We start from the raw sequence: 94452 nt of genomic DNA, 5'->3' as shown, positions 1-94452 counted from the left end.
GGGGGGGGGCGGGGGGCCCCCACCCCCCCCCCCTGCGCGGGCCCGGGCCGCGCGCTATGCAGCCTTGCCCGCGTGCTGGGCCTGGATCAGTTCCATGACATTCAAGGTCAGGCGGGTCGTATGGCTGCGCATGGCCAGGTAGGCCTGCTCCGGCTGACCCGCGAGCACGGCTTCGACGATTTTCTGGTGCTCGCGATGCGACACCTCGAAACGGCGCTCGACCCCCGATTGCGCCGCCCGGAACGGCGCAAGCCGCTCGCGCAGGCTTTCCACGGCGGCCACCAGGGTGGCGTTCTGGGTGCCCTGGCAGATCAGCTGGTGAAAGCGGGAGTTCAGCGCCAGGTAGGCATCGGCATCGCGCTTGTCCGCCGCCGCCTCGGCTTCTTCATGCAGCAGCTCGAGCTGGCGGCGCTGCATCGCGCTCATGCGCTGCGTCGCGATGCGGCAACACAGGGATTCCAGCTCGCACAGGGCTTCCAGCATGTCGGCCAGTTGCTCGGGGCTGGTATTGACGACGACTCCCCCGCGCCGAGGCGCAAGTTCGATCAGGCCGCGCGCGTCCAGCAGGCGCAGCGCCTCGCGCACGGGCGTGCGTGACACCTGGAACCGTTGCGCCAGGGCGGGCTCTTCGAGCTTCTCGCCCGGAGACAGAACACCGGAGATGATGTCTTCGGCGAGCTGTTGGCTAATTTGAGCGGCGATAGTGGGCACCACGGTCCTTTGCAGTCAGTGTCGGGTGGAAAAAAAATTATACACATGACAAGCTCTTGATCGCATTACAGAACATAAGAAGCCCGTTTTGCCTGAGAAAAGTACAGGATTTTCTATCTGTACACAGAACATTTCCCCGACCAGCACCCAGCCCTGGTCCGCCTTTTTCTCCCATCGCGGTCATTTCCTCCAGGAAATATCCGAGCCCCTTGCCACTTTCATTGCCGCGTAACTCCCCAATGAAGAATTCTTAAAGCTTGTGGTGTATACATTTATGAATTAATGTACATCCATAGAGCTTCAGATCCTGTATAGGCAAGCGGAGACCAGCGCCATGACACCGATTTCAGTCTTTTCCGTGGTCGGAGAACGACTCCGCCAGGGCATCGCGCGGCGACGCGGCCGAGGACGAATGGCTGCCGCGGCGGCGCTCGCGGCCAGCACCGCCGGGCCAGCGCTGGCCCAATCTGGCGACAGCGTGCAGATCTATGGATTCATCAAGGAAGACGTGGAAACGATCAGGCTATCGGGCAATGGCCGAACCGAATCGCTGACCCGACTGGCGAACGACCTGTCGGTGCTGGGCTTGCGCGGCCAGGAACGCATCAGCGCCGATCTGGAGGCGTTCTTCCAGATCGAGACCAATCTGCGCATGACCGGCGCCGGCCCGGCGGAGATTTCCGACCGTAATTCCGGCTTGGGGCTGCGCGGCCCCTACGGCGAGTTCCTGATGGGGCAATGGGAAACGCCGCTGCGGTACGCCTCGGTCTATACGGTGGACCCGTTCACGGCGGGCGTGTTCGCGTCGAACTCCATCATGGGCAATGGCTTCACAACGGCCGACGATGGCGTGGCGCCGCACTCGTTCGATCGGCGCCAGAAGAACCTTTTTCAATACACCACCCCAAACTGGCGCGGCTTCAGTCTGAAGGCGGGGGTAACGCTGCCCAGCCGCATGCCCACCGGCAATCCCATGATGGCGTCCGGACTGGCCAGCTACGCCAGCGGCGACTGGTTCGTCGCCTGGGGGCACGAGTACCACCGCGACTACTTCTACGACGGCTCCGCGGACCACGCCGACCGCCTGGCGGCGACCTACACCTTTGGCGGCACCAAACTACGCGGCGCCTACGAGCGCTTGCGCTATCAGCCCGCGCCGGGACGGTCGGTGTATCGCGACGCCTGGCAGGTGGCCGTCACCCATGGCTTTGGTCCGCATCAACTGCGCGCGTCGTATACCCGCGGCGGCGATGCGCGCGGGAACGCGATCAAGCCAGTGGGCGGCATCGGCCTGCCCGGCCCCGGCTCCAGCGCCTGGCAACTCTCGCTGGGCTACGGCTACACGCTGTCCAAGCGCACCGAGCTCTGGACCTCGTTCACGCGACTCGCGAATGGCGCGGCCGCCCGCTACAACCTGGCCGGCAACCCCCTGCCGCAGCTCAGGGCGGGCGACACCGCGACCGCTTTCGGGGCGGGCATCACGCATAGGTTCTGATGCCGCCCAACGCCTGTTTCACCCAACTGGATCCAACAAGGAGCCTCTTCATGAGCAACAAACTGCGTCACATCGCCCTGTCCGTGCCCGACCCGTGGGCCGCCGCCCAGTTCTACCAGGACGCATTCGGCTTCCGCAAGGTCGGCGAAACGGATTCGTCACTCGCGCGCGGCGTCTACCTGACGGACGGCACCATCAGCATCGCGCTGCTCAATTACAAGAGCGATCACGCGGCGGGCGAAGACCGCGGCAAGGACTTCGTGGGCCTGCATCACATCGGCGTCTGGGTCGAGGACATCGTCGAGGCCCGCAAAACGGTCGAGGCCGCGGGCGGCAACTATTACATGGGAGAGGTGCCTGTGAAAGGCAACATCTTCTATGAAGTGAAATACCGCGATCCAAACGGGATCATCATCGACCTGACCGATCATGGCTGGGGCGGCGCGTCCCGCGCCGGTGGCGACGGCGAGGCGGGCCCTGCCCTGCGCAACCCCGATCTGAAGGCCGATCGCGGCGGCCTTTGAAGTTCGCAACGCGCGGCGATGCCCCGGTCGGGGCATTGCCTGGCGCGCACTACCCGGTTTCAAGCGGGCGGACGGACACGATGCGCCGGCTCGCCCCGCTCGAACCATCCATTCAGGTTGTTGGCCAGCGCCTCGTGCTGCGCGATACGCGTCTGGGGCGAGCGTCCGGCCAGATGTGGCGTCAGGATGACCTGCTCCATCGCGCGCAACCGGTCTGGCACGACGGGCTCCGTTTCCAGCACATCCAAGGCGGCGCCGGCGATGACGCCCCGCGCCAAGGCGTCGATCAGCGCGTCGGTATCCACGACCGTGCCGCGCGACACATTGACAAGAAAGCCCGCCGGGCCCAGCGCCCGCAGCACGGGCGCATTCACCAAATGATGCGTCTGCGGTCCGCCCGGGCATGTCAAGGCGAGCACGTCGGATGCCGCCGCCAGCGACACCGCGTCGTCGTGCGGCGCGTAACCGTCACCCCGCGTGCCCTCGTGCCACAGATAGGCCACCTCCATGCCCACCGCCTCGCCCAACTTGGCGAGCCGGTGGCCAATGTTGCCCAGCCCGATGATGCCCAGCGTCTTGCCGCGCAGGCTCGGCCGCGCTGCGCGCAGGGCTTCCCATCCGCCCGCTTTCACGCCGCGATCCAACGCCGGGATGCCGCGCGCCAACGCAAGCATGAGCGCCAGCGCATGGTCGGCCACCACCTGGCTGCTGGCGTCGGGCGCATGGCAGACACGCACCTGGCGCGCATGCGCGGCGCTCAGGTCGATTTTTTCAAAACCCACGCCAAAGCTCGCGATCAATTCCAGGGCGGGCAACGTCGCCAATTCATCAACGCTCAAGCCCGTCGAGCCGTTCGTCACCACGGCGCGCGCGCGAACACGGGCGGCGGCGTCTGCCTGCGCCCAAGGGATCACGTGATAGTGCGCGGCCATGGCGGCCAACCAGTCCGCGTCCAGCGGCACCCTGGTCAACACCCATGGCGGACTCGCCTGGCCGGCCTTGTCTTCTGTGGTTGCGTTCATGACGGCGCTCTGCCTTCTCAAGAGTTGTGACGATGGGCACAAAAATTATCACAAACCATTTGACTTGTATACATTGGCGGTTCAAAGTATCCATATTGGAATTATCAAACACACTTGATCTCATCCATTCCATCATCCTCACGACACAAGGAGTCCCCGTGATCTGGCACGGCCTAGCAACCTATGACCTCAACGGCGTCGAGCGACCCGGCCTGGTGGTCGACAACAAGCTCTATGACCTGGCGCAGCTCGCCCTTGCCGGCCAGCCGGAACAGACGATCGGGATGCCCGACGTGGACAGACTGCTGGACGCCTGGGATGCCTGGGTTCCCCGTTTGTCCTCCCTGGCCGAGCAGGCGCCGGGCCTGGCCGCGCAAGGCCGCCTGACCGCCATCGAGGGCGCCGCCTACGCGCTGCCCTATCGGCCACGGCGCATCTTCGGCGTGGCATCGAACTTCTACGAGCACGCCGACGAGATGGGCACGCAACTCGCGCCACGCGCCGAGAGCCAGCCCTACGTGTTCATGAAGGCGCAGAGCAGCGTCATTGCCACCAAGGCAACGGTGCTCATGCCCGCGGAAACCGAGAAACTGGACTGGGAAGTGGAATTGGGCGTGGTCATCGGTCAGACCTGCCGCCACGTGTCGGTCGAAGACGCGCTTTCCGTCATCGCCGGCTACACCGTCTTCAACGACATCAGCGCCCGCGATCTCAACCGCCGCACCGACTATCCCTTCAAGCACGACTGGTTCCGAGGCAAGAGCTTCGACACATTCGGGCCGCTGGGGCCATGGCTGGTGCCGGCGGGCTGCATCGCCGATCCGCAGAATCTGCGCATGACGCTGAGCGTCAACGGCGAACCGATGCAGGATGGCAACACCTCGCAAATGATTTTCTCGATCGCGGAACAAATCGCCTACCTGTCCCGCATCCTGACGCTGCAACCCGGTGATCTGATCGCCACGGGCACGCCCGATGGCGTGGGCATGGGCCGTGGCGTGTATCTCAAGCCTGGCGATACGATGACGGCGTGGGTGGAAGGCATCGGCGTCATCGAGAACCCGGTCGCCTTGGAAAGCCCATAGCCGCTACCGCCTCGCAACCCTGACAACGACGGGGCCGGCAGCCGGCCCGCGAGGAGACAATATGAATACCTCAGCAGACGAGAACCGCGCCCCCATCCGGACCCGCAAGCTCGGGCACTTGGTCCTGATGGTCCGCGACCTGGAAATCTCGACGCGCTTCTATACCGAGGTCATGGGCCTGAAAGTGTCGGACCGCATCGCCGACCAGATGGTCTTCCTGCGCGCGGGCGAAGACCATCACGATCTCGCCCTGTCGCGCCTGCCAGCCGACGCGCCCGACCGCGACGACCTGCCCCGCCATACCCGGCCCGGGCTGGAGCACTTCTCGTACTACGTGGAGTCGCTGGACGAGATGAAGCGCGCGGTGAACGTAGCGCGCGCGCAGGGCGTGGAGATCGAACGCGGTATCGGCCAGCATGGCCCGGGCGGCAACTGGTTCCTGGTATTCAAGGATCCGGACGGCAACAACGTCGAGATCTACACCCACATGGAACAGATCCCCGCCGACGCCGACCACCAGCCGCAGACCTGGCCGCGCGAACTCGAATCGTTCGACCGGCACCGCCTGGCGCATTTCGTGGTGCAGCCGTCCGCCGCGATACTGGCGGCCAAGGAAGGCAGGCCCGCGCCCGGCAAGAAGAACACGCCCGAATAGACGGGAGCGCGCGATGACATTCCCCTTCCCGCCAGCGCCGTTTCCCGGACTGGACGACGCGCAACGCGCCGCCATGCTGGCCCTGGGCCCGACCTGGGCCCAGGATATCCAGGAAAACCGGCGCCGGGTCTGCGACATCTACGACGCCATCCACGGCGCCCTTCCCGCCGACGATCTGCGCGTCGCGCCCGCGCAGGCATACGGCGACGATCCGCGCCAACAGCTCGACCTTTACCTGCCCATCGCGCACGACCAGACAGCGCGGCCCATCGTGGCCTTCGTCCACGGCGGCGCCTTCCTGCGCGGAAACAAGGACGCCACGCCACACATCTACGCCAACGTGCCCAGGCTGTTCGCGCGCGCCGGCTGCATCGGCGTAAACATCGAATACCGGCTGGCGCCACGGGCGCCGTATCCCGCCGGAGCCGACGACGTGGCGGCGGCGGTGGGCTGGCTACGCGAGCACGCGGCCGCCTGGGGCGGGGACCCGGAACGCATCGTGCTGCTCGGCCATTCGGCCGGTGGCAGCCATGTCGCCACCTTCCTGACGGATCCCCGCTACAAGGGCCAGGCGCAAGGCGTGACGGCCGCTGCCCTGATCAGTGCCCGCCTGGATGCCGATACCCTGCCCGGCAACCCGAACGCTGCCGGCGTGGTGGCCTACTACGGCGCGGACCCGGCGCAGCAACGACGCCACGCGCCCATGGCGCACGCCGAGGCCATGACCGTGCCCCTCATGGTCGCCGTGGCGGAATACGAAAATCCCTACCTGGATCTCTACGCGCTGCAATACGCGGCGCGCGTGGCCGCCGCCGGGCGGATGCCGCGCATCGTCCAGGTGGCGCGACACAATCACACCTCCATCGTGGCGCACCTGGGCAGCGCCGATCGCGAATTCGCCACGGCCTTGCTGGATTTCGTCCAGGCCCACGCCGCCCCCCTGCCCGTCCTTCCGTCCGGCGCAGCCGCGCCCGGCCGATCATCCTAAGGAACCCTACATGTCACATCCTGCCTTGCACGGCGTGTTCGCCCCCGTGGTCAGTCCCTTCCGCGCGGACGCCTCCCTCAACGTGCCCGCCTTTGTCGCTCACTGCAAACAGCTCGTCGCGGACGGCGCCGGCCTGGCGATCTCCGGCACAAATAGCGAGGCCTGCTCGGAAACCTTGAGCGAACGCATGGCGTTGGTCGACGCCGTGATCGACGCGGGGATCGCGCCCGAACGCATCCTGGTGGGTACGGGATGCTGCGCCATCGACGACGCAGTCACGCTGACCCGCCACGCGCTGGAGCTGGGTTGCGCCGGCGCGCTGGTGCTGCCGCCCTTCTTCTTCAAGAACGTTCCCGAAGCCGGGGTATTCGCCTACTACCGCCAACTGATCGAGCGGGTGAACAACCCCGCCTTGCGCATCGTGCTGTATCACATCCCAGCGGTGTCCGGCGTACCCCTCACCCTGTCACTGATCGAACGGCTGGTCACCGCGTTTCCCCAGCACATCGTCGGCGTCAAGGACAGCTCGGGGGATTGGGACAACCTGACCGCAATGCTGACGCGGTTCCCGCAGTTGTCGATTTTTCCGGCGTCCGAAGTGCTGATGCTGCGCAGTCTGGAGCTTGGGGCGGCGGGCTGCATTTCAGCCACGAACAATATCAATGCGCGCGACATCGCGCTGGCGCACGCCTCGCCGGCCCACGCGGCGCGCCTGAGCAGCGGCATCGAAGCGGTGCGCAAGACCGCCGAACAGTTCCCGATGGTGGCCGCCGTCAAGCACACCCTGTCCCTGTTGACGGGCGACGACGATTGGCGCCACCTGCGTCCGCCGCTGGTGCCCCTGGATGCCGACACGGCGGCGAAGGTCGAGGCCCGCATGCGCGCCGCGCTGCCGGCGCTGTCGGCGGCGCGCGCATGACGGCCCGCCTGGGAGACGATGAATGAACCAATCGTGCACACTGGATCAATTGTTCCTGCAGGCCCGCAGTCACAATGGCTGGCTGCCTGGCGATATCGCCGACGCCAAGCTGAGGACGCTCTACGAGCTGACCTGCCACGGGCCCACCAGCGCCAATACCAGCCCCATGCGACTGGTGTTCGTCAAGACCGCGCAGGCCAAGGCCAGGCTCGTGCCCGCGCTGGCGCCCGCCAACGTGGCCAAGGTGCTGGGCGCGCCGGTGACGGCGATCGTCGCCTACGACAGCGCCTTTCACCGCCTGGGCGAAACGCTGTTCCCGCATCGGCCGGCCCAATATGACGCCTACGCGGCCGACGCCGCGCTGGCGCAGGAAACCGCGATGCGCAACAGTTCGCTGCAGGGTGGCTACCTGATCCTGGCCGCGCGCGCCTTGGGCCTGGACTGCGGCCCGCTATCCGGCTTCGACGCCGACGCGGTGAACCGGGAATTTTTCGCCGACAGCACGTGGCGCGTGAATTTCCTGTGCAACCTGGGCAAGGGCGATCCCGACAAACTCTACGCGCGCCTGCCGCGCCTGGACTTCGCGCAAGCCTGCCGGATCGCATGACCCGACCCGGCGGTCATGCCGGGCGGACAACCAAAACAATCAGAGAGGCGACAACATGACTCCCCCCTTCAATCCTGTCAGGCGGCGCTTGGGACTGGGCGCGATCGGCTTGCTCGCCAGCGCCCCGTTCGCCGCGCGGGCCGAGGGAAATTGGCCGAACCGACCTGTCACGATCGTCGTGCCGTTCTCGCCTGGCGGCAACACCGACCTGATCGCGCGCCTCATGGCCGAAAAGCTGAGCCAACGCATCGGCAAGCCGTTCATCGTGGAAAACCGCAGCGGCGCCGGCGGCCTGATCGCGGCGGAATACGTCGCGCGCGCCAAACCGGACGGGCAGACCCTGTTCATGTCGACCATGACGCAGATCGTGACGGCGCCCATGACCAATAGAATCCGCTACGACCCGATCCGCGATTTCGCGCCCATCATCAATGTGGGCGGCAATCCCTTCATCCTGGCGGCGAGCGCCCGCCATGGCTTCAAGACGCTGGCCGACCTGGTGGACTACGGCCGGGCCAATCCCGGCGCGCTGAACGTGGGCCACGCCGGCACGGGCGGACTGACCCACCTGTCGGCGCTGCTGTTCCTGACCCGCGCCAACGTGCAGGCGACGATGGTGCCGTACCGCGGCGGCGCGCAAGCGCTGTCGGACGTGCTGGCCGGGCAGATCGACCTGTACAGCGCCAGCGTCTCCGAGGTGATCCCCTACACGACCACCGGCAAGTTATCGCTGCTGGCGGTGTCCAACGCCACACGGCTGGCCCAGCTGCCGGCCCTGCCGACCATCGCCGAAACCTATCCGGGGTATGCCGTAGAAACCTGGAATGGCCTGGTCGGCCCCGCCGGCATGCCCGAGGCTGTCCTGGCCCGACTGGCCGACGAAGGCCGCGACATCGTCGCGGATCCGGCGTTCCGGGCGCGGCTGGAAGAACTCGGCATCACGCCCTATGGCGAACCGCCCAGCGCCTTCGGCGCGCGCATCAAGGCTGAGCGGAACCTGTGGCAACCGCTGCTTGCGGCGGCGGGCATAGAGCCTCAATAGCGCGCTCGATCGCCGCGTCGCTCCCATGCGGCGCGGCATCGCGCAGGCAGGCGATGAAAGTCCGGCACGCGGCGCTGGGCTCGCGATGCAGGCGCAGCGTATAGCCAACCGTGCCGAACGCGCCCATTTCGGGCAGGTCCAGGATGCGAAGCAGGCCCGCGTCCGAGAACTGCCGGGCGGCCGTGCGAGGCATCAGCGCCACATACGGGGCGCGCAGCAACAGACCAATGTTGGTCAGGATCGACAGCGATTCGACGATGTCCGTGGGCAACGGCAGGCCGGCCGCGCGAAACAGGTGCTCGGCCGCCAAGCGCGCCGGCGAGTCCGGCGTGGGCAGGATCCACGACGCGCCGGTCAGTTGGGCCAGGTGGGTGACGCGGTCCGCCCCCATTCGGTAGCCCTTGCCGACGACCACGCACAGCGCTTCGTCAAAGAGCGCATGGTGGCTCAGCGCATGCATGTTGGCCAGGGGTAGCTCGGGCTCGGGCAGGCGTCCGACAACGATATCCAGTTCGCCCGCGGCCAGCGCCGCGAACAGATGCGTGGTGGCGCCTTCGCGCACGCTGACCAACACCCCCGGCAGGCGCGCCTTCAGCAGGGTGATCGCATTGGGCAACAGGCGGGTCGAAGCGGAAATCAAGGTGCCGACCGTCACACGGCCTGCTGCCCCCAGGCGGAGCTCATTCAGCTCATCGGTCATGCCGCGTAGTTCCGCCATCAGCAGTTTGACGCGACGGCCCAGCAACACCCCCAATTCGGTCGGCGCCACGCCGCGGTTGGAGCGCTCGAACAGCTTGCCGTCGACACAGGCCTCGAGTTCCTGGATGACCTTGGTCACCGCCGGTTGCGACAAGCGCAACTCATGCGCCGCGCCGATCACGGAACCGGTCTCGAGCACCCGCCCGAAGATCATCAGTTGATTCAGCTTCAGGCGGCGGATCAACGACACACCACTCAAGGGAAGCGCTTGCGCCTTGTTCATGTCTGGCTCCGATTGCGCCGGTTCCCGGGGACGGCGTCCGGGCCGCACGCGGCGGCATCCATACGCTTGTCCATATCCATTTGGCCAAGATTGCGTACACCCGCTACCGCTTTCGCTATAACAAAATCATCTTCAGCTATAAGCAGAGAGAAATATAAACCCGGACGGCCAATACGTATACTTTTAACAAATAAAGTACACAAACAATTGACTTGTACCGAAAACCAGACCCGCCCCGCGGGCGGGAGCGGTCGTCATGGAGGGGAGGCCAAATGGAAAAACTATCGGCGCTGGCGGCCGTCGCTGCCCTATGCGTGTGTTCCCCGGCTCAAGCCCAGACACGCGTCTGGCTGTCCGGTTATGTCGACATGAGCATCAAGCACCTGCGGTCGTCGGGTCCAGGCTCGACCACGCGCATGTCCAGCGGCGGTCTGAACAATTCGCGCTTCAATCTCAGCGGCGTCGAAGAGCTGGGCGACGGCAACAAAGCCATTTTCACGATCGAACCCACGTTCTCGGCCAACAACGGCCAGCAGGCCGCGCAATTCCGTCAATCGTTCGTGGGGCTCAAGGGCGCCTGGGGCGAGTTGACGCTGGGCCGGCAGTTCACGCCCTCATACTGGATCGCCGGCTATGCCGACCCGACCTGGGCCGCCGAATTCAGCATGGTCAACAACATGCAATTCTTCTATGCGCCCTATCGGACGGACGGCGCGGTGCAATATAAGACGCCCGCGTTCCACGGCCTCTCGGGCCGCTTCATGATGAGCAACGGCGAAGGCGACAGCTCGAAGGCGGGACGTTTCATCAGCACCGCGCTGGAGTACCGCGAAGGCCCGTTGTTCCTGGGCCTGGCCAGCGAGCAACAACACACGAAGGACATTTTCGGCCCAACCCGGGTGCACTCCTCCCGAGACAATTACCTGTCCGCGGTCTATCGCATCGGCGCCGTGGAACCCACGTTCATCTTCCATTCCTATAACGGTTACTACGCATATCCGCCCTATATCGCGTTCAACGCCCGGGGTTGGGACGTACAGCTCGGCGCGCGTTGGAAAATCGATGGCCGCAACCGCCTCTACGCCAGCGTGGTCCGCCGTCACGACGACGAAAACAAGCGCCTGTCCAGCGCCACCGGCTTCGTCGTGGGCTTCATCCACGGCTTGTCCAAGCGTACCGACCTGTACGCCAGCGTCGCCCGTGTACAGCACGACCGCGCCGCGCCCGTGCCGTATCCCGTGACATTCCAGAACTATCCGAACGCTGGCCAGAACCCGACCGGCTACCAGATCGGCATCCGCCACGCCTTCTGAATAGCCGCCATTGGCGAATCCGGCACACGCCCCCACTGCCCCCACAAGGAGACGACATGTCCACCCATCGATCCCTCGGGTCCGCGAGTCTCGCGGGTCCGGCCCTCGCTTGCCTGCTGCTCGCCAACGCCACGCCGCCGGCATCCGCGCAGCCCGCGCCCCAAAAGCAGGTCGCGCCCGCCGCCAGCTCCAGCGCCACCCCGGGCACCCCCAACGTGCAGGATCCCTACCTGGCGCAGTGGCTACGCTTGACGCCTGACCGCCGGCCCGCGCCGCTCCAGCCCGGCGTGGATTACGGCATGGACCCGGCGACCGGCCAGTTCATCTGGCCCAAGGCCACGCCAGAAGTCCATAAGGGCCAGAAATTCCCCGGTGAAATGACGACCTGGGACAAGCAGAGCTACGCCAAGAACGTCAAGGTGCTGGCCTTCTATCCCGGCGTGGGCTCGCCCTTCCACGCCTGGAACAATATTGCCGACTTCGAGGGCCGCCGCTACCTGTACGTGCATGATCGCGACTATCTGCGCATCCTGGACGTGACCGACCCCGTCAAGGGCAAGATCGTGTATTCGAAGGGCGGCGTCTGGGGGCCGAAGGGTTCGAGCGAAAAGTACGATCCGGCCAACGCGCAGGACTATCTGGGCGGCGCCACCATCGCCTGGAGCAAAAAGCTGGGCAAGCCCGTGCTGGTTGCGTCATTCGAGATCGGCCGCTACGGCTTGCTGAACGAAAAGCTGGAGCAGCCCGACAAGGTCGCCGCGCAACGCAAGTACAACTCGCTCAAGGGATTCAAGGTCTTTGCCATGGACGGCCCCCTGCCCAGCCAATGGCGCCTGCTCGCGACCCGCACGACGGACTACCAACACCCGGACGCCCCCATCGGCCAGCAGCGCGGATCCGGCTCACTGGATTCGCCCGAGTATTACGGCGGCAAATACATGATCCTGTCCGCCGCGCCGGACGACAGCTATGGCCTGACCGAATACCCGAACTACCTGTATTCCCCGGGCTACCAGGTCTGGGACATGACCGACCCCGCGGACCCCAAGTTCGTCTCGCAGATCGCCGTGCCGGGTCAGATCCTGGGCGACAAGGAACACGAAGAGACCTATCTGATGAATCCTCGGGCCGGTAATCGCACGTCCTGGATGGGCGCTCGCAATCCCATCTTCCTGCCGCAATCCCTGGAAAGCGGCGGCAAGCTCGGCTTTGGCGCGATGGGCGGGCTGGGCGTGTACGCATTCGACCTGTCCGACCCGGCCAAGCCAAAGATGCTGAGCGGCGTGAACACGCCACCCAGTTTCGCCGGCACCGAGTTCGACAACGCCGATGTCAGCCAATACGCGCGCACCGGCTATGTGTTCGCCAACGGCTATCCGATGAACCGTGATTGCTATGAACCCTACAAGGACATTTTCGTCATTGATGCCCGCGACCCCTCGCACCTGAAGGTCGCCGCCAAGATGCCGCAACCGGAAGTGCCGCCGGGCGCGCCATTCACCAGCTTCTGCCAGCGAGGCGGCAACTTCGGCCCGAAGCGCGCCAACGCCATCGGCCAGCCGGGCCAATGGCGCCAGGGAATCGTGCCCTATTCGTTCTACAACGCGGGCGTGCAGATATTCAATGTGGCAGATCCCGCCAAGCCCACCATCGCCGGCTACTTCGTGCCCGCGCTGGCCGACGAATCCGAGCTGCCCGTCTATACCCTGGGCAAGGGCGTGTTCTCGATCTACACCGAGTATGACCGCAACATCATCTGGGCCTTCACCGAAAACGGCGCTTACGCCTTGTCCACGCCCCTGCTGGGCGAGCCCAGGCTGGGGATGGCGGAACAGCCCTGGCCGGCGCGCTGAGGGGCGTCATGGCCGGTGGCATCCACGGGCCGTGACGCCTCGCGCGGCATTGCCGGGGTCGCCACTTGCGCTATAGAATGAGGATTATTCTCATTTTCAGCGCAAGGCCCTCGGCGCCGCCGCGCCGGAGGCCTCCCCCATGTCGGTCCAAGAATCCGCCCTGCCGCGCCAGGGCATCGAAGGCCTGTATGCCGAACATCACGGCTGGCTGCGCGGCTGGTTGCGCGGCCGGCTGGGCAATGCCTTCGACGCCGCCGACCTGGCGCACGACACCTACCTTCGCATCCTGAGCAGCGGCCGCATGCCCGAGCCGCAGCAATCGCGCCAGCACCTGGCGCAGATCGCCAAGGGACTGGTGATCGACCTGTACCGCCGCCGCCAGATCGAGGCCGCCTACCTGGACGCGCTGGCCCGGCTGCCGCAGCCGCTGGCGCCGTCCGCCGAGGACTGCGCGGCGGCGGTGCAGGCCCTGGTCGATATCGACGCAGTGCTGAACGGCCTGCCGCCCAAGGCGCGCGAAGCCCTGTTGCTGCGCAAGCTGGACGGCATGAGCTACCGCGACATCGCCACGCGCCTGCGCGTCTCGGTCTCGTCGGTGGAAAAGTACGTGGCGACCGCCCTGCTGGCCTGCTGCCAGGCCCGGCTGGCGCTGCCCCGCGACTAGCCCGCCATGCCATCCTCCCCCGCCGATCCCGCCATCGCCCGGCGCGCCGCCGAATGGATGGCCCGCCTGTGGTCGGACGACGCCAGCGAGCAGGACCGCGCCGACTGCGCGCGCTGGCGGGCGCAGCATCCCGATCACGAACGGGCCTGGCAGACCCTGTTGGCGTTCGAGGACAAGCTGGCGGGCGTGCAGCCGCAGGCGGGCGGTCATGCCTTGCGCCGCGCCGTATCCGGTACGGGACGGCGCCGCGCCATGCGCCTGCTGGGGCTGGGCGCGCTGCTGGCGGGCTCCGGCTACGCCCTGCGTGGCACCGACGCCTGGCGTGGCGTCACCGCCGACTACCACAGCGGCACCGGGGAAATCCGCGCGCTGACGCTACCCGACGGGACCCGCCTCACGCTGTCCACCGGCACGGCGATCGACCTGCGCTTTGACGCGAACGCGCGTCTGGTGGTGCTGCTGGCCGGTGAAATCCTGGTCGCCACCGCGCCCGATCCCGCCGCCACGCCGAGACCGTTCCGGGTGCGCGGCCGGCACGGCACCGTGCAGGCGCTGGGCACGCGCTTCACGGTCCGCGAAGACGACGAGGATGCGCGCGTGGCGGTGTTCGAGGGCGCGGTTGAAATCCGCCCCGCCGGCGCGCCCGACGCCGCCATCCGCCTGGATGCGGGCCAGGGCTCGCGTTTTTCCCGCTACCGGGCCGACCCGCCCACCCCGGTCAGCGAGGACGCGGCATCCTGGAGCCGAGGCGTGCTGGTGGCCGACGCCTGGCGGCTGGACGACTTCCTGGCCGAGCTGGGCCGCTACCGGCCCGGCCTGCTGCGCTGCGACCCCGCCGTCGCGGACCTGCGCGTGAGCGGCGTGTTTCCGCTGCACGACACCGACCGGGCGCTGCACAACCTGGAACGCGGCCTGCCGGTGGCCGTGGTGTATCGGACGCGCTACTGGGTGACGGTGCGGGCGGCGGACTGAACGCGGCGGTTACAAAATTTCCGGCGACCCGATTGAGGATTCGGACATCTCGTCCGGGATACAGGGACTTCCCTCCACTTCCCGCACGCAAGCAAGGCACGGAACCATGTCCCCGCTATCTCCTCCCGCCCTTTCCCCCCAGGCCGCCCGGATGCGCCGCAAGGCGCCGCTCTCCCAGGAGCTGGCGCGGGCCGCCGCCAGCCTGGCGCTGATCGCCGGCGCCGCGCTCGCCGCCGCGCCCACGGCGGTCCTCGCCCAGGCCACGGAAAGCCGGCGCGGCGTCGTGATCGCCGCCGGCCCGCTGAGCCAGGCGCTGAACGCATACGCCAGCGCGGCCGGCGTCGAGCTGACCATGGACGCCAGCCTGCTGCAGGGCAAGCGCAGCGCCGGGCTATCCGGCAGCTACACCGTGGAGGAAGGCTTCGCCGAACTGCTGCGCGGCCAGGGACTGCGCGCCGCGCGCGAAGCGAACGGCAGCTACACGCTCAAGCCCGCGCCGCCACAGGACGCCGCCTTGCTGGAGCCCGTGACCGTCACCGGCGCCCAGGCGGAAACCGCCGCCGGCCCGTTCCCCGGCTATGCGGCACGCCTTAGCGCCACCGGCACCAAGACCGACACCCCCCTCATCGAAACGCCGCAATCGATCACCGTGATCGGCGCGCAGGAAATCGAAACGCTGAAGTCCCAAAGCATGCAGGACGCGCTGGGCTATGTGGCCGGCGTGAGTCGCGCCGAGGGCATCGACCGGACGACGGACAGCCTGTTCCTGCGGGGGTTTCGCTCGAACCAGGGCAGCTACTACCGCGACGGCTCGCTTTACACCGTGAACATCTATAACGGCAGGCAGGAACCCTACGGCCTGGAACGGATCGAGTTCCTGAAGGGCGCCTCGTCCGTGCTGTATGGCGCGATGCCGCCGGGCGGTGTCATCAACACGGTCAGCAAGCGTCCGACCGTCGAGCCGCTGCGCGAACTCAATGTGGAAGCGGGCAGCTTCCGTCGCCGGCAGGTGTCCGCCGACTTCGGCGGCGCGCTGGACCAGGATGGCACCTGGTCCTATCGCCTGACCGCGCTCAGGCGCGACAGCGATACCTTCGTCGACCATGTGCCCGACGACCGGACCTACGTCGCGCCGGCCATCAAGTGGCAGCCGAACGAGGCGACCTCGCTGACATTGCTGGCCGAATACCAGCAAGACCGGACGGTCTACGTCTATGGCCTGCCGGCGCAGGGCACGGTGCTGCCGAACCCCAACGGCCGCATCCCGCGCAACCGGTTCACCGGCGAACCCGGACTGGACGAGTTCAAGATGAAGCGCTATTCGGTCGGCTACCTGTTCGAACATGCGTTCACCAGCCAGTTGAAGCTGCGGCACAACCTGCGCTACATCAACGCGAAGAGCGACTATGGATCCACCGATCTCTGGCAACTGATGCCGGACGGGCGGCGCACCGCGGACCGCGGTTTCTCCCCGCGCGTGGATCGCTCATCGGCCGTGTCCACCGACACGTCGCTGCAATACCAGACACGCACCGGCATCGTCGAACACACGCTGCTGGCCGGGCTGGACTATTCGACGCCCAAGCACGAAACCCGGCGCTATTTCCAGACGCTGGACAACCTGGATCTCTATGACCCGGTCTATGGCAGCCCGCTGGGACCGGTCACGCCCAACCTCAACTCGTCGACAAAATCCGATACGAAGCGCCTGGGCATCTATCTCCAGGACCAGATGAAGATCGCCGACAAATGGGTCGTGCTGCTGGGCGGCCGCCAGGATTGGGTGCGCGCCGACGAGCACAACCTGTTCACTGGCGAGCAATACGCGCAAGACGAGAAGACCAAGGCCTTCACCGGCCGCGCCGGCCTGGTCTACCTGGCCGACAACGGCCTGGCGCCGTTCCTCAGCTACAGCCAGTCCTTCGAGCCGACCACCGGCCAGGACCGCCAGGGCAGCCGCTTCAAGCCCACCGAAGGCGAGCAATACGAAGCCGGCCTGCGCTACCAGCCGGCGGGCTCCGACACCATGCTGTCGGCCGCCGTGTACCAGCTGACGCGCAAGAACCTCACCGTGCCGGACCCCATGGACACGTCGTACCAGATCCAGGCAGGCAAGGCCCGTTCACGCGGGTTGGAGCTGGAAGCGCGCACCCGCGTCGGCCGCAACGCCAACCTGATCGCCGCCTACGCCTACACCGACGCGCGCACGCTCAAGGCCAGCCCCTTGCAGCCCGACGCCGAAGGCCGGCGCCTGGATTCGGTGCCTTTCAATCAGTTCTCGATCTGGGGGGATTACGGGTTCGGCGATTTCGGCCTGCCGGGCCTGCGCGTCGGCGCCGGCCTGCGCTATGTGGGCAGCACACGCGGCATGGCGCATGGCACGGCGGTCGAGGTGCCGTCCTTCACGCTGCTCGACGCCATGGTCAGCTACACCACGGGACCGTGGCGCTTCGCGCTGAACGCCACCAACCTGGCCGACAAGACCTACATCGGCAGCTGCACCTACGGCTGCTTCTACGGCGAACCCCGCCGCATCATCGGCACCGCCACCTATCGCTGGTAGCGCACACGGCGGCCCCGCAACGCCGGGGCCGCGTCAGGACGCCGGGCCGCGCGATTCCATCGCGGCCCGCCACAAGCCATTGACCAGGCGCGCGCGGTACACATTGCCCTGCGCGCTCAGGTTGCCTTCGTAATAGCTGCCCCGGAAGCGGCAGTCGGATTCCGAGACGCAATCAATCAGGTCCAGGCCGAACAGCAACGCCGGCTTGCCGCTGGCGCGGTCCACCACCCGTTCGCCATTCTTGCCGGCGTCGCAGGCCGAGGCGGGCTTGACCCGCGCGTCATCGCGCAGCGCCTCCAGCACGGACTTGGCCGGATCGCGCAGGTTCCAGCCTGCGCCGATGCCGATGCAGAAGGCGGCGGCTCCGCCCTGGATCGCCGAGCCGTTGTCCGCGAACATGGCCTGATAGACCGCCGCGCGGGCGCCGGCGGGGGCCGGGGCCGTCGGCGGCTTTTTCGCCATGGAGCTGGAGCAGCCGGCGAAGGCCAGCGCGGCCGCCAGGATGGCGCAGCGCCACGGCATGGAACGGTGTTGGAAACGCATAGATCTCTCCTTGTAGGGTCCGGGCCTGGCCATGGACCACGGCCAGGCGGGCTTGCATGGACGCCGCACGCGGCGGCGCGATCCACAGACGGCTGAGCTTACACAGTCGTTCGCCGGGCTCCAAGAATATTGACCCGCTTCGGCGCGGGCCTGCCGGGACGGCGCGCACCGCTCCTGTCCTCCGACAAATCGTCCATGCAATGAACGCTTGAAAAAGCTGATTTGTCCACCTGCCGCCACTTTTAGTACTATCTTCGGCAGAAATTCTATATACGCACAAATGTTCGTATATAGAACAAAAGATTTTTCTGGCCGCGCGCACAGGAAGACGCCACGGAAGAGACAGTCCCAGGTTCCGCGCGCGTCCGCCTCGCCGCCGGTCGCCAGCAAGGCAGCGAACCATCATGAATACTCCCCTCAAGCATCTGGCCGTGGTCGGCGCGGGCGGCATGGGCAGCGGCATCGCCGCGCTGTTCGCCGCGCGCGGCGCGCCTGTCGTGCTGATCGACCCGGTGGACGGGGCGCTGGACCGGGCCCGCGCCAGCATCGCGCGCCAGCTCGGCGTGTACGCCGCCGGCGGCGAGGCCGAGGCGATGGCGCGCATCCGCATGTCGCCCGACCTGGAAGCGGCCGCCGATTGCGATCTGGTGATCGAGGCGGTGCCGGAAAACCTGGAACTCAAGCGCGGCATTTTCACGAAACTGGACGCCATCTGCGCGCCCGGCGCGATCTTCGCCACCAATACCTCGGGCCTGTCGATCAACGCCCTGGCCAGCGCCGTGACGCGCCGCGAACGCTTCGTCGGCACGCACTTCTTCACGCCCGCCGACGTGATCCCGCTGGTGGAAGTGGTGCGCAACGACGACACCTCGGAAGCCACCGTCGCCGTCGTGATGGACGCGCTGCGCGCCGTCGGCAAGCGGCCCGTGCTGGTGCGCCGCGACATCCCCGGCTTCATCGCCAACCGCATCCAGCACGCGCTGGCGCGCGAAGCGATCTCGCTGCTGGAAAAGGGCGTGGCCAGCGCCGAGGACATCGACGAGGTGGTCAAGTGGAGCCTGGGCATCCGCCTGGCGCTGTCGGGTCCGCTGGAACAGCGCGATATGAACGGCATCGACGTGCACCACGCGATCGCCAGCTATCTGTACCAGGACCTGGAAAACCGCCAGGAGCCGTCCGAGCTGCTGCGCGGCAAGGTCGAGCGCGGCGAGCTGGGCGCCAAGAGCGGCCAGGGCTTCTATGCCTGGAGCCCCGAACGCCGCGAACGCGTGCTGCGCGAGAAGAGCGAGGCGCTGGCCGAACTGGCCGCCTGGCTGGAGCGCAAGGCTGGCGGCGGCTGACGGCCGCCGCGCGACACCGAATACCCAAACATAAGGCGCAGGGCACCGACCACTGCCGCCACCGGGCCACGAGCCCGACCACACAAAGAAGACCGCTGTTCCGTCGCCAGGCGCGTGCGCCCGGCGATGGCAACGGCACAGAACCACGCCCTACCCGGAGTTTGCTGGAGGCAACATGAATAAATTGGCGTCCTTTTTCACGGAGCTGATGCGCAAGTATCTGCCCGACCCCTTCGTCTTCGCGATCGCGCTGACGCTGCTCACCGTGCTGCTGGCCATCGGCGTCGAAGGCAAGAGCCTGACGGCCATGACCACGGCCTGGGGCAAGGGCTTCTGGAGCCTGCTGGCCTTCACCACGCAGATGGCCGTGATCCTGGCGATGGGCTATGTGCTGGCCACCGCGCCGCTGACCGACCGCCTGCTGGACCGCATCGTCAGCCACGTGCACCAGCCGCGCACCGCCATCATCGTCGCCACGCTGGTCGGCGGCATCGGCAGCTACCTGAACTGGGGCTTCGGCCTGGTGATCGGCGGCGTGGTCGCCAAGAAGCTGGCGCTGAAGGTCAAGGGCGTGCACTACCCGCTGATCATCGCGGCGGCCTATAGCGGCTTCACCATGTACGGCCTGGGCCTGTCGGCCAGCATCCCCGTGCTGGTCGCCACGCCGGGCCATCCGACGGCCGGCCAGATGGGCGTGATCCCGCTGACCGAGACCATCTTCTCGGTGCCCATGCTGATCACCAGCCTGGTCATCATCGTGACGCTGCCGCTGCTGAACGCCTGGCTGCATCCCAAGCTGGGCGACAAGGTCGTGGAAGTGGACCCCGCCATCGACCGCGACGCGACGCAGGCCGGCGGCGCCGACGACATGCTGGAAAAGAACACCATCGCCACTCGCCTGAACAACAGCCGCATCCTGAGCCTGCTGATCGGCCTCATGGGCGTGGGCTACGTGGTGCTGCACTTCACGGGCGGCGGTTCGCTGGACCTGAACCTGATCAACTTCATCATCCTGTTCCTGGGCATCATCCTGCTGGGCACGCCGGCCGCCTACGTGGCCAAGCTGACCGAAGGCATCAAGACCATTTCCGGGATCATCCTGCAGTACCCGTTCTACGCCGGCATCATGGCCATCATGGCGGCCTCGGGCCTGGTGACCACAATTTCGAAGATCTTCGTCGACGTGGCCACGCCCGAGACGCTGCCCTTCTGGGGCCTGATCAGCTCCTTCGTCATCAACTTCTTCGCGCCGTCCGCCGGCGGCCACTGGGTGATCCAGGGTCCGTTCATGATCGACGCCGCCAAGGAAATCGGCAGCGCGCTGAACCAGACCACCATGGCCGTGATGCTGGGCAACGCCTGGAACGACCTGGTGCAGCCCTTCTGGATCCTGCCGGCGCTGGCGCTGTCCAAGCTCAAGCTGCGCGACGTGATGGGCTACACGGTGATCATGATGCTGTGGGTGGGCGTGATTCACATCGCCGCCGTCCTCCTTTGGGGCTACGCCACGCATTAGGCCCCCCCGTACGCGCTACGCGCGCCCCCCAGGGGGCGTCACCTACAGACCGGCGGAGCCGGATCTGGTGGTGACCCCGCTTGGGGAGGGTGGCTCAGATTGGAAGGGCTGGTTCTTGCGAAGTACCAAACGGCCCGAGCGGATTGGCGTGATGCGTTTGCGGGATTTTTGAATTGAAGATATGGGAGCGGATATGAGCAAACCACGGGCTTACCTTGTCACCGGCGGCAGCGCCGGGATCGGGGCGGCGATTGTCCGCATGTTGCTGGATGCGGGCCACGCGGTGGTGAACATCGACTACCGGCTGCCGGACGCGCCGCCGGCGGGGCTGGTGTCTTACCAGGCCGACCTGACCGACGAGGCGCGCACGAAGGAAGTGGCGCGCGAGGTGACGGCGGCGTATGACATCGTGGGGCTGGTGAACAACGCGGGCGCGACGCGGCCGGGCACGGCCGACACGGCGACGCTGGAAGACCTGGACTATGTGGTCAACCTGCATCTGCGCACCGCGCTGATCCTGGTGCAGGCGGCGTTGCCGGCCATGCGCGCGGCGGGCTTCGGCCGCATCGTCAACATGTCGTCGCGCGCGGCGCTGGGCAAGCCCGACCGCGTGGTCTATTCGGCCACCAAGGCCGGGCTGGTGGGCCTGACGCGCACGCTGGCCATGGAACTGGGCGGCGACGGCATCACGGTCAACGCCATCGGCCCCGGCCCCATCGCCACGGATCTGTTCACGAAGAGCAATCCGGCGGGCGCGCCGCAGACCGAGCGCATCATCAACAGCATCGTGGTCAAGCGCCTGGGCACGCCCGAGGACGTGGCGCGCGCGGCGATGTTCTTCCTGTCGCCCGACAACGGCTTCGTCACCGGACAGATGCTGTACGTGTGCGGCGGCACCACGCTGGGCATTGCGCCGATCTGAATCCCGTCATGATGCCCGCCGCCTTCCGCTCCCCGTCCCGCCCGCGCCGCCTAGCGGCGCAGCAGCGCGTGGTTGATCTGGTCAGCGGCGCGGCGCAGCGGCGGCAGGAAGGCTTCCAGCATCGCTTCGCGCGTGTAGCGGTTGGCGTGGCCGCTGACGTTCATCGCCGCGATCACGCGGCCGCTGCGGTCGACGATGGGCACGGCCACCGATTGCAGCCCCGGCTCCAGCTCCTGCGCCACGCAGGCGTAGCCGTCGGCGCGCACCCCGTCCAGCAGGCGCCTGAGTTCCGCCACGTCGGTGACGGTGTGCGGCGTGTAGGCCTGGATCTGGCTCATGGCCAGCACGCGGTCGCGCTCGGCCGGGGGCAGGCCGGCCAGCAGCACGCGGCCCATGGACGTGACCCAGGCCGGCAGGCGGCTGCCCACGGCCAGGTTGATGGTCATGACCTTGTGCGTGGACAGGCGCAGGATGTAGACCACGTCGGCGCCTTCCAGCACCGACACGGAACAGGACTCGCGCGTCTGCTCGGCCACTTCCTCCATGTACGGCAGCGCCAGGTTCCACAGCGGCGTGGCGGACAGGTAGGCGTAGCCCAGCTCCAGGATGCGCGGCGTGAGCGCGAACCTGCGGTCCTCGACGGTGACGTAGCCCAGGTGCTCCAGCGTCAGCAGGATGCGGCGCGCGCCGGCGCGCGTCAGGCCGGTCACGGCCGCGACTTCGGACAGCGTCATCTGCGCGCGGTCGGGGCCGAACGCCCGGATCACGGACAGGCCACGCGCGAAGGATTGCACGTAGCTGTCGCTGGGTTGCTGGGCGTCCTGCTCGGCCATCGGTCTGCTGCCACCTATGAAAATCCTGGGGACGACGCCGTGCCGGCTCGCCTTGACGCTCGCGTCGGCCCCATGAAACGATGTTCTTCAGAAGAACGAATGTTCTATAGAAGAACAAATTATGACATGCCACCTATGAGCGAACACCATGATCTCTAAGCTTGTTGCCAACGCGGCGGCCGCCCTGGCGGACGTACCCGACGGCGCGACCGTCATGATCGGCGGCTTCGGCACGGCCGGCCAGCCGATGGAGCTGATCGACGCGCTGCTCGAACAGGGCGCCAAGGACCTCGTCATCATCAACAACAACGCCGGCAACGGCACCGCCGGCCTGGCCGCGCTGCTGGGCGCGAACCGCGTGCGCAAGATCATCTGCTCGTTCCCGAGGCAGGTGGACTCGCAGATCTTCGACGGCCTGTACCGCAGCGGCAAGATCGAGCTGGAGCTGGTGCCGCAGGGCAACCTGGCCGAGCGCATCCGCGCCGCCGGCGCCGGCATCGGCGCCTTCTTCACGCCCACGGGCTACGGCACGCCGCTGGCCGAGGGCAAGGAAACCCGCGAAATCAACGGCCGCCAGTACGTGCTGGAATACCCGCTGCACGCCGACTACGCGCTGATCAAGGCCGAGCGCGGCGACCGCTGGGGCAACCTGGTGTACCGCAAGACCGCGCGCAATTTCGGTCCCATCATGGCCAGCGCGGCGCGCGTCGCCGTGGCGCAGGTGCGCGAGATCGTCGAACTGGGCGAACTCGATCCCGAGAGCGTGGTCACCCCCGGTATCTTCGTGCAACGCGTGGTGCGGATCGACGCCGCCCCGGCCGCCAAGGAACAGCAATGAGCCAGAACAAACTGAGCCGCGACGAGATCGCCGCGCGCGTCGCCCGCGACATTCCCGAAGGCGCCTACGTGAACCTGGGCATCGGCCTGCCGACCCTGGTCGCCAACCACCTGCCGGCCGACCGCGAAGTCATCCTGCACACCGAGAACGGCATGCTGGGCATGGGTCCGGCGCCGGCCAAGGGCGAAGAGGACTACGACCTGATCAACGCCGGCAAGCAGCCCGTGACCGAGCTGCCCGGCTGCGCCTTCTTCCACCATGCCGATTCCTTCGCCATGATGCGCGGCGGCCATCTGGACATCTGCGTGCTGGGCGCCTTCCAGGTGTCGCAGCACGGCGACCTGGCCAATTGGCACACCGGCGCCCCCGACGCGATTCCCGCGGTGGGCGGCGCGATGGACCTGGCCATCGGCGCCAAGGACGTGTTCGTCATGATGGAACTGCAGACCCGCGAAGGCCAGAGCAAGCTGGTGCAGGCCTGCACCTACCCGCTGACCGGCGTGCGCTGCGTGTCGCGCGTGTACACCGACGTGGCGGTGTTCGACATCCGCGCCGACGGCGTCACCGTGACCGACCTGTTCGGCGGCGTCACGCCCGACGAGCTGCTGCGCCTGACCGGCCTGCCGCTGAAGTTCGCGAACTGAACCCGGGCCGGGCCGACGCGCCCGTCCCGCCTCTTATCGACCCCCCGGGCCGCGCCGCGCGGCCCCACCAGGCTCCGCGATGCCGGGGCCGCAACCCGGAGAATCCATCATGTTGTTCATGGTTCAAATGCAAGTCAATCTGCCCGTCGACATGCCGGCCGAGCGCGCCGACAAGCTCAAGGCCGACGAAAAGGCCCTGGCGCAACAGCTGCAGCGCGACGGCAAGTGGAAGAGCCTGTGGCGCGTGGTCGGCCGCTATGCCAACGTCAGCATCTTCGACGTGGAAAGCAACGACGAGCTGCACACCCTGCTGGCCTCGCTGCCGCTGTTCCCGTACATGGACATCCAGGTGACGGCGCTGGCGCGCCATCCCTCGGCCATCTGAGGCGAAGCCGCCATGCCCTACATCATCGAGACCTTCGACAAGCCCGGCCACCAGGCCGTGCGCCAGCAGCAGCGCGCCGCGCACCTGGAATACCTGGACGCCAACAAGGGCCTGCTGCTGGCCTGCGGCGCCAAGCTGCAGGACGACGGCGCCGATGCCGGCGGCGGCCTGTACCTGGTCGACCTGGACACGCGCGAAGCCGCGCAGCAGTTCATCGACGCCGATCCCTTCGCCCAGGCCGGCCTGTTCGAGCGCGTGGCCATCACGCGCTGGCGCAAGGCCTACGTCGACGGCGTCTGCCACCTGTAAGCCCGCCGCCCGCCCGCGCGGCGCGGCCAGCCCATGCGCCGGACGGCATCGCCGCCATCCGGCTTCACCCTCGAGGAACATCCATGTCTTATGCCGATCTCAGCCAGGCCCGGCTGTACTACGTCATCGACGGCCCCGCCGACGCGCCCGTGCTGGTGCTGTCCAATTCGCTGGGCACCTGCGCCGACATGTGGGCGCGCCAGGTGCCTGAGCTGAGCAAGCATTTCCGCGTGCTGCGCTACGACACGCGCGGACACGGCAAGTCCTCGATCCCCGACGGCGAATACCGCTTCGAACAGCTGGCCGGCGACATCGCCGAGCTGCTGGACAGCCTGGGCATCGCGCGCGCCCACTTCTGCGGCCTGTCCATGGGCGGCCCCACCGGCATCGCGCTGGCGCTGGCCCACCCGGAACGGGTCGACAGCCTGATCCTGTGCAACACGGCCGCCCGCATCGGCTCGGCCGAAGGCTGGACCACGCGCATCAACGCCGTGGCCGAACAGACGCTGGAAAAAATGGCGCCGGCCCTGGTCGAGCGCTGGCTGACCGACGGCTACCGCGCCGCCGAGCCGGGCCTGTCGCAGGTGCTGGTGGACATGCTGCGCCGCACGCCGGACGCCGGCTACTCGCGCAACTGCGCCGCGCTGCGCGACGCCGACTACCGCGACCGCGTCGCCGCCATCCGCGCGCGCACGCTGGTCATCTCCAGCACCCACGACCTGGCCGCCACGCCGGCCCAGGGCCGCGAGCTGGCCGCCGCCATCCCCGGCGCGCGCTACGTCGAGCTGGACACGTCACACATCTCCAACTGGGAACGGCCCGAGGAATTCAACCGCGCCGTGCTCGGCTTCCTGCTGGCCCAGTGAATCCCGGAGGACACCGCATGCAACGCTGGAAACACCGGCCCGAGGGCTCGAACTGGGGCGACTTCGGCCCCGACGACCAACTCGGCCGCCTCAACCTCATCACCGAAGAACAGGTGCTCAAGGGCGCCCGCGAGATCCGCGCCGGCAAGACCTTCTGCCTGTCGCTGCCGCTGGACCTGCCCGGCGGCAACGTGCTCAACCCGCGCCGCCATCCGCCGCAGCTGAGCCCGACGCGGCTGCGCGACACGCCCTACCTGAACTTCCCGCTGCGCAACGTCAATCCCGACGCGCTGGACGTGCTGAGCGACGACCAGGTGCTGCTGTCCATGCAGTACTCGACGCAATGGGACGCGCTGGCCCACGTCGGCGCGCTGTTCGACGCCGACGGCGACGGCCGGCCCGAGCTGCGCTACTACAACGGCTATGCCGCCGGCGTGGACGTGATCGGCCCGGCCGACGGCAGCCACGCGGGCTGCGGCTGCGACAGCGGCGGTCCGTCGGCGGCGCTGAAGCTGGGCATCGAGCACCTGGCGCAGAAAGGCATGCAGGGACGCGGCGTGCTGGTCGACCTGGAACGCCACTACGGCGCCGGCCGCACGCTGATCGGCCACGCCGAGCTGATGCGCGTGATCGAGGCCGACGGCATCGAGATCGAGCCGGGCGACATGCTGGTGCTGCGCACCGGCTACGCCGAGGCCGTGGTCGCCATGAACGGCCAGCCCGACGCCGACACGCTGCACAGCTACGGCGCCGCGCTGGACGGCACCGACGAGGCGCTGCTGCAGTGGATCACCGACAGCGGCATCGCCGCCATCTGCGCCGACAACTACGCGGTGGAAGCCTATCCCGCGCGCGAACGCAGCGGCCCACGGCCCATGCTGCCCTTGCACCACCACTGCCTGTTCAAGCTGGGCCTGCCGCTGGCCGAGCTGTGGTACCTGAAGGACCTGGCCGACTGGCTGCGCGCCAACGGCCGCCACCGCTTCATGCTGACCGCGCCGCCGCTGCGCCTGCCGCACGCCATCGGCTCGCCGGTGACGCCGATCGCCACGGTCTGAGGCGGCGCGTCCTTCCGGCTCGGACACCCGCGCGGCTGCGCGCCGGATCGGAATGGACCGCCACAAACACGCCGGGCCGCTTGCGCGGCCCGGTTGCGTTTGAAGCGCAGGCGCTCAGCCCTTCAGGCAGGTGCTCATGAAGGTCTTGCGCTTGTCGCCGGTGAGCTTCTGCTCGCCGGCCTTGGCGTTGCAGTCCTTCATCTTCTGCTGCTGTGGCGTGAGCTGCTTGGCCGGCGCCGGCTGCTCGCCCTTCAGACAGGCGCTCATGTAGGTCTTGCGATCGTCGCCCTTCTTGCCCTCGGCCGACTTGTTGCAGTCGGCCATGCGCTGCTGCTGCGGCGTGGGGGTCTTGGCGGGCTGGGCGGCGGCGGGCGCGGCGGTCTGCGCGAACGCGGCCCCGGCGAAGCAAGCGGAAAGGACTAAGGCCGAAGCCAGCTGGCTGGTGCGGGAAAACATGGATTCCTCTCTTTGAGCGCCCGGGGCGCCCGAGGGGCGCGGGATCGGGCCGCACGGTCCGCCGGACAAGGCGCCGGCGTGCTCATCATCGGGCAAACACCAGGGCTTCGCAAGAGCGTAAAAAGTTAAAAAACGCTAAGGCGCCAGGGGCGCCCGCCAGCTGTCTGGCAGCTGAAAAACGACCGCCTCGCGTCCGGCTGATCATAGACAAACGCGGCGGGCGCGCACCCTCGCCGCGACACGCCGGCGACGCTAGAATGCCCGCAAGCCGGAGACATTCGGATGCAGCCGCGCCATCCCCTGTCGAATCTGGGTGCAACCCTCGCAACCTGTTACCCATTGCCCCTCGCCACCCGTTGTGCGCCGGGGCGTAAAGGTGTGAGATAGAAACGCCGCGACACAGCGCGCCTTGCCCGCCGCGGCGAGCCCCGAAAGGAGACGACCATGAAAACCGCCCTAGCCTTCCTTGCCGCGCTGGCCTGCCTGGCCGGCGGCGGCGCGTCGGCGCAAAGCCTGGCCTACGGCGTCACGCTGGGCAATATCCAGACCGTGCGCGACGCCCAGAACGGCTCCACCATCACCGGCTCGCTCGCCAATCAATCCGCCCGCCCCATCAACAGCGTCATGCTGACCTTCGTGCTGTACGACGAACAGGGCCGCGAGATCGGCCGGGTGCAGGACGGCGTGACGGGACCGCTGGCGCCGGGACAGATCCGGCTGGTGCGGGCAGTCACGCCGCTGCCGGCGGCGCGGGTGACGGCGCTGGACGTGCAGGCCTGGTAGCCCATGCGTCAATGCGACCCTTTTATCTTGCAGGCATCTGCAACCGCGCCCGCCACGTAGCGCGCCCCCCCAAGCCAGGCCGCGCGGATCCGGCTCCGCCGGTCCGCAGCGGCGCCCCCTGGGGGGGAGCGCCAAAGGCGCTTCGGGGGGGACCCAACTTATGGGAAAATTGGCATTGCCGACTCGATGACAGGGGCTTCCGCGCGAAGCCCCTTCTTGCGTCTGTCGGCTCGCCAGTCTCCCTGGCCCAGTTATTAGGATGTGAAAACCATGTTCCCCAAAAGACTCGCTGACGGCTATCAATCCTTCCTCGACGGCCGCTTCCCCGCCGAGCGTTCGCGCTACCAGAAGCTGGCGGAAACCGGACAAAACCCGGAAATCCTGATCATCGGCTGCTGCGACTCCCGCGTCGCCCCGGAACTGATTTTCGACGCCGGACCGGGCGAGATGTTCGTGGTGCGCAACGTGGCCAACCTGGTGCCGCCCTGTGACCCGGACACCGAATCGTCCTACCACGGCACCAGCGCCGCCATCGAATTCGCGGTCAACGGCCTGAACGTCAAGCACATCGTGGTGCTGGGCCACGCGTCCTGCGGCGGCGTGCGCGCGTTCTACGACGACGCCAAGCCGCTGAGCCGCGGCGACTTCATCCGCAAGTGGATGACCCAGATCGAGCCCGTGGCCGAAGGCCTGGGCGAATCCACCGGCGACCGCAACGCCGACCTCAAGCGCCTGGAACTGGCCGTGATCAAGCAGAGCCTGAACAATCTGCTGACCTTCCCCTTCATCCGCCGCCGCGTCGAAAGCGGCGAGCTGGAACTGCACGGCACCTACTTCGGCGTCGCCACCGGCGTGCTGTTCCTGCTGGACAAGGACAGCGGCGAATTCCACCCCTGCGTGGAAAACGGCGTCACGAAGTAAGCCTGCGTGGTCGCGGGCGTCGGAGCCGGACCGGCCCCGACGCGCCGTGAGGCAAGCCGCCGCGCTCGCGGCGATCGGACGCCTTGCGGCGCGCCTGCCGGGCCCGCCAGTGTTCCCTGTCGATCAGCCCAGGCGCGCCAGTTCGGCGCGCGCCTGCGCCGCCATGTGGCAATCGTTGATGCGCTCGGTCAGCTGCGCCACGCTCATGCCCTTGGGGCCGGTGTACAGCGTCAGGTCGGTCACGTACTCGCCCGTCTTGCGATTGTGGCGCGTCACGCCGACCGAGAACGGACGCTTGAGCGGCGGCGGCGTGAAACCCGCCGCGTAGTTCAGCACCAAGGCAACGGAAATGGGCAGGAAGGAGTAGCGGGTCTCATTGACGCGCCAGTCCGAAATGCTGTCCCAGGGCGTCAGGTCGCCGCCGCGCACCCGTATGCCTTCCTCGCACAGGGTGTAGCAAGGCTTGCGCGGGCCGAACATCATCCACAGGCTGGACAGCAGCGCCAGGCCCAGCAACGAGAACAGCAGGACTTCCATCGTCGTCAGATGACGGGAAGACAGCGCGCCATACAGCACCGCGGCGCCCGCGCCGCCGAACAGCACCGGCAGTCCGACCGAATGCGGCGTGATCTCCACGCTGCCGCGCCCGGCCGCCTCCAGCCGCTTCAGCTCTGCGATATACGCGTCGCGGTCCGCTTGCGCATGCATGGTGAATTCTTGTTCCAGCGAGGATGCGATGTCATTCATGACGTCTCCGGATGGGATCAGCGAAACCTGCGCGGCGCGGTTGCCGGCGCTCAAGCGGACACGGCCGATTCCAGCCCCAGCTCGACCAGCAGCGCGGCGTCGCGCGGATCGCGCGCGCGGGCCAGCAGCTCGGGCGTGATGGCCACGCCCAGCGCGTCCAGGCGCTGCTTGAGCGACGGGTGGCTGTCCAGCGGATGCGCCTGCTGGTCCTGCAGGCGCTCTTGCGGGTCGTCCAGCCCGTGCTCGGCGACCAGCCGGCGCACCATCTTCAGCACGCCGCCGCGCTCCTCTGCCGGCGCCTGCTGGTTGTGCGCCAGCGCCGCGTCCACGATCCGGTGCAGCCCGGAAATGCGCAGAAGCGCCAGCGCGGACGATTCCGTGCCGGCGATGCGGCTGCCGAAAGCGTCGGCCGCCAGCTCGCGCTCGCGGCTCCAGTGATGCATGGCTTCCTCGAAACTCGCGAGGAACCATTTTCCATACAGCGTGATCGGCGCGGCGACCCAGGCGCGCGAGCCGTCGTCCTTCTCGTCGTGCTCGTTGGCGATGGCGAAGATGCTGTCCAGGAAACTGCGGTAAATGGGCGCGAAGCGCAGGCTGTAGCCCGTATCCTCGCCGGTGAAATGGCCAAGCTCGTGCGCGATCACGGCGGACACCTGGGCGCGATCCAGGAAAGCCATATAGGGCAAGGGCAGGTACAGCACGCGCCCCTCGGGCACCGGCTGGCCGCTGACCAGCGCCACCGGATGCTCGGTGACGAAGAAGCCTTCGTTCAGGCCGACGACGACCGCGTCGGGCGCGCGCGCGTCTGTCCGCTTGGCGATCTCGCGCACGAACTCCCACAGGCGCGGCGCCTGATGCGGCGCCAGCGACTGGCCCATGAGCAGAATGGGCTCGGGCGCGCCCTGGCGACCGGACCGGCGCAGCGCGCCATACAGCATCTTGAAGCCGTACCAGGCCAGCGCCAGCGCGACCATGGCGAGGAACACGCCCAGCTTGACGCCGCCGTCCGCCACGCCCGGCCGGCTCAGGATGATGATGGCTTCGAAACTCAGCAGGGTGATCAGCCCGCCGAACACCAGCACGGTCTGCGACAGCATGAACTTCGGCAGCCAGCGGCGGCCGTTCTCGAAGGCCTGCATCAGTGCGTCGCGCGACTGCATGGCCCGCGCCGTGGCGCGGCGGATCGCCACCAGCGCCGCACAGAAGGACGCGGTCGCCAGGACGCCCAGCAACAGCGTCAAGGGCGCCAGCAGCGCCAGCGCGTCATGCACCCACGGGCTGCGCTGCCCGTAATAACGCAAGGATGTCACCGGCACCGTCGGCAAGGCGCCAACGCGCTGCCATTGCCATAGCGCGATGATCGTCATAGCCACCGGCACGCCAAGGCCCAGGACAAAAACCATGCGGCGTATGCGAGCGGAATACGGCGCTACGTCGTTCACGATTCTTATTCATTTTCGTGGAGGTGGCCGAGTATATAGCCCGAACGACGGTGACAAGCAACGCTGCTGTCGGGGAAGTATCTCAATATCCCGTTAATGCATCACTCTCACGGTCGCGGCGCCCGGAACGGATTCGTTATCGTCAGCCCATCCTCGAGGATCTGCCCGTGGCTCATGTCTTCACTGTAAAGCGTACGACAACCTGCTCCGATCGCCGCCGCAGCGATGCTGGCATCGTAGAAGGACAGCCGGTATCTCTCGGCGAAATGCCTTGCCCGATCGTGAACATCCTCGGTCAAGGGCACGATCTTGCAAAGTCGACGCACCAGGTCCAGGAACTGGCCGATGTCCGCCCAGCTCATCGCCAGTTTGCGGCTGCACACGTGCGCAACTTCGTTCAACACCTGCACACTGACGACCGGCCCGTCCCGTAGCAACTGTTCAGCTCGATCAGCTTTGGCCTCGTCCGAGGAAAGCAGGTACAGGACGACATTGCTGTCGAGAAAGCCCCGCGCCTTATTTTGCGCGGGCATTGGCATCATCCCGGTCGAAATGGAAATCATCAGGCAGCCTGCCCCGGAACGCGCGCAGGCGCCGCAGCAGCGCTTCAGCACCGGGCTTCTTGCGCACGGCGAACGTGCGCGGCGCATCGACGACGATCTCGATGTCATCGCCCTCGCGCAATTGCAGCGCGTCCACGACGGCGGCCGGCAAGCGCACGGCCAAGCTATTTCCCCATTTGGCGACTTGCATATGCGAACTCCCGCTAGATATACAAGAAAATTGTATATCCATGCAGTTCCGATTGCCACCATCGCCTCGCAAAGGATCAGGACAGCCAATCCGTCGCGGAATCAAGCTCCGTGCGCCGCCGACCTGGCCCACAGATCGTCAGGCCGGAACCGCCTAGAGCGACCGACGCCTGCATGCCCGCCGCCACGCCAGCAGCAGAAGCAGCAGCACCACCAGGACGGCGACGCCGCCCGGCACCAGATAAGGCTGGGCCTTCGCCAGCAGCGGCACGGGGCCGCCATCGCGGGACTGCTGCACGTCCGCGGGCGTGACCCGCAGATCCGGATTGCCGTAGCTCGCCAGCACGTAATTGGAAATGTCCGCCACCTGCTGGTTGGTCAGCGGATTGACGTAGGACTTCTGATCGAAGCGCGGCATCAGCACGTGCTGATCGCCGACATTGCGGTCGATGCCGTACAGGATGGTCGCGACCAGATTGGCCGCCGTGCCCGCGCCGGTGGCCGTGTTGTGGAACAGCGAGGGATAGGCCTGGTTGGCGCTGCCCGCGCCGCTGGACTGGTGACAGCTGGCGCAATAGCCGCTGAACAGCGCGGCGCCGGACTTCAGGCTGGCGGTGGCGGTCTGGCTGTCCAGGCCGCGCCGCCGCGCCTCGTCGCTGGCCGCGCGGCCCTGGCCATAGGCGGTCCCGGCCGGGCGCTTGCTGTCCGCCGCGGACTCGGGGCCGACCGGCGCGGTGCTCTTCAGGTAGGCCGCGATCGCCCGAAGATCCGTCTCGGGCATGTGCTGGAAACTGTTCTCGACCGCCTCGGCCATCATGCCGCCGGCCTGGGCCTTGCCGGCGACGCGGCCGGTGCGCAGGTACTGCACCAGTTCGTCCTCCGACCAGCCGCCGATGCCAGCGACGGGATCCGAGCTGATGTTCGGCGCGTACCACGGCCCGACGGGGCCACCGCCCAGCGCGCGGCCGGCGTCCTCGGCCATGAGCGCGTTGCGCGGCGTATGGCAGCTGCCGCAATGCGCCAGCGCATTGGCCAGATAGGCGCCACGGTTGATCTGCTCGCTCTTGGACGGATCCGGGGTGTAGCGCCGGTTGTCCAGGAACAACAGGTTCCATCCCAGCATCGAGGCCCGCACGCTGAACGGGAACGGCAGCCGCGTGACGGGAGCGGGTTCATCCACCGGGGCCACGCCCTTCATGAAATAGGCGTACAGCGCCTTCATGTCCTCGTCGGTGATCAAGGTGTAGGACGTGTAGGGCATGGCCGGATACAGCCGCGCGCCATCCTTGCGCACGCCCTCGCGCAGCGCGCGGGCAAAATCCGCCTCGCTGTAGTCGCCGATGCCCGCCGTCCTGGACGGCGTGATGTTACTGGCGTAGATGACGCCCAGCGGACTGTTGATGGGATAGCCGCCGGCATATGGCTTGCCGCCGCCGGCCTGCGTGTGACAGGCCAGACAGTCGGCGGCGATGGCCAGCGAGCGGCCGCGCTCGAGCAGGCGCGCGTCGGCCTCGGCCGGCGCCTGCGCCTGCGCGGCGGCGCCGGCGGCCAGCCCCAGCCACAGCGCCGCGCCCAGGCCCAGGCGCAGCCAGGCGCGCGGGCGCGGGGAACCCGGATCGGAAACGACATGCGCGGAGCGGGCGGCGGGCATCATGCGGCGGCATCCATCTGCTTGGCGATGGCCGCCGCGGCCTTCAGGCCCAGGGCGGCCATGCTCAAGGTGCTGTTCACCACGCTGGCCGAGGGCATCGCGCCGCCGCCCGGCAGCCAGAGATTGTCGTGGTCGTGCGCGCGGCAGTCGCCATTCACCACCGAGTCCTTGGGATTGGCGCCCATGATGACGCTGCCCATCATGTGGTTGTTGGCGTTGAGCTGTGTCGTGATGCGGAATTCGGTGGCCTGGAACAGCGTGCCGATATGCCGCAGCTGCGCATGGGCGGCCTCGGCGCCCTTGCGCACGTAGTCGCCCACGTCGTAGTTGACGTCCGGACAGGGCAGCCCCAGCGGATCCATCCGCGTCTTGCTCAGGGTCAGGCGGTTGTTGGGGTCCGGCAGCGGCTCCAGGCTGATCGACAGGTCCACGCCATGCGCGGCGCGGCGGCGGATCTCGGCGTCCAGCGCCTTGCCAGCCAGGCCCATGTCCATGGCGGCCTGCGTGGCCGACGCGACCTGGGTGATGTTGTTCAGGATCATCTTGTTGGCCGAATAGGCCGAACGGAAGGCGCCGTCGCGCGGCCCCACCAGGCAGCTGCTCTGCGCCGGGCCGCGTCCCGGCCAGAGCGGTTCGCTGGCCAGGAAGAAGCAATGGAAGCCCGAGTGGTCCATGATGTTGCGGCCCACCTGGTCAGACGAATTGGCGATGCCGGCGGGGTTGCGTTCATTGGCGGCCATGAGCAGCAGGCGCGGGGTTTCCAGCGCGTTGCAGGCCAGCACGAAATGCCGGCCGGTGGCCTTGTGCGACTTGCGCGCCTGGTCGTACCAGTGCACGGCGGTGACGCGATTGTTCTCGTCCGTGTCGATCTTGTAGACCACGGCCTGCGGCAGCACGATGGCGCCCTTCTCCTCGGCCGCCTGGACATGATGGATGCCGTTGTACATGGCGCCGACCGGACAGATAGGCTGACAATTGTTGTTGCCGCAACAGGTGGGACGGCCGCGCCAGGGCCGCGTGCTGCGGCCCTGCGGAATGGGCACCGAGCGGTAGCCATGCGGGTTCACCACGTCGGCGAAACGCTGGTCGCCATAGGCCCACGGCACCATGTCCATCGGATAGGGACCGCTGCGCTCGACCGGCGATTGCTGCGCGGGATCGTTGGGACCGGCCACGCCCATCTCGTTCTCGGCCTGCAGGTAGTAAGGCTCCAGCTCCTCGTATGAGATCGGCCAGTCGCGGCCCACGCCGTAGGCCGATTGCATGCGCAGGTCCACCGGCAGGTGGCGCCAACAGGACGCCGCCCAATGCCAGGTGGTGCCGCCCACGGTGCGCAGATAGCCCTGCTTGAAGCCGCTGCCGCTGGGACCGGTCAGGTGAACGTAGTTGTTTTCCGGGAAATACAGCGGCGCCGGCGCCAGCGGAGACTGTGGATACAGGCCCTGGAAATCGGATCCCAGGCGATTGGCGAAGGGCATGTTGCGCCAGTTTTCCACGGCCTGGGCGCGCTCGATGCGCAGGCCGGCCTCCAGGATCAGCACGGAGTGGCCGCGGGCGCTCAGCTGGTCCGCGATCATCGCGCCCACGACGCCCGAGCCGACGACGACGATGTCCGCGCGCGCGTCGCCGTCGGCGGAGAATTCTACTTGTCTCATAGGGTTGCGCTAGGTGAAGCGATCAGGGGAGGCTCGGGCGGCATGGCCGCCGGATCCGGCGGCGCCGCCGTCCACCAGAGCGGGCCATAGCTGCAATAGGTGGGCACGGTGAGCGCGTCGCGCACGGGCTGGTACATCAGCGCCTCTTCATAGGCGACGACGACGGCGGTCGGCCCGCGTCCCACGGTGCCCGTGTACCAGGCGGCGACGATGTCGCTGGCCAGGTCCTGCAGCCCGGCCTGCCTGGCCGCGGCCATCAGCGCGTCGGCGGTGGGATGGCTGGCGGCCAGCGCGGCCAGCCTGGGCCAGTCGCCGGCCTGACGCACGCCGGAACGCTCCAGCGCGTCGCGCATGCGGCGCGCGGTGACGGGGTTCAGGTGGGCGTGGTCGGTCAGCGCGCGCGACAGCGCGAGAAAACCATCGTCGGCCACGGGCGCGGCAGACGGTTGCGCGGCGGGTTGAGCACAGAGCAGGGAGGGATAGGCCAGCAGTCCGGCTTCAAGCGCGACACCGGCCAGGCCCAGCATGAGCGCGCGGCGGCGCGGCAGCGCGACCTGCGCGTCGGTCTCGGAAGGATCCGGGGCCGGGGTGCCTGAGGAGGGCGATTCCACGGTGATCTGTCCTTTCCAGTAAAACACTGCGGTTTACTTTATCGGATGCACCTGACAGGAAGGTGTACTGTACTCCTCTGCCCCATGGGCAACAATTTTCCATTTTCCGCATTGCCGCGCGGCGGTTTTCATGCCCGGCCGCGCCCAGCCCACATTCTCCGGAGCGTTCCATGGCAAAGATAAGCATCGATTTCGTCTCGGACGTGGCCTGCCCGTGGTGCGCGGTGGGCCTGGGCGGCCTGCTGGCCGCGATCGAGCGGCTGCGCGGCGAGGCCGAGGTCGAACTGCATTTCCGGCCCTTCGAACTGAACCCCGACATGCCCAAGGGCGGACAGAACACCATCGAGCGCCTGATGGCCAAGTACGGCTACGACCGCGAGCGCATCCAGGCCAACCGCAAGGTGATCAGCGAGCGCGCGGCCGCCGTCGGCATGCCGATGCGCATGGCCGACGACAACCGCTCCTACAACACCTTCGACGCGCATCGGCTGCTGCATTGGGCCGGGCTGCAGGATCCCGCCCTGCAGGTCGCGCTTAAGAAGCGCCTGCTGGCGGCCTATCACGACGACAACCTGGACACGAGCGACGCCGAGGTGCTGGCGCGCGCGGCGGCCGACGCCGGCCTGGACGAGGCGCAGGCGCGCGAGGTGCTGGCGTCCGGCCGCTATGCCGATGCGGTCAGGACCGAGGAAGCGCAATGGCGCGATCGCGGCATCACGTCGGTGCCGTCGGTGATCCTCAACGGCAAGTACCTGGTGTCCGGCGGCCAGCCGACGGACGTGTTCGAACAGGCGCTGCGCCAGGTGGCGCAGGAAGGCTAGATCCCCGACCCGGGGCTTGCCGTCACGGGGCGTGACGTATCGGGATGCGGCGTAGCGGGACGCTGCGCATCAGCCCCGGCGCTCAGACCCGTCCGCCCAGCTGCGCCATGCCCGGCTTGGCTCCGGCCGGCCCCAGCTTCTCGTAGTTGTTCTTCAGGATGATGCCGGCGTAGTAGACATGCTCGCGCATCAGATCCTCGGCGCGCGCGCCGTCGCGCCCGATGATGGCGTTGACGATGCGGTGGTGGTCATCGTGCGAGCGCAGGATGATGCCGTGGTCTTCCCACAGGACGATGCGGTCCGACGCGTAGGGAATGGCCTGGGCCTGCGTGGCGAAGCGCCTGACCCAGGGATTGCCGGCGGCTTCCAGGATGCTGTTGTGCAGCGTGATGTTCACCTGCTGGTACGGCATGTGGTCGTCGGGCAGCAGCACGCCCTTGCCCAGGATGCGGTCGCCTTCGTCCAGGCAATTGCGCAGGGTCGCGACCGCGTCGTTCGACAGGCCGCGCATGGCCGCCTAGCGACAGGCCAGCCCTTCCAGCGCGGCCCGCACCTCGTAGGCCGCCACGATCTCGCCGATGTCATAGGCCCGCACCGTGTAGCCGCGCTTGGGCAGGTGTTCGAGCAGGCCCTCGTTGCCCAGCGTCGCCAGGGCGGCGCGCACCGGCGTGCGCGACACGCCCAGCTTCTCGGCCAGCGGGATTTCCTCCAGGCGCGCGCCCGGGCTGAACTTGCCGTGCAGCACCCAGTCCCGCAGCGTGTCGGTCACGTGTTGAGATAGCGTATCCATGCCGCATTGTATACATGAAGAATACATACGTTCCCGCCACCGGGTTCGCATCAGGGCTTTCCCCAGCAAATTCCCCAATGAAGACTGATTTCCATCAAAGCAAGATCAGGGAAAGCCCTTATATATGCGCGACCAGCATGTATACATAATCGCAAAAAATTTAAAGCCGCCGTCGCCGTTTCCCAGGCGGACGGCACGATCGCCAGGAGACAGCATGTCCAATGTATCCACGCCCGCCGCGGGCGCCGCTTCCCGTCTTGCCCTGGTCACGGGCGGCGGCGGCGGCATCGGCGCCACCATCTGCCAGGAGCTGGCGCAGGCCGGCTACCGGGTCGTGGTGTCGGACGTGGATGCCGGCCGCGCGCGCCGCGTGGCCGACGAACTGGGCGCGCCGCATGACGCGCGCGCCTTCGACGTCAGCGACGAAGCCTCGGTCATGGCGGCCTTCGACGACATCGAGACGCGCCACGGCCCGATCTCGGTGCTGGTCAGCGCCGCCGGCCTGCTGCTGTTCCAGGACAACGGCGAACGCCCGCTGATCAAGGACACCACGCTGGATATCTGGGAACGCAGCTTCGCCGTGAACGCGCGCGGCGTGTTCCTGTGCGGACGCGAATTCCTGCGCCGCCGCGAAGCCGCGCCGGTGCCGCACGGCCGCGTCGTCACCTTCAGCTCGGTGGCCGCGCAGCTGGGCGGCTACCGCTCCAGCGCTTCGTACATCGCCGCCAAGTCCGCCGTGCTGGGCCTGACCAAGGCCATGGCGCGCGAATCCGCGCACCTGGGCATCACCGTCAACGGCATCGCCCCGGGCCTGATCGACACCGACATGCTGCGCAGCACCGTCACCAGCAGCGGCGCGCTCGCCGCCGCCGCGCAGGCCATCCCGCTGGGCCGCATCGGCACCGTGCAGGACGTGGCCGCCGCCGTCCGCTTCCTGGCCTCGGAAGACGCCGCCTACATCACGGGCAGCATCATCGATGTCAACGGCGGCTACCGCATGCAGTAGCAACACCCGGCCGTTCCACGCAGTCGTTCGAATTTGGCGGCATGTCCTGAACAGAACCACCATATTCCCTAGAGAGAAGAGACGATAAGTCCGGGAAGAGCTGGGAAGAGGCCGTAAGTAACGGGATGGCTTTTGAAAACGTCTTGCAAGTGTTGAAAACCGGGTCGCGGCGCTCGCCGGGCCATCAAATACCGGCTTCCACGAAGTCGGTCATCATCTCCAGCAGCACCGACCGCGCCGTAGGCGTCAACTCCAGGTCGCTGCCTTCTTTCCTAACCGGCATGTACCCACGGGCTGGAATATTAACCTTCTGGCCGCGCCCGGCCTTGCCGCCGAGCTGCTGGATGGCCGCGTAGGGCTTCGAGACGGACAAACCGGCCCGGTTGGCATCGTGGAAGGGCTGGACGCTCGGGGCCAGGCCGCCCGGAGAGCGTTGCAGCTTCTTGCCAGGCCAGTGGCCAGCCTTCTCGCGTTGCCTGATGGTCGAGAGTGCCAGCGGCTTCCACTTGTCGCCGCCCACCTCGCCCTCGCGCTCGAATGCTTCCTCGGTCAATGACAGAACTTCAGCCGCAATGCCAGCCATCAGCGGCTCGGGATTCTGGAGGCGTGCCCTGATTTCTGCCAGTTTGGCACTTGCCTGGTCGTTGATCTCGACGTTCATGTCGGTCATGGCTGACCTCCGTGGTAGTCGGCGGCCGGGTTGTAGTCCCAGCCCGCGTCGGGCTGGAACGGCCTCTCCATGCCCGGCAGCGTCAGGCGCTTGACCTTGATCGTGGAGCCGTCGCGCTGCGGCACGTCCACCTCCTGGATGTGACCTTCGGCGGACTCGACCTCGTAGCCGTTGCGCCGGACGGCTGAGGCGGTCAATGGCTGCGCGCGGCACCGGCACTTCCAGCCGTTCGGCGGATAGGCGACCGACCAGCCTGCATCATCGTGGCGGAACACTCGCCCGTGCATAGCGCGGTGGCTGGGCCGTGTGCGGTTGTCCAGCACGGCCACGTAGCGCCAAAAGGGATGCGTGGCCATGGCCGCCTTCATGCCGCGCCAGCGCCCGGCCTGGAAGGCGGTCTGCATGTTCTGCTCGTAGATCAGCTTCAGGCGGCGCGGACTGCCCAGCTCCACCGGGCGGCTGGTTCCAGGGTACACGGTGATCTCGCCGGTCTCGTAGTCGATCTCCTTGCCCCACCAGCCCTTGGCCTGCAGGGTCGGCGTGAGTTTGTCGATGAACTGCTGGTAGCTCTCGCCCTTGCTCATGGACTCCACCAGCGCAGAGCGGATGTCCTCCAGCACGTCATAGCCCGCCGAGCGCGCCACGGTGAAGGCGCGCCGGTGCGCTGTCTGCCAGAGGTCGCGCCAGGACTCGCTGACCTGCAAGCCCTTGGAGCGCAAGAACTCGACCGCCTGCTCGGGCGGCATGTTGAAGGCGGCCAGGAGGGTGGACTTGTCGATGGTCATTCAGTCAGCTCCTGCCGCACAGCATCCGCGCCGAACAGCTCGGACACGAACAGGGCGCGGGCTATGGCTTCGACCAGCAGCGCATCATCGGTCAACGGGTTTTCGCTGGCCAGCAGCGCCAGTGCTTCCTCCGGGCTGGCGGCACTGCCCAAGGCGTCCAGCGCAGGCTTCAGCCAAGCCACCGCCTGCGGTTGCAGCACGGTGGACAGCTCCTCCAGCGCGCCGTCGAGCACGGCCTGGTCGGCGAAGGTGGAACCGGCCGCCGCTTCCTCGCGCAGCGCGGTCAGCAGCGCGGCCTTGGCGTCAGCCTTTTTAGTCTTGGGGGTGGCCGGTTCCTCCTCGGCCGGAGCGGCGGCGCGGGTGGCCAGGATGGCTTCCTGCTCCGAGGTCGGCTGGGGAATACGCAGCCGCTCGTGCGCCCATTGCGTCGGGATTTGCATACCGATGGCCACCAGCTTCGGCAGCGCGTCGGCGTAGACCTTGATGTCCTCGCCTTCGGTCGTGTCGAACACCAGGCGCGGGCAGCGCCGGAAGTCGGCCCAGCCCTTGTTGATGGCCAGAAGCGGGTAGATCAGATCGCGGGTAAGCGTGCCCGCGAGCTGCTTGCAGTCGCTATCGCGGATATCCAGGCGCACTTCGTTGTGGATTTCGGCCACGCCGGAGCCGAGGCCGGTGGCTTCGGTGGTGCTGGTCAGCGTGCTGCCCAAGATGGCCTTCGATTGCGTCTGCTCGCACCACTTAATCATCACCTCGAACGGCTTTTCCGAACCTTTCGCGGCCTCTTCGAACTCGATGGCCATTGCCGAGGGGATGACACCTGCCGCGTTGTGGCCAATGCCCGCGACAGCGCGCCAGAGCGTTGCCTTTTCCTCGGGGCTGGCGTTGCTCGGATACTTTCCGATGCGCAGCGGCAGGCCGTAAATGTCGAGGAACTCGGCCAGGTCGCCAACCGAGAAGTGCTTGAACAAGTAGGGCCAAACCAGCACGCGGCCCAGGCCGGAGCGCACGGTGTAGCCGGACATGGCCTTGTGGACGTGCATCATCCATCCGAACGGGCGCAGTGGTGCGCCGTCCAGAGAGCTGTCGCGCAGGCGCAGCTCGGTGCGAGTGTCGCGGTCGAAGCGGAACCACGTCTGCGGGCGGTGGTTGAATCGCACCACCGTCCAGTCGCCACCAACCCTGTCCCAGTCGTACTCGATAGGCGCAAAACCGTGCCCGATGGCGTCCAGCGCATCGAACATGAGGTCTTCCAGGTCGGTCATGTCTAGCAGCAGCTCCTTGGCGTAGGCGCTGGCTTCTTCCTCCTCCTTGCTCGGGTTGCGTGGCGGCACGATGTCCCAGGGCAGCTTGATGACGGCGCGCTTGCGCTTGGACAGCTCCGAGAAAACGTGGCCGTCGCGTTCCTCCATGTCACGGAAAAGCTCATGCTGGGCGATCAGGTCGCCGTTTTCCGCGCGCTCCAGGATGGAGTTCAGGCGTGCGGGCGTCAGGCCGCGCGAGGGATGTTGCGCGACCTCCCGGTGCAGGTTGATTAGTTGCGAGGTCTGCGCCTCATCCAGCGACGCCATGTTGATGGGGTTGCCGTATTGGTCGAGAAGTTTTGCCATTCAGTGCTCCTACCAGCCAGCCATGCGGCCGCCGTATTCAAGATCGGTGTCGGTGTCCATCTCATCGACCTGCGCATCGCGCCGTGGCACTTCCATGTACTCGGCCAGCCATTCATTCACCGGGTTGAGCGCGGCGAAATTCATCAGCGCGCCCGCCACCGCGCCGTCGCCGTGGCGCACCAGGTCGGCGTCCTTCAGGTCTTTGCGCTCCAGCTTGGGCACCATCGGGATACCGTCGATGAACTCGACGGCGCGGTGGTCATCCTCCAGCGATGCGTCGCGCGGCATGGCGATGAAGCCGTCCTCGAACAGCGAGATGTACTTGCCCATCCATTCGCCGTACCAGGCGCGAGAGAGCGTGACTTCGTGGACAGGGCCGCCGATGTAGTTGCCCGTTTTTTCGTCGAACACCGCGCGTCCGAACTTGTCGCCGGTGTATTCCATGAGCGTTTGACCAGGCCCGGTCGCATCGCCAGCGAAAGTCCACCGCTTCAGCTCGCCCAGCAGCGCCCAGAGAATCTGCTCCTGCTGGCGAGTCGGGGCATTGGCCAGTTCGAGGATGAAGGGCACGTCGCGGCGAAGGTCGGCCGTGATGCGGGCGGGCTTGATGACAGAGAAGTGGCGGTGGCGCGCGAAGTCCATGCCAATTGCCCAACGCCCGGTAAAGCCGCGCTGCGCTTCGTTGAGGACGGGCATGAGCGTGGTGGCAATCCACGACGCGCACCAGATTTCGCGCTCTTTTTCCGAACGCTTCGGGAAGTCGTCGCTGAAAGCGATACGGAGCACGGGGCGCACTTCCGGCATCGCCCGCTCAATCCAGACCGATGGAATTGCCGAGCCATCGCCGTCGCGTGGAATCACGTCGAGTTCCTCGCGCATGGCTGCTTTTCGCGGGCCGTAGGCGGCCCGGATGGCGGTGTACCACTCCCGCTTGCCTTCTTCGGTCGCTGGGATGCCTTTCATGGCGCAAACGCGCTCATAGAGGCCATTCGCCACGGCGTCATCGAACGTGATGCGGATGCACCTGGCACGTTTCCCATAGCGCCCGGCACGGACATCATTCACCAACTGGTGGAAGGCATTTTTCTTGCCGCGATGCGATGACCAGACGCGAATGCGGCCACCCCAAATGAGCAGGGCCGTCGCTGATTCGAGCACCTTGGAAACGTCCTTGTGCAAGGCTGCTTCGTCAAGGTCAACCAGCCCTTGCAGGCCGTGGATGTTTTCCGGCCGAGAAGAAAGTGCAGTGACACGGAACCCGCTGGCGAAGCGGACGCGGAACGCCTGAATCTCGCGGCTGGTGCCATCGGCCCGCTGGTCAAGGAAGATGTGCTGCTCAATGCGCGTTGCCTGGCCGCGCGCCACGATCTGCGAGAACTTGCCGACATAGCCGATGTATTCCAGACCCTTTTCACGCGTGTCGGCCATGTACCACACGTTGCTGCCGCCCGCTTCCTTGGCGGTAGCGGCGGTGATCGTGTCGGTCAGTGCTTGCGCGAACGTGATACCCGTGCGGCGGCCTTTCTCGCACACCGAGATGTCCAAGTCCTGCTGCATCTGAATCCAGTCCGACTGGTGCTTCATCAGCACGCCTTCGGCAAATGGGTCGAAGTCAGGAGGTATTTGGCGGACGTTCTCCGGCAGCTCGTCCCACTCGACGATGCGCTCGGTATCGGGGAGAGAGGCAGGAATACCCATCACATGCCCATCAGGACTTGTTCGCGCCAGAAGCGGGCTTCGTCGGCATTGAGGCCGCGCGCCTGGGCGGCGGTGTCAACGCGCGCGGCAGCTTCTTCCAGCGCCTGCTTGCGGGCCTCGGCCTGCCAGCGTTTCTGCGCGACCGAAGCCTTGCCCAACTCGGCCACGGCGCGGGCCAGCTTCGGCAGATCGACAGCGTCGGGGTCTACCTCCATCTCCATCAGGATGGAGAACATTTTTTCTTGCGTGAGCCGCACCAGGGCGTCATTGACAGCGCCATCGTCATCGGGAGCGGCCTGTACCACGGCGCGTGCCTGTTCAGTGACCACGCGCAGGGTTTTCAGGCGCTCCTCGAACGCCTGGCCGTAGCGGTGCAAGCCGGACTTGCCAATCTCGAAGCCGCGCTTGGCCAGCTCGGCGGACAGTAGCTCGTACTGGCTGAAGTTGTTCTCCACCAGCGCTTGGTCGAGCCAGGCTTTAACGTGCGCGGGAAGCGCCTCCACCTTGGAACGTCGAGGCATGGCGGCTCACCAGTATTTGGCCGGGCGCGCGATGCCCGGCTCACATGCGACCGCGTACTCGACCACGTCGATGCCATAGCGGTCGAGCTTGCAGAACCACTGCGGCTGCGAGTCGCGGCCAGTGATCGTGATGAGTTCGCGCGCGGCCAGGTAGTCGAGGTTGCGGCGCAGCTCCAGTGTGGTCAGGTCGGGCAGCATCGGCGTGATCGCCGACAGCACCACTTGTTCGCTGGTACCCACCGGCTGTGCGGAGTTCAGTGCCAACAAGATGAGCCAGCGCAGGTTTTCGCGCCGGGCTTTTTCCAGGTCAGGGGTCATACAGACTTCTCCATCAGACGTTCAATTCGTGCTCCTATGGCATCCAGCTTTGCGTTGAGCACGGTCTCGAAGCGGATGGCATCCTCACGTCGCTGGTACTCCAGCGGCAGCTTGGTCAGGGTTTCGTTGAGCTGGTTTTCCAGCTTGCTCACGCGGTCGTTTTGCTGGTCGATGCGGGCGTCGAGCTGTCGCAGCAGAATCTTCCCGAACGAAGCCAGGGTGCCGATGAAGCCCAGCAGCAGACCGACCAGGTGCCAAAAATCAACTTGAATGGTCATTGCGCTTGCTCCTGCTGGTTGACCCACGATTGCAGCGCCTTCAACTGTTCGGCGACTTCGTGATAGGTGGCGTAGTTTTCGACGACGGTGGCGGCAGCGGTTTCAACGCTGGCGGCGGGCGCATCAGCAACTCCGGCGGGGTCGGGAAGTTCGCCTTGGGCGGCGGCATCGTGGAGCACGCGGAAACCGCCAGGCAGATCGCAAGTAACAGCAGACGAAACATAGACGGGAACCTCCTTGATGATTTCCTTGCCGCGCTCCTTTACCACCTGGACGCGGTCAACGTATTGCGTCACCACCTTGGTCGTGACCTCGGCCTGGGTGGTAGCGGTTTGCGCGGCGGTCAGCTTTGCCGCAGCACGTTCGGCATCCCATGCGGCATTGACGGTGGATTCGCCGTAGTGGCAACCACCGATGACGGAGGTGGTGACGATGGCAATGAAGCCCAGCAGCTTCCAGGGCAGCTCACGGAAGAACTGGATGACGGCCGCGCTCACGATTTCTCCTCCGCATTGGCGGCGCGGGCAGCGGAGCCGCTGTATTTGAGCGAGAGGAACTTCGAGGCCGTGACGGCACCAGCAACGCAGGATAGGTAGGCCCACCAGACTTCCGTCTCGGCCTGGCCCACCCAGTTCAGGCGCACAAACGAAACGGTGGCGGCGGCGTAGCCGATGTTGGCCCAAATCTTCGTGTGTGAGAGGCGGCCGTCGCGGGAGACCAGGTCTATGAGATTCATGCCGAGGCGACCTCCTGCGGAACCTTGCCAGCGGCGAGCTGCGCCAGCGACAGGCCGCCTGTGTACTGGAAATGAGCGTATTCGCGGAATGTCTTCCAACGCCCCGCCCATTCCAGACCAGCCGCCTCGCCGAGTTGGCCGATGCGTTCCCACAATTTGCCGTCAGCGCCGGTGGTGTTCCACACGGCTTTGCCGTCGCGTAGAGGCACCACGTCGAAGGCGACGCGCCAGTTGTGATAGCTCTGGCCCGGCTTGGCATTGGTTACACGCTTGCCGGGGGCGGTTCGGCCCTGGGCGTAGAGCGCAGCTTGGCTCTCCAGGTCGCGGTAGGTGGAGGTAACGAGGATGTCGATGCCCTCCTGCTTGCACGCGGCTAGGAAGGCTTGCGCCCGTGAGCGCACGGGCGGCAAAAGATCGTCTAGGGAGCGAGAATTTTTCATGCCGTCATGATGGCGGCGGCTCCCCGGTGATGCGATTAAAGTGCTTTAGTTTCCGTCCGGCAGCAGTGGCATCTGCCGGGTGCTTAGGTCGCGCTGCCGCGCCCGCTTCACGATGTTCCTCACCTGCATTTCCGTGAGGTTGTACTTGTGCGCGAGCATCTTGTAGTTGTCCCCGTTGAACTCCGACCAGATTTGCTCATCGCGTTGTGACAGCTCATAGGACAAGCCGCGCGGGATGTACTGTTGAACGCCTCCGATCTCCGTGCGGATGGCTTCGGTGATGGTGAACGCAAGCGACGTAGCTTGCGCAATTTCGTGTGTGACCAGCCGGTTGTAGATCACCTGGCCGATCTGTTCGAGCAGTTCCGGGTATCCATCCGGGAAGTGCATCATCGTGCTCTCTGGCTTCATGGTTTCTCCCTCTTATCGAGTGCTGTTTTCAGTGCATCCCAAGCAGTTTGCATGGGGTCAAAGGTCTGCCGGGTTTGCGCCAGGCCGACCGTGGAGCGCAGCCCGGTCAGTTCCTCGTCGCTCAATGTGACGCTGCCGGTCTTGATCGCTTCCGATAAGGTTTGAGCCATTTCCCTCACCTGGCCAGGCAGGTAGCGCATGGCCCACTTCTTCAAAGTCTCGATGAGGGCTTCCGTCTGGTTGCCGTTCGTCCATTGCAGTGCGTCCACCTTGGCGATGCGCTTCACATAAGCCGCCAGGGCTTCCTCGGATGGGTTCTTCACCGCGCCCAACTGGTGCAGGAACAACCAGAGGGCGCGTACCTTCCGCGCCTCCGGGTATTGCGCCAGGGGACGGCCCGGCCTGCTTTGAGCAGGAGGCCGGGCCGACTTGACCCGCACCTTGAAACCGCTGCGCTTCATGCGCTCCAGGACGCGCTCCAGCTCCGGCACGCTCATGGCCGAGGTGGAATCCTTCTGCACACTGCCCATGAGCAGCGCGCGGTAGATCTCATCGTCCAGGCCCAGCTCGCGCTTGCCCACATGAATGAGACGTATGAGGCGCTGGCGAGCATCCTGATTAGCGGCGGTGCGGGCGGCGGATTTCATAGGGCCGCTCCCAGCGATGAGGGCGCTTCAATCCAGACGATGCCGTCGCGCTTCCCACGCCTGCATTTGCGGTTCCAATCCAGCCATTGATCCAGCGCCCTGATCGCGGCTTTCTGGTTCTCTGCCTCTGGAATCCCCGGCACCAACAATTTGCCCTCACTGGCACCCTTACCGTGTCGGGCGGCGACATCAATGGCACCCTTCAGCGCGTACCGTGGCCCTTCGGCGATCAAGATCGCTCCACTACCATCCAAGCTACTGGCGGGCAGATGGTTTCCGATCTCGATCAAGCCGGAAGCCCAGCACCAGGCAACCTGTGGAGTCATGTCGTAGTAGCTTTTGCAGCCACAACGAGGGCATGTCTTTTCCGTGCAACCACCGTATTTCTTGGAGGGGACATCGAGCCACGCCGATTCCATGCAGGCATGACGGCAGCGCGTGCATTTGATGAGGTTGTCGTGATTCATGCTTGTTCTCCCTTCGTTGCCCACAACCCATAGGTGTTGCGGCCCATAAGGGCCAGCACGCGGGGCGAGCGTCCCTCGCCCGTTGTGATGCGCCAATAGGTGGTCGGTGAAGCTTCATAGAGCGCCTGTGCAGCGTGCTTTACGCGCTCCATTGTTTGTTCACCGAGGCCGAAGGAAACGACGGTTTTCCATGAACCGTTGCTGTTGACTTGGAGTTGCAGGGGGCTGCTCATCACACGTCCTCCACTTTTTTGACGACAATGGGGTTGCCATATTTGTCGAAAAGCCCCGCCCTGCGCGGTGCGGCGATGAAGGTTTCGTAGGCATCCGTGCCGAACACGATCAGCGGGAACAGAAACCAGATAAAGGCCACCACGTTGCGCTGGTAGATGGCTATCGCGATGAAGCCCAGGACGGCGGTGAGCAGCAGCACCAATGCAGCCTTGTGTGCGATCTTCATCACGCGACCTCGACTTCAAACGGCTCGATGACGAAGTCCTCGACGCCGGTCACGATGGAGATACCCGCGATGCCGGATACAGCCGTGGGGTCGGCGAGCATGGCTTCCTTGTTCGGTTCATCCTTGCTACGGATGAATCGGCCCAGGCCCAGCGAGCGCAGTGTCTCCAGCACTTTATCGACACTGCGGATGCTGACGCTGGGCGGTCGCTGCCGCCACTTGACCAGGCCGGTGATAAGGTTGGCTTCCTTGCCGCCGCCCGCGAGCAACTCGGCGCGGTGCGCTTCGCACCAGGTCTGGATGCCACCGGCCAGCGTGTCGATGCGCGTCTTGAGCGCCTCGATCTCGTCCTTGCGCCCGGCGGTGATAGCCGCGATCTGGTCGTTGATCTCGGTCTCCACCCGCGTCAGCTCGCGCTGCGCATCGCCAAGGGCGCGGATGGCTTCAATCGTCAGTTCCTTGCTCTGGCACACCCACTGTGCCGCTTTTGCCTTTTTTCTGGTTGCCATGATGTGGCTCCTTCATTGATAGCGTTTTCTTGAGGTCTTTCATTAACTCGCGGATGCGTGCCAGGTTCTGTTCACGCACTTCCGGCGAGACCGGGGGCGGCGGTAGCTGGCGCGGTGGTGCGCGAGCGCCGATGTTGTCGAGGTAGAGCTTCGGCGGCGGCCAGCGATCGCAGACGCGGAACAGCACCAAGAAGGCGCGCTCCAGGCGCTCTCGGTCGAGCTGTTCATCCCACCGGCAGCCGTTGTTCCAGATCGCCTCCAGCCACACCTCGGCGGTGCCGACGATGGCGTCTTCTGGCGGAGTGCCCGCCAGGCGCAGGGCCAGTAGCTTCTGCAAGCCGGTGGCAATGACGATGCGGAACCAGTCAGGCACCATGCTTGAAACTCTCCAGCGCCGCGATGCCCGACAGGGTCTTGGACGTGGTCTTGCCGGTGGTCAGGCGCGGCGCACCATCGACCACCAGGTTGTTTACGGCGGGCCGATAGCCGCTGATTACTTCGTAGAGCCAGCCGTGGCCCTTGAGGGGCGTCTTGAGCCGTCCCGCATCGCGCGCGGCCAGCCCTTGTTCAATGGCCCACACCCAGGCTTCCTGTGGCGCTTCAAACACCTGGCCGTTGCGCGTGATGCGCCCTGCCTGGATGTCCGGCAACACCTCGTTGAGCAGCTTGCCCACGCGCTCCATCGTCAGTTCGCGGGAGTCAGGCCGATGCAGCGCGACATAGCGCACCAGGGCTGCGCCGAGCGTGCCGGAGAGCTTGAAGGCGGCGGCGAGGGCTTCACGCGCGCCTTCGTGGGCGACCAGGGCGTCGAGCGATAGGGTCGCGCCGCAGGACGGGCAGCGTGTTCTCATTGCATCAGTTCCTTCGCCCGTAGCACTTCTTTCCAGGCCACGCGAATGCCCTGGTAGTGGATGGAGCAGAGGCGGCTGCCATCTGCCTGGGTTTCGATGGTGCGGCCGTGGCCCAGCTCCAGCAGCGGCTTGAGCTGCTTGGTGCTTCCCGGCGTCACGGTGATGGTTGGCCGGTCGGTTTGGCCGGGGTACAGCGACTCCTGCACCACGCGGTAGCCCATTGCGCGCAACTCGCGGGCGACGCGGTTGACCAGCTCCAGGCGGGAAACGAACTCCTCGGTGAACACTCTGCTCATGACATGCTCCGTATGGGCGATGGGGCGGACGAGATGCAGGACGGCGGCCATGTCACGCCTCCTTGACGATGTCGGCGTCCACCACCGGAGCGCCGAGGTTGGCGGCCACGTTCATGGCGGCGGTGAGCGCGTTGGCGACGGCCAGCGGGTATGCCAGGCTCACGTAGGTGGTGGTCAACTGCGCCGACTTGGCGTTGCCGGTGCGGCGAGCGAAGGTCAGGCGTTCGCGCAGCGCGGCGATGCCTTCGGGCGTGATGACCTGGGCCACATCAACGCCGATGCGTGCCAGCTTGAACTTGAGGTATTCGGCCAGGTAGCCGTCCAGCGGCGGCAGCTCGACGATGTCGCACCGCTGGGCGACCTCGCGCACATCGGGGTCGCTCACCGACAGGCGGGCGCGCAGCTCCGGCTGTGCGATCAGCACCACGGACAGCATGGGCGAGAGACCGTCCTTGATCTCGGAAAACCGCTTGAGGTGCTTCAGGGTCGCCTTGGGCAAGCAGTGCGCTTCTTCGATCAACAGCAGATGGCGCTGGCCCGCGCGGTGTCCGGCGGTGAGCAGCTTCTTCACCTGGCGGGCGCGGGCTTCCAAGTCACGCGCAGGAGCAACGCCAGGTGCGACGGTGTCGATGATGGCCTGCACGATGGCCGCGCTCTTGAGCGTCTTGCCCTTGGCGTCGTTCTCCTCCATGTAGAGCACGGAGGGTTCGATCACGACCAGGTCGCGGCCTTCGCGCACCAGGCGGTCTTTGAAGTCATCGACCAGCGTGGACTTGCCGCTGCCGCTTTCGCCGACGATGCCGAGCATCCCGCCATGTTTGGCGGTTTGCCAGAGCGTTTCGCGCACGAAGCGGATGTCCTGGCTGATGAAGACGTCGCTGGCCTGCGTGACGTCGTTCTTGAACGGATCGGCGGCCAGGTTGAAGTGCTTGCGGGTGGCCGGGGTCAGAGTTTGTTTTTGCAGCAGCATGTCGGTTTCCTTCTTGGCAGTTGATGAGGAGGCCGCGTCGGACGTGGGCGCGGTGGTGGAACGCTCTGCGGCGTCTCGGTTTTTCGGGGTGCCCGCGCGGTGCTCGAACGCGGTGGCGATGGCTTTCTCGGACGCGCCCAGCCGGGCCAGTTCGATGCGGATGGCTTGGCGCAGAGCGGGCCAGCCCTTGGCAGGCTGGAAGCCCCAATTGAGGATGTCGGCCAAGGTTCCTGCGCTGATGCCCAGCGTGCGGGCGAACTGCGCCTGCGCCACGTTCATGCGCTTGAGCAGAGCCTTGAGCTTGAGGGGCGTGGGTTTGCTGTCGGGGTATCTCATCGGAACCTCCTCAGCTCAATCACGCTGCTGCCATGAGTGCCCGTTGCCGCCGGTGCGATGGCCCACTGATCAGCCCACGATTGCGGCACGTTGCCGTCCGGGAAGGCGGCTTTGACCTGGCTGTAGAGGTCGGCAGGGGCGGCATCGCCCAGGCGCTCCTTGATGGCGCGAACGGCCTCCGGCACGGTGAGCATCATCTGCACCGATGCGGCCTTGCTCTGGAGCTGTTGCACCTGGGGCGTTTGAACTTCCCCGGCGTTGGGTACCAGACGGCGCGGCAGGTCGGCCTGGCCCAGGTGGCTGTGCGCCACCAAGCCCTTGCCATCGTTGAGGTGGCCGAAGGGGCGGGCCTGCTCGGCGCGCTTCTTCTCGGCCTCATCCACTGTGGTGCCATCGCCCCAGGCAGCAGCGGCCAGCGTGTTCGCGGCACGCTCGCTGGCGGTCTGCGGCGCGCGGGCGTACTCCTCGCCCGCTACCGGCGCGGACAGGGGCCGCCCGTATTCGTCGAACTCGCGCTCCGGCTCCACTTGCACCAGCAGGGGTTCCGCGCCCAGGCGGTCGATCTCGATGCGCAGCGCGCCCTGCTGCATGAGCAGCGGTGTGACGCGCACCTTCTGGCCATTGCCCAGGAACTCGGCCCAGGGGTTCAGGTCGTAGCTGGCGCGCCGCCCCAGCTCGGGGTGAGCGAAGGTGATTTTCAGGTTGCGTACCTGGCGGGTCAGTTCCTGGCCCGCCATGAACCACTGGCACACCTCGCGCGGCGGCATCTGCACCAGTGCGCCGGGGTGGCGCATGATGAGCTGCCAGAGGTCGTCGCGCACCATCGGCTGGCCGCTGGCGCGCACCAGGCGGCAATCGACCTTCTCGATGGCGTTGGCGTTGAAGTCGCGTACCCAGCGGGCCGCCGAAGCATTGAGCTGCTCGACGCTCTCCACTGGCTCGAAGCGCAGACGGGACTCGAAGTGGGTTTCCACCAGGTTGTTGCCCTGCTCGACGCCGCCCTTGCCCCAGGAGTGGCCGGTGGCGTGTGTCTCGTGGTCAACGCCCAGGGCGTCGAGCAGGTTCTTGATGGCGAAGCTGGTGTTGGCGCTGCCCTTGTCCCACAAGAGCATCTTGGGTACGCCGTGCGACATGCGGTCGGACTGCTGGCCCCAGGTGTAGAGCAGGAACTCGAACAGGCTGTGCTGATTCTCGCCAGCGGCCTCGAAGTAGCGCACGTCGATGGTGCCGCTGGCGTGGTCGTAGCGGACGTAACGCCAGACCTTGAGCCGCACCTTGTCCATGCTGGCGGGCTTGTTCTTGTAGAACTCCTCGTCGCGCATGATCGCCTGACCCTTTGGCGTGTAGTAGATGAGGCAGAGCGAGGGGTCGATCTGGTGCAGGTGGTTGGGATGCAGGCTGCGCAGCGTGATGTGGTTGCGGGCGGCGGCCTGCGCCTTGGCGTCCATGCGAGCGGCGCGCAGCAGCGCGTTGACGCGGCCCTCGGAGACGGTTACGTCGATGCCGTTGGTGTGCGCGATGTTCATGGCCACCGCCGTGGGCAGCGTGGCCTTGCCGTTGCCACGGATGCCTTCGCGCTTGGCCGCTGCGATGAAGTGCAGCGTTTCCTTCGGCAGCGCAGTGGTGCCCGCGTCGGCGCGCTTCTTGCGGCCGGTGCGATAGCCTGCATGGGTGCGCAGCCAGGTGTAGACCGTCGAGGGGTTCCGGCCGATGAGGCTGGCAAAGTTATGCACCAGCTCGGTCGCGCAACCGTGCGGGGCCGCAGCGATGCGGTCGCGCAAGGCGAATAGCTCTTGCAGCAGGTCTGGAGCGAGTTGATGGGCCATATCGAGTTCCTGCGCTTCAGGCCGCTTCTGGCGCGTATGCGCCCAGCGATTTGTCGAAGGTGGTGCGTTCCTTGGTCAGGCCCGCTTCTGCCCGCGAGAGCGCCTGCTCGTACACCTCGGCGATGTGGGCCAGCGCCGCTTCGTACTTCGGGCGCTGTTCTTCGGGAATGTCCTGCGCAACCTCGAACAACGTGATGCGGCAGGTCTCCAGCTCGCTGATGGCCTGGGCGATCTTGCGACCGGCGGCGGCGACCTGGTCGGAAACCGGCTCCAGCGCGTCGGGCCAGTCCGTGTCGGCGACCACCTTCTTCTTGAGCTGTACCTGGAGGTTGGTGAGCTTTTTCTGCGTCTTGTCCAGGACAGCGTCCTTGGCTTCAAGATCGCCTTGCAGGCTGCGGATGGCATTCCGTAGTTCGCCCGCGCTCATACGGTCGATGTCGTCGATGTCCTTCAGATTCTCCAGCACGTCATCGTCGTGAGTGACAAGCTCCAGGAAGGCGCTGGCACTTTTCACCTGGGTGCTCAAAAGTGCCAAATTGGCAGATTTCGCCGTTTTGGCAGCGGCCTGCATAAAGCGCGCGGCTGACCTGTAGCTGAAGCCGAGGAACTCCACGCGCTTCTCGAACTCACCGTGCGGCGTCAGCTCGCGTAGCACCAGCAGGCGCTTGCCCAGCTCCAACAGTGATTCCACCGTGCGGCGCTGGTAGAAGCGGATTTCATCTTCCAGGGCACCGATGGTCAGGGAACCTTCGTAGCCGATTTCGGTGGCGATGGCCTGCGCGGCGGCCTCTTGCTTGCTGTGCATGACGGCGAGCTGGTTGGCGGCTGCTGTGGCGGCAGGCAGGCCCGGCAGGTCGGCGTCAGTGACGACTTCGGCGGCGGGTGCGATCTTGGTTGCGGTGCGGGCCATATGTTCTTCTCCTTAGTGATTGGTCAGGCGGGTCTGGATGTTCTCGATACGCTCGCGGGCGGCGTCGAGGCTGCGGAGGATAGAAACGGCGTGGCGCGCGAACTGCACCGAAGGGCGGATGCGCCCGGTCTCCGGGATGCGTTCGGCAAAGCCCTTTTCTTCGAGCGTGGCGACGTAACGGGTGATGGCGCTGGGATCGAGGCCGGTGGCCTTCGACAGATCGGTGGGCGTCATGCCGTTGGCGAAGTGGCCCAGCAGTGCAGCCAGGACATCGAGCACCTTGGCTGCTGTCTGGCTGGTCTTGATTGGTGTGCTCACGATTAAGGTTCTCCTGTGAAAATGATTTGCAGCGTGCGAAAATTCAGGCGGCTCGGTTCGGCTTGAGGCCGAGAGCGACAAAAACCTGATGCGCCTTGCCGCGTTTGCCCTTGGAGCGACCACGCAGCACCATGAACATGGCGTCGTAGTCCAGCCCCTTGCGGCGGCAGTAGTCGGAGAGCGACTCACCGCGAGCGTCCAGGTCGGCGCGAAAGGCGGCGATCTTCCGGTCGATTTGGTCTTGGGTCATGGGTTCGGCCTCTGGTGGTTTTGGTTGGTGATGGTGGTGATTATTTACTCGAACGAGTAAAAGATCAAGTGGTTTTTACTCATTTGGAGGTTTAATGACTATCGGATGCAGATTGAAAGAGGAGCGAAAGCGGCTCCGTCTAAACCAGACTGATTTCGCGGCGTTGGCCGGGGTGCAGATCAGCGCCCAGACCAACTACGAGAACGACAAGCGGCAACCGGATGCGAAGTACCTGGCCGCTATCGCGGAGGCCGGAGCTGATGTCGGCTACATCACGACTGGCGTGCGCAAGGGCGAGGAACACACCACGCCAGCAGCGCAGTTGCTGCGGATGAAGGTGTTAGCCAGCTTGCTGGCGGATGAGCTGCACAAGCGCGAGACCGGCTTGTCGGAGGTTGGCTTCCATGAGCTACTTGATGAGCTATGGCCGGAGTGGAGTGCCGATGCGACGCCAGAACCGGCGGCGCTGCGCGGGCGCATTGCACACGCATTGAGTGCAAGGGGGGTGAAATGAATTTGAGGGTTGTTTTCGCGTTGGCGGCCTGCGTGGGCCTTGTTGCCTGTGGCGAGGATGCTGACGACGTGCCGCCACCAGAGAAGCGGCAGGTGTCGGTGCTGGTGATGGACACCAGCGCGGCAGAGAATCCCGTGCTGAAGTTCCGGGCCGAAGACGTGGCCTTGAGCGACGTGCTCAAGAAAGTCGGGCCATTGACGAAGTCGCAGACCATCGCGTTGCGCTGCGAAGGCGGCTACAACAAGCAGCCGCCGCTGTATTCCCTCGACTTTGACATCGTCCGTGGCAACGGTGGCGCGACTGAGAACTTGCTGGGCGTTGTGGACACAGCGACCATGCACGAGGTCTGCGTGAAGAAAATGCGGTCGCACAAAAACTAAAAGCCTTTACTGTCTGCCGCCCATGCCGCTCGGCAAAGTGGCGGCATGGACAAAAGCACCGCAAACCGACAAGTAGCAGCGCTGGCCTTCGAGATCGTGCTCGAAGGCCAAGGCGCAACGCGCACCGCTCCTGCCCGGATGCGCGTGATTCCCGATGGGCACTTCGATGCCCTCGACGGCCGCCCCGGCAACATGGAGGGGGTCACGGCCAAGACGTGGTTCCTGGATGCCACGGCCGCCGCTGCCGTCACCGCCACCTTCAAGGCGGGCGGCGTCAAGCTCCCCATCGACTACGAACACCAAACCCTCAAGGCCGCGGAGAACGGGCAACCCGCGCCCGCTGCTGGCTGGATTACCGCGCTGGAGTATTCGCCTGGCGTGGGGATGCTGGCGCATGTGACCTGGACGCCCGCCGGGCGCGCGCACCTGGAGGGCGACGAGTACCTCTACATCTCGCCCATCCTCATCTTCGACGCCGAGACCGGCATGGTGCTCGGCCTGCATAGCGTTGCTCTCACCAACAAGCCCGCGCTCGGCGCGCTGGGCGAGATCACCGCGCTCACCAACGATTCGCTACGCCGACTGCCCGGCTCTGGCAGGACTACCAACGAGGAACCCATCATGGAAAAAACCAAGGTGCTGGTGGCCCTGGGATTGCCCCTGGACACCGGCGACGACACCGCGCTCGCGCAGCTCTCCACGCTGGTGCAGAAAGCCCGCGACCAGGAGCAGCAGATCGCGGCGCTCAAGGCCAGTCAGTTCGACCCGGCCAAGCACATCCCGCTGGACGAACACCAGAAGCTCACCACCGAGCTGGCCGCGCTCAAGTCCACCAGCGACAAGGCCGAACACGAACGCCTGATGACCGCCGCGCTGACCGACGCGCGCATCCTGCCGCCCAACGAAGCCTACTGGCGTGCGCAGCCGCTGGCGGCGCTGCAAGCCTTCCTGAAGGAAGCCAAGCCGCTGGCGGCGCTCAAGGGCACGCAGACCGGCGGCAACCCGCCTGCGGGCGGTGCCGACCTGGACACGAAGGACTCCAACGCCATCGCCCAGGCCGCGCTGAAGTACCAGCAGGAACAGGCCCAGGCCGGTGTCACCGTTTCCACGGCTGCGGCCGTGGCCCACGTCACGAAAGGAGCGTAAGCAATGGGCAATCCCACCCTCATCAAGAACTACACCGCCGAGGGCGACATCGCGGCCTACCGCATCGTCAAGTTCGGCGCGGCCGATGGCGGCGTGGCGCAGGCTGCGGCCAGCACCGACCTGGTCATCGGCGTGAACGCGGAACTGCCCGTGGTCGCGGGCGAGCGCGTGGACGTGGTTCGCGCCGGTCTTGCGGACGTGGAGTTTGGCGGCACCGTGGCGCGCGGCCAGCCGGTCGCGGCGGACGCCAACGGCAAGGCCGTGGTCGCCGCGCCTGCGGCGAACGTCAACGCACACATTATCGGTTTCGCCGAGGTCAGCGCGGTCGCTGGCGACATCGCCCCGGTGTTGCTCGCGCGCGGCGTGTTCCAGGGCGCTGCCTAACCCTCATCACAAATAGGAGATTCACATGGCAATTCGCCCGTTTCCCATCGACCCGAAGCTGACCGCCATCGCCATCGCGTACCGTAACCCGGACGTGGTGCTGATCGCCGACAGCGTCCTGCCGCGCACGCCCACCTCGCAGGAGTTCAAGTGGCTGGAGTACGACCTGGCGCAAGGCTTCACCGTCCCTGACACCCGCGTGGGCCGCAAGTCGGTGCCCAACGAAGTCGAGTTCAAGGCCGAGGAGCGTACCGATAAGGTCGAAGACCACGGCCTCGACGACATTGTGCCGAACGAGGACGTCGAAGCCGACAACCAGGGCGTCGATCCGCTCGGCACGTCCACGGCCTACCTGACCAACCTGGTGAACCTGGGCCGTGAGCAGCGTGTCGCTTCCAAGGTGTTCAACCCGGCCAGCTTCTCGGCCAACAACCAGGCCACGCTGTCGGGCACCAGCCAGTGGTCGCACGATTCGTCCGACCCGGTGGCCTCCATCGGCGACGCGCTCGACTCGCCGATCATCCGCCCGAACATCGCCGTGTTCGGCCAGCAGACCTGGACGAAGCTGCGCCGCCACAAGCTGATCGTGCAGGCCATCAAGGGCACGGCGCAGGGCGCGGGCATGGTGTCGCGCCAGGAGTTCGCGGAGTTCTTCGAGCTGCAAGAAGTGCTGGTCGGCGCGGGCTTCGTCAACCAGGCCAAGAAGGGCCAGGCCGCAAGCATGTCGCGCGTGTGGGGCAAGCACGCGGCGTTCCTGTACCGCGACCGCGCCGCAGGCCCGCAGGCTGGCGTGACCTACGGCTTCACCGCCGCCTGGGGCAACAAAATCGCGGGCAGCATCGACGAGCCGAAGATCGGCCTGACCGGCTCCCAGCGCGTGCGCTCCGGCGAGCGCGTGAAGGAAGTCATCTGCGCCCGCGACCTGGGCTACTTCTTCCAGAACGCCGTGGCGTAAGGGGGCGACGATGGCAAAGAAGGAACCCGTCCAGTTGCCGGAAGGCGAAGGCGACAAGCCGCAGGCCGAAGCCGTGCAGGCCGACACTGTGCAAGCCGATACCGCGCAGACCAGCGCACAACCGGAAGGCCAGGCCCAGGCCGAGCAGAAGGTGAAGCCCGCGCAGGGCGATGCCAAGACAGTCCGGCCCATCGTGCGCGTCGAGCACGATGGCCAGGTCTATGAACCCGGCAGCGATGCCTCGTTCGAGGTCGGCGGCAAGCAACTGCAATCCTTGCTCGACGTGAAGGCGGTCGAGATCGTGAAGGTATGAACATGGAAGCCACTCAAGTGAACGGCCCGCGTGTCACTCCGGCCGATGTCGAAGCGGAAATCGTCAGCGAGTTCTGCTTCACCGCTGCCGATGGCGTGCTCGGCGAATCCCAGCTCGGCACCGCGCCTGCGTCGTGGGTTGGCCTGGAGCGTGTGACGTTCGCCGTGCTGACGTTGCGCAACGGCACCAAGGTGGTCGGCATCAATTACGGTGCTATCGACCCGGCACAGCATAGTGCCGAGCGTGGCCGTACCGAGGCCCGCAAGGACGCCGTGAGCAAGGTCTACGAGTTGCTGGGCTTCCGCCTGCGTGACGAACTGGCCCGCCCAGTGCTGACCGAGGCCGATGCGCTGGCCGACCTCAACGGCACGCCGCGCCCCAGCCGGGCAAGCTGATCTTCCTGCCTCAACGCCACCTGGCCTTCTCCCTGGCAGTTTGCCCGCGTCGTATCCCGGCGCGGGCTTTTTTTCGGCGGCGCGCTGTGCGGCCCTACAAGCCCGCCGTACCCCTGTGGTGCCCCCGTTGTATAGGCCGTGGCGTTTGAGCGCCAGCGAATCGTTCGCAAACGGCCGGGTGCCCCTCTTGATGGTCTACGACTGGCAGCAGGGTGCAGCAGTGGGGACAAACCCTTCGAAACCGGCCGCTTGCCGCCTGCCCACCACCGGGCAAAAACTAAAGACCTTTACTGTCTCTGTGTCGGGGCACTCGGCAAAGTGGCGACATGGACTACGCCACCTTTACTCAACTCACCGAGCGATATGCCGAGCGCGACCTGCGGCTTATCACCGACCCTGACGCGCAGGCTCTGGATGCAGGCCGCGCCGAGCAGGCGTTGGCTGATGCCGCCGCCGAGATCGACGCTTGGCTCGACCGCCGCTACGTGCTGCCCTTGGTAAGCATCAGCGGTGAACCGATGGCCGCGCCGGTGGTGTTGGTGCGCTGCGCGTGCGACATCGCCATTTACCGGCTGCAAACGCTGCGGCCTGCCGACGATATCAAGGATGCCCGCCAACGCTACGAAGACGTAGTGAAGCTGCTCAAGGCCATCGGCTGTGGCGACGTTTCCCTGCCTGGCGCGAAGCTGCGCGCTGACGTGGCCGACAACCCTGCATCGCAATCGGCCGGTATGCCGCAGTTCGGCCAGCCGCCGTCGCTGTTCGGCCGGAGGAACCGCTGATGAGCACGGTCGGTGATCTGGAAAACGCCATCGTGGCCCGCCTGTCTGCGGCGCTCACGCTGCAGGGCCAGGCGCATCCGAAGGTGGATGTGCGTGCCTGGCCGGAGCGCCCACGCGACTACCGCATGGCTCATCCCCACGGCGCGGCACTGGTCATCTATCGCGGCAGCAAGTTCACACACCGCGCGACCGCCGGGCAACTGGTGACCTACGAGGACGAGTTCGAGATGGGGCTGATCTCGCGCACGCTGCGCGAAGCCAATGTTCCAGGTTCGGCGGAGGCTGCCCTAGGCGTCGGCATCTATGACCTGCTCGAAACCTGCCGTGAAGCACTCATGGGGTGGGTACCGCAGTTCGCTTCAGGCCAAGTGCGAATCATCAGCGTCGAGTTCGACGACTACGTCGAGGGCACGTGGGGCTACAGCCTGCGTTTTGCCATTCCCATGACCACCGTGGCCAACCGACCCCGCCCGCCTGGGCCGTGGGGCGTCACCAATGAGGACGCCGCACCGGCGCTCTCCGAACCCGCTGTGCAGCTACCTGAAACCACTTAAACGAAGGAGTGCTTATGTCTCGCTATCTCTACACCGGCCCCGATTCCGCCGTGACGCTCAAGGTGAGCGACGGCAAGGGCAACCTCAACGACCAGGACGTGCTGCTCTGGAACAACCAGGAGGTCGAGCTGCCCGCCGATCACGATCTGGTGCGCGTGCTGGTGCAGAAGGGCCGCCTCACGCCGGTGCAGACCGCGCCGGTGCAGGTCGAACAGCCCGCCACCACTGAACCCACGGCCGCGACCGAGAAGTCGGGCAAGACCAAGTAACTGAAAGGAGATTCCAATGGCTGCAAATTTTCTGCACGGCGTCGAGACCATCGAGATCGACAGCGGCCCGCGCCCCGTCAAGCTGGTGAAGACCGCCGTGGTCGGTATCGTCGGCACGGCGGCGGCCGGGGCAGTAAACACGCCCATCCTCGTCACCAGCGAGAGCGACTTCGCGCAATTCGGCCAGGACATTCCCGGCAGCACCATCCTCAAGGCGCTCAACCGCATCTACAAGCAGAAGGGCACGGTCGCCATCGTTATCAACGTGCTCGACCCGGCCACGCACAAAACCACGCTTGCTGCGCCGGAAACCGTGACTGTTGACCAGGACGGCAAGTTCTCGTTGGGCCATGCCGCCGTGGTGAGTGCCATCACGCTGACCAACTCGGCAGGCTCCACCACCTACATCAAGGACACCGACTACACGTTCGACCCGGCGACCGGCACCGGCCAGCGCATCAGCTCCGGCAGCATCCCTGCGGGTACCGTAGCCGCTCCCACCACGCTGAAGGCGTCGTATACCTACGCGAACCCGACACTGGTGCAGCCTTCGGACATCATCGGCACCATCAATGGGGCGGGCCAGCGCACGGGTATGAAGGCGTTCCGCGACAGCTACCAGCTTTTCGGGTACTACCCGAAGATCATCATCGCGCCGGTGTTCAGCACCCTCAACTCGGTGGCCACCGAACTCGGTGCGCTGATGAACAGCATTCGCGCCTTTGGCTTCGTGACCGCCCCCATCGGCACCACGTTCCAGCAGGCGATCACCGGGCGTGGGCCATCCGGCAGCATCAACTTCAACACCAGCTCGCGCCGCATCGGCCTGTGCTTCCCGCACGTGAAGGACTACGACACGGCGACCGACACCGAAGTGCTGGCCGACCTGGCGACTTATGCCGCTGGCGCGCTCTCGCGCAAAGACCAGGAGAACGGCTACTGGTGGTCGCCCTCGAACACCGAGCTGCTCGGCGTGACCGGCGTGGAAACGCCCATCGACGCGATGATTAACGACCCGAACAGCGAGGCCAACCTGCTGAACGAGGCGGGCATCATCACGGTGTTCAACAGCTACGGCACGGGAATCCGCTTGTGGGGAAACCGCAGTGCGGCCTTCCCCAGCGAGACGCATCCCAAGAACTTCATCAACGTGCTGCGCACGGCGGACGTGATCGCGGAGAGCCTGGAGTACTACACGCTCCAGTACATCGACCGCCCGCTGGACAACGCGCTCATCGACGCCATCGTCGAAAGCTGCAACGCCTTCATGCGCAAGCTCAAGGCAGACGGCGCGATCATCGACGGCAAGGTGTGGTTCGACCCGGCGGACAACGAAACCACGGAACTGGCGGCGGGCCACGTCACGTTCACCTACGACTTCATGCCGCCGACGCCTGCCGAGCGCGTGACCTACAAGTCCATCGTGAACATCGACTACCTCAACCAGTTGGGCACGAAGTCCTCCTGAACATCCAACCAATCTGAAAGGAGCCAATCGTGGCCGGTATTCAAGTAAACACGCTCAACAACGCGAACATCTACATCGACGGCAACAGCCTGTTGGGCCAGGCCGAGGAGTTCAAGCTCCCGGTGGTGAAGTTCAAGATGGCCGAGCACAAGGCCGTGGGCATGGTCGGCGCGATCAAGCTGCCCAGCGGCTTCGAGGCGCTGGAAGGCGAGATCAAGTGGAACTCGTTCTACGCCAACGTGTGGCCCAAGCTGCTCGACCCGTTCACCCCGGTGCAGCTTCAGGCGCGCGGCAGCCTGGAAACCTACACCAGTCAAGGCCGCACCCAACAGGTGCCCTACGTGGTGTTTCTCACCGCCTCGTTTTACGAGGTGCCGACCGGCGACTTCAAGCAGAACGACAAGGCCGAGTTCAGCAGCAAGTTCTACGCGACCTACATCAAGCAGCAGGTCAATGGTGCGGACGTGCTGGAAGTCGATGCGATGGCCAACATTTACAAGGTCGGCGGCGTTGACAAACTCGACCTGTACCGCACCAACATCGGAGGCTGACCATGAGCGACACCACGAAGAACACCGCAGCGCCCGCCAATCCCGCGAGCGTGGATCTGGCAATGCCGCTGGCCACGCCGAACGGTGAGGTCAAGACCATCAGCTTCCGGCGCGGCAAGGCCAAGGACATGGTGGCCGCCCAGCGCATCGAATCCGACCCGGCCCGGCGCGAGCTGGTGCTGATGGCGATGCTGTCCGAGCAGAAGCTCACCGTCGAAGACATCGAGGAGCTGGACTTGGCCGACCTGGCCATCGTCCAGGCGGCATTTCAAAGTCTGTGGATGCCCCGCTCTACCTGATGAAACCTTGTGGGAGGCGTGCGGACTGCTCGCCAAGTGGTTCCACTTCCAGCCCTCGGAAATCTACGAGCTGGAGTGGTGGGACTTTGAGAAGTGGGTGGGCCTGGCGGTGAAGCAGGCCGAGGCCGCCGCAGCGGCTTACCGGACGTAGCCGAGGCGGCGGGCCAGCCAGGCGAACGGAGTGGGAACCAGCAAGGCCAACCAGCGCAGCGGGAGGCAGAGCACCAGACCCAGGACGTAGCCGATGATTCCGCCGCCGATGGCTCCAGGGATGGAGGTCAACAGAAGGCCGAGCACCGTACCCAAGAACGCCAGCAGGTAGCCAACCACCCCGGAGCATTGCGCCCAGGGCAGCGTCATGGCGTCAGCGGTATCGCGTTCCGCTTGAGCGCCTGCTTCCTGCCACGATTTTTGGAGCCAGTCTTTCATGTCGAAGTCGTTAACCCTCGGAATTGTCTTTTCTTCGATGGGAGCCGGTGCTGTTGCCACCACCATCGGGACTGTGGTAGGCCACCTCGGCAGTATAGAAAAAAAGGTGGTAGAGGCCAAATCCAGGATGAAGGAACTTGGCCTGGAAACCGTGGACGCCTTCGCCGTGCAGAAGAAGGAACTGCAACAGGCCAAGGAACAGCTCCAGGCGCACCAGACTGCTACCACGTCCTTGGGCCGTTCCGTGGCGATGGCCCGTATCGAACAGGAAGCAGCTACCGAGTCGCTGCAAGCCTATCGCACCGAACTGGCCGGACAGACTGGCCGAGCCACCGATGAGCAGCGCGTCAAGCTCAAGACGCTGCGCGAGCAGGTCAGCCAGGCCGATAGGAACCTCAAGGAGCTGACCAAGGAGTTCAAGGAAGCCCGCGACAAGGGCCAGGGCATGACCGAGGGTGTGATGCGTCAGACCGAGCGTCTGCAACGGCTGCGCACGGCCCTGGAACAGAATGGCGTGTCCACGCGCAACCTGTCTGAACATCGCCGCCGCATTACCCAGGCCATGCGCAACGAGCAGGCAACGGTGGACAGGCTGACCACCCGCTACGAGAGGCTCAAGGCGGCGCAAAACGCGCAGCAGCAAGCCCGCGCCGACCTCAACTCGCGCTGGGGCGATGCGATGGCGGCCTACGGCACAGCGCGGGCGCTGGGTGCGCCTGTGGGGGCGTTCATCCGCCAGGACGATGCGCTCAACTCGCTCCAGGTCGCCATGATGGACAAGAACGGCCAGGTGGGCGGTACCTACGACGCGCTCAAGCGCCAGGCCATCGAGCTGGGCAACTTGCTGCCGGGCACCACAGCGGACTTCGTCGGCACCGCCCGCGCGCTCATGGAGCAAGGAGTGGCAGTCGAGTCGGTGCTGGGTGGCGGCCTGAAGGCGGCTTCGTACCTGTCGGTTGTGCTGCGGATGCCAACCGAGGAAGCCGGTGAGATGGCGGCCAAGCTGCGCGAAGCCTACAAGCTATCCGACGACGAGTTGACGAAAATGGCCGACTCCATGCAGCGGGCCAAGTTCGCCTTCGGCATGAAGCCGTCCGACCTCATGGCCGCCAGCGCCTACCAGGCGCCCATGCTCAACCAGCTTGGTATCTCCGGCATCGACAACACCAACAAGATGTTGGCCATCCAGGGCATGGCCGCGCAGGTCGGCCTGGAGGGTTCCTCGTTCGGTACTAACTTCTCGATGATGCTCTCGCGGCTGGCCAAGGGGCCGCAGATGATCGAGGACGCCAAGAAAGGCATGAAAGGTCACGCCAAGGGGCTGATGGAGGACGCGGGAATCACCTTCGACTTCTTCGACAAGAAGGGCAATTTCGCGGGCCTCGACCACATGGTCACGGAGCTGGAGAAGCTCAAGACCATCAAGGACAAGCTGGGCGACAAGGCGGCGATGGAAGTGGCCGAGGCCATGTTCGGCGCGGAAGCGGGCCGCCCGGCCATGATTCTGGCCGAGCAAGGCATGGCCGGGTTCCGCGCCGCGCAGGAGCGCATGGCGCAGCAAGCCAGTCTGCAACAGCGCATCGAACGCACCACGCAAAGCAGCAAGAACACAATCGAAGCCTTGGGCGGCTCGCTGGAGAACCTGGGCGCAGCCCTGGCCGGGCCAGTGGTGCAGGCGCTGCACCCACTCATCAATGTGCTGAACACCGCTACCGGCTGGCTGACAGAGTTTGCCGACAGCAACCCGCGCGCCACTAAGGCGCTGGGCTTCCTGGTGCTGGGCCTGGGCGCAGCGATCACCACCTTCTTCGCGCTGGGTGTGGCCATGTCCTTCGGTCGCGTGCTGGTCTCCGGCCTCCAGGTCTTCTCGCTCATGACCCGCATCGGCGGCGGCGCGGCCTGGCTGGGTGGCGTGCTGCGCGGGCCGTTGCTGGGGGCGCTGGGTGTGGCGAGGGTTGCCGTGATTGCGCTGGGCCGCGCCATGCTGATGAACCCCATCGGCCTCATCATCACCGGCATCGCGGCCGGTGCGTACCTGGTCTATCGCTACTGGACGCCGATCAAGGGCTTTTTCCTTGGCCTATGGAGCGGCATCAGGTCGGGTTTCGTGAGTGCCTGGAACGGCGTCACGTCGATTTTCACCGGCATCTGGAACCAGATCACCAGCGCCTTCTCTGGCGGCATCGCGGGCGTGGGCAAGCTGATCGTGAACTGGTCGCCGATGGGACTTTTCTATAAAGCGTTTTCCGGCGTGCTGTCCTGGTTCGGTGTTGACCTGCCGAAGAACTTCACCGACTTCGGTACGAACATCATCAGCGGGCTGACCAACGGCATCAAATCGGCCATTGGCGGAGCGGTCACAGCCATCGGTGACTTCGCCTCCGGCCTCAAGTCGAAGTTCACCAATCTGCTGGGCATCCAGTCACCGTCCAGGGTATTCATGGGCTTCGGCGGCAACATCGGCGATGGCGCGGCGCTAGGCATCCTGAAATCCGTGCCGGGCGTCCAAGGCGCGGCGGGCAGGCTGGCCGGGGTGGCGCTGGCCGGTGCGGTCGCTGCGAGCAACACTGCCGTCGCGGGGGTGAACAGCTCCATCCAGACGCGCCAGCCGGTTGAACCGCCGCGCCTAGAAGCGCCTGCAGCGCAGGTTCTGCGGTTGGTCGCGCCCGCCACCATGCCGCGCGTCGAGCTGCCGCGCATGGGTGTCCCGCGACTGGACGTATCCCAAGCATCCAGCCAGGCGGCGTCGCCTGCACCGATGCCGCAGGCTGCTCCGGCGCTGGCCCCGCAGCCTACCGTTTCCGTGACGGTGCCGCGAATTGAGTTGCCGCGCCTGGAGGCTCCGCGTCAAGCGGATGCCTCGCAACCAGCCAGGCCCGCCGCGCCGGTGGTGATGCCGCAGATGTCTATGCCCCGTGCGGAACTGCCACGCCAGGTAGCTCCGATGCCGATTCAGACGCCGATGGTGTCCATGCCGCCGCTGCCGCGCATCGAGTTGCCACGCTTGGAGCTGCCAGGGCTGAACATGGCAGCGTTGCCTGCGGCGCGGCTTGTCGCGTCTGTGCCGATGCCCCAGGCCAATGCACCCAGCCCGGTGCGTTTCGAGCTACCGCGCTTGGAGTCTCCGATGCAGGCCGCGCAGCCTGTTGTTCCCGCCGCGATGCAACGGGCTGGTGAGGTGAATCAGGTGCTATCACGCCGTGAGAGCGCGCCGAGTACGGCAGCTTCTGCGGGCGTTGGCCAGGGCGGGATGACGATTCACTTTTCGCCCAGCATCAGCGTGGGTGGTGATAACGGCGGCGGCGACGTGCGCGGCCAGGTGCAGGAGGGATTGAAGCTCTCCATGCGCGAACTGGAACAGATGATTCGGCGCTTGCAGGCCGAGCAACAACGGAGGGCGTTCTAAATGGCGATCATGACGCCGGTAGGCAATTTCGGCATGGGCACGGTGGCCCAGATCATCCATGAGCTGACGCGCACTCGCGGCGGCGTGTCGCAGCACGCGCTGCTGGGGGAAATCACCTTCGACCTCATCACTTACTTCGAGGGCATGGAGGCGAACTTCTCGGCGAACTACGCAGAGCACGCGCTCATTGAAGGCAAGCCACGTCTGCAATGGGTGGGAGACAACCTGGACGAAGTGAGTTGGAGCCTGGTGTTCCATGCCGGGTTCTGCGACCCGGAGCTGGAGATGCTCAAACTGCGCGGTGCAATCACGCGCCACGAGGCGTTGCCGCTGGTGTTCGCCAACGGTGATTACAAAGGCTGGTTTGTTCCTACCGATGTGCGTGTGACCACCCGGCAGGTGATGCGCGACGGTACCCTGATCTGGCTGGAGGCCGAGCTGACGCTGCGCGAGTACGTGCGCCCGGTGGTGCTGGTCGAGGAAACCTCCAAGCAGGAACCAGTGGCCACCGAGAAGCCTGACCCGAACGGCCAGGTGAAAAAGCCCGCGCAGACGGTCAACCGTGCGCCCGCGTCCAGGCCCGCCAGTGCGCCGCCAACCAGGAGCGCACGATGACGGCCATCGACTGCATCGAGCACATCACCCAGGCGGGCGAACGCTGGGACACGTTGGCCTGGCGCTACTACGGCGATCCGCTGGCCTACGGCCGCATCATCGCTGCCAACCCCGCGCTAGACATCAGCGCCACTTTGCCTTCGGGCGTGGTGGTGCTGGTGCCGGTACTGCCGCTGACCGAGTCCAGCCAAGCATTGCAGGATGAGGAGCTGCCACCGTGGAAAAGATGAAGGTAGCCACGCCCAAGGTGATTGTGCTCTACGAGAGCAAGGACATTACCGCCCACGTCGCGCCCGCGCTGATCGAGCTGGCCTACACCGACTTCATGGAAGGCGAAAGTGACTCCGTCGATCTGGCGCTGGAGGACGCCGAGCGCCGCTGGCAGGATGCCTGGTATCCACAGCATGGGGACGTGGTGCAGGTGCAGATCGGCTATGCCGGAGAACCGCTGCTGCCCTGCGGCGAGTTTGAGGTGGACGAGGTCGAACTGGATGGCCCCCCGGACGTGATCCGCATCAAGGCGCTGGCCGCTGGCGTGAAGCGCAGCGTGCGGACGCGCAACGGCCGGGCATACGAGAACACTACGCTGGGCGACGTGGCCAAAACCGTGGCCCAGCGCAACAAGCTCAAGCTGACCGGCACGATTGAGCCGGTGAAAATCGCGCGCGTCACGCAGGTGTACGAAACCGATCTGACCTTTCTCAAGCGCGTGGCCGAGAGCTACGGCTATTCGTTCTCGGTACGTGGAGACAAGCTCTGCTTCTTCAAACGGTCGGAACTCAAGGCGGCGGAACCTACCCTGGTGATCCGCCGCCAGGACGTGACCAGCTATCGCTTCCAGGACAAGGTGCGTGGCGTGGTGGCAGCGGCCACGGCCTCCTACCACGACCCCAAGACCAAGCAGGTCAAGAAGGCCACGGTGAAGGATGTCGAGGCCAAGGGCAACCAGCATAGTGCCGATGAGCTGAAGCTCAATGTGCGGGCCGAGAATGAACAACAGGCGCGGCTCAAGGCCGACGCGGCGCTGGACAGGGCCAACGAAGACCAGACCGGCGGCACCCTGGCCATGCCCGGCCAGGTGAAGCTGATGTCCGGGGTGAATGTGCGGCTGGAAGGCTTCGGCAAGATGGATGGCAAGTACACCATCACGCAGGCGCGGCATCGCGTGTCTCGCAGCTCCGGTTATGGCACCGAAGTCGATCTCAAGCGCGTGCGCGACCCGAAGCAAGGAGCGACGGCATGAACATGGCCACTGGCGGCGCGCGCTACAAGCAGGGCATCGTGGCCGAGTCCCGGCCGGGATTTGCCCGCGTGCGTTTCGATGACGTGGACGGCCTGGTCACGGCCTGGCTTCCTCTACTGCATCCCAAGACCCTCGCCGACAAGGTAGTGTGGACGCTGGACGTGGGCGAGCATGTTGGCTGCATCCTGGATGAGTTCATGGAGGACGGCTGCATCCTCGGCGCGATCTACTCTGACGCCGACGCGCCGCCGGTAAGCAGCCCGGACAAGTTCCGGCTCCAGTTCAAGGATGGCGGCTCGGTTGAGTACGACCGCAGCAACGGGGCCATGAACATCGTCTGCAAAGGTGTTGCAAACCTGGTCGCCGATGGTGACGTCACCGTGAAGGCTCCCTCGGTTACGCTGGACACGCCGCAAACTACCTGCACCGGCCAGCTCACGGTCGAGGGGATGCTCACCTACAAGGGCGGCATGGCGGGCAGTGGCGGCAGCGGTGCGGCGGCCACCATCCAGGGCGATGTCCAGGTGGACGGCAACATCAACGCATCGGGCAGCATCATGGATGCCGGTGGTAACTCCAACCACCACTCGCACTGACCCGGCCAGGCCCGGCAGAAACTAAAGCCCTTTAATCGCGGCAAAGGGCTGCACTGGCGACCATACGGGCATGGTTGCCATCGTCCCTGCTACTTCTCGCCCTGCATTCTTCCAGCCCGCTCTGTCGGGCGCGACTGCGGGCCACCCTTCCGGCCTTGCGAGTGATCGCCTGGGCGAAGTCGTGACGGGCGTGGCCGACATCAATCAGTGCATCTACATCATCCTGACCACGCCGAAGGGGAGCGACCCGCATCGCCCCACCTTTGGCAGCGAGCTGCACCTCTACCTCGACTACCCCATCGACAGCGCCCGCCCGCACTTCGTGCGTGAAGTGGTGGATGCGCTGGCGATATGGGAGCCGCGCATCAAGGTGATGCGCGTGCCGGTCACGAAGGAAGGCGATGCGGGTCTGCTGGTCGGAGTCGAGTGGGTGTTTGCCGACAGCGTGGAGGCCGAGATGTTCTCCACGCGCGTGCCCATGAGGAAGGTGCTATGAGCCTGCTTGACCGACAACTGCCGGAGCCGGACTTCATCGAACGCGACCCTGCGAAGATCACGCGGGAGATGATCGCCACCTATGAGTCGCTCACTGGCAAGACGCTGTACCCGGCGCAGGTGGAACGCCTGCTGATCGACCTAATCGCGTACCGCGAGAGCCTGGTTCGCGAGGCGTTCCAGGACGGAGCAAAGCTCAACCTGGTGCGCTACAGCCGGGGCGTGATTCTGGACAACATCGGCGAGAACGTGGGCGTGGAGCGCGTTGCGGCGGTCGCTGCCAGCGTGAAGCTGCGCTTCACCTTCTCGCCCGCACCGAACACCGCCACCGTTCTGCCGCAGGGCACCGAGGTGGAGGGCGGCGGTGTGTCCTTCGCCACCGCGCAGGTCGTGAGCGTGGCCGCAGGCGCGGCGACGGTCGAAGTGCTGGCTACCTGCACCCAGGCGGGCGTGGTCGGCAATGGCTTCGTGCCTGGCCAGATCAAGACGTTGGTGGGAACGCCCTCGGGCCTGATCGTGGCCAGTGTCGAGAACATCACCACCTCGGAGGGCGGCGCGGACGAGGAAAGCGACGAGCGCCTGCGGGAGCGCATCGTGGCCGCCCCGGAGACATTCAGCGTTGCCGGTTCGGTGGAGGCGTACCGCTTCCATGCCATGTCGGCCCACCCGGACATCGTGGACGTGGCCGTCATATCGCACATCCCTGGCGACGTGACGCTGTATCCGCTGACCAGTTCCGGCCTGCCGGGCGAGGCCATCAAGGCGGCCGTGCTGGCGACGTGTAGCGGCGAAAAGGTGCGCCCGCTTAACGACCAGGTCATGGTCGCCGACCCGGTGCCGGTGGACTACGCCATCGACGTGCGCGTGGTACTGACCCGCACGGCCGACGCGGCACTAGCCCAGGCGCAGGTCGAGCAGGCAGCGCTGGACTTCCGCGACAACCGGGTGCAGTTCGGCGCATCCATCGTGCGCTCGCAGCTCATCGACGCGCTGCACGTCTATGGCGTGTATTCCGTCACGCCCGTGCAGCCTGCGGCCGACCTCGATCTGGAGAAATGGGAGTGGCCGCGCTGCACCAGCATCAAGGTCACGGTGACGGGAGTGGCGCATGGCTGACTTCGAGAAGCCCTCGCTGTTGCCGCCCGCGCTCGTGGTCGATCTTTCCATGCGGGCGCTAGAAGTGCTGATCGCGCGCTTGGTCGAACTCGACCTGGCTCCCACGCTTGTCTATGACTTCGAGCACGTCACCGAGTCGGCGCTGCCGCACCTGGGCGAGCAGTTTCACGTCATGGGCGCGGAGGGCTGGAGGCTGGCCACCACGCCGGAGCAACGGCGGGCGCTGCTGGCGCGCGCCGTGGCGCTGCACCGGCATAAGGGCACGCCCTGGAGCATCCGCGAGGCGCTCAAGGCGCTGGGCTTCAACGATCTGGAGATCGAGGAGCGCCTGCCGTCAAACCGCTATGACGGCGCGATCACGTTCAGCGGCGCGGAAGCCTACGCCGCCTATGGCTGGGCGCAGTTCCGTGTCATCGCCGACGCGGGCGACGAGCAGCCCATCACCTCGGCGCAGACCGCGCTCATCGTCGAGACCGTCAACGCCTGGAAACCGGCCCGCAGCCACCTGGTGGATGTGCGCTACCGCGCCAGCGAGACCGAGCGCGTGGACGTGGCCGAGGTCGAGCAGCACCAGGGCGTCATGACCCATGACGACCAGCACCGATGGGGAAAGCACTTTTATGACGGCGCACTGGCCTACGACCAGGGAGCCACCCACCTTTGGAACGGCGCGCTGCGCTTCAACGGCGTGGCCCTGCACAACGGCTTCTCGGCCACGGCAGAGGGTGCCCGCTACGAGGGCGAGCGCGAGGAAGAAATCCTGGAAGCCACGCTCGGCTTCTTCGACCAGCAGACACGCTGCCCGGTATTCGCGGGCGAGCTGGACTACAGCGGCATGGCTGACTTCGGGGCATCGGCTCCGGTGGCCGAGGACTTGCCCATGCCCATCACGTTGCGCCGCCACCGGCGCTTCGACGGCCGCCTGGCCTACAGCGCCCACCGTTTCGATGGTTCGGAGCGGTACGCCGGGCATTTCACCCACTTCGGCAACTCGGCGTACAGCGGCGACGTTGTCACCCTGTTGGAGGCGTAATGGAAATAAAGATCAAGGAAGGCGTTCCGCTGGCCGGGTACTTCCACGTTGACGTGTACCGCTCCGGTGTCCTGGTCGCGGTCATCGACGAGGAGAACCTCATCGTCAATGGTGCCAAGAACCAGCTCGCCCGCCTGATTGGCGGCGCGGGCACGAACCGGCACATCACGCAGATCGGCTTCGGCATCGGCCAGGCCGTTGCCGCGCCGGGCCAGACGGCGCTGACCTCGCCCTACATCAAGGCCATCGGCAGCGTGGAGTACCCGGCGACCGGCCAGGTGCGCTTCAACTGGAGCCTGTCCACCGCCGAGTTAAACGGAGTGGCCATCACCGAGTTCGGGCTGATCTGCGCGGACGGCACGTTGTTCTCGCGCAAGCAGCGCAAACCCATCGAGAAGGAGTCCGACCTGTCGCTGACCGGCTCCTGGACGATTCTTTTCTAAGGAGACCGATTCATGGCAAACGTAAGCGAAACCTCGACCTGGGAAGGCGGCATCTACCAGATCGAAACCTCTGACCCGGTGCTGGGCGGCCCCAATGGCATCGCCAACGTGCAGGCCAAGCAGCTCGCCAACCGAACCAAATACCTGAAGGCGCGCGCCGACCAGGTCGATACGGCCAAGGGCGGCCATGCTGACCTGCCAGCGCGCCTGGCGGCTATCGAGGCCGCGACCGAGGCGCTTGGGCCGGATGCGCAGGATGCCTCGCTGGCAGCCATCAAGTTCGCTATCGACCAGGCGAATGTCGCCAACCAGGGCGTGCGCGCGCTGCATCAATTCGCGCAGCAGGAAGGCGTGCTGGAGATCAGCAACCGGGGCGTTGTCAGCGGCTGCACCGTGACGAAGTCCACCACGGCCGCGCGCAACCTGCACATCTCGACAGGTACCTGCTTTGCACAGGGCCGCAAGTTCGCGGTGGCGGACGGTAACAACGCTGCCTCGGTGCCCAGCAATACCGGCTCGGGTGCCGTGACGGTGTTCGCCTATCTGTTCCAGGATGCCAGCGGCCTGTGGCGGCTGGCCGTGACGTCCATTGGTCAGGCCGTGCCGGACGGGTGCATCCGCCTCTACAACCTCACCGTGCCCGCCGGTTCGACGGATGCCACTGATCCCAACCTGGCGGCCGTCACGCTCACGGACGTGCGCCGCGTCGAGGCCGGGTTTCCGATCTTGCTGGACAACCCTGCCTCGGCATCGCCGCAGCTCGCGGCGCTGCCGGATTCGGCCTACCACGTCACCTTTGACGTGCTCTCGGCCAGCGGTGCGCCCGCCGAGGCCAAGAGCCTGGTGGTGGCCAGCCGTGCCCGAAACGGTTTCACCGTGCGGCTTGCCGCCGCTGCCGACAACGTGGTGGCCCGCTGGCGGGTCAGCCGCCTCAACGCCTAAACCCCTGAAAGGAGATCATCCATGCCGCAAATCATCTTGAAGCAGTCGGGCCAGAACTCGGCCGACTTCTCCACCAACGGTGCCGTCATCACGGTCGCCGGTGTCGCCGTCAACTGCGAGGCCCGCGAGGAGGACGTCACGCAGATCATCGAAATTCGCCAGCACGAAGGCGTTGCCCAGGAGGGCGGTGAAGGCGCGTTCCTGGCGCAGATCGAAATCCCCGCCCGCCGATACGTCGATGAGGAAGGCCCGCTCGGCGAGGACGAGCAGCCGACCATCGTGCGCAGCCCCGTGCCGTTCGACCCCAACCGCGTCGCGCTGACGCTGTGGCCCACCAACTGACCCAGGAGAACCCACTATGACCATCTTTATCAAAGACGACCTTCGCGCTTCGGTTGAAGCGGCCACTGGCGGCCTCGTCACCGTGCTCTACACTGCGGCCGGTCACCCGAGCTATATGAACGTCATCCCCAAGTTCAACCTCCAGGACATCGACGCATCGCTGGGCACTGGTGTGCATCCGGCCTTCATCGTCAACGGCGTGGAGAAAAGCGAATTGTTCATCGGCCAGCATATCGGCTGCGTCAAGGACAGCAACCTGCTGTCTTTCCCCGGCGCGGTGCCGCAGGTCAGCGCCAACTTTGACACCTTCAGGACTTGGGCAGCGAACAACGGCCCAGGCTGGCACATGATGACCAACGCGGAATGGGCCGCCATAGCCCTCTGGTGCTGGAAGAACGGCACGATGCCGCGCGGCAACAACCAGTACGGCCGCGACATCGGCTCACCGTGGGAAACGGCTCGGCGTGTCGATGGTGGCAATATCGGCGAGGCTGTCGGGAACGGGCGCACTTACACTGGCTCCGGCCCGGCATCGTGGCGTCACAACGGCCAGGCCAACGGTATCGCTGACCTCAACGGCAACGTGTGGGAATGGACTGGTGGTTTTCGCCTCAACAATGGAGAAATCCAGGTACTGGCCAACAACGATGCCGCCGACAACACCAAAGACCAGAGCCGCACCTCGACGCTCTGGAAGGCCATCAAGGCGTCGGATGGTTCGCTGGTTGCGCCGGGTACGGCGGGCACTTTGAAGTACGACGCTTCGAGTGCCAACGGCACGGGTGGCAATGTGCTGTCCGACACTGTGACCAACCGCTCCGGGAATGTGGATGAGGACGACTACGTGAACGGCACTAGCCAGGCATTCGAGAGCATGGGCCTGAAGAACGGCCTGACGGTGCCTGCCATTGCCAAGGCGCTGTGCCTTTATCCGGCTGTGGAGGGCTTGGGTGCTGATAATTTCTGGATGCGCAACCACGGTGAACGTCTGCCTCTGGCCGGTGGCTACTATAGCATTGGTGCCTCGGCTGGGGTGTTCGCGCGCGGTCTCAACTCTGCGCGAACGGTTGTTAGCGGCGACGTCGGCGCTCGCCCGGCCTATGTTCTTTGAAAGGGGGGTGCGGTAGCACCCACCAGCAGCGCAACAGCATGAGAAGGGTCTCCCGGTCGCGTTAGCGACCGGGCGATTTTTTTTTAAGGGGTGGTGCGATAAAATCGCCTGTGGGTTTTTATTGAGGAGGCGAGGCAGGAATGGCGATAGACAGGGAAGCGCAACTGGTACGGAAATTTGTGGAGTTTTCCAAGCTCCTCAACGTGTACCTAAACCACTTTCCGCGCCACGAACGCTATGCCCTCTCGAACAGAATCCGCAACGCCGCCTATGACGTCTACGACTTGATTGTGGAAGGTCAGAAGCGGTACCACAAGAAGACGTCCCTCACGCAGCTTGATATCGCCCATGAGCAATTGCGGATGCAGTTGTTTCTGGCCTATGAAATGGGCTATTTCAAGTTCACGGACGGACGCACCGAAGGCAACGCGGCAGAAGTAGAAGCGAAGCGCTGGCAAGCGATAAGCAAGCTGGTGGATGAGCTGGGCCGCATGATCGGAGGTTGGATACGGCATGAGCTGGCCGAATCGAAAGAGGCAGGCCAGCAGAAATGACCAGTCCATTGTGGTTTAAGGGCGGCCTACGATCACGTCTGCCTCTGGCCGGTGGCAACTATAACAATGGTGCCTCGGCTGGGGTGTTCGCGCGCAATCTCAACAATGCACGAACGAATGTTAACAGCAACGTCGGCGCTCGCCCGGACTGCGGCTTCTTCCTCAAACCTCGAATGGGGATAGTGGAGCCATAGGGATAGGTCGTCCTGCTTGCCCGCGCTGCGGGCGGCGAACTCGTAGTCACTCCGCGCTTTTTGGTAGGGGCATCCCGAAGACCAGCGCGGAGTTTTTTTTGGAATGGAGGGGCAATGAAACGGCACGGAAACCTGTTTGAGCAGACCTTCACCCGCGAGGCACTGTTCGATGCCTACGTCGAGGCCAGGCGCGGAAAGCGCCTGCGCAAAGCCTGCTTTTGGTTCGACATCCGCGCCGGGGCCGTGCTCGATTGGCTGCACCGCCGTCTGCATGATGGCAGCTACGAGGTTCGCGGCTACAAGCGGTTCCTGGTGCATGAACCCAAGACCCGCGAAATCTGCGCCCCGTGGTTCGGCGACATCGTGGTGCAGCACGCCATCTATGCTGTCATCCGCCCGATCTTCGAGCGCACATTCATCGACCAGTCCTACGCCTGCCGGATTGGCAAGGGCACGCACAAGGCTTCCGAGTACGCGATGGAGGCGCTGCGGAAAAGCCGCCCCGACAGTTACACCCTCAAGCTCGACATCAGGAAATTCTTTTACCGTATCGACCGGGGCATCCTGCGCCAGCTCATCGAGCGCAAGATCAAAGATCGGCGGATGGTGGACATCATGATGAAGTTCGCCGAGTTGCCGGAGCCGCTGGGCATCCCTATCGGCAACCTGCTTTCACAGGTCTATGCGCTGGTCTATCTCAACGCCCTCGACCACTTCGTGAAGCGCGAGCTGAAGGTGAAGCTCTACTGCCGCTACGTGGATGACTTCATCTTGTTCGACCTCGACCGGGAACAGTGCCTGGAACACAAGGCGCGCATCGAAGCGTTCCTGCACGATGAGCTGCACCTGGAGCTGTCGAAGTGGACGATGGCCAAGACCCAGCGCGGGGTGAACTTTGTGGGCTACCGCACCTGGCGGCGGGCCAAGTTCATCCGCAAATACAGCCTGTTCAAGTTCCGGCGGGCGGCCAAGAGGGGGAAGGCGGACAGCGTCATATCGCTGCTGGGCCATGCCAAGCATTCGCACTCGCTGGGGTTCATGTGGCGCACCATCCGCGAGGTCAATCCCGACCTGGTGCGCAAGCTGCCGCCGAAGATGAGGCGCTTCTATCCAGTCAGGCCGCCCTTGCCGACAAAGCAAAACTAAAACGCTTGAATGGCGGCGGGTGGGGAAAAGCCGGATGCTACCGTCTGAAAAAGACGGGCGACCCCACCCGGTGCTGGAACACCGGACGGAACCCCAATCAAGCAGCACAAGCCTGCAAGACCGGCTAAGGCCCGCCACCCGGTACCAGGCGGTTCTAGCCTACCAGAATCTGCAAATGATTTGCAGAAAAGGCTTGTTCCATGAGAGAGATTCGCTGTGCTGCTTGCTCCCGCAAGTTGGGAGAGGGGGTGTTCACCCGCCTTGTAATTAAGTGCCCGCGTTGCCGGGCGCTCAACGTCTTGAAGGCCGAGAGCCTCCCACCAGAACGCCGTCGAGCGTCCAGTATTGAAAGGATGCCCGATGGAAGGCTCCAAGAAAGCGAGGGCGCAGGCCCACTTCGATGACGTCCAGGCGGTGCCGCTTGTCCCCTGGGTGGGCGGCAAGCGCCGCCTGGCTCCGCATATTCTCCCGCTCCTGCCGGAGCACACCTGCTACGTCGAGCCGTTCGCGGGTGCGGCTGGCCTGTTCTTCTCCAAGCCGCCCAGCAAGGTCGAGGTGCTCAACGATGTGAATGGCGACCTGGTCTGCCTGTACCGCGTGGTGCAGCACCACCTGGATGAGTTCATGCGGCAGTTCCGCTGGTCGCTCACCAGCCGCCAGATGTACGCCTGGCTCCGGGAGACGAAGCCAGACACCCTCACGGACATCCAGCGGGCGGCGCGCTTCTTCTACCTCCAGAAGCTGGCCTTCGGTGGCAAGGTGGACGGCCAGACCTACGGTACGTCCACCACAGCCCCGATGCGCCTCAACCTGCTGCGCCTGGAGGAAGACTTGAGCGCGGCGCACCTGCGGCTGCACCAGGTCAACATCGAGAACCTTGACTGGCACGCCTGCATCACGCGCTATGACCGCGAGCACACCCTGTTCTTCTGCGACCCGCCGTACTACGGCACCGAAGGCTACGGCGTCGAGTTCGGCATGGAGCAGTACGACCGCATGGCCGAGCTGCTGCGCACGATGAAGGGCAAGGCGGCCGTCACAGTGAACGACATCCCGGCCATGCGCCAGGCGTTCAAGGGGCTGACGATGAAAAGCCTGGCCATCCGCTACACGCTCGGCAAGTCCGGGGCTGGGCGGCAGGAGCGCGGCGAACTGTTGGTGATGAATTACAAGCCAGGCGGTTGACTGTTCGGCCAGGTAGAGCGGTACTGGTGCCATCGCAACGCAAGGAGAACCACATGGCCATGCCAACCCTTTCACCCGCCGCCCAGGAGCATCTCCTGGCCATCGCCGCCACCACGCTGGGCCTGGAAACCCTGGAAACGAGGAACTCGGACCGCCAGGACTTCCACGACCTGGCGGTCTGGTCGGTCAAGGCTGCCCTGGAAGCTGCCTACCTGGCAGGAATGGTTGACCACCACCGGAGGGCTGCATGATGACGTCCATCGAGCAGAGCCTGGCCGACTACCTCGGCGGCTACACCCGCAACAACCCAGCCAACCGGGCACACATCGTCAACTACCAGGACTGGCAACGCATGGCCAGGCTGGAACTCGACCGCCGCGCCGCAAGCCTGCTGTCGGTGCTGCCGGACGAGGAACTCCGCGCCATTGCCGAGGGCCAAGTCAGCCTGCCCGAGCTGGTCAAGAACCTGCCCACCTGACCCGCAGCTACCTGGAACGAAGAAGGCCGCCCATGAGGCGGCCTTCTCGTTTGTGCGCGGCGTGCGCTTCTGCAATTCGCTTTCAACCTTTGACGCTTCACGGGCGGGGCGTTTATCGCGGCTCCGAAGCCGCAGTTATCGCGGCGCGCTTCAATGTCCGCCCAGTACCCAGACCAGTACCCAGACCAGCGCCAGTCCCGGTCCGCTTCGCGCCATGCCCGCCGCACAGGGCAGCATCCGGCGTGGACGGTCCTGACGGCAAAAAAATGATCAGCAACGGGAGACAACCATGAAGACCAGCAGTCGCTTCGCCGCCGCCGCGCTTTGCGCGTGGGCGGTCGCCACCGGCGCCCAGGCCCAGCAGGAACCGGGCATCACCGACAAGACCATCAAGATCGGCGTGTTCGCGCCGCTGTCCGGCGCCGGCATGGCCTACGGCTTCGACGTGATGAACGCGGCCAAGATGTACTACGCCAAGATCAACAAGGAAGGCGGCATCCATGGCCGCCAGCTGGAGCTGGTGATCGAGGACGATCGCTGCAACGCCAACGACCTGGTCGCGGCCGTGAAGAAGCTGACCGAACAGGACAAGGTCTTCATGCTGAACGGCGGCTCCTGCTCGGCCGCCGTGGTGGCCGCGCGCGAATACGTCGAGCGCGAGAAGATTCCGCTGCTGATGCTGAACGCCTCTGGCGACGGCGCGCTGTATCCGCCGTCCAAGTACATCTACGGCGCGTTCTCGATCTCGCAGCACGCCGTGGGCGGCTCGATGGTGCAGTTCGCCTCGGAACACCTGAAGGCCAGGAAGGTCGGCTACATCAACCACGATGACGCCTACGGCGGCTGGAACCTGGAAGCCGCGCGCGCCCAGGCCAAGCAGCTGGGCGGCGTGGACCTGCAGGTGCAGTCGGTGAACCCGAACATCACCGACGTGACCGCGCCCATGCTCAAGATCCGCGCGGCCAATCCCGACGTGCTGCTGCTGACCACCTACGCCCGTCCGGCCGCGCTGATCATCAAGAAGGCGCAGGAACTGGGCTGGAACAAGCCCATCGTGCTGGCCGTCAACGGCACCGCCGACCTGAAGCAGCTGGTGGAGAACGTCGGCAACAAGGACGCCTTCAAGAACGTCTACATCCAGGACGTGCTGTCCGACCTGCCCGGCGGGCCCAAGCTGACCTGGGTCTACGACATGTACAAACAGGCCTATCCCGACCTCGCCGCCAAGCCCGGCCATCCGCAGACCTACATGCCCTACGGCATCCCGCCGGCGATGGCGGTGGTCAACGCGCTCAAGGCCGCCGGCCCGCAGCCCACCCGCGAGAAGGTGCTGGCCGCGCTGGAAACCATGAAGTTCGATTCCGGCGTGATGGCGGGTCCGATCGAGTTCGGCCCGAATGACCGCGCCGCTCAGGAATCGGCCATCTACATCAAGTTCGACGGCACCAGCATGTCGCTGGTCCCGGGCGCCTTCAAGAGCGTCTGGCAGTACCAGCCTTAATCACACGGGCAGCGCCCGCGCGATGGCGCAGCATCGCGCGGGCCGCCGGAGACCATCATGAGTTTTGCCGATATCTGGTTGTTCCTGCAGCAGGGGGTGCTGTCGGGACTGGTGACGGGCAGCGTGTACGCGCTGCTGGCCGTCGCCGTCGTCATCGTATTCAAGACCACCGACGTGCCGAATTTCGCCCAGGGCGAGATCTTCATGGTCGGGGGCTACATCGCATTGTTCCTTACCCTGGTGCTGGGTTGGCCCTACCTGGTCGTGATTCCCGTCACGCTGCTGGCGGTGGCCGTGGTGGCCGCGCTGTTCCAGCGCGTGGTGATGGAGCGCGTGATCGCGTCCAAGGGCGTGGGCGTGCAGCTGGTGATCGCCACGCTGGGCCTGGCCTACGCGCTCAAGGGCCTGGTGCGCCAGAGCGGCCTGGGCGACACGCCGCGCTCGCTGCCGCCGCTGGCGCCCACCGACGCCATCATCATCGGCGACGCAGTGCTGACCCAGCTGGACCTGGTGATCTTCGCCGTGGCGGTGGCCGTGATGCTGCTGCTGTTCTGCATGTTCCGCTACACCCGCGTCGGCCGCGCCATGCGCGCCGTCGGCATGAATCCCAAGGCGGCGCGCCTGACCGGCGTGAACCTGGCCCGCATCCGCATGCTGGTGTGGGCGCTGGCCGGCTTGATCTCGTCCGTGGCGGCCCTGCTCATCACGCCCAAGATCCTGATCACCCCGGACATCGGCCACATCGCCATCCTGGCCTATGCCGCGGCCATCGTGGGCGGCATCACCAGCCTGCCCGGCGCCGTGGTCGGCGGTTTCGTGATCGGCGTGGCCGAGAACCTGGTGGGTCTGTTCATTTCCACCAACGCCATCGTGGTCGCGCCCTTCGTCGCCATCATGGTCGTGCTGCTGCTGCGTCCGCAAGGCCTGCTGGGCGGCAAACTGCAGGTGAAGAAAGTATGAAAACCAACCGCATCGACCACGCCCTGCTGGCGCTGATGGCCATCGCGCTGGCCGTGTTGCCCTTCTACGCCAGCGGCTATGTCATCTACGTCGTCAACCTGCTGCTGGTGTTCGTGGTGCTGGCCCTGGGCCTGCACCTGGTCATCGGCGAGACCGGCCAGTTCGCGCTGTCGCACGCCGCCTTCTACGGCGTGGGCATCTACACCGCCGGGCTGATCAACAACCTCTGGCATCCGCCCTTCTTCGTCTCCATCGTGGCCGGCGGCCTGCTGGCCGCCCTGATGGGCTATGTGATCGGCGCCCTGGCGCTGCGCATGCGCGACATCTACCTGGCGCTGTCCACCTTCGCCTTCGGCGAGGCCATGCAGTGGGTGTTCCTGAACTGGGATGCCGTCACCAACGGCTCCAACGGTTTCCGCATCTCGCCGGCCACGCTGTTCGGCTACGAGCTGGTGTCGGACATCAAGGCCTATCCCTTCGTCGTGCTGATCGCCGCGCTGCTGTTGTGGACCACCGTGCTGCTGTCGCGCTCGCAGCTGGGCTCGGCGTTCCGCGCCGTGCGCGAGAGCGACGTGGCGGCGCAGGCCATGGGCGTGAACGTCAACGCCGTCAAGCGCGCGGCCTTCACGCTGTCGGCGGCCTATGCCGGCATCGCCGGCGGCATGTACACGCTGTTCGCCTCCTTCATCCATCCCGAAAGCCTGGGCTTCCAGACCACCATCCTGATCCTGACCATGGTGGTGGTGGGCGGCATCGGCTCGGTGCGCGGCGCCATCGCCGGCGCGCTGATCTTCGGCCTGATCTCGGAACTGCTGCGCCAGGCGCTGTCGTTCCAGGAAATCATCTATGGCGTGATTCTCATGGGCTTCATGATGTTCGCTCCCAAGGGGCTGTTCGCCGGCCGCCAGGGCGCGCGCCGCGCGGCGGCGTCCGCCGTGGTTGCCGCCAAGACCAAGCAAGGGAGCGCCGCATGAGCCAGCACCCCCACCTCGAGGTGCAGGGCCTGACCGTCAAGTTCGGCGGCCTGACCGCGATCAACGGCCTGTCCATGCAGGTCGAGCGCGGCCGCATCCACGCGCTGATCGGCCCGAACGGCGCCGGCAAGTCCACCACCTTCAACTGCATCTCGCGCTACTACCGTCCCACCAGCGGCCGCATCAGCTTCGACGGCGCCGACATCACGCGCAAGAAGCCGCATGAAATGGCGGCGCTGGGCGTGGCGCGCACCTTCCAGAACCTGGAGCTGTTCGGCGCGCTGTCGGTGCGCGAGAACGCGCTGCTGGGCACCTACGCGCACGGCGCGGCCACGGCCGGCGCGCTGCTGCGTCCCGCCGGCGCCGAGGCGCGCGAGCGCGTCGAGCACCTGCTCGAACGCGTCGGCCTGGCCGACTTCCTGGACACGCCGGCGTGCAGCCTGGACTTCGGCCGCCAGAAGATGCTGGAACTGGCCCGCGCGCTGGCGATCTCGCCCAAGCTGCTGCTGCTGGACGAGCCCGCCGCCGGCCTGCGCAACCGCGAGATCGAGACGCTGGACCGCCTGCTCACCGAGCTGTGCGAACGCGACGGCATCACCGTGCTGCTGGTCGAGCACGTGATGCAGCTGGTCATGTCGATCTCGGATCGCATCACGGTGATGTCCTTCGGCGAGAAGATCGCCGAGGGCACGCCCGCGGAGGTGCGCAGCAACCCCCGCGTCATCGAAGCCTATCTGGGCAAGGGAGCCGCCGGTGGCTGACTATCTGCTTGAAGTCGAGGCGGTATCGGCCGCCTACGGCAATATCCGCGCCCTGCAGGACGTGTCGCTGAAGGTGCCGCAAGGCGCCATCGTGGCGCTGCTGGGCGCCAACGGCGCGGGCAAGTCCACCACGCTGAACGTGATCTCGCGCCTGGTCGCGCCCACCGCCGGCGGCGTGCGCTTCGCCGGCGAGGCCATTCACCGCCTGCCGGCCGACGCCATCGTCGGACGCGGCATCGTGCAGGTGCCCGAAGGCCGCGAGATCTTCCGCGACATGAGCGTGCGCGAGAACCTGGAAATGGGCGCCTACCTGCGGCGCGACCGCGGCGCCATCAAGGGCGACCTGGACATCGTCTGCGACACCTTCCCCCGGCTGCGCGAGCGCCTGGAGCAGAAGGCCGCGACGCTGTCCGGCGGCGAGCAGCAGATGCTGGCGACCGGCCGCGCCATGATGGCGCGCCCCCGCATGATCCTGCTGGACGAGCCGTCCATGGGGCTGTCGCCGCTGGTGGTGGAGCAGATCTTCGAGATCATCCTGCGCCTGAACCGCGAGCAGGGCATCACGATCCTGCTGGTGGAACAGAACGTGAAACTGGCGCTGTCGGTATCCAGCTACGCCTACATCCTGGAGAACGGCGAACTGGCGCTCGAAGGCGAATCCGCCGCGCTGGCTGAGGACGAGGCCGTGCAGAAGGCGTATCTCGGCTAGTCCCCCGAAGCGCCTGCGGCGCCTCCCCCCAAGGGGGCGCCGCGACGGACCGGCGGAGCCGGATCCGTGCGGCCGCGCTTGGGGAGGACAGCGGCATGCGGCGCGCGGCGCCTTGGGTAACGGTATTGAAGTGGGTGCGTGGATCGGGAGGAACGAGATGACGTCGATGCAAGACAAGCTGGTATTGGTGACGGGCGCCGGGCGCGGGCTGGGCGCGGCGATCGCGGCGGGCTTCGCGCGCGAGGGCGCGCGGCTTATCGTCGCGGACCTGGACGTGGCGCTGGCCACCGCCAGCGCACAGGCCATCCGCGATGCCGGCGGCCGCGCCTTCGAAGCCACGCTGGATGTCACCGACGCCGATGCGGTGCGCGGTTTCGCCGCCGATTGCGCGGCGCGCCACGGCAATATCGACGTGCTGGTCAACAACGCCGGCATCTCCGCCCGCGCGGCCTTCGACGATCCGCAAACGCCCGAGATCTGGGACCGTCTCATGGGCGTGAATCTGCAGGGCGCGTTCAACGTCACGCATGCCTTCGTCGAGCAGCTCAAGGCCGCGCGCGGCGCCATCGTCAACCTGTGCTCCATCGTCGCCTATGGCTGCGGCATCTCGACCGCCGGCTACGTGGTGTCCAAGGGCGGCGTGCGCTCCTTCACCGAAGTGCTGGCGCGCGACCTGGCGCCGCATGGCGTGCGGGTCAACGCCGTGGCGCCCGGCCTGATGGAAACCGACATGACGGCCGGCCAGCGCGCCCAGGACCACGGCACCGACTGGTACATGCGCCGCGCCCCCATGGCGCGCGCCGGCCGCGCCGACGAGATCGTCGGCCCGGTCCTGTTCCTGGCCTCGGACATGGCCAGCTATGTGAACGGCGTGGTGCTGCCCGTGGACGGCGGCTACCTCGCCGTATAGGAGACATCATGAACGCATCGAGTCCGACGCCAGCGGCGGCCGGCGAGCCAAAGGCCAGCCCCGGCAAGGCCCTGGTCACCGGCGGCGCCAGCGGCATGGGCCTGGCCATCGTCGAGCGGCTGGCGCGCGACGGCTACGCCGTCGTCATGGCCGACCGCAACGGCGAGCTGGCCGCGCGCGAAGCCGCCGCGCTGCGCGCGCAGGGCCTGGACGTGGACCATCGCGTCGTCGACCTGGCCGACGAGGCCGCCACCCGCGCGCTGGCGCGGGAACTGGCGCCGCTGGCCGCGCTGGTCAACAACGCCGGGCTGTTCGACGAGCGCAAGTTCTTCGACGTGTCCAGCGACGACTACCGCCGCATGTATGAAGTGAACCTGCTGGCCGTGGCGACGCTGACGCAGGAAGCCGCGCGCGACATGGCGCCGGGCGGCAAGATCGTGAACATCGCCTCGCGCGCCTACCTGGGCGCGAAGAACCATCCCCACTACGTGGCCTCCAAGGCCGCGCTGGTGGGCTATACCCGCGCCTCGGCCATGGAACTGGCGCCGCGCGGCATTCTGGTCAATGCGATCGCGCCCGGCCTGATCGACACGCCGCTGCTGCGCAACCTGTCGCCCGAGCGGCTGGCCGCGCAACTGGCGCTGCAGCCCACGGGCCGCGCCGGGCAACCGCAAGACATCGCCAATGCCGTGTCCTTCCTGGCCGCGCCGCACATGGACTTCATCACAGGCCAGGTCATTTTCGTGGACGGCGGCAAATCGCTGGGCGGATCGGGAGCATGAGCAGCATGGAAGGCATCAAATGGGACCTGGAGGTCGACGCGCTGGTCGTCGGCTCCGGCGCGGGCGGCATGGCCGCGGCGCTGACGGCGCGCGAAGAAGGGCTGGACGTGCTGCTGGTCGAGAAGACCGACCGCATCGGCGGCTCCACCGCCATCTCCGGCGGCGCGCTGTGGATCCCGCTGAACGCGCAGAGCGAGGGCGCCGGCCATCCCGACACCTTCGAACAGGTCTGGACCTATCTGCAGCAGACCGTGGGCGCCGCGTCCTCCGACGCGATGAAGCGCGCCTACCTGGAAGCCGGGCCGCGCATGATGGACTACCTGGTCGAGCGCGGCCACTTGCAGGTGGCCGCGCGCACCGCCTCGCCCGACTATTATCCTGACCGTCCGGGCGCAGCCATGGGCGGACGCTCGCTGGATCCGGTGGAGTTCGACGGCCGCAAGCTCGGCGCGAAGTTCCGCGAGCTGCGCGACCCGCTCAAGGAATTCACCGTGCTGGGCGGCATGATGGTCAACATCACCGACGTGCGGCACCTGCTGCGCGCCACCCGCTCGTTCACGGCCTGGCGCCACAGCATGAAGCTGGTGCTGCGCTACGCCGCCGACCGCCTCGGCGGCCGTCATCGCGGCACGCGGCTGCTGCTGGGCAACGCGCTGGCGGCCCAGCTGTTCCACGGCCTGATCCGGCGCGGCATCCCCTATTGGCTGAACACCGCCGCGCGGACGCTGCATCGCGACGCCAATGGCCGCGTGCTGGGGCTGGCCGTGACGCGCGAGAGCAAGACGCTGAACATCCGCGCGCGCCGGGGCGTGGTCATGGCCACCGGCGGTTTTCCGTGGGACGCGAAGCGGCGCGAGCAGACCTATCCCAAGCCCGCCGGCCTGTGGTCCATGTCGCCGCGCGACAACGCCGGCGACGGCATCCGCCTGGCCGAGCACGCCGGCGCGGCGCTGGGCAGCGGCTACGCCAGCCCGGCGTTCTGGGCGCCCGTGTCGGTGCTGGAACGCCCCGGCCAGCCGCCGCTGCACTATCCGCATCTGGTGTGGGACCGCGCCAAGCCCGGCCTGATCGCCGTCAATGCCCAGGGCGAGCGCTTCGTCAATGAATCGACCTCGTACCATGAGTTCGTGCAGGCCATGCAGCGCTCGCCCGCCGACGCCGTCCCGGCCTTCCTGGTCTGCGGCCAGCGCTTCATCGACACCTGGGGCCTGGGCCTGGCCCTGCCCGGCGGACGCCCGCGCCAGCACCTGATCGACGCCGGCTATCTGCTGCAGGCGCCGACGCTGGCCGCGCTGGCCAGCCGCCTGTGCGTGCCCGCCGACAAGCTGCAGGCCACGGTCGCGCGCCACGACGCGCACGCGGCACAGGGACAAGACCCCGACTTCGGCAAGGGCGGCACGGCCTACAACCGCTACCTGGGCGATCCCGAGCACCAGCCCAACCCGTGCCTGGCACCGCTGGGCGACGGCCCCTATTACGCGGTGAAGGTCTACCCCGGCGACATCGGCACCGCCTGCGGCATCGCCGCCAACGAACACGCCCAGGCGATCGACGACGCCGGCCGGCCCATCGCCGGCCTGTACGTGGCGGGCAACGACATGCAATCCGTGATGGGCGGCGCCTACCCGGCGCCCGGCATCACCCTGGGCCCGGCCCTGACCTTCGGCTGGGTGGCCGGACGCCACCTGGCCGGCGCGACTTCCTGACGCCAGCAACCGACAAGGATCCTTTCATGAAAATCTATTTCTCCCCCGCCTCTCCCTTCGTGCGCAAATGCCTGGTGGCCGCGCATGAACTCGGTCTGGCCGATCGCATCGAGAAGCTGCCCAGCGCGGCCGGCCCGGTCGCGCGCGACCAGACCATCATCGCCAGCAACCCGCTGGGCCAGGTGCCGACCTTCTTCACCGATGACGGCCAGGTGCTGTATGACAGCCGCGTGATCTGCGAATACCTGAACATCCTGGGCGGCGGCGCGCTGTTCCCGGCGGAAGGCAAGCCGCGCTGGCAGGCGCTGACGGAACAGTCGCTGGGCGACGGGATGCTGGGCGCCGCGCTGCTGGCCCGCTACGAAACCGTGCTGCGCCCCGAGGCGCTGCGCTGGGACGGCTGGTACGAAGGCCAGATGGGCAAGGTGCGCGACGGCCTGGCGCTGCTGGAACAGAACACCGCCGCGCTGGCGCAGCGCGTGGACATCGGCACCATCACCATCGGCTGCGCGCTGGGCTACCTGGACTTCCGCTATCCCGACTACGACTGGCGCGCCGGCTTCCCCGCCGTGGCCGCGTGGTTCGCCGCGTTCAACCAGCGCCCGTCCATGCAGGCCACGCTGCCGCACGCCTGAGCGCGACGCTCCGCTTTTGGGGCGGGCAGCGAGGACTGGGGATTCCCGCCGGGCCCCGGGCCGGACGCCCGCCTGGTACGGCGCCTATCGGGCCGCCGCTGGGCCCCTGGCGCAAGCCAGGGGCTTTTTTTTCGCCGACGCGCTCGCATCGGCTGCTCTGCGGAACTGCGCTATGCTGCGGCAACGCCACTTCCGGCCAGCCCCTTGCAGAAAGATCCGTTCCGATGAAACGCCTTTTGACGCTCGTCCTGTGCGCCGCCGCCCTCCCCGCCTACGCGGGTTGTCCCGCTCCCGAGCAATGGGCGCGTGATTTCCAGAAGAGGCACGCCGACTTCCACTGGAACGCCAAGCGCCACGACCCGGCGCTGTTTACACCCGCGTTCGACGCGGTGCTGCGCAAGGAATGGGCCTACGCCAAGGGCGAGGTCGGCCGCCTGGACTACGATCCCTGGCTCGGCGCGCAGGACGGCGACATCGCCGAGCCCATCGCCTTCGAGGCCGAATCCGTGCAGGAAGACGCGGCGGTGGTGGCCATGCGTTATGCCTTCGTGCTGGATCCCGGCGCCGCGCCCGGCAAACACGCGGCGCACCTGGCGCTGAAGAAGGAAGGCGCGCGATGCTGGCGCCTGGACGACTTCATCACGCCGCGCGGCGACTCGCTGATGCGTCTGTTCGCCGGCGATCCGGAGCAGCCGGAGGCCGGCCCGGCGGACAAGGCAAGCGGCGCGCGCTGACCCCCTCCGGCCTGGTAGGGGCGCATGGCGCCGGCCGCGCGACAGGAGTACATTGGACTTGCCTGGCCGGGCGGAACGCCCGCCCCGCCGGCACGCTCCAAGCCTTCAGTCCCGGACGCCCAGGGAGCCCCGCATGAACATCGCCGCGATTTCGCCCGTGCCCCGCGTCGCCGCCCCGTATCCGGCGCGCATCCCCCTGCTGGACGACACCCGCCCGGTCTGGGAAACCGAATTCACCGCCCGCCAGGCGCAACGCGCCGCGCAGTTGCGGGCGGGCCGCAATACGCAGCCCGTCTCCCATACACGCCTCGCGGACGTCCCGGCAAGCGACGCGCGCGCGGCCACGGCCATCGCGCCACGCGCGCCCGCCCTCGCCGCCTCGCCCGCACAACCCGCAGTCGATGTCGACCTGCTGCGCGACCAGCACGCGGATTTCCGCATGCGCCGGGCCATCGACGACTTCGTCGCCGCCCCCGTCCAGCCGTCCGCCAATGGCGCGCAGGACCTGGGCACCATCGCCGGCCTGACGCCGCTGCAACCCTACCGCGTCGCCATGGGCAATCCGCAGGTCCAGGAATTGCAGACGGCCGTGGCATTGAAGGCCGCCGGCCTGGGCATCCCGAAGGTCGCCAACATCGGCCCCGTCGAGAACGCCACCGACAACGCGCGCTACCGTCCAGGCGCGCGGACCTAGTCGCCGCCCCTGGCCCTGGCCGCAACGGGTCGGCCGCGGCGAGGCGGGTGAACGCCTGGCCCGTCATCGCACAACAAGACGCATGAAAAAAGCCACCCGAAGGGTGGCTTCTTTCATCGAGGCAACGCGCCGCTTCAGTGGAAGAACTCGGCGATCATCGTCGCGCCCAGGAAGGTGCCGGCGTTGGCGGCCAGCGACACGACCACGATCTTCCAGCCCAGCTTGCGGAAGGCGGGCAGGTCCTTGAGGATGGACAGGCCGGCCATCGCCAGGATCACCGTGGTGAAGGGCAGGAAGTTGACCTTGCCCACCAGCGCGATGATCTGCTCGGAGTACGGCAGCACGCCGGGGCAGCCGGCGGTCATGGCCAGCACCGACAGCACGAACACGGCCGGCAGCTTGGGGATCACGCGCAGCAGCAGGTCGGTCAGCACCACCAGCGCCAGGATGATGAGCATGCCCGGCAGCGCGTCCAGGATCGGCACCTTGTAGCCGAACTGGTTGCCCACCAGCGCGAACAGGCCGCAGACCGCATAGGCGGTGAGGCGATCGCCGAAGCCCAGCTTGGAGCCGTGGGCGGGCGTCTCGTCGGCCACGGCATCGGCGGCGACGGCCTCGTCGGCCTTGGCGCGCGAGAAACGGCCCAGCACCGGCTCGAGCTTGCCGTACAGCCAGATGGTGGTCGGCAGCGAGATGAACAGCGTGAAATACACGCCCACGACGGTGGTGAGCAGGTTGGCGGCGGCGGCCAGCGCGGCCACCTGGTGCGCCATTTCCGGGGTCTGCTGCGAGGCGATGGCGCCCACGCCGGCGGCCATCATGCTGCCCGAGCCCACGCCCGCGCCCATGGCCAGCGAACGCGGATCGAAGATGTTCAGGCTGGTGATGAAGCCGGCCAGCAGCGCCACGAACAGCGCGCCGATCACGGTGCCGGTGATGTACTCGGCCATCACGCCTCGGCCTTCCGGCGAGTTCATGCCGTAGCGCTCGCCGATGATGGCCAGGCTGGGCTCGCGGCCCACCGAGAAGGTGGCGCCGATGGCCTCGCGCTTGATGCCCAGCAGCAGCGCCAGCGGCAGGCCCACGGCCATGGTGCCGAAGAAGTGGCCGAACTCCTGGAACACCAGGGCCCAGCCGGCTTCGCGCACCTGAGGCAGCGCGCCGCCCACCATCAGGCCGAGCTTGGCCAGGAAGGGCAGCAGCGCGTATTGCAGATAGCCGCTGATGCGCGTCTGCATGGCGGTGTCCACGCCGGCGCCGGCGGGCAGGCGCTGGCCCAGGGCCGCGACCACCGCGCCGATGAAGATGGCCCAGAGCATGGGCTGCAGCACGATCTTGCCCGGACCGACCGCGAAGGTCATGCTGCCGATGGCCTCGGAAATGAGCACCACCATCAGGATGACGACAAGCATGCGGATGCGGCTGGACAGCGACATCGAAGGCGCGGCCAGGCTGGCGCTGGCGTGAGACATGGGATTCCCCTGGAGTACGTGAGTAGCTATTGGAAGAAAGCGGGCGGATCCGCGCGCGCATCCGCCGGCATCCGCCGCGTCCTCCCTGGACGCGCGCGAACGCGCAGGGGCGATTTTCGCCCCGCGCCCACCCCGCAACCATGACATCGCCCGCGCAGAAACGTTGCGTAAAATGCAACGGTTGAATGTTTCCTGGGAATTTCTTGCATGAACAGCCAGAAAGCCTGGGTAAACCCTGAAGGGAAGTGTGGGTTTGCCGCCGCAATCCTGCCCTGTTGAAGCCCGCCGCCCTGCTCTTGCATCTGGATCCCCCGCCATGGACGAAACCCTGGACGCCCGCCGCACCCACTATTTCATGCAGGTCATGAGCCGAGGCTCGGTGCGCGGCGCGGCCGAGCTGCTGGAGATGGACCCGTCCGCCGTCAGCCGGGCCATCGCCGCGCTGGAGCGCGATTGCGGCATGGCCCTGTTCGAGCGGCGCGGACGCGGCCTGGTGCCGACCGACGCCGGCCACATGCTGGCGCGCTACGTGAAACGGCAGCAGGACATCCAGGACAGCTTCTTCTCCGAGATCGACAGCCTGCGCAAGGCCGAGCGCGGCCATATCGACCTGGTGCTGGGCGAAGGCTTCGTGGAAATGATGTTCGACCGCGTGCTGCCGGGCTACTGGCGCAGCCATCCCGAGGTCACGCTGGACATCGACGTGGCGCGCACCTCCGAGATCGCGCAGCGCATCATCGACGACCAGGCCTATATCGGCCTGGTGTTCCAGCCGCCCAACGACGCGCGGCTGCGCACGCATTACTCGCGGCCCGAGCCCATCCGCGCCATCGTGCGCGACGACCATCCGCTCACCCGCCTGCGCCGGCCGCTGCTGCTGACCGATCTGGCCGACTATCCCGGCGCCGCCATGCAGGAAGGCTTCGGCGTGCGCCAGCACATCCAGGCCGCCGAGATCAGCGAACAGGTGCGGCTGCGCAATGTGCTGACCACCTCGTCCTTCAAGGCGCTGTGGCAGTTCGCCGCCACCGGCATCGGCTACGCGCTGACTCCGCCCATCGCCGTCACCGCCGACCTGCGCGCGCAGCGCCTGGCCAGCCTGCCGCTGTCCAATCCGATCCTGAACCAGGGCAGCCTGCAGGTGCTGAGCCGGGCCGGCCGCCATGTGTCCCCGGCCGCGCGGGAGCTGCTGGACCATATCGTGCGCGGCATTGCCCTGCCGGACGGCGCGACATCTGCTACGCCCGATTGAGCCGCAGCTGCGCCTGCCACGCGGCGCCACGCCGGCCTACATTGCCTGGACGACATCACGACAGGAGCAGGGCATGCGGGCTTTCTTGCGCACGGTCAAGACCGTGTTGTGGGGGTTTCTCGGAATACGCCGCCGGCGCGATTACGATGCCGACATCGCGGGCAACAAGCCCGGCCACGTCATCGCGACGGGGCTGTTGATGGCGGCCGTGCTGGTGACGCTGCTGGTGGCGGCCGCCCGCTGGGCGGTGCGCGCGGCGCTGTGAAATCCGGCGGTCAGCCGGTACGTGACCCCGCGCTGCAAGCCCAGGCTGGAACCGGCGCCTGCCGCCACTGCGGCCGTACCAGCGCGCGCCCGGTCATATGCTTATCGCCCGCATGACCTTATTACCAGAATGACTTAGACGCTCATCGTGGCTGCCTGCTACGGTTATGAATCCTCCCGTGGACGCGCCGCGCCCGGCGCTCCGGCAGGACACCAAGAACCGAAAGACTTCAAGGGCAGTAGACATGTACGTGTATGACCCGGTCGACCAGCAGCTCGTCGAGCAGCGCGTGGCGCAGTTTTCGGACCAGACGCGCCGCTTCCTGGACGGCCAGCTCACCGAAGACGAATTCCGCGTGCTGCGCCTGCAGAACGGCCTGTACATCCAGCGCCACGCGCCCATGCTGCGCGTGGCCATCCCCTACGGCATCCTGGCCTCGCGCCAGCTGCGCACGCTGGCGCACATCGCCCGCAAGTGGGATCGCGGCTACGGCCATTTCAGCACCCGCCAGAACATCCAGTTCAACTGGCCCAAGCTCGAGGACGTGCCCGAGATCCTGGCCGAGCTGGCCACGGTGCAGATGCACGCCATCCAGACCAGCGGCAACTGCATCCGCAACACCACCACCGACCACTTCGCCGGCATCGCGCCCGATGAGCTGGTGAACCCGCTGGTGTGGTGCGAGATCATCCGCCAGTGGTCCACGCTGCATCCGGAATTCGCCTTCCTGCCGCGCAAGTTCAAGATCGCCGTGAGCGGCGCCGTGCAGGACCGCGCCGCCGTCGGCGTGCACGACATCGGCCTGCAGGCGGTCGAGCGCGACGGCAAGCTGGGCTTTCGCGTCTGGATCGGCGGCGGCATGGGCCGCACGCCCATCGTCGGCAAGCTGATCAATCCCTTCGTCGAATGGCAGGACCTGCTGACCTACCTGCAGGCCGCGCTGCGCGTCTACAACCTGCATGGCCGCCGCGACAACAAGTACAAGGCGCGCATCAAGATCCTGGTCAAGGACCTGACGCCCGAGGTGTACGCGCAACAGGTCGACGAGGAATGGCAGACCATCAAGGGCGGCCCGGACACCATCAGCCAGGCCTTCGTCGACCAGATCGCCGGCCGCTTCGTCTGGCCGCAATATGATCCGGCGGCCAGGGACGAGCCCGATCATTCGGCCGAGCTGGCCGCCGCCGACAAGCGTTACGCGCGCTGGCTGCGCACCAACGTGCACGCGCACAAGGTGCCCGGCTACGCCGCCGTCACCGTCTCGCTCAAGGCCACCGGCGTGCCGCCCGGCGACATCACCGCCGACCAGATGGACGCGGTCGCCGCGCTGGCCGACGAGCACGGTTTCGGCGAGCTGCGCGTGTCGCACGAACAGAACCTGATCCTGGCCGACGTGCGCCGCTCGCGCCTGCATGAACTCTGGCAACAGCTGGAATCGCTGAACCTGGCCACGCCCAACGTGGGCCTGCTGACCAACATCATCGCCTGTCCGGGCGGGGACTTCTGCGCGCTGGCCAATGCCGTCTCCATCCCGGTGGCCGAAGCCATCCAGCGCCAGTTCGACGACCTGGACTATCTGTTCGAGATCGGCGAGCTGGACCTGAACATCTCGGGCTGCATCAACTCTTGCGGCCATCACCACGTCGGCCACATCGGCATCCTGGGCGTGGATAAGGCCGGCGAGGAGTGGTATCAGGTGACCATCGGCGGACGCCAGAACGGCGCGGCCCGGCCGCTGCCCGATATCGAATCCACGCGTGGCGGCGGCGCGGCGGTGGGCAGGATCATCGGCCCCTCGTTCGCGCGCGACCAGGTGCCCGGCGTGGTCGACCGGCTGATCCAGACCTATCTCGGCCTGCGCGACAGCGAGGCCGAACGCTTCATCGACGTGGTCGACCGCGTCGGCATCGATCCCTTCAAGCAGGACGTGTACGCCGATCCCGCTTTCGCCAAGCCCGCGCAGGAGCCCGCCCATGTCTGAGGTCTTTGCCCACGACGCGCCCGGCCCGCACCTGATCCGCGACGGCCGGCTGGAAACCGACACGGCGCGCCTGTTCGCGCCCGATCCCGAAGTCGCCGCCGAAGGTCAGGTGCCGCGCGACGAGCCCGACTGGATCGTGCCGCTGTCCACCTGGAAGACCTCGCGCGCCACGCTGCGCCGTCACCATCATCCGGTGGCCGTGCTGCTGGAACCCGACGCCGACCTGCGCGAGCTGGCCGACGCCGACGGCACGCTGAATCCGTCCGGCATCGCCTTCATCGCGGTGGACTTTCCCATCTATACCGACGGCCGTGGCTATTCGCTGGCGCAGCTGCTGCGCACGCGCTATCAATGGCAAGGCGAGCTGCGCGCGGTCGGCGACGTGATGATCGACACCATCCACTATCAGGCGCGGGTGGGCTTCAACAGCTTCCTGGTCAAGCCCGGCCACGATCCGCACAAGGCGCTGGCCGCGTTCAATACCTTCACGGTGCATTACCAGAAGACGTATCCGGCGCCGACTGCGGCATAAGCCACAGGATCCTCCGCCGGGCCTGGACAATGCCAAGCCTGGCGGAAGCGCCGATCTCAGGCCAGCGTCGGAAACCGCGTCGCGATATCGTCGCCGGTGAACCGCGCCACCCAGCCCGCCGGATCGTTGAACAGGCGGATACAGGTGAAGGCCGGGCTCGAACCCATGTCGAACCAATGCCGGATGCCGGCCGGCACCGAAATCAGATCGTCCTGCTCGCACAGCGCCGCGTACACGCGGCCTTCGGCGTGCAGCACGAACAGGCCGCTGCCGGCGACGAAGAAACGCACCTCGTCGTCGGCATGCGTATGCTCGGCCAGGAACTTGGCGCGCAGCGCCGCGCGCTCGGGATGGGACGGGTCCAGGCTGACCACGTCCACGCTGCGGTAGCCGCGCTCGGCGACCAGCCGGTCGATCTGTTCCCGATAGGCCGCCAGCACATCCTCCGGCGCCGCGCCGGGCGCCAGCGGCGCCTGCGCGCGCCAGCGCTCGAAGCGCACGCCGATGGCGGCCAGCTCGCGGCCGATCTCGCCGGCGTCGCGCAATGTGCGCCCTTGATCAGGCGCGTCCTCGGAATAGATGGTCAGCGAGGACATGAACGGCTTACCAGGAGGTGGCGTAGGCGCCGGGGAACTGCCTGGCGACGAAGGCCTTGACCTCATCGGACTGGTAGGCCTTGATGAAGCGGGCGATGCGCGGATCGCTCTTGTTGTCCTCGCGCGCGGCGATGACCACGGGCGCGAAGGGCGCGTCCTTGCTTTCCAGCGCCAGCGCATCCTTGGCGGGCGACAGGCCGGCCGGGATGGCGTAGGCCGAGTTCACGGCGGCGGCGTCCACGTCCTTGAGCGAGTGCGGCAGCTGCGCGGCCTCGATCTCGATGAACTTCAGGTTCTTGGGATTCTCGGCGATATCGAAAAGCGAGGCGGTCACGGTCACGCCCGGCTTGAGCGTGATCAGCCTGGCGGCCTGCAGCACCAGCAGGGCGCGCGCGCCATTGGTCGGATCGTTGGGAATGGCGACCTTGGCGCCCGGCGGCAAGTCGTCCAGCTTGGACACGCGCTTGGAATAGATGCCCATCTGCTGCACCACGGCGGTGGCGACCGGCACCAGGTGATAGCCGCGCGCCTTGTTCTGCGCGTCCAGGAAGGGCTTGTGCTGGTAGATGTTCAGGTCCAGCTCCTTGGCATCCAGCGCCGCGTTGGGCTGGATGAAGTCGCTGAATTCCACCAGCTTGACCTTCAGGCCGTCCCTGGCCGCGACCTCGCGCACCACCTCGCCGATCTGCGCGTGCGGACCGACGGTGACGCCGACCTTGAGTTCGGCGTCCTGGGCCGAGGCCGGCGTTGCGACGGTGCCGGCGGCGAAGCCGAGCAGGACGGACAGTAGGGCCAGGGAGCGGCGCAGGCGCATGGGAGTTCTCGCGAGACGGGAGTCGAAGGAAGCCTGGGATTCTAGATAGCGTCCCTCAAAACCGGAAGCGATGAATTTTCATATTCATATGCCCATTCGAATATAAGGACGCGGCCATGACAAGCGCGCCGCGCCGCGACACAATAGCGGCTGCCTTCATCGACCCGGCGCGCACTCGCCGCGCCCGCATGCCCATGTCCACCGCTACCGAACTCCATCCCCTGGCGCGCGCCCTGCTGGCCGACCAC

Annotated in this window: 117 protein-coding genes (1 of these 117 running past the window's edge); 74 read left to right on the top strand and 43 right to left on the bottom strand. The window is 66.3% G+C overall.

The window, feature by feature from the left end; genetic code table 11:
• Window positions 1-54: 54 nt before the first annotated feature.
• Window positions 55-711: a GntR family transcriptional regulator gene (locus tag ACEU5R_RS02685; protein WP_103276221.1), complete on the bottom strand. Its 657-nt coding sequence runs from the start codon at window positions 709-711 to the stop codon at window positions 55-57.
• Between the two features lie 334 nt (window positions 712-1045).
• Here ACEU5R_RS02685 and ACEU5R_RS02680 point away from each other — a divergent pair, with 334 nt between their 5' ends.
• Together ACEU5R_RS02680 and ACEU5R_RS02675 are read left to right on the top strand one after the other, a co-directional pair.
• Window positions 1046-2206 carry a porin gene (locus tag ACEU5R_RS02680; protein ID WP_392409000.1) on the top strand — a complete coding sequence of 387 codons (1161 nt, stop codon included), beginning with the start codon at window positions 1046-1048 and terminating at the stop codon, window positions 2204-2206.
• A gap of 50 nt (window positions 2207-2256) precedes the next feature.
• Window positions 2257-2730: a VOC family protein gene (locus ACEU5R_RS02675; RefSeq protein ID WP_103271311.1), complete on the top strand. Its 474-nt coding sequence runs from the start codon at window positions 2257-2259 to the stop codon at window positions 2728-2730.
• A 59-nt stretch (window positions 2731-2789) separates the two neighbouring features.
• On the opposite strand, the gene ACEU5R_RS02670 is transcribed toward ACEU5R_RS02675, so the two are convergent.
• Window positions 2790-3662: an NAD(P)-dependent oxidoreductase gene (locus ACEU5R_RS02670; protein ID WP_392408999.1), complete on the bottom strand. Its 873-nt coding sequence runs from the start codon at window positions 3660-3662 to the stop codon at window positions 2790-2792.
• A 248-nt stretch (window positions 3663-3910) separates the two neighbouring features.
• Between ACEU5R_RS02670 and ACEU5R_RS02665 the strand changes: the two genes are divergently transcribed.
• The 6 genes from ACEU5R_RS02665 (at window position 3911) to ACEU5R_RS02640 (ending at window position 9048) form a co-directional block, all read left to right on the top strand.
• The gene (locus ACEU5R_RS02665; protein ID WP_392408998.1) at window positions 3911-4837 is read left to right on the top strand and encodes a fumarylacetoacetate hydrolase family protein; all 927 of its coding nucleotides are present in this window, start codon (window positions 3911-3913) and stop codon (window positions 4835-4837) included.
• Between the two features lie 61 nt (window positions 4838-4898).
• Complete coding sequence (locus ACEU5R_RS02660; protein ID WP_103271314.1) at window positions 4899-5492, top strand: VOC family protein; 594 nt, start codon at window positions 4899-4901, stop codon at window positions 5490-5492.
• A gap of 13 nt (window positions 5493-5505) precedes the next feature.
• Window positions 5506-6480 carry an alpha/beta hydrolase gene (locus ACEU5R_RS02655; RefSeq protein WP_103271315.1) on the top strand — a complete coding sequence of 325 codons (975 nt, stop codon included), beginning with the start codon at window positions 5506-5508 and terminating at the stop codon, window positions 6478-6480.
• A 10-nt stretch (window positions 6481-6490) separates the two neighbouring features.
• On the top strand, window positions 6491-7399 hold the full coding sequence (locus ACEU5R_RS02650) for a dihydrodipicolinate synthase family protein (RefSeq protein WP_392408997.1): 909 nt from the start codon (window positions 6491-6493) through the stop codon (window positions 7397-7399).
• A gap of 22 nt (window positions 7400-7421) precedes the next feature.
• The gene (locus ACEU5R_RS02645; protein WP_103271317.1) at window positions 7422-8006 is read left to right on the top strand and encodes a malonic semialdehyde reductase; all 585 of its coding nucleotides are present in this window, start codon (window positions 7422-7424) and stop codon (window positions 8004-8006) included.
• Between the two features lie 55 nt (window positions 8007-8061).
• A complete protein-coding gene (locus ACEU5R_RS02640) occupies window positions 8062-9048 on the top strand; it encodes a tripartite tricarboxylate transporter substrate binding protein (protein WP_103271318.1) in 987 nt (328 codons plus the stop codon).
• Here ACEU5R_RS02640 and ACEU5R_RS02635 read toward each other — a convergent pair.
• Window positions 8987-10030, bottom strand: coding sequence for a LysR substrate-binding domain-containing protein (locus ACEU5R_RS02635; protein WP_103271319.1), 1044 nt, complete (start codon window positions 10028-10030; stop codon window positions 8987-8989). The genes ACEU5R_RS02640 and ACEU5R_RS02635 overlap by 62 nt on opposite strands.
• Before the next feature lie 272 nt (window positions 10031-10302).
• On the opposite strand from ACEU5R_RS02635, the gene ACEU5R_RS02630 reads away from it, so the two are divergent.
• The 5 genes from ACEU5R_RS02630 (at window position 10303) to ACEU5R_RS02610 (ending at window position 17395) form a co-directional block, all read left to right on the top strand.
• Window positions 10303-11343: a porin gene (locus ACEU5R_RS02630; RefSeq protein WP_392408996.1), complete on the top strand. Its 1041-nt coding sequence runs from the start codon at window positions 10303-10305 to the stop codon at window positions 11341-11343.
• A 56-nt stretch (window positions 11344-11399) separates the two neighbouring features.
• Window positions 11400-13196 (top strand): hypothetical protein, encoded by a 1797-nt coding sequence (locus tag ACEU5R_RS02625; RefSeq protein ID WP_392408995.1) that lies wholly within the window; start codon window positions 11400-11402, stop codon window positions 13194-13196.
• A 139-nt stretch (window positions 13197-13335) separates the two neighbouring features.
• Window positions 13336-13860, top strand: coding sequence for a sigma-70 family RNA polymerase sigma factor (locus tag ACEU5R_RS02620; RefSeq protein ID WP_392408994.1), 525 nt, complete (start codon window positions 13336-13338; stop codon window positions 13858-13860).
• Between the two features lie 6 nt (window positions 13861-13866).
• Window positions 13867-14832, top strand: a complete 966-nt coding sequence (locus ACEU5R_RS02615; protein ID WP_392408993.1) for a FecR domain-containing protein — start codon at window positions 13867-13869, stop codon at window positions 14830-14832.
• Between the two features lie 106 nt (window positions 14833-14938).
• Window positions 14939-17395: a TonB-dependent siderophore receptor gene (locus tag ACEU5R_RS02610; protein ID WP_392408992.1), complete on the top strand. Its 2457-nt coding sequence runs from the start codon at window positions 14939-14941 to the stop codon at window positions 17393-17395.
• Between the two features lie 33 nt (window positions 17396-17428).
• Here the strand turns inward: ACEU5R_RS02610 and ACEU5R_RS02605 are convergent, their stop codons facing one another.
• Window positions 17429-17938, bottom strand: coding sequence for a hypothetical protein (locus tag ACEU5R_RS02605; RefSeq protein ID WP_103271324.1), 510 nt, complete (start codon window positions 17936-17938; stop codon window positions 17429-17431).
• A gap of 404 nt (window positions 17939-18342) precedes the next feature.
• Between ACEU5R_RS02605 and ACEU5R_RS02600 the strand changes: the two genes are divergently transcribed.
• The 3 genes from ACEU5R_RS02600 to ACEU5R_RS02590 all read left to right on the top strand — a co-directional run bounded on the left by ACEU5R_RS02600 (window position 18343) and on the right by ACEU5R_RS02590 (window position 21716).
• Window positions 18343-19278, top strand: coding sequence for a 3-hydroxyacyl-CoA dehydrogenase family protein (locus tag ACEU5R_RS02600; RefSeq protein WP_392408991.1), 936 nt, complete (start codon window positions 18343-18345; stop codon window positions 19276-19278).
• Window positions 19279-19453: 175 nt separating this feature from the next.
• Entirely contained in the window at window positions 19454-20794 is a 1341-nt protein-coding gene (locus tag ACEU5R_RS02595) for a short-chain fatty acid transporter (protein ID WP_392408990.1), read from the top strand.
• Window positions 20795-20987: 193 nt separating this feature from the next.
• Window positions 20988-21716 carry an SDR family NAD(P)-dependent oxidoreductase gene (locus ACEU5R_RS02590; protein ID WP_392408988.1) on the top strand — a complete coding sequence of 243 codons (729 nt, stop codon included), beginning with the start codon at window positions 20988-20990 and terminating at the stop codon, window positions 21714-21716.
• Window positions 21717-21766: 50 nt separating this feature from the next.
• Here the strand turns inward: ACEU5R_RS02590 and ACEU5R_RS02585 are convergent, their stop codons facing one another.
• Window positions 21767-22549, bottom strand: a complete 783-nt coding sequence (locus tag ACEU5R_RS02585; protein WP_199770937.1) for an IclR family transcriptional regulator — start codon at window positions 22547-22549, stop codon at window positions 21767-21769.
• A gap of 148 nt (window positions 22550-22697) precedes the next feature.
• On the opposite strand from ACEU5R_RS02585, the gene ACEU5R_RS02580 reads away from it, so the two are divergent.
• The 6 genes from ACEU5R_RS02580 (at window position 22698) to ACEU5R_RS02555 (ending at window position 26649) form a co-directional block, all read left to right on the top strand.
• The gene (locus tag ACEU5R_RS02580; protein WP_392408987.1) at window positions 22698-23387 is read left to right on the top strand and encodes a 3-oxoacid CoA-transferase subunit A; all 690 of its coding nucleotides are present in this window, start codon (window positions 22698-22700) and stop codon (window positions 23385-23387) included.
• On the top strand, window positions 23384-24031 hold the full coding sequence (locus ACEU5R_RS02575) for a 3-oxoacid CoA-transferase subunit B (protein ID WP_103271330.1): 648 nt from the start codon (window positions 23384-23386) through the stop codon (window positions 24029-24031). The genes ACEU5R_RS02580 and ACEU5R_RS02575 overlap by 4 nt, the downstream gene beginning before the upstream one ends.
• 109 nt (window positions 24032-24140) lie before the next feature.
• Window positions 24141-24416 (top strand): muconolactone Delta-isomerase, encoded by a 276-nt coding sequence (catC, locus tag ACEU5R_RS02570; protein ID WP_212315556.1) that lies wholly within the window; start codon window positions 24141-24143, stop codon window positions 24414-24416.
• Between the two features lie 12 nt (window positions 24417-24428).
• The gene (locus tag ACEU5R_RS02565) at window positions 24429-24725 is read left to right on the top strand and encodes a YciI family protein (RefSeq protein WP_103271332.1); all 297 of its coding nucleotides are present in this window, start codon (window positions 24429-24431) and stop codon (window positions 24723-24725) included.
• An 83-nt stretch (window positions 24726-24808) separates the two neighbouring features.
• Entirely contained in the window at window positions 24809-25591 is a 783-nt protein-coding gene (gene pcaD, locus ACEU5R_RS02560) for a 3-oxoadipate enol-lactonase (RefSeq protein ID WP_103271333.1), read from the top strand.
• A 17-nt stretch (window positions 25592-25608) separates the two neighbouring features.
• Window positions 25609-26649, top strand: a complete 1041-nt coding sequence (locus ACEU5R_RS02555) for a cyclase family protein (protein WP_103271334.1) — start codon at window positions 25609-25611, stop codon at window positions 26647-26649.
• A gap of 114 nt (window positions 26650-26763) precedes the next feature.
• Here ACEU5R_RS02555 and ACEU5R_RS02550 read toward each other — a convergent pair whose 3' ends face one another.
• The gene (locus tag ACEU5R_RS02550; protein WP_103271335.1) at window positions 26764-27105 is read right to left on the bottom strand and encodes a PsiF family protein; all 342 of its coding nucleotides are present in this window, start codon (window positions 27103-27105) and stop codon (window positions 26764-26766) included.
• Between the two features lie 444 nt (window positions 27106-27549).
• Here ACEU5R_RS02550 and ACEU5R_RS02545 point away from each other — a divergent pair, with 444 nt between their 5' ends.
• Both ACEU5R_RS02545 and ACEU5R_RS02540 read left to right on the top strand, forming a co-directional pair.
• Window positions 27550-27888, top strand: coding sequence for an FxLYD domain-containing protein (locus ACEU5R_RS02545; RefSeq protein WP_103271336.1), 339 nt, complete (start codon window positions 27550-27552; stop codon window positions 27886-27888).
• A 270-nt stretch (window positions 27889-28158) separates the two neighbouring features.
• The gene (locus ACEU5R_RS02540; RefSeq protein WP_103271337.1) at window positions 28159-28809 is read left to right on the top strand and encodes a carbonic anhydrase; all 651 of its coding nucleotides are present in this window, start codon (window positions 28159-28161) and stop codon (window positions 28807-28809) included.
• Between the two features lie 123 nt (window positions 28810-28932).
• Here the strand turns inward: ACEU5R_RS02540 and ACEU5R_RS02535 are convergent, their stop codons facing one another.
• The 7 genes from ACEU5R_RS02535 to ACEU5R_RS02505 form a co-directional block, all read right to left on the bottom strand.
• Window positions 28933-29556: a hypothetical protein gene (locus ACEU5R_RS02535; protein WP_392408986.1), complete on the bottom strand. Its 624-nt coding sequence runs from the start codon at window positions 29554-29556 to the stop codon at window positions 28933-28935.
• A gap of 50 nt (window positions 29557-29606) precedes the next feature.
• Window positions 29607-30959, bottom strand: a complete 1353-nt coding sequence (locus ACEU5R_RS02530) for a M48 family metallopeptidase (protein WP_392408985.1) — start codon at window positions 30957-30959, stop codon at window positions 29607-29609.
• Window positions 30960-31105: 146 nt separating this feature from the next.
• Window positions 31106-31561, bottom strand: a complete 456-nt coding sequence (locus ACEU5R_RS02525) for a PIN domain-containing protein (RefSeq protein WP_392408984.1) — start codon at window positions 31559-31561, stop codon at window positions 31106-31108.
• Window positions 31515-31751 carry an AbrB/MazE/SpoVT family DNA-binding domain-containing protein gene (locus ACEU5R_RS02520; RefSeq protein WP_392408983.1) on the bottom strand — a complete coding sequence of 79 codons (237 nt, stop codon included), beginning with the start codon at window positions 31749-31751 and terminating at the stop codon, window positions 31515-31517. The genes ACEU5R_RS02525 and ACEU5R_RS02520 overlap by 47 nt, the downstream gene beginning before the upstream one ends.
• A gap of 153 nt (window positions 31752-31904) precedes the next feature.
• On the bottom strand, window positions 31905-33404 hold the full coding sequence (locus ACEU5R_RS02515) for a c-type cytochrome (RefSeq protein ID WP_392408982.1): 1500 nt from the start codon (window positions 33402-33404) through the stop codon (window positions 31905-31907).
• Window positions 33401-35056 carry a GMC family oxidoreductase gene (locus tag ACEU5R_RS02510; RefSeq protein WP_392408981.1) on the bottom strand — a complete coding sequence of 552 codons (1656 nt, stop codon included), beginning with the start codon at window positions 35054-35056 and terminating at the stop codon, window positions 33401-33403. Before ACEU5R_RS02510 ends, ACEU5R_RS02515 begins: the two co-directional genes overlap by 4 nt.
• Window positions 35053-35667 carry a sugar dehydrogenase complex small subunit gene (locus ACEU5R_RS02505; protein WP_392408980.1) on the bottom strand — a complete coding sequence of 205 codons (615 nt, stop codon included), beginning with the start codon at window positions 35665-35667 and terminating at the stop codon, window positions 35053-35055. Before ACEU5R_RS02505 ends, ACEU5R_RS02510 begins: the two co-directional genes overlap by 4 nt.
• 170 nt (window positions 35668-35837) lie before the next feature.
• On the opposite strand from ACEU5R_RS02505, the gene ACEU5R_RS02500 reads away from it, so the two are divergent.
• A complete protein-coding gene (locus ACEU5R_RS02500; protein ID WP_392408979.1) occupies window positions 35838-36488 on the top strand; it encodes a DsbA family oxidoreductase in 651 nt (216 codons plus the stop codon).
• 82 nt (window positions 36489-36570) lie between these two features.
• Here ACEU5R_RS02500 and ACEU5R_RS02495 read toward each other — a convergent pair whose 3' ends face one another.
• Both ACEU5R_RS02495 and ACEU5R_RS02490 read right to left on the bottom strand, forming a co-directional pair.
• The gene (locus ACEU5R_RS02495; protein WP_392408978.1) at window positions 36571-36999 is read right to left on the bottom strand and encodes an FCD domain-containing protein; all 429 of its coding nucleotides are present in this window, start codon (window positions 36997-36999) and stop codon (window positions 36571-36573) included.
• Between the two features lie 6 nt (window positions 37000-37005).
• Window positions 37006-37278, bottom strand: a complete 273-nt coding sequence (locus tag ACEU5R_RS02490) for a GntR family transcriptional regulator (RefSeq protein WP_392408977.1) — start codon at window positions 37276-37278, stop codon at window positions 37006-37008.
• A 214-nt stretch (window positions 37279-37492) separates the two neighbouring features.
• Here ACEU5R_RS02490 and ACEU5R_RS02485 point away from each other — a divergent pair, with 214 nt between their 5' ends.
• Window positions 37493-38284 (top strand): SDR family NAD(P)-dependent oxidoreductase, encoded by a 792-nt coding sequence (locus tag ACEU5R_RS02485; protein ID WP_212319080.1) that lies wholly within the window; start codon window positions 37493-37495, stop codon window positions 38282-38284.
• A gap of 184 nt (window positions 38285-38468) precedes the next feature.
• On the opposite strand, the gene ACEU5R_RS02480 is transcribed toward ACEU5R_RS02485, so the two are convergent.
• The 24 genes from ACEU5R_RS02480 to ACEU5R_RS02365 are packed head-to-tail and all read right to left on the bottom strand — an operon-like array spanning window position 38469 to window position 53588.
• Window positions 38469-38954, bottom strand: coding sequence for a phage virion morphogenesis protein (locus tag ACEU5R_RS02480; RefSeq protein WP_213732111.1), 486 nt, complete (start codon window positions 38952-38954; stop codon window positions 38469-38471).
• The gene (locus ACEU5R_RS02475) at window positions 38951-39739 is read right to left on the bottom strand and encodes a phage minor head protein (RefSeq protein WP_213732112.1); all 789 of its coding nucleotides are present in this window, start codon (window positions 39737-39739) and stop codon (window positions 38951-38953) included. The genes ACEU5R_RS02480 and ACEU5R_RS02475 overlap by 4 nt, the downstream gene beginning before the upstream one ends.
• Window positions 39736-41346: a DUF935 domain-containing protein gene (locus ACEU5R_RS02470; protein WP_213732113.1), complete on the bottom strand. Its 1611-nt coding sequence runs from the start codon at window positions 41344-41346 to the stop codon at window positions 39736-39738. Before ACEU5R_RS02470 ends, ACEU5R_RS02475 begins: the two co-directional genes overlap by 4 nt.
• Before the next feature lie 9 nt (window positions 41347-41355).
• Complete coding sequence (locus ACEU5R_RS02465; protein WP_052156549.1) at window positions 41356-43044, bottom strand: hypothetical protein; 1689 nt, start codon at window positions 43042-43044, stop codon at window positions 41356-41358.
• On the bottom strand, window positions 43044-43565 hold the full coding sequence (locus ACEU5R_RS02460; RefSeq protein ID WP_033965058.1) for a DUF3486 family protein: 522 nt from the start codon (window positions 43563-43565) through the stop codon (window positions 43044-43046). Before ACEU5R_RS02460 ends, ACEU5R_RS02465 begins: the two co-directional genes overlap by 1 nt.
• Before the next feature lie 6 nt (window positions 43566-43571).
• On the bottom strand, window positions 43572-43883 hold the full coding sequence (locus ACEU5R_RS02455) for a hypothetical protein (protein WP_033965060.1): 312 nt from the start codon (window positions 43881-43883) through the stop codon (window positions 43572-43574).
• Window positions 43880-44161 carry a hypothetical protein gene (locus tag ACEU5R_RS02450; RefSeq protein ID WP_033965062.1) on the bottom strand — a complete coding sequence of 94 codons (282 nt, stop codon included), beginning with the start codon at window positions 44159-44161 and terminating at the stop codon, window positions 43880-43882. Before ACEU5R_RS02450 ends, ACEU5R_RS02455 begins: the two co-directional genes overlap by 4 nt.
• Complete coding sequence (locus ACEU5R_RS02445) at window positions 44158-44658, bottom strand: hypothetical protein (RefSeq protein WP_202808284.1); 501 nt, start codon at window positions 44656-44658, stop codon at window positions 44158-44160. The genes ACEU5R_RS02450 and ACEU5R_RS02445 overlap by 4 nt, the downstream gene beginning before the upstream one ends.
• Window positions 44655-44897 carry a hypothetical protein gene (locus tag ACEU5R_RS02440; RefSeq protein WP_033965064.1) on the bottom strand — a complete coding sequence of 81 codons (243 nt, stop codon included), beginning with the start codon at window positions 44895-44897 and terminating at the stop codon, window positions 44655-44657. Before ACEU5R_RS02440 ends, ACEU5R_RS02445 begins: the two co-directional genes overlap by 4 nt.
• A complete protein-coding gene (locus tag ACEU5R_RS02435; protein ID WP_033965065.1) occupies window positions 44894-45337 on the bottom strand; it encodes a M15 family metallopeptidase in 444 nt (147 codons plus the stop codon). Before ACEU5R_RS02435 ends, ACEU5R_RS02440 begins: the two co-directional genes overlap by 4 nt.
• Before the next feature lie 45 nt (window positions 45338-45382).
• Window positions 45383-45748: a Mor transcription activator family protein gene (locus tag ACEU5R_RS02430; RefSeq protein ID WP_033965066.1), complete on the bottom strand. Its 366-nt coding sequence runs from the start codon at window positions 45746-45748 to the stop codon at window positions 45383-45385.
• On the bottom strand, window positions 45745-46395 hold the full coding sequence (locus tag ACEU5R_RS02425; RefSeq protein WP_082430650.1) for a gp16 family protein: 651 nt from the start codon (window positions 46393-46395) through the stop codon (window positions 45745-45747). Before ACEU5R_RS02425 ends, ACEU5R_RS02430 begins: the two co-directional genes overlap by 4 nt.
• A complete protein-coding gene (locus tag ACEU5R_RS02420; protein ID WP_213732114.1) occupies window positions 46392-46862 on the bottom strand; it encodes a hypothetical protein in 471 nt (156 codons plus the stop codon). The genes ACEU5R_RS02425 and ACEU5R_RS02420 overlap by 4 nt, the downstream gene beginning before the upstream one ends.
• Window positions 46859-47095, bottom strand: coding sequence for a hypothetical protein (locus tag ACEU5R_RS02415; protein ID WP_054893691.1), 237 nt, complete (start codon window positions 47093-47095; stop codon window positions 46859-46861). Before ACEU5R_RS02415 ends, ACEU5R_RS02420 begins: the two co-directional genes overlap by 4 nt.
• Entirely contained in the window at window positions 47095-47322 is a 228-nt protein-coding gene (locus ACEU5R_RS02410) for a hypothetical protein (protein ID WP_054893690.1), read from the bottom strand. Before ACEU5R_RS02410 ends, ACEU5R_RS02415 begins: the two co-directional genes overlap by 1 nt.
• Complete coding sequence (locus ACEU5R_RS02405; RefSeq protein WP_033965070.1) at window positions 47322-47831, bottom strand: host-nuclease inhibitor Gam family protein; 510 nt, start codon at window positions 47829-47831, stop codon at window positions 47322-47324. The genes ACEU5R_RS02410 and ACEU5R_RS02405 overlap by 1 nt, the downstream gene beginning before the upstream one ends.
• The gene (locus ACEU5R_RS02400) at window positions 47767-48207 is read right to left on the bottom strand and encodes a hypothetical protein (RefSeq protein WP_052156551.1); all 441 of its coding nucleotides are present in this window, start codon (window positions 48205-48207) and stop codon (window positions 47767-47769) included. The genes ACEU5R_RS02405 and ACEU5R_RS02400 overlap by 65 nt, the downstream gene beginning before the upstream one ends.
• Window positions 48197-48682: a hypothetical protein gene (locus tag ACEU5R_RS02395; protein WP_033965072.1), complete on the bottom strand. Its 486-nt coding sequence runs from the start codon at window positions 48680-48682 to the stop codon at window positions 48197-48199. Before ACEU5R_RS02395 ends, ACEU5R_RS02400 begins: the two co-directional genes overlap by 11 nt.
• On the bottom strand, window positions 48679-48978 hold the full coding sequence (locus tag ACEU5R_RS02390; RefSeq protein ID WP_153574852.1) for a hypothetical protein: 300 nt from the start codon (window positions 48976-48978) through the stop codon (window positions 48679-48681). The genes ACEU5R_RS02395 and ACEU5R_RS02390 overlap by 4 nt, the downstream gene beginning before the upstream one ends.
• Window positions 48979-49030: 52 nt before the next feature.
• Window positions 49031-50284 carry an AAA family ATPase gene (locus ACEU5R_RS02385; RefSeq protein WP_054893688.1) on the bottom strand — a complete coding sequence of 418 codons (1254 nt, stop codon included), beginning with the start codon at window positions 50282-50284 and terminating at the stop codon, window positions 49031-49033.
• Window positions 50281-52110 carry a DDE-type integrase/transposase/recombinase gene (locus tag ACEU5R_RS02380; protein ID WP_213732115.1) on the bottom strand — a complete coding sequence of 610 codons (1830 nt, stop codon included), beginning with the start codon at window positions 52108-52110 and terminating at the stop codon, window positions 50281-50283. Before ACEU5R_RS02380 ends, ACEU5R_RS02385 begins: the two co-directional genes overlap by 4 nt.
• 16 nt (window positions 52111-52126) lie before the next feature.
• Window positions 52127-53020: a hypothetical protein gene (locus ACEU5R_RS02375; protein WP_182963416.1), complete on the bottom strand. Its 894-nt coding sequence runs from the start codon at window positions 53018-53020 to the stop codon at window positions 52127-52129.
• Between the two features lie 12 nt (window positions 53021-53032).
• Window positions 53033-53338, bottom strand: a complete 306-nt coding sequence (locus ACEU5R_RS02370; protein ID WP_113995593.1) for a helix-turn-helix domain-containing protein — start codon at window positions 53336-53338, stop codon at window positions 53033-53035.
• Window positions 53339-53381: 43 nt separating this feature from the next.
• Window positions 53382-53588 (bottom strand): hypothetical protein, encoded by a 207-nt coding sequence (locus ACEU5R_RS02365; RefSeq protein ID WP_052156554.1) that lies wholly within the window; start codon window positions 53586-53588, stop codon window positions 53382-53384.
• 112 nt (window positions 53589-53700) lie between these two features.
• On the opposite strand from ACEU5R_RS02365, the gene ACEU5R_RS02360 reads away from it, so the two are divergent.
• The 14 genes from ACEU5R_RS02360 to ACEU5R_RS02295 all read left to right on the top strand — a co-directional run bounded on the left by ACEU5R_RS02360 (window position 53701) and on the right by ACEU5R_RS02295 (window position 61749).
• Window positions 53701-54102: a helix-turn-helix domain-containing protein gene (locus ACEU5R_RS02360; protein WP_392408976.1), complete on the top strand. Its 402-nt coding sequence runs from the start codon at window positions 53701-53703 to the stop codon at window positions 54100-54102.
• Complete coding sequence (locus ACEU5R_RS02355) at window positions 54099-54482, top strand: hypothetical protein (protein ID WP_033965075.1); 384 nt, start codon at window positions 54099-54101, stop codon at window positions 54480-54482. The genes ACEU5R_RS02360 and ACEU5R_RS02355 overlap by 4 nt, the downstream gene beginning before the upstream one ends.
• Before the next feature lie 45 nt (window positions 54483-54527).
• Window positions 54528-55628, top strand: coding sequence for a phage protease (locus ACEU5R_RS02350; RefSeq protein ID WP_113995591.1), 1101 nt, complete (start codon window positions 54528-54530; stop codon window positions 55626-55628).
• A 3-nt stretch (window positions 55629-55631) separates the two neighbouring features.
• Window positions 55632-56012, top strand: a complete 381-nt coding sequence (locus tag ACEU5R_RS02345) for a capsid cement protein (protein ID WP_033965077.1) — start codon at window positions 55632-55634, stop codon at window positions 56010-56012.
• Between the two features lie 25 nt (window positions 56013-56037).
• Window positions 56038-56967, top strand: a complete 930-nt coding sequence (locus ACEU5R_RS02340) for a major capsid protein (protein ID WP_213732116.1) — start codon at window positions 56038-56040, stop codon at window positions 56965-56967.
• 10 nt (window positions 56968-56977) lie between these two features.
• The gene (locus ACEU5R_RS02335) at window positions 56978-57280 is read left to right on the top strand and encodes a hypothetical protein (RefSeq protein WP_213732117.1); all 303 of its coding nucleotides are present in this window, start codon (window positions 56978-56980) and stop codon (window positions 57278-57280) included.
• A 2-nt stretch (window positions 57281-57282) separates the two neighbouring features.
• Window positions 57283-57675 (top strand): Gp49 family protein, encoded by a 393-nt coding sequence (locus ACEU5R_RS02330; protein ID WP_213732118.1) that lies wholly within the window; start codon window positions 57283-57285, stop codon window positions 57673-57675.
• Window positions 57676-58001: 326 nt separating this feature from the next.
• Window positions 58002-58457, top strand: a complete 456-nt coding sequence (locus tag ACEU5R_RS02325; RefSeq protein WP_054893683.1) for a phage protein Gp36 family protein — start codon at window positions 58002-58004, stop codon at window positions 58455-58457.
• Window positions 58457-59011 carry a Gp37 family protein gene (locus ACEU5R_RS02320; RefSeq protein WP_054893682.1) on the top strand — a complete coding sequence of 185 codons (555 nt, stop codon included), beginning with the start codon at window positions 58457-58459 and terminating at the stop codon, window positions 59009-59011. The genes ACEU5R_RS02325 and ACEU5R_RS02320 overlap by 1 nt, the downstream gene beginning before the upstream one ends.
• Before the next feature lie 14 nt (window positions 59012-59025).
• Window positions 59026-59280: a hypothetical protein gene (locus ACEU5R_RS02315; RefSeq protein ID WP_054893681.1), complete on the top strand. Its 255-nt coding sequence runs from the start codon at window positions 59026-59028 to the stop codon at window positions 59278-59280.
• Window positions 59281-59296: 16 nt separating this feature from the next.
• On the top strand, window positions 59297-60748 hold the full coding sequence (locus ACEU5R_RS02310) for a phage tail sheath subtilisin-like domain-containing protein (protein WP_033965085.1): 1452 nt from the start codon (window positions 59297-59299) through the stop codon (window positions 60746-60748).
• Between the two features lie 29 nt (window positions 60749-60777).
• A complete protein-coding gene (locus ACEU5R_RS02305; RefSeq protein WP_033965086.1) occupies window positions 60778-61299 on the top strand; it encodes a phage major tail tube protein in 522 nt (173 codons plus the stop codon).
• A gap of 2 nt (window positions 61300-61301) precedes the next feature.
• A complete protein-coding gene (locus ACEU5R_RS02300; RefSeq protein WP_213732119.1) occupies window positions 61302-61598 on the top strand; it encodes a phage tail assembly protein in 297 nt (98 codons plus the stop codon).
• Window positions 61599-61605: 7 nt separating this feature from the next.
• Window positions 61606-61749 carry a GpE family phage tail protein gene (locus ACEU5R_RS02295; protein ID WP_113995585.1) on the top strand — a complete coding sequence of 48 codons (144 nt, stop codon included), beginning with the start codon at window positions 61606-61608 and terminating at the stop codon, window positions 61747-61749.
• Here the strand turns inward: ACEU5R_RS02295 and ACEU5R_RS02290 are convergent.
• On the bottom strand, window positions 61737-62027 hold the full coding sequence (locus ACEU5R_RS02290) for a hypothetical protein (protein ID WP_033965087.1): 291 nt from the start codon (window positions 62025-62027) through the stop codon (window positions 61737-61739). The two genes, ACEU5R_RS02295 and ACEU5R_RS02290, sit on opposite strands and share 13 nt — an antisense overlap.
• On the opposite strand from ACEU5R_RS02290, the gene ACEU5R_RS02285 reads away from it, so the two are divergent.
• From ACEU5R_RS02285 to ACEU5R_RS02145, 29 genes are all read left to right on the top strand, one after another.
• Entirely contained in the window at window positions 62026-65433 is a 3408-nt protein-coding gene (locus ACEU5R_RS02285) for a phage tail tape measure protein (protein ID WP_213732120.1), read from the top strand. The two genes, ACEU5R_RS02290 and ACEU5R_RS02285, sit on opposite strands and share 2 nt — an antisense overlap.
• Window positions 65434-66048: a phage tail protein gene (locus tag ACEU5R_RS02280; protein WP_153574853.1), complete on the top strand. Its 615-nt coding sequence runs from the start codon at window positions 65434-65436 to the stop codon at window positions 66046-66048.
• The gene (locus ACEU5R_RS02275) at window positions 66045-66278 is read left to right on the top strand and encodes a tail protein X (protein ID WP_033965088.1); all 234 of its coding nucleotides are present in this window, start codon (window positions 66045-66047) and stop codon (window positions 66276-66278) included. The genes ACEU5R_RS02280 and ACEU5R_RS02275 overlap by 4 nt, the downstream gene beginning before the upstream one ends.
• On the top strand, window positions 66275-67291 hold the full coding sequence (locus tag ACEU5R_RS02270; protein WP_250134389.1) for a phage late control D family protein: 1017 nt from the start codon (window positions 66275-66277) through the stop codon (window positions 67289-67291). Before ACEU5R_RS02275 ends, ACEU5R_RS02270 begins: the two co-directional genes overlap by 4 nt.
• The gene (locus tag ACEU5R_RS02265) at window positions 67288-67887 is read left to right on the top strand and encodes a phage baseplate assembly protein V (RefSeq protein WP_156343766.1); all 600 of its coding nucleotides are present in this window, start codon (window positions 67288-67290) and stop codon (window positions 67885-67887) included. Before ACEU5R_RS02270 ends, ACEU5R_RS02265 begins: the two co-directional genes overlap by 4 nt.
• A gap of 70 nt (window positions 67888-67957) precedes the next feature.
• Window positions 67958-68383, top strand: coding sequence for a GPW/gp25 family protein (locus ACEU5R_RS02260; RefSeq protein ID WP_079381551.1), 426 nt, complete (start codon window positions 67958-67960; stop codon window positions 68381-68383).
• A complete protein-coding gene (locus ACEU5R_RS02255; RefSeq protein ID WP_054893677.1) occupies window positions 68380-69498 on the top strand; it encodes a baseplate J/gp47 family protein in 1119 nt (372 codons plus the stop codon). The genes ACEU5R_RS02260 and ACEU5R_RS02255 overlap by 4 nt, the downstream gene beginning before the upstream one ends.
• On the top strand, window positions 69491-70531 hold the full coding sequence (locus ACEU5R_RS02250; RefSeq protein WP_213732122.1) for a phage tail protein: 1041 nt from the start codon (window positions 69491-69493) through the stop codon (window positions 70529-70531). Before ACEU5R_RS02255 ends, ACEU5R_RS02250 begins: the two co-directional genes overlap by 8 nt.
• Window positions 70531-70974, top strand: coding sequence for a hypothetical protein (locus tag ACEU5R_RS02245; RefSeq protein ID WP_033965092.1), 444 nt, complete (start codon window positions 70531-70533; stop codon window positions 70972-70974). Before ACEU5R_RS02250 ends, ACEU5R_RS02245 begins: the two co-directional genes overlap by 1 nt.
• A 12-nt stretch (window positions 70975-70986) precedes the next feature.
• Window positions 70987-71916 (top strand): hypothetical protein, encoded by a 930-nt coding sequence (locus ACEU5R_RS02240; RefSeq protein ID WP_213732123.1) that lies wholly within the window; start codon window positions 70987-70989, stop codon window positions 71914-71916.
• 21 nt (window positions 71917-71937) lie between these two features.
• Window positions 71938-72258 (top strand): hypothetical protein, encoded by a 321-nt coding sequence (locus tag ACEU5R_RS02235; protein ID WP_213732124.1) that lies wholly within the window; start codon window positions 71938-71940, stop codon window positions 72256-72258.
• Between the two features lie 16 nt (window positions 72259-72274).
• Complete coding sequence (locus ACEU5R_RS02230; RefSeq protein WP_392408975.1) at window positions 72275-73369, top strand: hypothetical protein; 1095 nt, start codon at window positions 72275-72277, stop codon at window positions 73367-73369.
• Window positions 73370-73509: 140 nt separating this feature from the next.
• Complete coding sequence (locus ACEU5R_RS02225) at window positions 73510-73923, top strand: four helix bundle protein (protein WP_213732126.1); 414 nt, start codon at window positions 73510-73512, stop codon at window positions 73921-73923.
• A 308-nt stretch (window positions 73924-74231) separates the two neighbouring features.
• Window positions 74232-75263: a reverse transcriptase/maturase family protein gene (locus ACEU5R_RS02220; RefSeq protein WP_213732127.1), complete on the top strand. Its 1032-nt coding sequence runs from the start codon at window positions 74232-74234 to the stop codon at window positions 75261-75263.
• A 200-nt stretch (window positions 75264-75463) separates the two neighbouring features.
• Window positions 75464-75667, top strand: a complete 204-nt coding sequence (locus ACEU5R_RS02215; RefSeq protein WP_072270446.1) for a Com family DNA-binding transcriptional regulator — start codon at window positions 75464-75466, stop codon at window positions 75665-75667.
• The gene (locus ACEU5R_RS02210; protein WP_213732128.1) at window positions 75624-76448 is read left to right on the top strand and encodes a DNA adenine methylase; all 825 of its coding nucleotides are present in this window, start codon (window positions 75624-75626) and stop codon (window positions 76446-76448) included. Before ACEU5R_RS02215 ends, ACEU5R_RS02210 begins: the two co-directional genes overlap by 44 nt.
• A 53-nt stretch (window positions 76449-76501) precedes the next feature.
• A complete protein-coding gene (locus tag ACEU5R_RS02205; protein ID WP_250134382.1) occupies window positions 76502-76699 on the top strand; it encodes a DUF6900 domain-containing protein in 198 nt (65 codons plus the stop codon).
• The gene (locus tag ACEU5R_RS02200; RefSeq protein ID WP_213732129.1) at window positions 76696-76926 is read left to right on the top strand and encodes a hypothetical protein; all 231 of its coding nucleotides are present in this window, start codon (window positions 76696-76698) and stop codon (window positions 76924-76926) included. Before ACEU5R_RS02205 ends, ACEU5R_RS02200 begins: the two co-directional genes overlap by 4 nt.
• Window positions 76927-77215: 289 nt before the next feature.
• Window positions 77216-78427, top strand: coding sequence for an ABC transporter substrate-binding protein (locus ACEU5R_RS02195; RefSeq protein WP_392408974.1), 1212 nt, complete (start codon window positions 77216-77218; stop codon window positions 78425-78427).
• A gap of 57 nt (window positions 78428-78484) precedes the next feature.
• The gene (locus tag ACEU5R_RS02190; RefSeq protein WP_103271345.1) at window positions 78485-79387 is read left to right on the top strand and encodes a branched-chain amino acid ABC transporter permease; all 903 of its coding nucleotides are present in this window, start codon (window positions 78485-78487) and stop codon (window positions 79385-79387) included.
• Window positions 79384-80361, top strand: a complete 978-nt coding sequence (locus tag ACEU5R_RS02185; RefSeq protein ID WP_392408973.1) for a branched-chain amino acid ABC transporter permease — start codon at window positions 79384-79386, stop codon at window positions 80359-80361. Before ACEU5R_RS02190 ends, ACEU5R_RS02185 begins: the two co-directional genes overlap by 4 nt.
• Window positions 80358-81122 carry an ABC transporter ATP-binding protein gene (locus ACEU5R_RS02180; protein ID WP_103271347.1) on the top strand — a complete coding sequence of 255 codons (765 nt, stop codon included), beginning with the start codon at window positions 80358-80360 and terminating at the stop codon, window positions 81120-81122. Before ACEU5R_RS02185 ends, ACEU5R_RS02180 begins: the two co-directional genes overlap by 4 nt.
• Complete coding sequence (locus tag ACEU5R_RS02175; protein ID WP_103271348.1) at window positions 81115-81831, top strand: ABC transporter ATP-binding protein; 717 nt, start codon at window positions 81115-81117, stop codon at window positions 81829-81831. The genes ACEU5R_RS02180 and ACEU5R_RS02175 overlap by 8 nt, the downstream gene beginning before the upstream one ends.
• A gap of 157 nt (window positions 81832-81988) precedes the next feature.
• Window positions 81989-82741 (top strand): SDR family NAD(P)-dependent oxidoreductase, encoded by a 753-nt coding sequence (locus ACEU5R_RS02170; protein ID WP_392408972.1) that lies wholly within the window; start codon window positions 81989-81991, stop codon window positions 82739-82741.
• Between the two features lie 8 nt (window positions 82742-82749).
• Window positions 82750-83523: an SDR family NAD(P)-dependent oxidoreductase gene (locus ACEU5R_RS02165; protein ID WP_103271350.1), complete on the top strand. Its 774-nt coding sequence runs from the start codon at window positions 82750-82752 to the stop codon at window positions 83521-83523.
• 5 nt (window positions 83524-83528) lie between these two features.
• The gene (locus ACEU5R_RS02160; RefSeq protein ID WP_392409003.1) at window positions 83529-85229 is read left to right on the top strand and encodes an FAD-dependent oxidoreductase; all 1701 of its coding nucleotides are present in this window, start codon (window positions 83529-83531) and stop codon (window positions 85227-85229) included.
• 26 nt (window positions 85230-85255) lie between these two features.
• Window positions 85256-85864 (top strand): glutathione S-transferase, encoded by a 609-nt coding sequence (locus ACEU5R_RS02155; protein ID WP_392408971.1) that lies wholly within the window; start codon window positions 85256-85258, stop codon window positions 85862-85864.
• A 224-nt stretch (window positions 85865-86088) separates the two neighbouring features.
• Window positions 86089-86598, top strand: coding sequence for a hypothetical protein (locus tag ACEU5R_RS02150; protein WP_392408970.1), 510 nt, complete (start codon window positions 86089-86091; stop codon window positions 86596-86598).
• 133 nt (window positions 86599-86731) lie between these two features.
• The gene (locus ACEU5R_RS02145) at window positions 86732-87292 is read left to right on the top strand and encodes a hypothetical protein (protein WP_392408969.1); all 561 of its coding nucleotides are present in this window, start codon (window positions 86732-86734) and stop codon (window positions 87290-87292) included.
• Window positions 87293-87426: 134 nt separating this feature from the next.
• Here the strand turns inward: ACEU5R_RS02145 and ACEU5R_RS02140 are convergent, their stop codons facing one another.
• Complete coding sequence (locus ACEU5R_RS02140; RefSeq protein WP_103271356.1) at window positions 87427-88764, bottom strand: DUF3100 domain-containing protein; 1338 nt, start codon at window positions 88762-88764, stop codon at window positions 87427-87429.
• A 316-nt stretch (window positions 88765-89080) separates the two neighbouring features.
• On the opposite strand from ACEU5R_RS02140, the gene ACEU5R_RS02135 reads away from it, so the two are divergent.
• The 4 genes from ACEU5R_RS02135 to ACEU5R_RS02120 all read left to right on the top strand — a co-directional run bounded on the left by ACEU5R_RS02135 (window position 89081) and on the right by ACEU5R_RS02120 (window position 92794).
• The gene (locus ACEU5R_RS02135; protein WP_392408968.1) at window positions 89081-90016 is read left to right on the top strand and encodes a LysR family transcriptional regulator; all 936 of its coding nucleotides are present in this window, start codon (window positions 89081-89083) and stop codon (window positions 90014-90016) included.
• A gap of 73 nt (window positions 90017-90089) precedes the next feature.
• Complete coding sequence (locus ACEU5R_RS02130) at window positions 90090-90281, top strand: DUF2970 domain-containing protein (protein ID WP_103271358.1); 192 nt, start codon at window positions 90090-90092, stop codon at window positions 90279-90281.
• A 244-nt stretch (window positions 90282-90525) separates the two neighbouring features.
• Entirely contained in the window at window positions 90526-92262 is a 1737-nt protein-coding gene (locus tag ACEU5R_RS02125) for a nitrite/sulfite reductase (protein WP_392408967.1), read from the top strand.
• The gene (locus tag ACEU5R_RS02120) at window positions 92255-92794 is read left to right on the top strand and encodes a DUF934 domain-containing protein (protein ID WP_392408966.1); all 540 of its coding nucleotides are present in this window, start codon (window positions 92255-92257) and stop codon (window positions 92792-92794) included. The genes ACEU5R_RS02125 and ACEU5R_RS02120 overlap by 8 nt, the downstream gene beginning before the upstream one ends.
• A 56-nt stretch (window positions 92795-92850) precedes the next feature.
• Here ACEU5R_RS02120 and ACEU5R_RS02115 read toward each other — a convergent pair whose 3' ends face one another.
• Both ACEU5R_RS02115 and ACEU5R_RS02110 read right to left on the bottom strand, forming a co-directional pair.
• Window positions 92851-93390 carry an acireductone dioxygenase gene (locus ACEU5R_RS02115; RefSeq protein ID WP_392408965.1) on the bottom strand — a complete coding sequence of 180 codons (540 nt, stop codon included), beginning with the start codon at window positions 93388-93390 and terminating at the stop codon, window positions 92851-92853.
• A 7-nt stretch (window positions 93391-93397) separates the two neighbouring features.
• Window positions 93398-94204, bottom strand: coding sequence for a MetQ/NlpA family ABC transporter substrate-binding protein (locus ACEU5R_RS02110; RefSeq protein WP_103271362.1), 807 nt, complete (start codon window positions 94202-94204; stop codon window positions 93398-93400).
• Window positions 94205-94398: 194 nt separating this feature from the next.
• Here ACEU5R_RS02110 and ACEU5R_RS02105 point away from each other — a divergent pair, with 194 nt between their 5' ends.
• Window positions 94399-94452, top strand: partial view of a DUF6817 domain-containing protein gene (locus ACEU5R_RS02105; protein ID WP_392409002.1) — the 5' portion only. The gene runs 1020 nt beyond the window's last position; the window shows 54 of its 1074 coding nt (coding positions 1-54); it begins with the start codon at window positions 94399-94401; the stop codon falls past the right edge of the window.

It is taken from the genome of Achromobacter sp. 413638 (genome assembly GCF_043119405.1).
Classification (GTDB): Bacteria; Pseudomonadota; Gammaproteobacteria; order Burkholderiales; family Burkholderiaceae_B; genus Achromobacter.
Note: the sequence above shows the minus strand (reverse complement) of the source record. Positions and strands in the feature narration are given on the sequence as shown.

Bases quoted from the DNA above. Each gene is read 5' to 3' on its own strand.
- ACEU5R_RS02225 (WP_213732126.1), top strand. From the start codon at position 73,510: ATGGCGATAGACAGGGAAGCGCAACTGGTACGGAAATTTGTGGAGTTT.
- ACEU5R_RS02355 (WP_033965075.1), top strand. From the start codon at position 54,099: ATGAATTTGAGGGTTGTTTTCGCGTTGGCGGCCTGCGTGGGCCTTGTT.
- ACEU5R_RS02520 (WP_392408983.1), bottom strand. From the start codon at position 31,751: ATGCAAGTCGCCAAATGGGGAAATAGCTTGGCCGTGCGCTTGCCGGCC.
- ACEU5R_RS02365 (WP_052156554.1), bottom strand. From the start codon at position 53,588: ATGACCCAAGACCAAATCGACCGGAAGATCGCCGCCTTTCGCGCCGAC.
- ACEU5R_RS02300 (WP_213732119.1), top strand. From the start codon at position 61,302: ATGAGCGACACCACGAAGAACACCGCAGCGCCCGCCAATCCCGCGAGC.
- ACEU5R_RS02610 (WP_392408992.1), top strand. From the start codon at position 14,939: ATGTCCCCGCTATCTCCTCCCGCCCTTTCCCCCCAGGCCGCCCGGATG.
- ACEU5R_RS02620 (WP_392408994.1), top strand. From the start codon at position 13,336: ATGTCGGTCCAAGAATCCGCCCTGCCGCGCCAGGGCATCGAAGGCCTG.
- ACEU5R_RS02540 (WP_103271337.1), top strand. From the start codon at position 28,159: ATGTTCCCCAAAAGACTCGCTGACGGCTATCAATCCTTCCTCGACGGC.
- ACEU5R_RS02605 (WP_103271324.1), bottom strand. From the start codon at position 17,938: ATGCGTTTCCAACACCGTTCCATGCCGTGGCGCTGCGCCATCCTGGCG.
- ACEU5R_RS02160 (WP_392409003.1), top strand. From the start codon at position 83,529: ATGGAAGGCATCAAATGGGACCTGGAGGTCGACGCGCTGGTCGTCGGC.
- ACEU5R_RS02475 (WP_213732112.1), bottom strand. From the start codon at position 39,739: ATGACCATCGACAAGTCCACCCTCCTGGCCGCCTTCAACATGCCGCCC.
- ACEU5R_RS02165 (WP_103271350.1), top strand. From the start codon at position 82,750: ATGAACGCATCGAGTCCGACGCCAGCGGCGGCCGGCGAGCCAAAGGCC.
- ACEU5R_RS02215 (WP_072270446.1), top strand. From the start codon at position 75,464: ATGAGAGAGATTCGCTGTGCTGCTTGCTCCCGCAAGTTGGGAGAGGGG.
- ACEU5R_RS02455 (WP_033965060.1), bottom strand. From the start codon at position 43,883: ATGACCCCTGACCTGGAAAAAGCCCGGCGCGAAAACCTGCGCTGGCTC.
- ACEU5R_RS02630 (WP_392408996.1), top strand. From the start codon at position 10,303: ATGGAAAAACTATCGGCGCTGGCGGCCGTCGCTGCCCTATGCGTGTGT.
- pcaD (WP_103271333.1), top strand. From the start codon at position 24,809: ATGTCTTATGCCGATCTCAGCCAGGCCCGGCTGTACTACGTCATCGAC.
- ACEU5R_RS02660 (WP_103271314.1), top strand. From the start codon at position 4,899: ATGAATACCTCAGCAGACGAGAACCGCGCCCCCATCCGGACCCGCAAG.
- ACEU5R_RS02110 (WP_103271362.1), bottom strand. From the start codon at position 94,204: ATGCGCCTGCGCCGCTCCCTGGCCCTACTGTCCGTCCTGCTCGGCTTC.
- ACEU5R_RS02415 (WP_054893691.1), bottom strand. From the start codon at position 47,095: ATGAGCAGCCCCCTGCAACTCCAAGTCAACAGCAACGGTTCATGGAAA.
- ACEU5R_RS02390 (WP_153574852.1), bottom strand. From the start codon at position 48,978: ATGAGCAGAGTGTTCACCGAGGAGTTCGTTTCCCGCCTGGAGCTGGTC.
- ACEU5R_RS02125 (WP_392408967.1), top strand. From the start codon at position 90,526: ATGTACGTGTATGACCCGGTCGACCAGCAGCTCGTCGAGCAGCGCGTG.
- ACEU5R_RS02155 (WP_392408971.1), top strand. From the start codon at position 85,256: ATGAAAATCTATTTCTCCCCCGCCTCTCCCTTCGTGCGCAAATGCCTG.
- ACEU5R_RS02575 (WP_103271330.1), top strand. From the start codon at position 23,384: ATGAGCCAGAACAAACTGAGCCGCGACGAGATCGCCGCGCGCGTCGCC.
- ACEU5R_RS02435 (WP_033965065.1), bottom strand. From the start codon at position 45,337: ATGAAAAATTCTCGCTCCCTAGACGATCTTTTGCCGCCCGTGCGCTCA.
- ACEU5R_RS02615 (WP_392408993.1), top strand. From the start codon at position 13,867: ATGCCATCCTCCCCCGCCGATCCCGCCATCGCCCGGCGCGCCGCCGAA.
- ACEU5R_RS02535 (WP_392408986.1), bottom strand. From the start codon at position 29,556: ATGAATGACATCGCATCCTCGCTGGAACAAGAATTCACCATGCATGCG.
- ACEU5R_RS02260 (WP_079381551.1), top strand. From the start codon at position 67,958: ATGGTTGCCATCGTCCCTGCTACTTCTCGCCCTGCATTCTTCCAGCCC.
- ACEU5R_RS02380 (WP_213732115.1), bottom strand. From the start codon at position 52,110: ATGGCCCATCAACTCGCTCCAGACCTGCTGCAAGAGCTATTCGCCTTG.
- ACEU5R_RS02310 (WP_033965085.1), top strand. From the start codon at position 59,297: ATGGCTGCAAATTTTCTGCACGGCGTCGAGACCATCGAGATCGACAGC.
- ACEU5R_RS02285 (WP_213732120.1), top strand. From the start codon at position 62,026: ATGTCGAAGTCGTTAACCCTCGGAATTGTCTTTTCTTCGATGGGAGCC.
- ACEU5R_RS02315 (WP_054893681.1), top strand. From the start codon at position 59,026: ATGTCTCGCTATCTCTACACCGGCCCCGATTCCGCCGTGACGCTCAAG.
- ACEU5R_RS02385 (WP_054893688.1), bottom strand. From the start codon at position 50,284: ATGAGATACCCCGACAGCAAACCCACGCCCCTCAAGCTCAAGGCTCTG.
- ACEU5R_RS02140 (WP_103271356.1), bottom strand. From the start codon at position 88,764: ATGTCTCACGCCAGCGCCAGCCTGGCCGCGCCTTCGATGTCGCTGTCC.
- ACEU5R_RS02200 (WP_213732129.1), top strand. From the start codon at position 76,696: ATGATGACGTCCATCGAGCAGAGCCTGGCCGACTACCTCGGCGGCTAC.
- ACEU5R_RS02275 (WP_033965088.1), top strand. From the start codon at position 66,045: ATGACGGCCATCGACTGCATCGAGCACATCACCCAGGCGGGCGAACGC.
- ACEU5R_RS02590 (WP_392408988.1), top strand. From the start codon at position 20,988: ATGAGCAAACCACGGGCTTACCTTGTCACCGGCGGCAGCGCCGGGATC.
- ACEU5R_RS02440 (WP_033965064.1), bottom strand. From the start codon at position 44,897: ATGAATCTCATAGACCTGGTCTCCCGCGACGGCCGCCTCTCACACACG.
- ACEU5R_RS02400 (WP_052156551.1), bottom strand. From the start codon at position 48,207: ATGGTGCCTGACTGGTTCCGCATCGTCATTGCCACCGGCTTGCAGAAG.
- ACEU5R_RS02235 (WP_213732124.1), top strand. From the start codon at position 71,938: ATGCCGCAAATCATCTTGAAGCAGTCGGGCCAGAACTCGGCCGACTTC.
- ACEU5R_RS02425 (WP_082430650.1), bottom strand. From the start codon at position 46,395: ATGAAATCCGCCGCCCGCACCGCCGCTAATCAGGATGCTCGCCAGCGC.
- ACEU5R_RS02650 (WP_392408997.1), top strand. From the start codon at position 6,491: ATGTCACATCCTGCCTTGCACGGCGTGTTCGCCCCCGTGGTCAGTCCC.
- ACEU5R_RS02220 (WP_213732127.1), top strand. From the start codon at position 74,232: ATGAAACGGCACGGAAACCTGTTTGAGCAGACCTTCACCCGCGAGGCA.
- ACEU5R_RS02635 (WP_103271319.1), bottom strand. From the start codon at position 10,030: ATGAACAAGGCGCAAGCGCTTCCCTTGAGTGGTGTGTCGTTGATCCGC.
- ACEU5R_RS02250 (WP_213732122.1), top strand. From the start codon at position 69,491: ATGGCTGACTTCGAGAAGCCCTCGCTGTTGCCGCCCGCGCTCGTGGTC.
- ACEU5R_RS02145 (WP_392408969.1), top strand. From the start codon at position 86,732: ATGAACATCGCCGCGATTTCGCCCGTGCCCCGCGTCGCCGCCCCGTAT.
- ACEU5R_RS02625 (WP_392408995.1), top strand. From the start codon at position 11,400: ATGTCCACCCATCGATCCCTCGGGTCCGCGAGTCTCGCGGGTCCGGCC.
- ACEU5R_RS02245 (WP_033965092.1), top strand. From the start codon at position 70,531: ATGGAAATAAAGATCAAGGAAGGCGTTCCGCTGGCCGGGTACTTCCAC.
- ACEU5R_RS02150 (WP_392408970.1), top strand. From the start codon at position 86,089: ATGAAACGCCTTTTGACGCTCGTCCTGTGCGCCGCCGCCCTCCCCGCC.
- catC (WP_212315556.1), top strand. From the start codon at position 24,141: ATGTTGTTCATGGTTCAAATGCAAGTCAATCTGCCCGTCGACATGCCG.
- ACEU5R_RS02470 (WP_213732113.1), bottom strand. From the start codon at position 41,346: ATGGCAAAACTTCTCGACCAATACGGCAACCCCATCAACATGGCGTCG.
- ACEU5R_RS02270 (WP_250134389.1), top strand. From the start codon at position 66,275: ATGAAGGTAGCCACGCCCAAGGTGATTGTGCTCTACGAGAGCAAGGAC.
- ACEU5R_RS02430 (WP_033965066.1), bottom strand. From the start codon at position 45,748: ATGAAGCCAGAGAGCACGATGATGCACTTCCCGGATGGATACCCGGAA.
- ACEU5R_RS02320 (WP_054893682.1), top strand. From the start codon at position 58,457: ATGAGCACGGTCGGTGATCTGGAAAACGCCATCGTGGCCCGCCTGTCT.
- ACEU5R_RS02180 (WP_103271347.1), top strand. From the start codon at position 80,358: ATGAGCCAGCACCCCCACCTCGAGGTGCAGGGCCTGACCGTCAAGTTC.
- ACEU5R_RS02490 (WP_392408977.1), bottom strand. From the start codon at position 37,278: ATGGATACGCTATCTCAACACGTGACCGACACGCTGCGGGACTGGGTG.
- ACEU5R_RS02515 (WP_392408982.1), bottom strand. From the start codon at position 33,404: ATGATGCCCGCCGCCCGCTCCGCGCATGTCGTTTCCGATCCGGGTTCC.
- ACEU5R_RS02190 (WP_103271345.1), top strand. From the start codon at position 78,485: ATGAGTTTTGCCGATATCTGGTTGTTCCTGCAGCAGGGGGTGCTGTCG.
- ACEU5R_RS02325 (WP_054893683.1), top strand. From the start codon at position 58,002: ATGGACTACGCCACCTTTACTCAACTCACCGAGCGATATGCCGAGCGC.
- ACEU5R_RS02185 (WP_392408973.1), top strand. From the start codon at position 79,384: ATGAAAACCAACCGCATCGACCACGCCCTGCTGGCGCTGATGGCCATC.
- ACEU5R_RS02335 (WP_213732117.1), top strand. From the start codon at position 56,978: ATGGCAAAGAAGGAACCCGTCCAGTTGCCGGAAGGCGAAGGCGACAAG.
- ACEU5R_RS02120 (WP_392408966.1), top strand. From the start codon at position 92,255: ATGTCTGAGGTCTTTGCCCACGACGCGCCCGGCCCGCACCTGATCCGC.
- ACEU5R_RS02640 (WP_103271318.1), top strand. From the start codon at position 8,062: ATGACTCCCCCCTTCAATCCTGTCAGGCGGCGCTTGGGACTGGGCGCG.
- ACEU5R_RS02545 (WP_103271336.1), top strand. From the start codon at position 27,550: ATGAAAACCGCCCTAGCCTTCCTTGCCGCGCTGGCCTGCCTGGCCGGC.
- ACEU5R_RS02420 (WP_213732114.1), bottom strand. From the start codon at position 46,862: ATGAATCACGACAACCTCATCAAATGCACGCGCTGCCGTCATGCCTGC.
- ACEU5R_RS02655 (WP_103271315.1), top strand. From the start codon at position 5,506: ATGACATTCCCCTTCCCGCCAGCGCCGTTTCCCGGACTGGACGACGCG.
- ACEU5R_RS02395 (WP_033965072.1), bottom strand. From the start codon at position 48,682: ATGAGAACACGCTGCCCGTCCTGCGGCGCGACCCTATCGCTCGACGCC.
- ACEU5R_RS02645 (WP_103271317.1), top strand. From the start codon at position 7,422: ATGAACCAATCGTGCACACTGGATCAATTGTTCCTGCAGGCCCGCAGT.
- ACEU5R_RS02230 (WP_392408975.1), top strand. From the start codon at position 72,275: ATGACCATCTTTATCAAAGACGACCTTCGCGCTTCGGTTGAAGCGGCC.
- ACEU5R_RS02130 (WP_103271358.1), top strand. From the start codon at position 90,090: ATGCGGGCTTTCTTGCGCACGGTCAAGACCGTGTTGTGGGGGTTTCTC.
- ACEU5R_RS02550 (WP_103271335.1), bottom strand. From the start codon at position 27,105: ATGTTTTCCCGCACCAGCCAGCTGGCTTCGGCCTTAGTCCTTTCCGCT.
- ACEU5R_RS02600 (WP_392408991.1), top strand. From the start codon at position 18,343: ATGAATACTCCCCTCAAGCATCTGGCCGTGGTCGGCGCGGGCGGCATG.
- ACEU5R_RS02195 (WP_392408974.1), top strand. From the start codon at position 77,216: ATGAAGACCAGCAGTCGCTTCGCCGCCGCCGCGCTTTGCGCGTGGGCG.
- ACEU5R_RS02565 (WP_103271332.1), top strand. From the start codon at position 24,429: ATGCCCTACATCATCGAGACCTTCGACAAGCCCGGCCACCAGGCCGTG.
- ACEU5R_RS02290 (WP_033965087.1), bottom strand. From the start codon at position 62,027: ATGAAAGACTGGCTCCAAAAATCGTGGCAGGAAGCAGGCGCTCAAGCG.
- ACEU5R_RS02405 (WP_033965070.1), bottom strand. From the start codon at position 47,831: ATGGCAACCAGAAAAAAGGCAAAAGCGGCACAGTGGGTGTGCCAGAGC.
- ACEU5R_RS02210 (WP_213732128.1), top strand. From the start codon at position 75,624: ATGGAAGGCTCCAAGAAAGCGAGGGCGCAGGCCCACTTCGATGACGTC.
- ACEU5R_RS02680 (WP_392409000.1), top strand. From the start codon at position 1,046: ATGACACCGATTTCAGTCTTTTCCGTGGTCGGAGAACGACTCCGCCAG.
- ACEU5R_RS02485 (WP_212319080.1), top strand. From the start codon at position 37,493: ATGTCCAATGTATCCACGCCCGCCGCGGGCGCCGCTTCCCGTCTTGCC.
- ACEU5R_RS02205 (WP_250134382.1), top strand. From the start codon at position 76,502: ATGGCCATGCCAACCCTTTCACCCGCCGCCCAGGAGCATCTCCTGGCC.
- ACEU5R_RS02410 (WP_054893690.1), bottom strand. From the start codon at position 47,322: ATGAAGATCGCACACAAGGCTGCATTGGTGCTGCTGCTCACCGCCGTC.
- ACEU5R_RS02525 (WP_392408984.1), bottom strand. From the start codon at position 31,561: ATGATTTCCATTTCGACCGGGATGATGCCAATGCCCGCGCAAAATAAG.
- ACEU5R_RS02265 (WP_156343766.1), top strand. From the start codon at position 67,288: ATGAACATGGCCACTGGCGGCGCGCGCTACAAGCAGGGCATCGTGGCC.
- ACEU5R_RS02280 (WP_153574853.1), top strand. From the start codon at position 65,434: ATGGCGATCATGACGCCGGTAGGCAATTTCGGCATGGGCACGGTGGCC.
- ACEU5R_RS02240 (WP_213732123.1), top strand. From the start codon at position 70,987: ATGGCAAACGTAAGCGAAACCTCGACCTGGGAAGGCGGCATCTACCAG.
- ACEU5R_RS02500 (WP_392408979.1), top strand. From the start codon at position 35,838: ATGGCAAAGATAAGCATCGATTTCGTCTCGGACGTGGCCTGCCCGTGG.
- ACEU5R_RS02375 (WP_182963416.1), bottom strand. From the start codon at position 53,020: ATGGCCCGCACCGCAACCAAGATCGCACCCGCCGCCGAAGTCGTCACT.
- ACEU5R_RS02495 (WP_392408978.1), bottom strand. From the start codon at position 36,999: ATGCGCGGCCTGTCGAACGACGCGGTCGCGACCCTGCGCAATTGCCTG.
- ACEU5R_RS02340 (WP_213732116.1), top strand. From the start codon at position 56,038: ATGGCAATTCGCCCGTTTCCCATCGACCCGAAGCTGACCGCCATCGCC.
- ACEU5R_RS02450 (WP_033965062.1), bottom strand. From the start codon at position 44,161: ATGACCATTCAAGTTGATTTTTGGCACCTGGTCGGTCTGCTGCTGGGC.
- ACEU5R_RS02330 (WP_213732118.1), top strand. From the start codon at position 57,283: ATGGAAGCCACTCAAGTGAACGGCCCGCGTGTCACTCCGGCCGATGTC.
- ACEU5R_RS02480 (WP_213732111.1), bottom strand. From the start codon at position 38,954: ATGACCGACATGAACGTCGAGATCAACGACCAGGCAAGTGCCAAACTG.
- ACEU5R_RS02460 (WP_033965058.1), bottom strand. From the start codon at position 43,565: ATGCCTCGACGTTCCAAGGTGGAGGCGCTTCCCGCGCACGTTAAAGCC.
- ACEU5R_RS02170 (WP_392408972.1), top strand. From the start codon at position 81,989: ATGACGTCGATGCAAGACAAGCTGGTATTGGTGACGGGCGCCGGGCGC.
- ACEU5R_RS02530 (WP_392408985.1), bottom strand. From the start codon at position 30,959: ATGGTTTTTGTCCTGGGCCTTGGCGTGCCGGTGGCTATGACGATCATC.
- ACEU5R_RS02255 (WP_054893677.1), top strand. From the start codon at position 68,380: ATGAGCCTGCTTGACCGACAACTGCCGGAGCCGGACTTCATCGAACGC.
- ACEU5R_RS02345 (WP_033965077.1), top strand. From the start codon at position 55,632: ATGGGCAATCCCACCCTCATCAAGAACTACACCGCCGAGGGCGACATC.
- ACEU5R_RS02580 (WP_392408987.1), top strand. From the start codon at position 22,698: ATGATCTCTAAGCTTGTTGCCAACGCGGCGGCCGCCCTGGCGGACGTA.
- ACEU5R_RS02510 (WP_392408981.1), bottom strand. From the start codon at position 35,056: ATGAGACAAGTAGAATTCTCCGCCGACGGCGACGCGCGCGCGGACATC.
- ACEU5R_RS02350 (WP_113995591.1), top strand. From the start codon at position 54,528: ATGGACAAAAGCACCGCAAACCGACAAGTAGCAGCGCTGGCCTTCGAG.
- ACEU5R_RS02675 (WP_103271311.1), top strand. From the start codon at position 2,257: ATGAGCAACAAACTGCGTCACATCGCCCTGTCCGTGCCCGACCCGTGG.
- ACEU5R_RS02555 (WP_103271334.1), top strand. From the start codon at position 25,609: ATGCAACGCTGGAAACACCGGCCCGAGGGCTCGAACTGGGGCGACTTC.
- ACEU5R_RS02595 (WP_392408990.1), top strand. From the start codon at position 19,454: ATGAATAAATTGGCGTCCTTTTTCACGGAGCTGATGCGCAAGTATCTG.
- ACEU5R_RS02135 (WP_392408968.1), top strand. From the start codon at position 89,081: ATGGACGAAACCCTGGACGCCCGCCGCACCCACTATTTCATGCAGGTC.
- ACEU5R_RS02585 (WP_199770937.1), bottom strand. From the start codon at position 22,549: ATGGCCGAGCAGGACGCCCAGCAACCCAGCGACAGCTACGTGCAATCC.
- ACEU5R_RS02465 (WP_052156549.1), bottom strand. From the start codon at position 43,044: ATGGGTATTCCTGCCTCTCTCCCCGATACCGAGCGCATCGTCGAGTGG.
- ACEU5R_RS02115 (WP_392408965.1), bottom strand. From the start codon at position 93,390: ATGTCCTCGCTGACCATCTATTCCGAGGACGCGCCTGATCAAGGGCGC.
- ACEU5R_RS02670 (WP_392408999.1), bottom strand. From the start codon at position 3,662: ATGGCCGCGCACTATCACGTGATCCCTTGGGCGCAGGCAGACGCCGCC.